Origin of the sequence: Mycoplasma sp. 480, assembly GCF_051353065.1 — a bacterium.
GTDB lineage: Bacteria > Bacillota_I > Bacilli_A > Mycoplasmatales > Metamycoplasmataceae > Mesomycoplasma_A.
In genome coordinates this window covers 749,728-865,070 of record NZ_CP195722.1, presented here as the reverse complement: position 1 = coordinate 865,070, position 115,343 = coordinate 749,728, and the positions used below count along the sequence as shown (strand labels likewise).

Here is a 115,343-nt window from a genome sequence, read left to right as displayed (position 1 = left end):
CAATGATAACTATGCTAAATTAGCTTTTGGTAGTTCTATTGAAGAATTAGCAAAAGGAAAAGCAGAGCTTGGAAAGACATTATTTACAGGAAAATCCTTTGCATTTAGAACAATTATCGATGCTTTATGAAATAGTTATACATACATAAAAGATAACTCTAAAACTGCAATTCCTTGACTTTCAATGATTGGTCCAGACAATCATTTAGGTGGAAGTGAGTTAGATGGAAAAACAGCAAGAGACTTTTATGACGATATCAACACAACTTTTTCTATAAATGAAAGTGGAGAAATATTTTATACAAAAACTATTGAAGAGCAAAGAAAACAATATTTAGATAATTTACAAGATAAAAACAAACAATATGAAGCACCAAGAATTGAAGTTTTAAAAGCTGAATTGAAAAAAATACTTGATGATTTCTATGCAGAAAATCATTTAGATGCAAGTAAAGATAAAATTGAGTTTTCAATTTCTAATAGATATAGAAATGAAAGTTCATCTAAAATCGCTTCACTTGATTCTGTAATTGATATGATGAATAAATTAGACAATAGATTAAAAATCAATTCACAAGCAGAATTTAAATCAGAAGATGTTTGAAATGTTTTAATCTTAGGTTTAGGAAATTCACAAATAGTAGGTTGAAGTGCTGACTATGATGGTTCCGGAACCTTTATTGATGGTTCCGGACAACTAAATGGAAGTCCACTTTATTTAGCAATCGCTCATTTTGCTGAATTACCAAGTGATAGTCCTTACGTTAAATCTTTCCCAGAATTCAAAAAATATGCAGATGCTTTTAAAACAGAATTTGAAAAAGAAAGATTAGCTTATCCAGATAAAAAACAAGCATGATTACCTTTTTCAGAATGAATAAAAGCAACAAATGCATATGATGCTAATTATGAAGATATTCAATACGAATATGAATATGAAAAAAATGCAGATGGAACTCCAAAAGAAGTTGATAAAGATGGAAATGCTGTTCCAAAATTAAATGATAAAAAAGAAAAAGTATATGTATTTACTGGTGAAGGATTAAATAAAAAACCAGTTTGATCACAAAAATACAAATGAGTATTAAATAAAACAACAAATAAATATGAGAAAAAATTTGAACCAAGAAAAGTTTCTGGAAAAAACTCAGTTATTAATTTCATTTCTAATGTTACTTTCTATGATCAAACAACTAAAAAATACTTTAAAGATCAAACATTAGAACAAGAATTTGAAGAAAATGGAAAAAAAGTTAAAAAAGTATTTAATCATAGTTTAAACAAATGAGTTGATGCAAGTGCAGAAAATGAATTTAATGAATTAACTGCTATTTTTAACTTAAATTATGAATCAAAAGCTACAAATAAAGAAATAGTAGAACTTGCTAAAGAAATTAGAGTTTTAACTGGTTATGTGCCAGAAATCGATTTAAGTACAAGTTCAAACGTTCCTTCAATATCAATTTGAAATAAACATATCGAAATTCCACTATCAGAATTTGAGTATATACCTTATGGAGATGTGGTTATAAGAAAAGGAGATAAATAGAATGTTTAAATACTTTTTTAAGAGGCTTGGTTTAGCTATTATCACCTTTTTTATAATTATTTTTATAGTATATTTATTACAAGCTTCATTTGGTAAAAGTCCTTTTACCGAACAAAGTTTACAAGATGCCGCAAAAAGATTAAATCCAACAGGTGATGAAAACTTAAAAATCGATCCTAAATCATTTTATGGTTTTGATAAAGATCCAGTAACAAGGTTTGTTTTATGATTTAAAGATTTCTTTACAGGAAATGCAGGAATAATTTATTCAGACACAAGTGATTATAGTCAAAATATTCCAAAATTATTTTTTGAACCTTTAAGATGAACAATTGCTGTATCATTACCAGCGTTTGTATTAAGTGTTATTATTGGTATATCTTTAGGAGTAATTGCTGCTTATAATAGAGGAAAATGAATAGATAGTGCAATAACAACTTTTGTTACACTATTTGTTGCTTTACCAGCTTTTGTTATAGCACCTATTATTGTTTTAATTACTTCAAAAGCAGGATTACCATTTGAATTTAAAGATCCAAGAGATGTTCCTGTTGATATTACAATTGCTTCTTTAATAACACCAATCATTGTATTTACTTTATCATCATTGGCTGGATATACAATTTTTGTTAGAAATCAAGTTGTAACAGTTTTAACTTCAAATCAAGTTTTAATTGCCAAATCAAAAGGATTATCTAAGTGAAATATCTTTAAAAAACACGTTTTAAGAAACGCATCTGTTATTTTAGTAGGATCTATTTTATTCTCATATATAGGTTTACTATCAGGAAGTATTATTTTAGAAAAATTCTTTAGAATTCCTGGATCATCATCAATTATTGTTAATTACACTGAACAAGGAGAAATTAACGTTATTATGTTCTCACTTGTGTTCTTTACATCATTATCGATGGTTACATTAATATTTGTGGATATGTCTTATGCATGAATGGATCCAAGAATTAAAATTGCTAATTCAAATAGTTCTAGAAACTATTGATTATTATTTAAAAATTATTTAGTTAGAAGAAAAAGTTATCAAGGAGGGAAAAAATAATGGAAAAACAAAATTCAAGTTTAGCTTTTGAGAAAAAATATAAATTTTCCAAAGCTGATAAAGAACTTTTAAAACTTTCTGCCGCTAATAAAGATATTATTTCTTCATCTTCTGTAACCGGAAAACCTTCTAAACTACTTTTAGATGTTATTAAGAGGTTTTTTGCAAATAAATATGCAGTTATTGCTTTAGTTATCTTTATTTTATTAATTATTACAGCATTTATTTCTTGGCTAACTTCACCATTTTCAACAACTAAACCTATTTCTGGTGCTTCTCTTTCTTTAATTAAAGAGTTAAAACCAAGTTTTGAAGGAGATGTTACTTTTACCTTATCTACTGAGTTATTAGATAAAATTCATAAGCTAAATCCTGAACTAATAAAAGGAGAAGCAACAAACATCGCTCCAGAAACTTGATTAGTAACTTTAAATCCTTATGAAGTTATTAACGCTTTAAATGGAGATGAACATTCAAAAATTTATGCCTTTATGGGAACTGACTCATACGGAAGAGATATTTGATTAAGAACTTGAGTTGGAACATTAAACGCAATAGGAATTGCTTTTGCAATTGCAATTATTGAAACAATTATCGGAGTATCTGTCGGTGCTTTTCTTGGATTTAACGTAGGAAAAAAAATAGATACATACGGACTAAGATTAATTGAAATTTTTAATGCAATCCCTTGAGTAGTATTATTTATAATCTTAATTGGAATTTTTGGAACTAACACACCGGCAATTATTTTAATTCTATCATTAACAGGTTGAACCGGTGCTGCTGACACCACTAGATCCTTTACTATTACAGTAAAAGACGAAGAATATATTTATGCTTCACAAGCGATAGGTGCTTCAAAAATGAGATTAATATTTGCTCATATTTTACCTGCAATTTCCGGAAAATTAGCAAATAGTTTTGTTTTAAGAATTACCGCTGGAATTCAAGCAATAGCAGGAATTGCATTCCTTGGATTTATTAAAGAAGGTACAGATTCAGTACCTAATTTAGGACTTTTAATTACAAGTTCAGCAAGTTTAATTAATCAAAACCCTTGAGCACTTGCTTTCCCTTCAATTATTTTATTAATTATTTCACTTTCACTAAGATTTGTGGCATTAGGATTCCACGATGCCCTTGATCCAAAAGTTGTTAAAAAAGGAGCTAAATAAATATGGAAAAAGACTTAAATAAAGAAGAAATCCTTTTAAAAGTTAAAAATTTAAGAGTTTCCTTTAAAGATAAAAAACAAAAATTTATTAACATAGTACGTGGAGTGGACTTAAAAATTAAAAGAGGAGAAATTGTAGGATTAGTAGGTGAATCAGGTTCAGGAAAAACAGTAACTTCTAAAGCTCTTTTAGGAATAAATGAATTAGCTTATACCAAAAGTGATCAAATGGAAGTTTCTGGAATTGATATTTCCAAATTTACAAAAGATAAAGAATGATTAAAAATAAGAGGTAAAAAAATAGGTTATATACCTCAAGATCCGTTAACAGCCCTAAATCCAACTAGAACAATTGGAAAACAATTACTAGATGTTTTAGAAAAAGATTCTAGATTTAAATCAAAAAGTGAAAAAATTGATTACTTAGTAAATTTACTTGAATCTTTTGGAATTACTGAAGCAAGAAGTAGATTTAATGTTTATCCACATACTTTAAGTGGTGGGCAAAAACAAAGAGTTGTGATAGCTATGGTTGTAGCAGCGCAACCAGATTTAATTATTGCTGATGAACCTACAACAGCTCTTGATCCAACAGTTCAAGCATCCGTTTTAGCTTTATTTAATGAAATAAGAACAAAATACAAAATTTCTTTAATTTTTATTTCACATAATATTTCAGTAATTGCTAAATTCTGTGATTACATTTATGTTTTATATGCAGGAAAAGTCGTGGAAAGAGGAACGAGAAAAGATATTTTCACTGACCCAAGACATCCATATACTTGAGCTTTAATTAGTGCAATTCCTGAAAACAAAAATCAAAAACTTTACAACATAAAAGGAACCCCACCAGATATGGCTAATTTACCAGCTGGAGATCCCTTTGCACCAAGAAATGATTATGCTTTAGAAATTGATTTTGAAAAAGAACCACCTTTAATTGAGATTTCTAAAACTCATGCTGCTGCTACCTGATTATTACACCCAGATGCACCAAAAGTAGAATTAACAGAACAACTAAAAAGTAGATTAAAATTATTTAGAGAGGTTTTTAATAAAAATGAATAAAAATACGGAAAAAACAATATTAGATGTTAAAAATCTTAAAAAGTATTTTTACAATAAAAACGGAATTGTAAAAGCTGTTGATAAAATTAATTTCAAACTTTTTGAAGGAGAAGTTTTAGGATTAATTGGTGAATCAGGTTCAGGTAAAACAACTGTAGGTAGATCTATCATTAGATTATATGATAGATATAATGGACAAGTAACATTAGAAAATAGAATTATTTCTGGTAAAAAAATCGGAAGATCAAAAGACAAATTTATGAGAAAAAATATGCAAATGATTTTCCAAGATCCACACGCTTCTTTAAATGGACAAAAAAATATTTATTCTATTTTAAAAGAACCTTTAAAAGTTAATGGAATCATTAAAGACAAAATGGTGGATATTTTTAAAGATTGACAACAAGTTACTTCAAACTTCCATTATACTTTTTTAAGAAGATTCAAAGAGCAAAGATTAGATAACTTAAATAGTACTATTTTTGAAGCTAATGAATATTTTAAAGAATGAGAATTTCACTTTGATGACTTTGCTTCATTTGATCAATTATTTGAATCTAACACATATGAAGATATTTTCAATGCTTACTTTTCATATTTAACAAAAAGACAATTTCACGAATCAAAAGCTATTAATTTTATGTATAAAGGAGTTACTAATTTAAGTAATTTCTATTTCGAAAAACAAAAAGAATATAGAAATGGTGAATTGAGCTATGATGAAAAAGCATTAAGAGAATCAAAAGCAGCATTAGTTAAAGCAGAAGAATTAATCAAAAATTCAAGAGAAAATGTAGCGATTTTGGAACAAATTGCCCAAAAAGAAAAAGAGTTAAATGATTTCCAAACTTCTTGAAAAGAAAAGTGTACTAATTCCAAAAACTACGTAAAAAGCTATATTTATGAATTTAAATCAGAATATTTAATCAATTTAGATAACGCTTTACTTTCAACAGATTACAAAAACTATTCTTTTTTCTACAAAAGAGCAGTTATCAATTTATTTACAAAGGAATTTTTAAAAAATAAATCCTGATCTGGTGATTTAAAAAGTAATTTATTTTATTGATTATCTATCGAAGAAATTGATAAAATGGTTGAATTATTTAATAATCACAATAAACTTTTAATAGAAAAATATGAAAATAAATTTTTAAAAATACCTAACGAAAATAATGAGTTTTGAACTTCTAAAAAAGAATTAAAATCAGAATTACTTGCAGAATTTGCTAATGTTGATTTAGAACACTTTTTAAAAACAGCAGCAGATAAAAAAGTATTATATAAAAACAAAATTAAAGGTATTAAAGCAGAAATTGAAAAACTTAAAAAATCACTTTCAAAAGAAAAACATATTTTAGAAGAAGATAAAGTTAAATTCAATCTTTTACAAGCTATTCATAAGAAAAATAAACATATTTTTAATCACGAATTAGAAGACTTCAAAAAAGATTTTAAAGTATGAGAAACTAACATTAATGCTGAAATTAGCAAACAAGAAAAAGTTATAAAAAGCATAAGTGAAAAACAAAAAGTATTAGATGCAAAATTTGCTGAAATTCACAAAAGATTTTTAGTTTGAATTCACCAAAAATTAATAGCTGATGGATTAAATGCTCACGAAGTAAAAATTCAACTAGAATCATATAAACAAAAAGTAAATGAAAAATATTCATCTCTTAATTCATTTAATTTAGAATTAAAAGTATTAAGAAAAATTTATAATAGAATTACTTATTTACTTGGATTACACAACAACAATCAAAATCTAACAATAACTAAAAAAGTTGTTAAGAAAACTTTATATGATGAATCAATTTATAATGCACTTGAAGAAGTTGGTTTATTAAGACAGTTTGCTTATCGTTACCCACATGAATTTTCTGGTGGTCAAAGACAAAGAATAGTTATTGCAAGAGCATTAATAAGTGAACCAAAAGTTATTATTGCTGATGAACCAATAGCTTCTCTGGATATTTCTATTCAAGCACAAATTGTTAACTTACTAAAAAGTTTAGTTGATAAAAAAGGAATTGGATTAATTTTTGTTGCTCACGACTTATCAATGGTTGAATATATTGCTGATAACATTATTATTATGCATCTTGGAAAAATAGTTGAAAGAGGAAAAACAGAAGAAATTTATTCCAATCCAAAACACCCTTACACAATCAACTTATTTAAATCTATTCCAAAAATGTCAAATGCTAACGAACCATTTGAAGCATCTAATTTTGAATTAGATTATTTAAAAGAACAAAATTTCCCTAATGTTATTGAAGAAGAATTAGTTGATAATTCTTCAACACACAAAGTTTATGGAACAAAAAATCAATTGAATAAATGACTAAATAAAAATGAATAAAATTAAATTTTTTTGAAAAAATAAAATAATTAGAAAACTGAGAAAAATAGATTATATTTACTTAGTTTTCTGAATTATTACTTTTAGTGTTTTATTTCTCTTAATGACTTTAACATTTAATAAACTGAATTGATATAAGTCTTTATTTACAATTTCTTTTTTAATATTAGGAGTTACAGTTTTAGCTCTTGTTATAAAATGAGGACTTTTTGATATTTATTCTAAAGGAATAAAAAATTGAAACATAAAAAGAGAAAATAAAATATTAAAAGAAAATCAAATGGAAGAAAAAGAATTAATTTCAATTGAAAAATTAAGACAAGACAATAAAGAAAAAAGTTACCTAAATATTTTTATTGGTCTTGTTTGCTTTCTTATTTTATTTATCATTTCTTTGCCTTTCATTTTAATGTAAAGCAGTTAATACTGCTTTTTTTATTTTTAACAATTGATATATTACATATTTAATTTTTTAAATAATAGGCCATTTATTATTATAATGTAAATAATATATATGGAAAAAACCTTTATTTTCTCTATTAAAGGGCTTTTTATGTAATTTTATATTATAATTTAAATAATAGAATAGCAAAGTAGGAAAAATGAAACCATTAATATCAGATATATTTAAAGATTTGTTCTTTTTGTCCAAAGACAACAAGAAAGACAATAAAATAAAAGAAATAATAATTCCAAGATTTCAAAGAAAATTTGTTTGAAACGAAAGAGAAGCAAGTAATTTTATTAAAAAATTTATTAATTTTTACAAAGAAGAAAATAATAACACAACTGAAAATAATGATTTATATTTTGGAACTTTTGTAGTTTTAAGGGAAAATCCACAAAAAGATAAAATAAATATCATTGATGGGCAACAAAGATTCTTGACTACTTTTATTTTTTTAAAATCTTTACATGATTTTTTCTTAGAAAAAGAAGATGAAATAAAAGTTAATTTATTAAAGGGAAAATGAGAAGAAAACAAAGTAGCCATTCAAAATAAAGTTTTAAAATTAGATATAAAATTTGAAAACAAAAATTCAAATTCCTTTTTTGATAAAATAAAAAAACCGGAAAATACATGAGATAGAATCACTACTTTAGCAAAAGAGTCACCAAGGGAATATGAACCATTTTACAGTATTTATAATTATTTTTTAAAACTTTTAAGAGAAGAATTTAAAGAAGAGAACAAACTTTATAATTTAATAGAAAAATTTCACAAAGCAAACCAAAATGACGAAAAAAATTTTAATATTGTTGTTTTAATAGTTGAAACCAAAGAAGAAGCAATTGAATGATATAGAGAACAAAATTATATTGGTATTAAGTTAAGGGATTATGAATTAATTAAAAATATTATTTACTCTAACCTTCCAGATAGTCAAATTTTTGAAGATATTTTTAATGATTCTAAAATAGATAATAATGTTTTAGATAGATTCTTTTATCTTTTTGTTAACCACTTAAATTTTGCAAATACAGAACATTATTCAGATTCAAAAGCAGATGAAAAATTCAATGTTTATGAAAAATTTGAAAGTTGATGAAGAGACAATAAACAAGATTACAAAACAAAAGAAAAAATGATCATTGATTATTATGAAAATTTCAAAACTTTAAGATTGATTTGAAATGATGAAAATATTGAAAGAAAATTAAGCACAGAAAAGACAAAAGATATAAAAATTGAATTATTTAAGTTAAAAACTCTTATAAATGAAAACAAAGGTTCTTTATTTTTTTGCTATCTAATTTTAATAGAAATTTGTGACAAAGATAAAGGTGATAAAGATAAATTACTAAACGCTATTAAATTTTTTAACAATTTAATTTCTAGAATTCAAATTTCTAATCTTTCAAGAAACATTAATTGAAAAACTTTATTTTTAAAATTTTATTGAGAAATTAAAAATAGTGGAGATTTTAATTCATTTAAATCAATTTTAAAAGATTATATAGAAGAAGCAAATAAAAAAGAAATTTTTAACATTGATGATGAAATTATAAAAAACTCCTTACTAAATCATTTTTTATACAATAAACAAAATAAAATTGCAGACTTTTTACTGTTTTATGATTTATCATTAGAAGACATTAATAAAAATTACCAAATTGAACACATTTTTGCACAAAATTTAAGTTCGGATAATGAAGGTTTGGAAAGTTCAGAAATCGAAAACATAAGAAGTAATTATTTACATACAATTGGTAATTTAACACTTCTTAATGATAAAACAAATGCTTCGTTAGGTAATTTAAATTTTAAAGAGAAAAAACAAAGTTATATTACTTCTGATTTTAAACTAAATAAATATTTTAAAGAAGTAGATATATGAAATCAAGAAGAAATAGAAAAAAGAACAATTTTTATTTTTGAAAAAAACTTTAAAAACAAATATAAATATTCTCAATTGATTGGTGGAGAAAAAGTTGAAGCAAGAAGTAAAAATATAGAAAATACGGAAAAAATACAGAAAAAAGTTATAGAGAATGATGATTTACCTTCAACTCATTCTTATACAAAATTAAAAAATAAAATTAGTTTAAATGACTTTTCAAAAACTAAATATATTGTTTTTGAAAATAAAACATATGACTTAACTAACAAAAAAGCGAAAGAAAATATTGAAAAAATTTATCAAGATATAGCAGATAATTATTTTGATTTAATTATCCAAAAACAAGAGTCGATTTTAAAATTAGGAAATTTTCTAAAAAACAAAGAACAAAAAACAAATTCCTACCAATATCATTTATTAAATAAAACCGGTTTATATTTCCATCTTCATGCTTCTAATGAAATTAAGATGATGTATCTTTTCAAATTTGCACAAATTTTAAATTTGGAAAACAAAATAAAATTTCTTGATGAGTTACCAAATAATGATTTAGAGATAAAAGAAAGCAAAGTGATATTAACTAATAAAATTAATAATAATTTTTCAATAATTAATAATTTAAATTTTAAAAGTGTTGAAAACAAAACGATAGAAAAAGACAAAATAAAATTTATTTACTTTAATAATGAATGTTTTGATATGCAAAAAAATAAATTTTATTTAGTGATTCACAAAATTTATAATTATTTATTTGAAAATTTTATTAATGAAATAAATAACAAACAAAAAGAGATTTCGCTTATTAAAAACTTTTCATTTGCAGAGAAAAAAGAAGGAAATAAATATAAATATTCTTCTGTTCCGGGAACAAATTTATTTATATCTTTAGAAGGCGATAAAGAAAGAAGAATGAAACAATTGTTTAAACTATTGCAAGTTCTAAATTTAGATAATTTACTAGAATTACAAATAGAAAAAGATGAAAAATTTGAAAAAATAGTATCTAAGCACATGTTTCATAATAAAAACAAACAAGAAAGTATTAATAAAGAATCTAAAGATGTCAAAACTTATGATAACTCTCATGAATTATTTATGATTAATGAAAACAATTTTAAAAAAATTAATAATGATCAAGTAAGAGATGATAAAGTAAAATACATTATTTTTAAAAATACAAAATTTATTTTTGAAAAGCATTTAAGCATTTTGCTTAATAAAATATATAAGAATATAACAGAAAACCACTTAGAATTAATAAACCAAAAACAAAATGAATGATTAAATTTAGCTAGTCTCTCTACAGATAAAGTTAAACACTCACAACCAAAACGACTCTATGCAAAATTAATTGACAATTTTTATATCTCTCATTCTTTTGATAATGTGACAAAAATTAAGTTATTATATAGATTTTGTAATATTTTAAATTTATCTAGTGAACTAAAAATATTTATAAAAAAATAAAATCAAAACAAAAAAGCAATAACATAAATTTAACATATTTCAATTATGTTAACGCTTACAGTTTTGATTTTTTATTTTCCTGAATTTGGGTTTATGGGTTGCAAAACTGAAGAAAAAAACAAGAATCAAAGTTCTTGTTTAATTATTCTTATAAATCGATATTTTTAACAAATTTAGCGTTTTCTTCAATAAATTCACGTCTTGGTCCAACTTCTTCTCCCATAAGTTGTTCAAATACTTGTGAAGCAATCATAGCATCTTTAATTTGCACTTGAAGCATTTTTCTTACAGCGGGATCCATGGTTGTTTCTCAAAGTTGTTGTGGATCCATTTCTCCAAGTCCTTTGTATCTTTGAATGGAGAATTTACTATCACCTATTCTTTGTAAAATTTCTTCTTTTTGAGCATCATTATAAGCGTATTCATCTTTTTTATTATAAGAAATTTTGTATAAAGGTGGCTGGGCTATGTAGATAAATCCATATTCAATTAATGGTCTAAAGTATCTATATAAGAAAGTTAAAAGAAGAGTTCTAATGTGAGCACCATCAACGTCGGCGTCGGTCATTATAACAATTTTGTGATATCTAAGTTTATTAATATTAAATTCTGGACCAATACCTGTTCCAAAAGCGGTAATTAAAGAAAGGATTTCTTCGTTTTTAAAGACTTTTTCATCACTTGTTTTTTGAGAGTTAATAACCTTTCCTCTTAAAGGTAAAATAGCTTGATAGTGACGATCTCTACCCATTTTAGCACTACCACCAGCAGAGTTTCCCTCCACGATGTAAAGTTCAGCAATTTCAGCATTTTTTGTTGAACAATCAGCTAATTTTCCAGGTAGCGATCCAACTTCAAAAGGATTTTTTCTCTTTGTTGCTTCTCTTGCAGAAGCAGCAGCTTTTCTAGCTTTTTGAGCAAGTAAATTTCTTTCAATGATTTTTCTTGCTTCTCCTGGATTTTCATTTAAGTATCTTTCAAAAACTTCAGAAAAGATTTTATTTACAGCGGGTCTTACGTCTTTATTAATCAATTTACCTTTAGTTTGTCCTTCAAACATAGGATCGCTATGTTTGATGGAAATTACAACAAACATACCTTCTCTTAAGTCTTCTCTTGAAAATTTATCTGCTTCAGATTTTAAAAATTTATTTTCAATTGCATAATTATTTAAAATTCTAGATAAAGAGTCAAATAAACCGGTTTCATGAGTTCCACCTTCTTTGTTATAGATGTTATTGGCATATGTTAAGATTTCTTCTCTATCTTCAGTTACATATTGTAGTGCTACTTCTACATTTATGTCTGTTGATTTTTCTTCGCCTAAATTAAAAATACCTTCAGCATAAATGGATTTTTCTGTAACTTTTTCATATCCTTTAGTTAATTCAGAAATGTAGTCAATAATTCCACCTTCAAAGTGAAATTCCTTTTTAATATTCACTCTTTCGTCTTGAACAATAAATTTTAAACCTTTTGTTAGGTAGGCAGTTTGTTTGATTCTATCAATAACTGTTTCTAGTTTGAATTCATGTTGTTCCATGATTTCAAAATCTGGTTTAAACATAATGGTGGTTCCTGTTTCATCACCACATTCACCAACCACTTTTAAGTCATCAACTTTTTTTCCACCATTTACAAATTCTTGGAAATAAACTTTATGGTCCCTTTTAATTCAAACTTTTAAATTAGAACTTAAAGCATTAACTACAGAAGCGCCAACACCGTGTAAACCACCAGAAACTTTATAAGCACTACTATCGAATTTACCACCAGCGTGAAGAACTGTTAAAACTACTTCTGCAGCAGAAACTCCGTGTTTTGGATGGATATCCACAGGGATTCCTCTACCATTATCACTAACTTTAACATATCCATCTTTAGTTAAAGTTACTTCGATTGTGTTGGCAAATCCAGCAAGTGATTCATCAACTGCATTATCTACTATTTCTCAAATTAAATGGTGTAAAGCAATTATTCCAGTTCCGCCAACATACATTCCAGGACGCTTTCTAACAGCTTCTAATCCTTCAAGAGATTGAATACTACTTGCTCCATACTCTTTACTCATAACTACCTCTTTCTTTTTGTCTTATAATTTATTATTAAATTATACTCTTTTTAATCGTTTTTAGAATAAAAAAATCAATGGAAAACCATTGATTAATTTGAATTAGTTTATTTTTTGTGGTTTTTTGCAAATGATGCCATTCTGTTGAATCTTTCAATTCTTCCTGTTGCTCTTGCAAGAGATTTATCTCCAGTAAAGAATGAGTGGCATCCAGAACATACATCAACAGAAATTTTATTTACTGTTGAACCAAAAGTAAATTCAGTTGAACAAGTTGAACATACTGCTTTTACAGTTTGATATGTAGGATGGATATCTTTTTTCATATTTCCTTTCACATAGGAACTTTGTTCCCATATTTTCGTATTCTAATTTTGTTTAAATATATTAAATTAGTATTATAATAATAACATAAATTTTATTAATTAAGGTAAAATTTTAAAAAAAACGAGGAAATATGCACGATTATAAGAGTAACTTTACCAATGCAATGGATTATGGTTATCAAAAGACTAAACTTGTGTGATGAAAAATCTTTTTAATGGGGATTTTAGCATCAGTTTATGTTGCAATAGCTTATGTAGCTTATGTTTATATTTTGTCATGATATGGTAATGATGAATTAAAACAAACAGGTGAATTTCACTTATCTGGCCCAGCTTTATTTGTTGCTTCATTAATTTTCCCAGTTGGTTTGATGATGATTACAATTCTTGGTGGTTCGCTTTTCACTTCAGATACATTAGCAATGCTTGCTGTATTTGATAAAAAAGCACGTTTATACAAGGTTTTTAGAAATTTAGGAATTGTTTTTCTTGGAAATTTAGTTGGAGCTTTAATTTCTGCAGCAATTTTAAGAGGTGCTGCAGCTTTCAAAGCAGAACAACTAAGAGTTATAGAATATTTAATAACTAAAAAAGTTTCAAGTTATTGATGAGAAATTCTGTTTTCTTCAATGTTTTCAAACTTAATTGTTGCTGGAACTGTTTGATCAACTTTAGCAACAAGAGGGGCAATTGGAAAAATTTTCATAATTTTCTTCTTTATTTGATTATTTACAATAACAGGATTTCACCATGTTATTGCTAACTTAATTATTTTTTCATTTGGGTGATTATTTAGCGATATTGAATATGTTCAATATTTTAAAAATGGAAATGAACAAGTTATTTTAGATTGAGCTCATAATGCTATAAATAACGGAGTTATTACAAAAGATTATGTCTTAGCCCACATTATAAATGTTAATGCAGATGGTGTAAAAGGATTTAAAGATACTTTATATAACATAATTAATATAAATTCAGCTCATAAATTATCAGCTTACAATATTGATTGAACACTAAAAGCTTTCTTTGTAAATGCATTACCTGCTTTAGTAGGTAACTGATTCTCTGGAGCAATTATTTTACCTGTATCTTATTGAGCTATTGTTAAATTTAAAGCAGGTAAATACGGAACAATTGATACAGAAATTATTATTGAAGATGAAATTAGAGAAGTTATTAAGAACACAGATGTTGATAATCTTCATGAAGCTGAAAAAATTGCTTATGTTAATCTAAAAAGAAAACAAAAAGAAGAAATTAAAGAAGAATTAAAAAGAGAAGTTTGATTCGATAAATGATTTAGAAAATTTAAAAACAAAAAAAATAACAAAGATAAAAAATAACGACTATAAAAATAAAGTAGGTAAAATTTACCTACTATTTTTTATAAATACACTGGTTTTTCCTTTATAAAAGTAAAATTATAGTTGTAAAGTTATTTTGCTTTCTTCAAGTTTTCTTGTTTTTACAAAAGAATCTTTAAATATTTTTCTTGCAATTCAAGCATCTTCAGTATCATGATATTTATCTTGAAAATAAACAACTTCTTTTATTCCTGATTGTACTATTGTTTTTGCACAATTAGAGCAAGGGAATAAGGAAGTATATAAAATAGAATTTTCTAAAGAAGTAATTGAATTTAAAATCGCATTAATTTCTGCATGTACTACATATGCATATTTAGTTTCTTTAGCGTTTTCACCTTCTCTTTGTCAAGGGAAGTCATCGTCATTTCCAGAAGGCATTCCATTATAACCTAATCCTATAACTCTTTTTCTTTGATTTATAATACAAGCTCCAACTTTAGTATTTGGATCTTTTGAACGTAAAGCACTCAATTTTGTTAATGCCATAAAATATTGATCTCAATTTATTATTTTTTCCATAGTTTATATTATATAGGAAAATAACAAAAAATTAAGAACGGCTCACCCTTCTTAACATATTAACCTATGAAATAATGCTTTCTGCATCGGAAATATTATCGTACTGAAACATTTAGTTTCGATAATCCTTCATATCAATGAAGAATTATTAACATTATAGCATATTTTTGTTATAAGTCAATAATTTTATAAATAAGTATTTTATTGATTATTATTTGGAATTTGAGTTTTAATGAATTCTAAATGTTTTTTAACTGCTAATAAAAAATCATTTGTTTCTTCTTGTTGTTCTGGTCCTTTAACTGTGTTTTTTAAGTGTTCAAATGTATATTGTAATCTATTAAAATTTTCTTTACTTGGATTATTAAAGAAAGTTTCGGTTCGATCTGTATATTCTTCATAAAAATTGTTGGAATATCTAATTTGATTTGTATTATCAGGTTGGAAAAAACTTAAATTAGAAAAAATATTTGAAAATGTTCAGATAGATAATAAAGAAATAAAAAGTGAGAAAAATATTTTTTTATTAGGTAAAAAAGGTATTAAAGTAGAAACAACAAAAATCTGAAATATAACTATATGAAAAATTAAATTTTTAATATTATTATTCTTTTTAGATTCATGATTTAAACTATCAATTAATTTATTAAAAGTTTCAGTAACTTCTTTCAAAGAACTTTTTGCTTTATTACTAGTATCTTGATCAGAAGAAAATTCTGATAAATTGAAATAATTTTTAAAATTTTTATATAAATCATTTTTTCTATATTTTTCCTTTGTATTTGAAAAAATATCTTCATATTTTAAACTCAGAATATCTTCTTTTAATTTTAGTAACTCATTTTTTCCTTCATTTGTTAAATTATTAATAAATTTTTTTATATTTTTTTCATTTTTTAATTCTGGAATAATATTTAATTTGTATTCTATTTTAGGTGTTGATTTTGAATTAATAGTAAAATTTCAAATCATTGTATTTTATTAATTTTCCTTGGTAAATACATAAAATAGAAAATCTGTTTTTCTTTTTTCTCTATCCATTCCTACGTGAATTTGAAGATGTTTTTTAAATAAATTATCTAAATATACAAGCAACAGAAGAATAACGGCTAAAGAAAATAAAATAATTGCTACATTAGAACTTTTTAAATAAATATTTGCAAAGTTAAGAGCACTTGCACTTAAAAATAAAAGAATAATACATAAAAAATTTACTATCATTATTTTTTTAAAATTTCTAATTTGTTTTTCAGTCATTATTTTAGAATTTTCCATTCTTTCTTTATTAGTAAAGCAAATATAAAGTTCTCAAAGTTTTGCTTCTTTTGGAGGATTATTTTTACTAAAATAATTTTTTGAAATAAGTAACAAACTTCCTATAATAAAACCCCCAATCACTAATGATATTGTTAAGTAAAAATTAAATCTTTGTAAATCAAAAAATAAATTATAAACCGAAAATCCAATTATTAATACTATAATAAAACTAAAAAATAAAACATTCAAAAAAAGAAAGAAAATCTTTATAAATTTTAAATTTTTGTTAGTAGTTTCCATAATGTGAACCGTGACCATAAAATTTTCTTTCTATTTTATTTAAATTTTTGTTAATAGCATTAATAAAGTCATTTAATTCTTCATTATCTGCACCACTTTTTTGTATAAATTCTTGATTCCATAGTCTTTGAAAAATTTTTCTAAGTTCTATTAAATTTTCTTTTGAAGGATCAGCAAAGTACACCAATCTTTGTTGTGTATAATTTTCTAAAAATTCTTTAATATATGAAGACATATAAGTATAATCTTTCTCTGTTAAAGTAGATCCAGCTATAGAAGTTCCTACTGAAGCAGCGAGAAGAGTTCTTGAAACAACACCGGAAACAGCAGCACTTGCACCAAAAGTAAAAGGTATTGCAGTTATACCAAGAAGACCTATAAATACTTGAGAACCAATTATTCAACCTTTTTTTGTTACATAGTCATTTCTATCATTAGAAATTCTATTTTTATAAGATTCATATGTTTTTTTTAGTTCCTCAAATGTGGTTTCTTCATAAGTTAAGGAACTTCTGTCAGAAATAAAATATTCTTTTGTTTTTAAAGAAGATTTTATTTCATTGTAAAAAATGCTTTTTTTATATTCTTCTTTAATTCTTTCAAAACTTCTTTTAGGAAATTTTAAGCCTGAAAGTTTGTAAAAATCCTCATAATTTAAATTTAACACTTTTTCTGCTAATTTTAAAAGTCTTATTTTATGTTTTTCTGATAAAGAATTTATCATTTCTTTATAGACGAATTTATTTTTACTTTCATTTTTATAATTTAAATTTTGTATATGTTGAACATTGATTTCCATGTTTTCTCCTTTTAATTTTTTAATTTTGTTTTTAATAGATCTAAAACTAATGTATAAAAATTAAATACTATATATAAAGATAAAACCTCATTTTTATAATATTTTTCTATTTTTACTTTGTGAAAAGAATCAGAAATAAAATTTTGAAATAACTCCAATTTATTTTTAATATTTTTATCTTGTTTATTTAAGAAGAAATTTAATCCATAATTTTGCTCTATGTTTTCTAATTTATTTTTAGTTAAGAAAACAGAAAAGAAAGAATCTCTTAATTCAAAAATAACTTCAATTTTTTCAAAAAACTTTCTTTTTCTTTTAATTAAATATATTAAAAATTTTTTTAAATTTGGAAAATTATTAATTTCTATTTTAAACTTTTCAAAATTCTTAAGTATTTTTTCATAATTTTTATAAAAATTCATTTTAGAACCAAGTAATTGAAAATATAAATCACTTATTATATTATCTTTAAAATATTTTCACAATTCTAAATTGCAAGTTTTTTTCATAAAATTAAAGTTTTGTTCTATTAATTTTAGTGATAATAACAATTTTTTTCTAAAATATATATTTTTTTCATATAAATAAGTTAATTTAAAGATTTGTGAAAGTTTTGAAGCAAATCTATATTTTTCATTTGTGTAATAAAAATTTAATATTGGATGTTTTTTATAATAAATTGGTTTTATTTCTTTAGACAAAATTATTTCCAATTTTATTTTGCTAAATTTTTTTTAATTAAGTAAGATTTATAAACTTCGTTATTTATATATGATTTTTCTATGTTAAGTGTCTCTTCTATTTTTTCTCAATCTGTATTTTTTTCTTTAAGATTTTGATTATTTTTAGGAAATAAAATATCTAAATCATTAGGTTTAACATCTATAAAACCATCTAAGTAAAAGCTGAAACTCCCTTGGATTATAAAAGGGATATCGACTTTTAAAATAGATTTTAATAGTAAATTAATTATTTTTAAATTATCTTTTATAAGAAAATTATTTTTTATAAACATAAAATAAAATATCACTTCACTTTATTTTTCTCCCCATTCCTACATGGATTTGTAAATATCTATTTAAAAAAAATATAATATATAAAATTAACATAAAAGAAATGAAAGTTAATACTTGAGTTAGACTAAGAAAAATAAAATTTTCAAAATTTCAAATATTTACTTTGAAACAAATATTGAAAATAATTAATAGAGTAAAAGAAATGTATAAAAATGTTATGATAAATTTAATTATTTTTAGTTTTTCTTGACTGATTTTCTTCGTAGATTTAACTCTATCATAATTAGGAATACAAAAATAAAATTCTCAAATTTTTACGTCTGTTTCATAATTAAATTTTTTATTTTTTTTAGTTATAATATTTAAAATTACTATTGGAATGGGTATTAATTTAGATAAAATTTTATAGTACCATAAATCATTTTTTACAAAAATTAAATTTTGTATAATAAATCATAAAAATAAAATTAACAAACTTAATATAAAAGTAATATGAAAAAAAATAAAAACATTTTTTAAAATAACATATTCTTTTTTTGTTATTTTAATAATTTCCATAATAATTAGAATAACCAACTAAAATATCTTTTAATCTCATTAAATCTTTGTGCAAAAATTCTAGAAAATTATTTAATTCTGTGTTTGAATCGTTTCTATATTTTACAAAATCTTTTTCTAAAAATTGATTATAATAACGGAATAATCTATCTCAGTTTGCTTGAGTTTGATGGTTTAAAAATACAAGTCTTCCATCTGTATGCTCTTCAATTAAATTATTTAAATATTTTAAATTTCTTCCGTTTTCATTTTCACCTTGTGCTAAATTAGCAATTAAAGTTCCTAAAGAAACAAAAGATAAAACTCCACTAATTACTGGAGACAAAAATGAAACAGCTCCAATTCAAGTAGCCTTATCACTAATATTTTCTAATGTTTTTTTTCTATTTTCTAAACTATTAGAGTCTTGTTTAAGTTTTTTGCTATAAATATTGTACATATTTTGTAATTCTTCAAATGTTGTAGCTTCATCTGAAATTCTACTTCTTGTAGAAATAAAATATTCTCTTGTTTTTAAGGAAGATTTAATTTCATTATAAAAAATATTTTTTTTATATTCTTCTTTAACTCTTTCAAAACTTCTTTTTGGAAATTTTATAAAAGACAATTTATAAAAATCTTCATATTTTAAGTTAAGTACTTTGTCAGCAAGTTTTAAAATCCTAACTTTAGTTTTTTCTGGCAAGTTTAGTAATATATTTTTATAATCAATACTTTTAATTTTATGTGTATTTTCAAAATTATTTTTATTAATTTCTGATATATTTTTATTAATTTCAATGTTAAAATTCATAATTCTCCTTATTAATATTTTCCAAAATTTCTTTGGAATACAATTATATTACTAAAAATAAAAATATTCATAAAAATCCAAATTTTTTTTGAAAACTTGAATTTTTTTATTATTTTTTAATAAATTTATCAATTTCTATATTAATTTAGAAAAAATAAATGATTATTTTTGCTTGTTAATCTTATTATTTATTAAGTTTATATTTTCTATTTTTATTTTCTCCAATAGATATTAACTTATTATTTTTAACCATATTTAAAAGTATTTTTCTAACTCTTGAAGATTTAATATTTAAAAGTTTTTCTATATCTTTAGATTTAAATTCTTCTTGTTGTTTTGCAAAATTTAAAACAATAAGTTCCTGATCTAAATTTTTATTTTCTTTATTAGCATCATTTTTAACATTCTTAAGATCTTTATTATGCTTTTTATTTTTTAGTTTATATTTCCTGTTTTTATTTTCTCCAACAGATTCTAATTTATGACTGTTAATCATATTTAAAAGTATTTTTCTAACTCTTGAAGATTTAATATTTAAAAGTTTTTCTATATCTTTAGATTTAAATTCTTCTTGTTGTTTTGCAAAATTTAAAACAATAAGTTCCTGAATTTTATCGCCACTCTGACCATTTATCGCCACTTTATCATTATTTTTATCGCCACTCTGACCATTTATCGCCACTTTATCATTACTTTTATCGCCACTATACCCGTTTATCGCCACTTTATCATCATTTTTATCGCCACTTTGCTCATTTATCGCCACTTTATCATCATTTTTATCGCCACTTTGCTCATTTATCGCCACTTTATTTTGTGTATTATAGTTTAAATTTTTTAACACAATAAAGAAAGAACTAGTATTAGAAATAAATTGTGGAATTAATTTTTCGTTGTAATTTTCTTGCTTTTTGTAACTTTCTATAATTTTCTTTAGTCCGCTTCCGCGTCTTTCCATTAAATTAAGTCTGCTGAAGACATCAGCAATAATAGGGTTTCTTCTTTTTGAAGCAATTTGATAAATATTTTGTTCTTGAATTAAAGAACCATCGGACATCCCACCAGGAGAATAAATTTCTAATCTATCATCATAGATATCAATGTGAATTTCTGAACCTTTTTCTGTATAATCCCTGTGAATTAAGGCATTTACAATACTTTCTCTTATAGCGATTTCTGGATAATCTGGATATTCAATTCTACTTACATCAGTTTTCTTTCACATTTTTTTATAATTAGAATTAATGAATTCTTCAGCACTTTGCAGTAAATACAAGATTGAACCTTGAAATTCTTTATCATCTAAGGCTTCAAGGCGACTATTTGCTTTATCTAAACCATTTCATCTAGTTGCAAAAACTCTTGATTGATAGACAAAATAATCATCTGCAAGCAAGGCACCAGCAAATGTTAAATTGCCCTTTTCGTTTATTAATGAAAAAGATAATAAATCACTATCATTTAAATTTTGTCCTGTTTTTTGAAAATAAACAGCTTTTAGTTTGCTAAAAGAAGCATTTTCGCTTTTTATATTACTATCAATACTATCAAAAGTTTTATTGCTTCCTTTTAAAACAAGATTTTTCATTTGTGAATAATTTGCAGAAACACTTTGATTTCCAATTCTTACAAATATTTTTCTATTTCCATTATCTATTATGTAGTAAGGTGTTTCGTTTCCTGGAGAAACTGTCAATATTATAAAATCTTTATTTTCATATTTTTGTATAGTTAGTTCTATATCAGGAATTGGATCTAATTTGGTTTTAATTATTTCACTAATTTTTTCAGAATCTTTTTTAGCATTAACTAAACCCACAAATTGATCATTATCATCAATACCAAAAATGATTTTTCCGCCTTTTGTGTTGGCAAAAGCAACAACAGTTTTTAATCAATTAGTAACTTTTTTTTCTTCTAACATTACTTTTTTTTCACAAAAACTTGTTTCACCAATATATTTTTTCAAATCCATTTCATTTCCTTTTTATTAAATATGTATATTAAAATTATACAATTTTTGTTTTAATAAAGTGGAAGAATTTAAGATTTTATAATAGAACTATTTTGTGTTTATATTTATTTAATTTTATATTGTTTTTCTTGAATAATTAAATAAAAAAGCATATTTTAAATAATTAAAATTACTTAAATTTTTAGCTTCTTTTTTCTTATTTATAGGACCAAGATCTCCATTAATTTCTTTATATCTTTTTGCTATTTCGATTAATTCTTCTCTTGTAAAATCATCTCAGGTAATTTGTCTAGGTTTCTTAATTTTTTTGGTACCTTGTTTTCTCTTGGAAGTTCTTTTTGTTGACAATTCTAATCTCATATTTAAATTATATAATACTTAATTATTATCTTTTTCAATATAAAATATTAATCAAAATGTCCCTAGGATTTTACTAATCAAAATGTCCCTCTTAGTAATATATAATAATAATTAAAATATTTACTTGAGGAGATAGAAATGAAACACACAAAAATCAGAACAACCAAATGACAAAAAAAGAGACTAAAAGAACTAACTTTTATTAGAAATAACATAGAAAAAACAAATAAAGAATTAGCTAATTTATTAAATATTTCAGTTAAAACCGTCATAAGACTTAAAAAATTAATTAAGGAAAATGTCGGAAAATCCATTTATGTAGAACATAAAAATACCGGAAATGATTATTCTAAAAAATATAAAGATGCTTTTTTTGATCAATTTATTACTAATTATAATGATGAATTTAAAAACACAATAAATGAAAGTGCAGTCACTCTTGGAATACCAATTAAATACTTTTATGAAGAAGAAATAGAAAATATGAAAGAAAAACCTTCTTATTCTACAGTAATAAGAAGAACAAACCAACAATGTTTAATAACTCCTTACACAAAAAAGAAAACTAAGGCGGAAATTAAAAAAAGAATTAGTGGAATTGAAAGTGGCAAAATAAAAGTAAAAATTTCTGATAATATCTTTGCAATTGCTAAAGAAAATCAATTAAGAGATGAAAATAATAACAGAAAAATTGTAAGTAAAAATGCTTTAGAATTTGGCGAAATTGTCGAAATTGATGCTTGTTATGAATATTTTATTAAATCAATTAATAAAAAGATTTTTATTTATCATGCAATCGATGCAAGTTCAGGAAAACTCCTTGCTTTTTATGCTGATACACAAGAAACAAATAAAGGTTATATGAAATTACTTGAAATGCTTTTTGAAAAATATGGTTTTCCAAAACAAATTATTAGCGATAGAAGAACAACCTTTTTTAACTATGTAAATCCTGAAACTAATATGGTTCAAGAATTGAAAAATAGAGGTATACAGGTGTTTTCGAGCAGTATTGCTACTCATAAACCTAATGTAGAAAGATCTTTTAAAAGTTCACAACAATTTTATCCTTTATATTTTTTTAAAAAAAAATTTAAATCTATAGAAGATTTAAATCAAAATCACAATGATATTATAAACTCTTATAATGATAAATTCAAGAAAAAAGAAACAAAAAATAATGTTTTTACAAAAGCAGAGTCAGATCAAATAAAAATTTATCTTCCGATAAAAAGAAAATTCACAGCAAATTGTTTTAGAATTGATAATAAATATTACAAATTAGATAGAAATACTTTTGAAAAAACATTTGGAGTTCCTAATACTGAATTTATTGCTGTTTTAGATAGTGATTTAAATATAAAAATTAAAATTGGAAATGAAATTTGAACTACAAGAGAGATAGACGAAGAATTTAGTAGAGAGAACAAAAAAGAATATAATTTTGAACTTTTAGAAAAGAAAGAAATAGAAAAAATATTAAAAGAAACAAAAACTCGCGGACAAAGTTTTTATAAAATGATCGATAAAAAAATTTCAACAAATAAAGATAAATTTGATTATGAAGAATTTGAATTAATAAAAAATTTTATAGTTTTAAACCAAAAAATTTTAAACAAAATGGAAGAGTTGTATGAGAACAATTCTAAAGACACAAGATAAGACGACAAAGTCGGCTTAATCTTGTTAGTGTGCCTTTGGGCTCTTTTTGGCGAAAAAGAGCGCCCCCCTTAATTGCAATTAAGGGGCGGGGGGATTAAAAAATCAGCCCTTTGGGGGCTGTAATTAACAAAAAATTAATGTGAAATTTAATTTTTTGATATCATTATTTTAATTAAAATAATTATTATTTTTTATATCACTAAAAAAGGGACATTTTGATTAATAATTTACATTATCTTTTTCAATTTTATATTTAATAAAAATAAAACTTTTGTTTTTTTTTATAAGACGAACAAAAAACTTAACACAAAGTTAAGTTTCTGTCTAATTTTACTTTAAGGCAGTATTAGTGAAATGACTATTTTGCTAATTCTTGTTTTAATTTTGCAATTTCACCGTCTAATAATTTTTCTCATTCACTAGACTTATCATTTGGTAAAAATAAGTTTAGTGTTAATCTTGCCCCTTCTCTTTGTTGTTTTTCATATTCTTTTTTTTCTGCTTCTGATTTTTTATCATATTCTGATTGATTTTGTTTAATTTTTACTTTTACAGTTAAATCAATGTATTCTTCTTTCTTTTTATCTAGTGAAGATTGACATGAAACTGCTAATGCAGCAGTTGTTAAAACAGAAATAGGGGTAGTTAGTAATAAAAGTTTCTTTTTCATATTTTTTTCCTTTCTAAACAAGGATATAAATTGTCCCACTTTATATTATTAAGAAACTGAAGGGCCGAAAACTATTAATTTTAATGCATTAATTTCTCTATCAAGATATTCTTCATTCGGAATTTTAGCATTAGGAAAGTCCTTAACTCTATCTAATTTTTCTTTTATTTCTTCAGCATACTTGTTTCTTATATTTTCCAGTTGTGAAGGATTTGCGTATTTTCCAGCAAATGTTTTATACAAATCAAATTCACTTTGAATTAATGATTCATAATATCTTTTTACTAAATCTTTATATTCTTCTATTTTTTCTGGAATAGATTTTTTCTTTTGTTGTTCAACTGCTTTTTGTGTTGTTTCGCTGCAAGAAATGGTAGTCATTAAAGCAATTGGACTTAATAAACAAAAAACAAAATAAAATTTTACTTTTTTTATATCTCACCTCCTTTCCATTAAAAAGTATTGAAAAATTTCATTAAATTTTATTTTTTTAGTTTTTTTATAAATTAATTTGTCTACATATTTTTTAATTACATAATGAATTTTCGAATCTTTACTTTCAACAGAACAAGATAAAACTGTAAAGAAAGGAACGCTTAATGTAGAAGAAAATTGTTATATTTTTTATCTTTTTCATTTGAATTTATCCAACTTTCTTTTTATTTTTTAATATTTTTAAACGATCTTTTCAATCGTCACTAGCATATTTTTTAAAATCATAAATTGATAATAAATATTTAAAATTAGTTACACTAAATTCTAAATTTTTAATCATAATTTTTTCATTTTTTATTTTTTGTTCAACAAAATTTTTTAGACCTTTTTTCAATCATTTATTTACTTTTTGTAGTTCTAGTTTATCATTAAAGATAGAAACAAAAATAATGAAAAACATTTTACTTTTGTTTCATAATTTATGATTTTTATTCACAAAAGAAATAGAAAACTCTGAATTTTTCTTTATTATTTCTTCAATTGTTTTTTCTGCTTTTTCTATGCTTTTTCTGTTATTTTCCTTATTTATGTAATTATTTAATTTATCATATTGTCTTTTTAAAAAAGGTTCTATTTTTTTTCTATTAATATTAAGATAATAAAAACCAAATGAAGAAATAATTTCATTTTTACTTTTTCATATTTGATCTATGTGCTTTAAGTAATCAATTTTTTGTTTTTGTTCAATTATTTCAAAGTAATTTTTAATAAGATCTAATGATGTTCCATATATAACTTTTATGAATCCTTCGTTATTGCTATTTGAATTTGTAATTGAATCATATACACGAGAAATTTCCGCTGTTTTTCTAGAAAAACCAGCTTGTATAATTGAATCAAATATTTTTTTATATTTGTCTGTTTTAATTTTGGATATTGTTATTTCTTCGTTATTTTCAAATTTTATATTATATTTTTCTATAGTTTCAAATTCACTGGTTTTTCTTTTTTCTTTAGAGTATTCAACAAATAAAAAATTATTTTCTATATTTTTTAATATTTTTTCTTTATCTTTTATATTATTTTTTGCATATTCATAAATAATTTTTAACATATTTTTTATATTAGAATCATTTATGGCATATCCTAAAAAAATAACTGGTTGCTTTATAAACAAAGAAAGTATCCTAGATTTTATTAATTTATATTCATTTTCAAATCTCATATAGTCGCTTTTTGTTATTATAATATCTTCCGGTGAAGTAACGCAACCATGAATTTTATAAATACTTCCTACATCTTTTTCAAAAACAATTTTATCCCCTATAAGTGGTTTGAATTTTATATTATCTTCTGTATTTATTTTTTTATCATTCAATATAGTTTCTAATAATTTATCATAATTGGTTGTTATAATGCAATAAAAATATTGTGAAGCTTTTTGAAACAAGTTTATTTCTTCTTTATAAGAATCTTCGTTTATTTCAAATTTTTCTAATTTATTTTTAATAAATAGTTTAAACCTGCTAATTCACTTTTCTTCTTTTAGATAGTTTTTATAAAAATCTTCATTTATTTCTTTTCATTTACCGATCTGATCTATTTTAACTAAAGAATTAAATTCTTTTTCCATTTCTTCAGCAATTAAACTATAATCATTTTTATATTTATAAACTAATTCGAGAAAAAGATTTTCTTTTTCTTCTTGGGATAATTTGGAAGTAGATTCTAATAATTCTTTATAAATAGTTTCTAATAATTCTCTCCATGTGTAAGATTTAACTAAATATCTTTTACTAAAACCAGAACCAATAAATAAAACAGGAAGATTATCATTAAAATTTTTCTTATTGATAAAGTCTTTTAGATTTTTCTTATCCATTTTCTCCTTTCTTAAAGTTAATTTTACAAAAAAAAAAAAAAGCAAGGATTTGGCAAAAAGTAGTTAAATTCAAAGAATTTTACATATATAATCTTATTTTATTACATATAAAAACTTAATTTTTTATTTTACTTTTAATTTAAAGTTAAGTATCGATTTTTATTATAATTAAAAGTTTTATGAATAAAAAAACACTGCATTTCTGCAGTGTTGATGAAATAATTATTTTGCTAATTCTTGTTTTAATCTTGCAATTTCACTGTCTAATAATTTTTCTCATTCACTAGACTTATCATTTGGTAAAAATAAGTTTAGTGCTAATCTTGCCCCATCTCTTTGTTGTTTTTCATATTCTTTTTTTTCTGCTTCTGATTTTTTATCATATTCTGATTTATTTTGCTTAATTGTTAGTTTTACAGTTAAATCAATGTATTCTTCTTTCTTTTTATCTAGTGAAGATTGACATGAAACTGCCAATGCAGCAGTTGTTAAAACAGAAATAGGGGTAGCTAGTAATAAAAGTTTCTTTTTCATATTTTTTTCCTTTCTTTGTATGTTATTTTTAGTTTAATGCTTTTGCATCTTTGTTAGTTCATACGATTGTTAAGATATAAGCCACTATTGGTCAAATAGAGAAAATCATTCCTAAAATTGAACCAACAAATGGAATAAACGAGAATATTGAATTTATTATAATTATTATCATTACTGATAATCAAACAGCGAAGTATTTTTTGTTAGAACCATTTGTTGCATCTTTAATTTTTAATGCAGCAACAAATCCAACAATTGATAATACTAATATTACAATGTTTGAAAAGAAATTCAATATTCCAATAATTAGTATAGAACCAACAAGACCCACACCAGCAGCAAGTGCTCCTTCTGCACTTTGGGTTGCTGCAGCTCCTGCTGCAAAAGTTAAAGTTATTATAAAAAGAATTAAACCTGAAAAGGTTAATATTAGATTGGTAATTGAAAAGTTTTTTAAACTTCTTAGTTTTTCTTTAATATTTATTTGCATATTTTTTCCTTATTTTTATTTTTGATTAATTGAAATTTTAAAAAATGAATTATTGAAAAATTATTGAAAATATATTATAAGAATTTCTTATTTTATAATTTCAAATTTCAATTTGTATCATTTCTTAAAATTAAATTTTACAAAAAAAAAAAAAACAAGGATTTGCTAAAAATTCATAAAATTTGAATAGTTTTGCATATATAATCTTATTTTTTCTATGAATAAATTCATATATAAACTTTTGTAAAGTTTTAAAATAAATTACAAAGAAAATAGGGTTATTTTCAACTTAATTATTAATGTTTTTTTATTATTTTGCTAAAATTTAAATAATTATGATAAAGAAGAAATTTAATTTTTTTGTTTTTTTAAAAGAACACTTTCCAGCTAGTTGAAGTAAATGAAAATTATACTTAAAATTTTCTTTACCAATTATTCTTTCAGGAATACTTTTTTCGCTAAACGGTTTTATTGATAATTTTATGGTAACAAAAATACCTCATGGTGTTGATTCTTTATCTTATGCCAACTCTTGAACAGGAATTATAGGTGGTGTTATTGGTGGAATTTCTATAATTTGTTCTGTACTTGTTGGACAGTATTGAGGAAGCAAAAATTATAAAAAAATAAAAGAAGTAATGAGAGTAAGAGTCTTATTGACTTTTAGTTGTATGACTATATTTGCAATTTTTGCTCTCACTTTATCTGAAAAAATGATTTCTGTTTTTTATCAAAGTAATCAAGATCCAGCAACATTGCAGCAGTCAGTAGATTATTTAAGATTAATAGTAATAACATGAGTTATTTTTGGTTGAACTTCTCCAATGAGTTCTCTTCTTGCAGAAACAGGTCATGGAAAAGAAGCTTTGATTTCTTCTGTTGGTTCTCTATTAATTAACATTTTTTTAAATATTCTTTTAATATATGTTTTTAAATTAGGAGTTAAAGGGGCAGCATACGCTTCCATAGCTGCAAGAATTTTTGGAATATTTGGTGATACTTTTTTTGTATTTTTAAAAATAAGAAAAACACTAATTAATCCTTTATCACTTTTTAAAGTGTCAAGAGATACATGAAAAAAAGTTGTTTTTAGATTACATAGTGCCTTTTTAATTACAGGAAATTCTGTATTAATAATATTAAGAAGTGCCCTTTTTAATAGAATTTTTCCTCAAGGAACAATTGGAAAAGAAGAATGAGCAATTGGAGCTGCTGCTATTCTTGGATTAACAGGAGCGATAAGTGAAATATTTTTAGCTGTTTTCGGAGCTCTTAGTTCTAACATTTCTGTTTTTGTTGGAAAACATCTAGGAAATAAGGAATTTGAAATTGCTAAGAAAAACGCAAATGAACTTAAAGGTTTTCATTCAACAATTGCACTTGCATTATCATTATTGCTTTTACTTTTTACTGTATTTATCCCGTATATTGATTATTTTGCTGCTGAAATAGGAAAAAATTCAGATACAATTTTAGAAGCTAAAAAATTATATTTATCACAATTACAAGCAACACTTTTTGTAGTAGTGGTATTCAATCCAATTTGAATTTGATTTTCTACTTCAAGTAGATTAATAGCTTCTGGAGGAAGAACAAACTTAGCATCATTACTTGAATTTAGTTTAGAAATTGTTGCTTTATTATGACTAGTAATTATAACTTTTGCAATTAAACCACAATCTCTTGGTTTAAGTTTGAGTCAAACTTATTGAATTTTCTTTTTAGTTGATTTAATTAAATTCCTTATATTTGAAATAGTTTATTTAAAAGTAGATTGAGCAAGACACATAGATGATCCGTTAATAAAAAGAAAAGTGTGAGAAAAAAATGTCTTCAACAATGACTAAAGGAATTGTTATTAGTTATCAAGAATACGATGATTATGATGCAATTGTTAAAATTATTACCAACAAGAGAATTATATCTTTTCTTGCTCGTGGGGTAAGAAAAGTACACAGTAAAAACAGAAGTTCTTTATTACTTTTAAATGAAGCAGAATTTGAAATCTTTTTAGCCAGACTCAATAATAGAATGTCTAAACTTAAAAAAGCAACACTTATTAGTTTTTTTGATTTACAAAATAATTCTTTTTCATATACAGAATTACAAGAAATCCTTTTTTATTTAGATAAATTAGAATATTCTAACTCTTATTTATATGAACTTATAAAACAGAGTATAAAAATAGCAAATAAAGAAAATGTTTTCTTTATTAAAACATATCTTCTTTGTCATTTATTAGAATACTTTGGTTATAAACAATCTTTTGATAAATGTGTTACTTGTAAAAGTAATAAAGAATTAAGAGATTTTCAATTTTTTGAAGGTGGTTTTAGTTGTAAATACCACTTCAAAACAAGTTTTCAAAGAACAATTGAAGAATTAAAGACATTTTATTATTTATCTCATTCATTAGAAGTTTATATAAAATTTGCTAATTATAAAGCAAATTTCTCTATATATAAAGAGATTAAGCAATTTATTAAGGAAAATATTATATAATTAATAAATATATGTTAAGAATAATAGCAGGAAATTTACGTGGCAGAAAAATAGAACAACCAGACTTAGAAATAGTAAGACCAACAACGGATAAAACAAGAGAAGCCATTTTTTCTTCTATTCAATTTGAAATAGAAGAATCATTAGTTTTAGATTTATTTGGTGGTTCGGGAGCGGTTTCTTTTGAATTTATTTCACGTGGTGCAAAAGAAGTTTTTTTATCTGAAAAAAATAGAAAAATTTTTAATCATATTGTTAATGAACAAAAGAAACTAAAAATTCAAAATATGCATTGTTATAATCTTTCTGCTCTTCAATTGATAAATATGAAAAAGGATAATAAATTTAATTTTATTTTTTTAGATCCACCTTATGAAGAAAAAACATTATTAAATGAAACTTTAAAAGAAATAGCAAACAATGATATTCTTTTAGATAATGGTCAGGTCATTGTTGAAACAAATAGTGATAATATAGAAATTAGTGAATATTTTGAAATTTTAAAAGAAAAAAAATACGGTAAAACTTATATTTATTTTTTAGGTAAGAAATAATAAAGGAAATATATGAAAAAAAATAAGTTAGTAATTTTAGCTGGTCCTTCTGGGGTTGGAAAAGGTACCATTGAAAAAATTTTATTTGAGAATAATGAATTAAAATTAAAGTTATCTTGTTCAGCTACAACAAGAAAACCAAGAGAAGGGGAAATAAATGGGGTACATTACCACTTTATTTCTAATGAAGAATTCGAAGATAAAATAAAGAAAAATGAATTTATTGAATGAAATAAACATTTTGATAATTATTATGGAACTCTTTACTCAGAAATTGAAAAAATTAATCAAGAAGGTTTTTTACCTTTACTTGAAATAGAAACAATCGGTGCATTAAATATTAAAAAATATTACAAAGAAAGAAACGAAGAAGATTCTGTTATTTCAATTTTCTTGTTACCACCTTCTATGGATGATTTGTATACAAGAATAAAAAATAGGGGAACAGAAAGTGAAGAGCAAATTCAAATAAGAATTGATAAAGCAGTTTTAGAATTAGAAGAAAAAGATAAATTTTTACACAAAGTAGTAAATGATATTCCTTTAAATGCTGCTTCTAAAATTAAAGAAATTATTATTTCTGAATTAAACAAATAAAACTTTTATAAAGGAAATTAATGGATAATTATATTTTTAAAACAAATAAAGGCAAAAGGGTTCAAAATGAAGACTCTGTTTTAATATTAGAAAATGAAAAAGTAATTTTTTCAATTGTTTGTGATGGAATGGGTGGACATAATGCAGGAGAAATTGCTTCACAAATAACAGTTGACACATTTAAAACATTATTTTCTACTTTAGAAATAAAAGAAGATAAAAAATCAATTACTAACTGATTTTCTAAAGGGATTAATGATAGTATAATCAACATGAACAAAGCAGCAGAAGAAAACGAACAACTTTTAGACATGGGTACAACAATGGTTGCAACCATATTTGTTAAAAAAAATAAATTACTTTCCTTTGTAAATATAGGTGATTCTAGAATTTATCTATATAGCGATATTTTACAACAACTTTCAAGTGATCAAAATTTAATGAACTATTATATAGAAAAAGAAAAGGTTTCTTTCGAAGTTGCTTCACAATTACCTGGAGCATCTTTTCTTACTTCTTCGCTTGGGCCTAAAAAACGCTATACACCTGAAATCGGTTTTCTTTCTTTAAGTAAAAGAAAAGAAAAAAGTTATTTAATTCAAACTACAGATGGAGTGCATGACTTTATTGATAAACCAACATTAGAAAACATTATGTTTTTGAAAGAAAAAGATCTTGAATACAAAGCAAATAAAATTATAGAAACAGCATTAGCTAATGATTCTAATGATAATTTAACAGTAGCAATAGTGGAAATTAAATAATGAATATACCAACATATAACAAAAAACTACTTCAAAACTATTATATTAGTAACACCTTAGGAAAAGGTGGAATGTCTGTTATTTATTTAGCTGTTAGAAAAAAAGATAATTTTAAGTGTGCAATCAAACTTATGAATTATGAATCAATGAGTGATTTAAGTATTGAACGTTTTAAAGAAGAAATAAGAATAACTAAAAAAGTTGATTCACCTTATGTAGCAAGATTAATTGATTCTTGTTTTGATTTAGAAAATAAGGAATTTTGAATTGCAATGGAACTTGTTGATGGAACCATTTTAAAAAACGTTATTGAAAGATCTGGAACGCTTTCTAAAGAAGATGTTGTTAATTACGCAAAACAAATAACTTTAGGAATTAAAGCAATTCACAAAGCCGGTATTTTCCATAGAGATATTAAAGACACTAATATTATGGTAACAAACCTAAATCAAATTAAAATAATTGATTTAGGTATTGCAATAGATAATGAATCACAAAGGTTGACACAAGAAAATAAAGTCATAGGTTCTGTTCATTATATGCCAGGAGAAATAGCTGATTATAAAGAAAAAGGTTCTGTAAAAATTGATATTTACTCTATTGGTATAGTCATTTATCAAATGTTAATAGGTTGTGTTCCTTTTTCAGGAGATTCACATCTTAAAATTCTTGCTAAACACAAAGAACAATCTTTGCCAAAGATTCAGAATTTAAAACCAACTACAAGTCACGGATTAATAAACATTATTCATCGATGTTTAGCTAAAAATCCATATGATCGCTATAACAATATGAACGAATTATATAATGATTTATCTACTTGTTTAAAACCTGAAAGACTAAGTGAAAATATAATAAATTTTGACCAAAAACAAAGGAAAAACCTTTTTGAATGGCTTGCAACCAGAACCGGAACAATTGTCATAATAAGTGTAATTGTAATTATTTTAATTTTGTTAATAATTACTTTAATTCTTTTATTTAGTTTTTAATATTAAGTCAACTAAATAAAAGAATAAATTAGAAAGGAATTTTGTATTGAATAAAAAAATTGGAAGAGTAATAAAGGTAATTGCTGGTTTTTATGATGTGGAAACTGAAAATAAAGAAATTATAAGATTAAGAGGAAGTGGTAAATTAAGAAACGACAATTTATCACCTGTTGTTGGTGATTTTGTTGAATATGACGAATTAGGTTTTGTGATAAAAGTTAAAGAAAGAAACAATGTTTTTGTAAGACCTAAAATAGCGAACATCGATCAAGTGATTATTGTAATGTCTGTAAAAGAACCTGATTTTAGCTCACTGCTTTTAGATAAGTTTTTAATGATTGTTGAAAGCAAAAACATTCAACCAGTTTTAGCCATTACTAAAATTGATTTAAATTCTAACTATAAAGAAGTTTTAAAAGATTATATTAATTTAAATTATGAAATTCATTTTATTGATAATCATAATAAGAAGGAAGTAAATACAGAATTTTTTGGACTTTTTAAGGACAAAGTTTCTGTATTTATGGGGCAAACTGGTGTAGGAAAAACAAGTTTAATAAATTTATTATCTGAAAATCAATTTGAAACACAATCCATTTCTAAATCCTTAAATAGAGGTAAACACACCACTAGAGTTGTACAAATGATAGATTGAAATCAAGGGAAGTTAATAGATACTCCTGGTTTTTCTTCGTTTGAAATAAAATTAAATAAAGATCAAATAGCAACTGCCTTTAAAATATTTAAGTTAAATGCAAATTTATGTAAATTTCGCTCTTGTTTTCACTATAAGGAAGAAGAAAAATATTGTAAAATTAAATTAATGGTAAAAAACGGAGAAATACCATTAACTAGATATGAAAACTATCTTTACTTTTTAAAAGATTTTTTAGGAGAAAAAAATGAAATTAATTAGTCCTTCACTTTTAAGTATTACAAAAGAAAAGAGATTAGAAGTAGCTAAGATTCTATTTAATATGGGAATTAGTTGAATCCATTATGACTATATGGATGCTAAATTTGTTGAAAACAGAGCAATTGAAATTGAAGAAATAAAAAATATAAAAAATAATTCTAAACATCATACAATGGATATTCATATAATGGCTTATGAACCAGAAAAAATAATTGATAAGGTTATTGGTGTTGTTGATTATGCAACAGTTCATTATGAAGTTTTTGACAATCAAGAAGAGATTCTAAAATTGGTTAAAAAATATAAAAATAAAATCAAGTTAGGTATTTCAATTAAACCTAATACAGATTTTAGTGAAATTAAAGATTTACTTAAATATTTTGATTTATTATTAATTATGTCTGTAGAACCAGGTAAAGGTGGACAATCATTTATTGAAAATTCTTTAAACAAAATAGAAGAAGCAAGAAAATTTATTGATAATAATAATTTAAATGTAATTATTCAGGTTGATGGTGGTATTAATGATAAAACTGCTTTTGGTGCTTTCAAAAGCGGAGCAGATGTTTTGGTTTCAGGTTCATATTTAACAATTGAACCTTCAATAGAAAAATTAGAAAAATTATTAAAATAAGGAAATTATGTTAGAGTTTGGAACAGCAGGTATACGTGGTAAATTAGGAAATAAAGAAAGTGAACTAAACACTAAACACGTTTATAGAATCATTGATGGATATGCAAGATATTTACTAAAAAATTTTGCTAATGTAAAACAACAAGGAGTTGTTATCGGAAGAGATAATAGAAATAAATCATTTATCTTTCTAAAATTAGCAACACAAATTTTAAGTAAAAATTATGGTATAAAAGTTTATACTTCTAAACAACCAATTGCAACTCCGGTTGTTAGTTTTTTAATAAAACAAAAACAAGCAATAGGCGGTATTAACATCACAGCTTCTCATAATCCTAAAGAATATAATGGTATTAAAATTTATAATAAATTTGGAGCTCAAATCCTTCCAGATGAAGTTAAAAAATTGATTCCATTTTTTAAAAAATATAATAAAATCAACAATAATTTAAATACAAAAAAAATAAATTTTAATAAAAAAGTTATTTGTATAGATAAATATTTACCTGTTTATGTTCAAGAGATATCAAGAATTTTTTCTAATAATTTGTTTGATAATAACCTTAAAATAGCTTATTCACCACTTCATGGAACTGGTTCTCAAGTTATTAAATTAATTGAAAAGCAAACTTCAGTTAAATTTTTAAAAGTAGAATCTGAAATGAAAAACAGCAAACACTTTAATTTTGTTTCATATCCAAATCCAGAAGAAAAAAGTGCTTATATTAATTTAATTGATTTAATGAAAAGAAATAAAATTAAATATGGAATTTTAACTGATCCTGATGCTGATAGAATTGGTTTTGTAGAACAATTATCAAATAATGAATTTTATTATTTTACTGGTAACGAACTAGCAACCATAATTTTCAATTTTTTAGTAGAAGAAAATTACTATAAAGAAAACGATCTTTTAATTTATTCATTTGTGTCAAGCAACCTTCCTTCTATTATTGCTAATAAGCACAATATTAAAAGTCAAATAATTCCTACAGGTTTTAAATGAGTAGGTCCTGAAATAAACAAATATAAAGAAAAATCGCATATTTTTGCATTTGAAGAAAGTTATGGATCTTTAATAAATAGTGATATTTCTTTTGATAAAGATGCATTTCAATCATTAATTTTAATATTAAATATTTTATCTAAAAAAAGAAATATTTCCTTTTTAGAAGAATTAAATAATATTTATAAAAAGTATGGATTTATTTTTAGCAAGGTAGTTTCAATAGAATTGAATTCAATGGAACCATCGAAAATAAACTCTTATTTAGAATCATTTTTAAAAATAAATTTTAGTTTGAAAATTTCAAAAATTATTGATTATCGAAAAGGTTATAATAATATTGTAGAAAATATGGTTCAAATATTTTTTGAAAATAATTCTTGAGCTGCGTTGCGCCCTTCAGGAACAGAACCTAAAATAAAACTTTATATTTTTTCATTAGAAAAAAATAAAACTGAAGCTCAAAATAATTTAGATAAAATACTAAAACAAGCAAAAGAAATATTTATTAAATAAGACACTCGTTGTCTTATTTTTTTAATATAACAACAGCACTATAAAAAAAATAATTTTTTTTCGATACACTCGGCTAAGTTGTTATATAATTTATACACTTAATTATTATTAATAATAATGTTTATGAATAATTAAGTTTGTGAATATATAAATTAAAATTTAAAAATCGAAAGGAAAGACAATGCCAACAATAGCACAATTAGTTAGTCAAGGACGTGTTAATAAAGTAAGAAAAACAAAAGCTCCTGCACTAATAGTTGGTTACAACTCTTTACATAAAAAAGAAACAAAATTACCTTCACCTTTTAAACGTGGAGTTTGTACAAGGGTTGCAACAATGACACCTAAAAAACCTAACTCAGCATTAAGAAAATATGCGAGGGTTAAATTATCAAACGGAATGGAAGTTACAGCTTATATACCAGGAGAAGGACACAACTTACAAGAACACTCTGTAGTTTTAATTCGTGGTGGAAAAGTTAAAGATTTACCAGGGGTTAGATACCATATCGTTAGAGGAACACAAGATACAGCTGGTGTTAATAAAAGAAATCAAGCTAGATCTAAATATGGTGCAAAAAAACCTAAAAAATAATAATTTTATAATATAAAAAAATATAGGAGAAAAAATGTCAAGAAGAAAACAAGCGCCTATTCGTGATGTATTAGCTGATCCAATTTTTAACTCTAAATTAGTTACAAAATTAGTAAATGCAATTATGTTAGACGGAAAAAAATCAACAGCGCAAACTATTTTATATTCAGCTTTTGATATTGTTAAGGAAAAAACAGGAAAAGATCCTTTAGAAGTTTTCCAACAAGCTATCAATAACATAACACCTCAATTAGAAATTAGATCAAGAAGAGTTGGGGGAACAAACTACCAAGTTCCAATGGAAGTTTCTGCAAGAAGAAAACAAACTTTATCATTAAGATGATTAATTAATTATTCAAGATTAAGAGCAGAAAAAACAATGGACTTAAGACTTGCAAACGAAATCATTGATGCATCAAATAACACTGGTGGAGCTATTAAGAAAAAAGAGGATACACATAAAATGGCAGAAGCAAATAAAGCATTTGCACATTTTAGATGATAATTATGGCAAGAAAATTTGACCTTAAAGATTATCGTAATATTGGTATAATGGCTCACATTGATGCAGGTAAAACTACAACAACAGAAAGAATTTTATTCCATACAGGAAAAATCCACAAAATCGGAGAAACACATGATGGTGGATCACAAATGGACTGAATGGAACAAGAAAAAGAAAGAGGTATTACAATTACTTCTGCTGCTACAACAGCTTTTTGAAAAGATAAAAGAATTAATATTATTGATACTCCAGGACACGTTGACTTTACTGTTGAAGTTGAACGTTCACTTAGAGTATTAGATGGTGCTGTTGCGGTTTTAGATGCTCAATCAGGAGTTGAACCACAAACAGAAACAGTTTGAAGACAAGCAACAAATTATAAAGTTCCAAGAATTGTTTATGTTAATAAAATGGATAAGGCAGGAGCAGATTTTGAAGCTTCTATTCGTTCAGTTAAAGAAAGACTTGGTGGAAATGCTGTTGCTATCCAACTAAACATAGGTGCTGAAAATGATTACAAAGGTTTAATTGACCTTGTAGAAATGAAAGCATTTGAATACGATGGTGAAAAAGAAGAAAATGCTAAAGAAATAGAAGTGCCTTCAGATTTATTAGAAAAAGCTAAAAAAATGAGAGCACAATTAGTCGAAGCAGTTGCTGACTATGATGAAGAAGTAATGATGCTTGCTTTAGAAGGTGAAGAAATTTCAGCAGATAGATTAAAACAAGCAATTAGAAAAGCAACATTAACTTCAGAATTTTTCCCTGTAGTTTGTGGAACATCATTTAAAAATAAAGGTGTTAAAAAAATGATTGATGCAGTTGTTGATTATTTACCTTCTCCTTTAGATGTTCCTGCTATTAAAGGATATATAGGAGATGAAGTTGTTGAAGTTCCAGCATCAGATGATTATGATTTTTCAGCATTAGCATTCAAAATTATGAACGACCCATTTGTTGGAACTTTAACATTCTTTAGAGTTTATTCAGGAGTTTTACAAAAAGGTTCATACGTATATAATTCAACAAAAGATAAAAAAGAAAGAGTTGGACGTATTTTAGAAATGCATGCTAACTCTAGAGAAGAAATCGATGAAGTAAGAGCAGGAGATATTGGTGCTGCAGTAGGATTAAAAGATACTGTTACAGGTGATACTTTAATTTCTGAAAAGGCAAAACACTTTGTTTTAGAAAAAATGGTATTCCCAGAACCAGTTATTTCACAAGCATTAGAACCAGCTTCTAAAGCTGCAACAGAAAAATTATCAATTGGATTACAAAAACTTGCAAACGAAGATCCAACCTTTAGAACATGAACTGATGATGAAACAGGACAAACTATTATTGCCGGAATGGGTGAATTACATCTAGATATTATTGTTGATCGTCTAAAAAGAGAATTTGGTGTTGAAGCAACAGTTGGAGCACCTCAAGTTTCTTACCGTGAAACAATCACTAAGTCATCAGAAGTTGAAGGAAAGCACATCAAGCAATCTGGTGGAAAAGGGCAATATGGACATGTTTGAATTAAATTTGAACCAAATCCAGATGGTGGTTTTGAATTTATAGATAAAATTGTTGGTGGAAAAATTCCTAAAGAATACATTAAATCAATTCAAAAAGGACTTGAAGATAAAATGGCTGCTGGTATTTTAGCTGGTTATCCAATGATAGATATTAAAGCTACTTTATTTGATGGTTCATACCACGATGTCGATTCATCAGAAATGGCATATAAAATAGCAGCTTCTAAAGCTTTAACAAAAGCAAAAGATGCTATTGGTACTGTTTTATTAGAACCAATTATGGATGTTTCTGTTGTTGTTCCTGCTGATTATTCAGGGGATGTTATGGGTGATTTATCCCGTAGAAGAGGACAAGTTAAAGAACAAGAAACAAGAAGTGATGGAGCAAATATCATTAGAGCAGATGTTCCATTATCAGAAATGTTTGGATATTCTACACAATTGAGATCTATGACTTCAGGTCGTGGAACATATCAAATGCAATTTGATCACTATGAAGTGACACCAAAACAAATTGCAGATGTAATTATTAAAAAACGTGCTATTAAAGCAGATGAAGAATAATCTTCTTTAAAACATAGAATTTTAAAATAACAAAAATTCTATGTTTTTTTACCCCAAAAAAACAAAAATACAGAAAAATAAAAGAAAGAGGAAAATTATGAAAAAGAATTTATTTAAAAAATTATTACCATTAGGATTAACAATCTTAAGTTCAATAACTTTTGTTTCTTGTAATGTACAAAAAACTGAAAGCAAAGAAACAGATAAGAAGACAGAACCTAATCCAACTACATCACAACCACAACCAACTGTAGTTGCAGAACCTAAAAAGGAAAATATAGATTATAGCAATGCATTAGTGTTTAAAAATGAGAATTCTCAAGCAAACTGATTTAAAAATTTAAAAAATTTAAAGAAAAAAGGTTTTCAAGGAATAAAAGGTTTTCAAGGAATTCAATATTATGCAACAAATAAATTCTTTGGATTAATTGGTCCTGGTTGAACTGATAATGAGATTTTTGTTACAAGAGAAGGATTGGATATAGAAAAAATTAGACAAGTAATAATTCCAAGCGATCCAAAAGAAGTTAAAAGATACCGTGATTCTTCTTGAGATGAATCGACTTCTACTTTGATTTTTAAATATAAAGTAAAAGATGATGAAAGTGATAAAGAATATTCCCAAACTATTAAATTTAATAAACCTGTTGATGAAAACGAAAAACAAGACGATAAATTACAAAAAAATGATAATACAAATGATGAAACTAAAACTTCAAAAAAAGAAGATCCAAATATAAAAAGTGGCGATCCAGAAGAAAAATCAACAACAAAAACTTCAGAAGTTCCTATTAATCCTAGTGAGAATCAAAATTCACAAACACAAGGAGAACCACAAGCACCTAAACAAAAAGAAAATCCACAAGATTCAACAGGCAGTAATGAAAGACCATCTCAACCCGAACCAAAAGCAACTGAACCGGAAAATATTAAAAATCCAACTTCAGAAGAACCTTCTGTAAATAATCAAAATGTTGAAAATATGTATGAAAATGCTTTAGTTCCAGCTTTTGACGATTGAAAATCAAGATTTTTAAATAAATTATCAAATTTAACAAAACATTCTTTCAAAGGTCTTCAATATTATTCTAGTAGCAATTTTATAGGACTCCTTGGTGGAAACAGAAGAGAAGATAACAAAATTTTTGTTGCAAAAGAAGGATTAGAATTATCTAAAATTAAAAGAGTTTCAGAAGTAAGTTCTGATCCAAAAATACATGACGATGTTAAAAAATTCCCTTCAAGTTCAAATGATGCTGTATATGATGCAACTACTAAAATATTAACTTTTAAATATAAAATAGAAGGTGATTCAACTGACAGAATATATACACAAACCTTTGATTTAAACGAATCTTCTAATTAAAAAATAAATGAAAATACAGGAAATTTCTGTATTTTTGATTTTTGATTTTATTGAATTAATATAATTATTTATCTTTATATTCATCCTTTAATAATGATTCAGGGATTGAATATAAATTAATATGACAATAACCCAAAGGATTTTTTTCAAGATATTTTTGATGATATTCTTCAGCTTTTGTTTTATCATAAACTTTATCAAATTCAATGTAATTTTCTTTATTTTCTTTATTAATAAATTCTTTATTTAAATCTTCGAATATTTGTAAAACAATTGGATCATTTGAATAAATTCCAACTCTATATTGTGTTCCTTTGTCATTTCCTTGTTTATTTAGAGAGTAAGGATCAATAATATTTAAATATAATTCTCATATAGTTTTTTCATCTATTTGTTCATCATCATAAATAACTCTAACAGCTTCAGCATGCTTTGAACCAGAACAAACTTCTTTATAAGTTACTCCTTCAAAGTCTCCATTTATATAATAAGATTCAGATTGAATAACACCTTTAATTCTTGAAAAATAAGCTTCTACTCCTCAAAAACATCCACCTGCTATAAAAACTTCTTTTTTCATATTTTCTCCTTATTTTTTATTGATAAATTAATGATACTAAAATATAAAAATTAGTATAGAAAAAAGAGCAATAAAATGAAAAAAATGCATTTTTTTGCTATAATTTAAATAAAATTTATTTAAAAAGATTATTAAAGTAAGTGAGGTAATATGTTTTTTGATGATAAAGATGAAAAAGAAAAATATATTCTAGATGATGAAGAAATGGAAACTGTTTTTAAAGAAAAAACAGTAGAAGAAAGTGATGAAGAGGAGGTAGCACCTCAAGATAAAGAAGAATATGTTGTTTCTTCTCAAATTATAGAAAATGAAGCAGGTGGAATAATTCCTAAACCTATTTCAGATGAAATGAGAAATTCGTTTCTTGAATATGCAATGTCTGTTATTGTTTCTCGTGCTTTACCAGATGCTCGTGATGGATTAAAACCAGTTCATAGAAGAATTCTTTATGGTATGAGTGAATTAGGAATAACACACAGTGTTGCACACAAAAAATCTGCTAGAATTGTTGGAGATGTTTTAGGTAAATATCACCCACACGGTGATTCTTCTGTGTATGATTCAATGGTTCGTATGGCTCAAGATTTCTCATTAAGATATCCGTTGATTGATGGTCATGGAAACTTTGGTTCTATTGATGGAGATGCAGCAGCGGCGATGCGTTATACAGAAGCTAGAATGTCTAAAATTGCTTCTTTAATGGTAGAAAGCATTAAAAAAGATACAGTAGATTTTATGCCTAACTATGACGGTTCTGAAAGTGAACCAACAATACTACCTTCTAAAATTCCAAACCTATTAGTTTCAGGAGTTACTGGTATTGCAGTAGGAATGGCAACAACTATACCACCACACAATTTAGGAGAGGTTATTGATGCCACTATTGCTTTAGCTAAAAATCCAGAAATTTCAATTGATGAACTAATGCAACATATAAAAGGACCAGATTTTCCAACAGGAGCAATGATTTTAGGACAAAGTGGTATTGCTAAAGCTTATGAAACTGGTAGAGGTTCCTTTATTTTAAGATCAAAAGCAAAAATTGAAGAATTAAAAAACGGAAAAAGTAAAATAATAGTTTATGAAATTCCTTATGAAATCAAAAAACCTGTATTAATTGAAAAAATTGTTCAATTAATTAAAGAAAAAAAACTTGATGGAATTTCTGATATAAGAGATGAAACTTCAAGAGAAGGAATTAGAGTTGTTTTTGACATAAAAAAAGGATTTATCCCTGAAGTAGTGCTTAATAATCTTTTTAAATATACATCTTTACAAGTTAGTTATTCTATTAATATGATTGCTCTAGTAAAGGGAGAACCAAAACTTTTAAACCTTAAAGAATCATTAGAAGTTTATTTAGAACATCAAATTGATGTATTCACTAGAAGATTACAATTTGACCTTAAAAAAGCAGAAGAAAGAGTTCATGTTTTAGAAGGTTTAAAAATAGCTATTGAAAATATTGATGAAGTAATTAAAATTATTAAATCATCTAAATCTGATGCAGAAGCACAAGAAAAATTGGGTACAAGATTTAATTTAACTCCAATTCAAACAAAAGCTATTATTGAAATGAGATTAAGTAGATTAACTGGTTTAGCTGTTGAAAAACTAGTTAATGAAATGGAAGAGTTATATCAAAAAATTAAAGAACTCAAAGAAATATTAGCTTCAAAAGAAAAATTAATCAACTTAATTGTTTCAGAATTACAGGAAGTAAAAGAAAATTTTGCTGATGAAAGAAGAACTGAAATTACTGCAACTGAAGTAGGAACTATTCAAGATGAAGATTTAATTCCATCTCAAGATGTTGCTATAACATTAACTAATAATGGTTATGTAAAAAGAATAAATATTGATGAATACAAAACACAAAATAGAGGTGGAGTTGGTTCAAATACAGCTACTACATACGAAGATGATAATTTAAGTTCAATTTTAATAACAAATACACATACTGATTTATTAATTTTTACAAGTTTAGCAAAAGTTTATAGATTAAGATCATATCAAATACCTGAGCAAAGCAAACAAGGTAAAGGAATTCCTTTTATTAATTTAATAGGAATACAAAAAGATGAAAAAGTCATTTCAATGTTATCTATTAATGAATATAATTTAGGTACTTATTTAGTAACAGTTTCTAAAAAAGGAATTATTAAAAAAACAGAAATTAGTAACTATGAAAGAATTAATGCAAATGGAAAAATTGCACTTGGTCTAAAAGAAGGAGATGAACTAAAAAGAGCATTTGTTGTTAAAGATGGTGAAGAAATCATTATTGGAGCATCAAACGGAAATGTTGTTCGTTTCTTAAGTGATGAATTAAGAAGTACAGGAAGACAATCTGAAGGAGTTAGAGCAATAAAACTTGACCAAGATGATGAAGTTGTAGGTGCTTCAACAACTGCTGAAGGACAATATATTTTAGCTCTTGGTGAATTAGGTTTTGGTAAAAAAACTTTAATTGATGAATATAGAATTACTGCTCGTGGTGCTAAAGGTGTTAGAACTATTAATAGCGAAAAAGCTGGAAAATTAACATATATTGGAAATGTTAAAGGAAATGAAGAAATTTTAATTTTAACAAAACAAGGTATAGCAATAAGAACACCACTTTCTCAAATAGCAGAAACTTCAAGAAACACCAAAGGAGTAAAAATCATTTCTTTAAAAGAAAAAGATTACATTAAAGCAATTGCTAAAATTGATGGATTATCAGAAAACTAATATCAATTCCCTTTTAAATAAGGGAATTTTTATTTCAAATTTGTGCATAAAGATATTAAAAAAGTTAATATTTTCATATTAACTTTTAGTTTTTAGATTACTTCTTTTTCATCTCTTTTTGATCAAATAATTGTTAAAATATAAACAATTATTGGTCAGAATGAGAAAATAATACCTAATATTTGTCCCACAACAGGGATAAATGAAATAAATCCGTTTGTAATAATTAATATCATTGCAGATAATCAAATAATAAAGTATTTTTTGTTAAGTCCGTTAGTTGCATTTCCCGTCTTTCCCAGTTGACGGGATTTTTTTCTTTTTTTTCATATATTTAATACTATGTATTAAAAAAAATATTTTTTTCTTTGAAAATCTTTCTATTATGGTATAATTACAATATGAAAAATCATTTTATACTTGAATGTAGTAATGGGAATGCTAAATATGCAACCGTTGTAAAATATTGAGAAAATAAAAAAGGTTATAAAAAAATTGCAAGTTTAGGAAATATTGAAAAATTAGAAAAAATAAATCCAAAATATTTAGAGATAATGAGAAAGAAATTGAGAGAAATTGATCCTAAAAACTCAGCAGAAGAAATAAAAAATATTTTATTAAGTGAAATTAAAAAAGATAATATTGAAAAATTTCTTAAAATGACTGAGATAAATCTAATTTATAATGTTGTCAAAAAATTAAATATTTTTGGTTCATTAAAAGAAAGTAAACATAAAGATTTAGAAGGAATTTTAGAATATCAAATAGCTTCAAAAATTCTTTATGAACAAAGCATTTTCCAAAGATTCAAAAACAAAGAAAAATTCGATAATAAAATAACAACTTCTAAAAATTCTTTTTATAGATTTCTTGATGTTTTAGTTGATAATGAAAAAGAAATTTTTTCCAATTTAAACAACATTATCACAAATGAAACAGGAAGAGATATCGAATTAGTTTTTTATGATTCTTCAACTGTTTATTTTGAATCTTTTCAAAGAAATGGACTAAGAATTCCGGGTTATTCTAAAGATGGAAAATTCAAAGAAGATCAAGTCGTTATAGGAATGGCAACAGATAGTAATGGTATTCCGATTTTTATAAAAGTTTTTAAAGGAAACACAGCAGATTCAAGCACAATGATTCCTTTTATTGAAGAAATGAAGAAAAATTACAATCTCAAAAAAGTCACTATTATTGCAGATAAAGGAATGTCAATAAATAAAAATCTCCGTTATTTAGAGCAAAAAAACATTGATTTTATAATTTCTTATAGGTTAAAATCATCAAGCAAAGAATTTAAAGAATTTGCACTTGAACAAGAAGGTTATATTGATATAAACAAAAGCTTGAAATACAAAGAATATCACTATAATTCCCATTGAAACGGAAAAAGAGTAAATGAGACAATTAGAAGAAGAATTGTTGCTTTTAGTAAATCAAAAGCAAAAAAAGATTATGAAGATAGACAAATATTAATTAAAAATTTTCAAAAAAGACAAAACAAAATTGGAAGAGTTAGTGCAGAAGAAATTATAGGAATTAAAAAATATAAATTTTTTAAAAGAGTAGGGAAAATGGAATTCGAACTCGATTATGAAAAAATCATAGAAGATGAAAAATTCGATGGACTCTATGTTTATGAAACTTCTAGACTAGATTTAAGTCCAGAAGCAAATTATTGAAATATATCACAAACAATGACAAAAATTGAAGAGAATTTTAGAACACTAAAAAACACACTAAAAGTTAGACCAATTTATGTATGAAAAGATTCTCATATTTTAGGACATTTTATACTTAATTTTTTAGCATTAGTTGTATTGAAATATTCCATTTTCTTAATAAATAAATTTTATAAAGAAAATGGACTTGTAGATAAAATAACAAATGATAAATTCATTGAAGCATTCAACTCTCAAACAAGTGTTGTAACTGAATTTAAAGGTGAAATAATTAAAGTAGAAACTTTAAATTATAAAACCGATGAAAACAACGATAATATCAAGTATTGATACGATATAAAAAGAGTTTTATCAAAAATGGTATAAAGAAAAAACAAAAACAATAAAATCAACCAAAAAAATGGTTGATTTTGTCTTTTTGCTATTAACTGGGAAACTCGGGAAAATTTAGATCAAGTAGCTAAAATTAACTTCAAAATTACAGAAGAAATTAAAGAAAATTTATAAGCTTTATAATGAAAAGGGCAAAAAAACACAATTTTTTCATTTGAAAGCTCATTTTTTATAAAATTTTTGTTTTTTTTCTATAATTATGTAGTTGTTTATTTTAATAACAACGAAAGGGGAATAAATATTGAAGAATAAATTTTCAGAAAGGCAGTTTTTACTATTTGGACTAAACTATATAGTTGGTTTTGGTTTTATAGTAACAATTGCTGGTGTTATTAGTAAAGGACTTTGAGGAATGCTTATTTTTGTATTAACAGCCTTCATTTGTGGTGCTGTTATGCTTGCTTTTGCCAGAGGTGGAGAAAATTTTGGTTCTGAAGTTGGTGGAAGTTATGTATATGGAAAAAAAGCTTTTCCAAAACAAAGGTGATTTATCTTTTTTCAAGGATGGAATCAATTTGCTCAAGTTCCTTTATTTTCTGCTACGACTCCATTGTTCTTTTCTGGTTTATTAAGCGAACTCGATAAAGAACATCAAGAAATTTATCTTGCAGTTTCTATTGTGTTTTTCTTATTAACTACAATAGTAAGTGCTTTGGGTTTAAAAATATCAAAATGATTTATTTTTATATCAGCGATTATAAAATGAATAACAATAATAACAGGTTTATTTATAGTAATTTACCTTTCAGCAACACAGTTAGATTTTGCATCTAAATTATTAAGCAAAGATGAAATAACTATAGGGGTAATAGTTGGTTCGGTTTTAAGTTTTATTTATGCTTTTGGTGGTTTAGAAGGTTTAGCAGGTTTATCTGCTGATGTTGAAACAAAAAGATTTAAGAAAATTTTAGTTTTAATTTTTATAATAATTTTAAGTTTTTATTTAATCTTTTATTTAATTTTTTTAGGAGTTTCTTTTAACGATACTACAAATTCCTTTTCAAATTTATTCAAACTAGTTTTTGGAATTACAGGAGTTATATTATTTGCAATAGGGTTATTTTTTAACAGAACAACTTCTTCAATTAGTTCATTAGTTTATTATGCAAGAACAGTTGTACCTTTAGCAGAAGATGGATTTTTACCAAGTTCATTAGCAATAAAAGGAAAAAATAATAATTATAAAAATGCCATTATTTTTTGTACTATTTTTGCATCTATATCTATGATTATTTTTACTCTAATTCCTTATTTTTTAGGAATAGAAGACAAATTCCATGCAATTCTAAATGCTGGTAATATTGTGTTCTTAATGCAATATTTACTCACTATATTTAGTATTCTTGTAATTGGTTATAAGTATAAAGAATTTAAAATCCCAATTTGAGAACAAATATTATTATATTTTGGAATGTTAGTTATAATTTTCGTAATTTTAATTTCTTTTATACCACCAATGGTAGGTGAAGAATATACATTAAGTACAGCAATTTTATTACCAAGTTATGCAGGAACAATGTTAATTGGTTATGCAATTTGAGGTCTTTGACACTGAATTTCAAAGAGAAAACAAAATAAGAGTAAGTTGTAAAAAACTTACTCTTTTCATTTGAATTTTTAGCAAAAAAGATAGTATAATTATTTTTTATAATAAGCATAAATAAAAGGAGTTATATGAACGAAACATTTAAAAAATTTTGTCAAGAAATTGAATTTGAACCAACTGAAGAATTTTATGGTGTCGAAATTGAACAAGTTAGCAGAGAAGGTAATTATTATTTAGTCTATTTTAATTTTAGAGACATTGTTAAAATTTCATTATTTAGACAATTTTATTCTAAAGTTAGAAAAGCAAAACTTAATTTTGAAATTAAAATTAAATATTTTGATGATTCCAAAAAAGAATTTTTAGTGAAAGATTATTTTGAATATGCTTTTCTTTTAGTTAATAATTTATTTGATTTTTTTGAAAACAAAAATTATGAGTTTTCAAAAAGCAATATTTTAACAATTTTTGTTAGAAATGAATTAGACGCAAAAATTGAAAAATTAAATCAAATAGAAACATATATGCAAAACTGAGGTTTTGAAAACTTTAAAGTAGAATTTAAAATTGATGAAGAAAAAGAAAAAGAAGCACAAAAATTAAGAATTGAAGAAATGTTCAAAGAAGAAAAAATGAAACAAGATTTTCTCAAAAGTGTTAAACAAACTGAAAATAGCAATAATATAGGTTTCAAAAAGGATTTTACTTCTTTTATGAAAAATAAAAGTTATACTCCTTTATCTATAAAAGAAGCATTAGAAAGTGAAGAATTTAATGTTATAGTTACTGGTGAAATTTTTAAAAGAGATGTTCAAAAAACTAAAACCGGTTTATGAATAACAATTTTAACAATAACAGATTATGAAGAAGCTATTAAAGTTAAAATATTTTCAAAAACTGATCAAGAAAAAGAAGAACAGGAAAAATATGTAGTAGGTAAAACAATAACTGCATATGGTTCTAATACAAAAGATGAGTATTTAAAAACTAAAGTAATTAGTGCTAAAAAAATAGAATTTATAGAACTCAAAAAAGATGAAAGAATCGATAAAGAGAAAGAAACAAGAGTTGAATTTTATGCAAGAAGCAATATGAATGCTATGGACGGAATATCAACAGCAGAAGAATATGTGCTTGCAGCAAAAAAATTTAATCACAGTGCAATTGGTATTGCTGATGTTGATTCTGTTCAGTCTTTTCCTGAATTTTATCATTCAGCAAAAAAACACAAGATAAAAGCAATTTATGGTTCTACTTTTAACACTATCGAATATAAAAATAATGCTGTTATAAATGCAAAAAAAGATTCTTTATTAAAGAATGCTAAATACGTGGTTTTTGACTTAGAAACAACAGGTTTATCTCCTAGATATGACGAAATCATTGAATTTGGTGCAGTTGTCATAGAACACGGAAAAATAAAGGAAAATATTCAATTTTTTATAAAACCTAATAAACCTTTACCAAAGTATATTACAGAAATTACAAACATTACAGAAGCAGATTTAATTAATGCAATTTCACAAGAAGAAGGAATAAAAAAAATTAGAGAAATTTTAGATAATTCCATTGCAGTAGCTCATAATGCTAATTTTGATATAAATTTTGTTAATGAAAAAATAAGAGTTTTTAATTTACCAAAATTAGATATTGAAGCTATTGATACACTTATAGTGGCAAGAATTATCAATCCAGATGCTAAAAAATTTAGATTGGAAAATTTGGCAACAAGATTAAATATAAATTATGACTCAACTGTAGCCCATAGAGCTGATTATGATGCTAATGTTTTAGCTCAAGTTTGACTTTCTTTTTTAAGAGAACTAGAACAAAAAAACATTAATTCTAGCTATGATTTAGAATTTTTTGAACTAGAATCACTTCATGAAAAAAAATTCAGTTATGAAGTAGTTATTTATGCAAAAAATCAAAAAGGTTTAAAAGAATTATTTAAATTAATATCAGACGCATCAGTTAAAACCTTTTACAATGGACCAAAACTTTTTATAGATAAATATCAAAAAAGTGAGAATTTATTATTAGCAAGCGGGACTTTAAACTCAAGATTAATTGATAAACTTTTCTTTTCTACAACAGAAATTTTTGAACAAGAATTACAAAGATATGATGTTGTTTTTGTACCACCACTAAGAGATTTTGTTCATTGAAATAATAGAAATATTTTAGCAACTAAAGATATAAAAGAAGGTTTAAGAGATTTAGTTTATACAGCTAAAAAATTTAATAAAAAGATTATAGCAGTTTCTGATTGTCGTTATATTGAAGAAAACCAAAAGATACTTCATAATATTTATATAAATGCTAAAGGACTTGGCGGAGCAAGACATTATTTATATAAATATAAAGAAGAAAACCCAATTTATCCTTTACAAAACTTTTTAACAACAGATGAAATGTTTAAAGAATTTGACTTTTTAGAAGATTTTAACATCATAAAGGAAATTGTGGTTTCCAACTCAAGAAATTTAGCAGAAGAATTCGAAGAAATTCAGGTTATTAAAGACAAATTATATGCACCTATTTTCGATAATTCAAAAGAAAATTTAGAAAAACTTGTTTGAAAAACAGCAAAAGAAAAATATGGTGAAAATTTACCCGCTATAGTAAAAAATAGGTTAGAAAAAGAACTAAATCCTATTTTAAATTATGGTTTTGATGCAATTTATTGAATTAGTCATAAACTAGTAAGAAAATCACTTGATGATGGATATTTAGTAGGATCTCGTGGTTCGGTTGGTTCTTCTCTTGTTGCAACAATGGCAGGAATTACTGAAGTTAATCCACTTGTTCCACATTACATTTGTTCTAAATGTAAAACATCTGAATTTTTTGAAGATGGTAAATATCTTTCAGGTTTTGACTTACCAGATAAAAATTGTTCTAAGTGTAATATTCCTTTTGAAAAAGAAGGACAAACAATTCCTTTTGAAACTTTTTTAGGATTTAAAGCTGATAAAGTTCCTGACATAGATTTAAATTTTTCAGGTGAATATCAAATTAATATTCATAATGAAGTAAGAAGATTATTTGGAGAAAACCACACTTTTAGAGCGGGAACTATTTCTACAAATGCTGAAAAAACTGTTTATGGTTATATTAAAAGTCAAATAGAAGAAAATTTAGCTAATTATTCATCCGCTTTTATGGAATTTTTATCATTAAAAGCTAAAGGAGTAAAAAGAACTACAGGACAACATCCAGGGGGGATAATTGTAATACCAAAAGAATTTGATGTAGAAGATTTTACTCCAATTAATTATCCAGCTAATAATGATTCATCAACTTGAAAAACAACTCACTTTGATTTTAGTTCCATTCATGATAATGTATTAAAATTAGATTTACTTGGTCATGATGATCCTACAGCAATTAGAATGCTAGAAAATTTAACTAAAGTAAAAGCAACAAGTATTCCAAAATCAGATCCTAAAATAATTTCTCTTTTTTCTTCTACAGAGGCTTTAGGTATCTTACCAGAAGATATTTCTGGAGAAACTACAGGTGCAATGGGGATTCCGGAGTTTGGAACTAACTTCGTAAGAGGAATGTTAAAAGTAGCAAAAGCAGAAACTTTTGCGGACTTAGTTGCTATTTCTGGTTTATCTCATGGAACAGATGTTTGAAAAGGAAATGCTGAAGAGTTAATAGTAGAAAAAAAACTTACTTTTAAAGATATAGTATCTTGTCGTGATGATATAATGAGTTTTTTAATTTTAAAAGGAGTTGAACCATCAGCATCTTTTAAAATTATGGAAAATGTTAGAAAAGGAAAATCTTTAACTAAAGATGAAGAAGAGTTATTAAATAAACATAACATTCCAGATTGATATATAGAATCACTTAAAAAGATTAAGTATCTTTTCCCAAAAGCACATGCTACAGCTTATGTTTTAATGGCTTGAAGAATTGCTTATTATAAATTATATTATCCACTTGCTTATTATGCAACTTACTTTACAACAAGAGCTGATGTTAGTGATATCAAAACACTAACATCAGGAAAAACAGGGATAAAAGAAAAAATAAGAGAATTAAAAAGAAGAGAATTTTCAAAGAAAAAAGAAGAACAATTATCTGTAAAAGAAAAAGATTTAATTCCAATTTTATGTATTGCTGAAGAAATGCATGCAAGAGGATTTACTATTTCTAATGTAAATCTAGAAAAATCCAGTTCAACTGATTGAATTCTTGATTATGAAAACAACGCTTTAATTCCGCCATTTATTACAATTGATGGACTTGGTGAAGCAGTAGCTAAATCGATTGAAAAAGCAAGAGAAGAATCAGAATTTTCTTCTATTGAAGACTTAAAAAACAGAACACTTTTAAATAAAACCCTTCTTGAAAAAATCAAAGAAATGGGAATAGTAAAACACCTTAATGATACAGATCAAAATTCATTATTTTAACTAAAATAGAAAAAATATTAAATTATCAATAAAAAGAACAAAAATTCAACTTTTTTGTTTTTTTATTTCTTTTTTGTTCAAATATTTTCACAAAGTGAAATAATTATATTGTATATACATTATGGTTGTATATAAATTAAATAAACAAACAGGAGAATTATGTACCAAGATAAAAAGAAAATTTTAGCATTAGGTTTTCTTTCAAATTTAATGTTAACAATATTTATATTTTTTCTAATTTTATTTATAACATTTAGTGAAAAGCAATTGCATTATTTAGATGGAGGATGACAATTTGTATTAACTCTTTGTATAATTTACTATTCTTTATTCAATTATCTAATTTTCATTATCTATAAGTTTTTGCTTATTAAAAATGCAAAATTAGGTTTTAGCAAAAAAATTATTTTTATATTTTTCACTATGTTATTTTATTTTTTAATTTACAAAAAAGAAAATTTGAACCTAAGTTTAAATGTAAAAAACAAAAAAATAATATTAATTGCTTATGCAGCAATAGTTTTTATTGTTTTTGGTATATTAATGGGCGTTTTATTTATAGGTATACTTAAAATTGGTTTATTTGTTTTACAAATCCCATTTCATTTCACTATTTTTCCTGCCGCTATCAGTGTTTTAATTATTTCAATATTGGAATATTCTAGTTCATCAAAAGAAAAAAGTAAAATAAAAAAGGTTGTTGATAACAAAATTTAAAAAAGTTTATATCCGCTATTTAGTTTTTTAAAATAGCGGATTTTTTATTCAAAAGAATTTTAAATAAAAATTTAAGTAAAAATAATCCCTAATTTATTCAAAATTTTTTATTCTTTTTATAAAAAAAGTGAATTTTTTTAAATAAAATGATATAATTAGAATATATGAGTAAAGTAGTTATCAAAAATGTGAGTAAAATTTATAAGGACAAGAAAATATTAAACAATATTTCACTTAACATCGAATTTAAAAGTTTTTATTTAATAGCAGGAAATAATGGTTCTGGTAAAAGTACACTTTTAAAAATAATTGCTGGAAATGATTCAGATTATGATGGTGAAATTTTTATAGACAATGAGTTTTTAGAAAAAATCAAAGGTAAAAAAGATGTTTTATATTTCAACACTGATTTGAAATTTCCAAGCAACATGAGTGCATTGAAATTTATTGAACATTTTTATTATTATTTTCATCAAAAGAAAATTTCAAAACAAGCAATAAAAGATAAAATGCAAGAATATAAAATATCCTTTAATAAAAACCCAAATAAATTTTCTTCAGGAGAAAAACAAAAATTAATTTTGATATTAGTGGAATTTATTAAGCCAAAATTACTACTAATTGATGAATTAGAAAGTAATTTAGATATTTATTGAAAAGAAAAGTTTTACAAAACTATAGATAATTTAAGAGTTGAAAACGATATGACTATTGTAATCGTTTCCCATGAGATAAATAATATCTTGCCTTATGTTACAGATTTTGTATTGCTTGATTCAGGTGAAATTAAAGAAATCAATTTAAAAGAAAATAAAAACAAAAAAGAAAATTTTACAAAAGTAATTATAGAAACACTCAAAGGAGAATATGAAAACAATTTTAAAAAATAATTTTAAGTATTTATTTAAAACACATACAATTTGAATATTGTTGGTATTTTGTTTTTTATCTTCGTTTTCAGTAATTCCTGTAATTTTAAGTAAGAATAATTTAATAAACTATAATTGATTTATCTTTTATATTAATTTTGTCATTTGTGCAATTATTTCTTTTACTTTGATTTATTTACTTTTTATAGGAACTAAAAGAAATTTCTACGATGGTTTTCAAAACACTTTATTTTCTAGTAAAAGAGTAATTTTATTTTCTAAAATAATAACTATTTATATATTATTTAGTGTTACAAATTTCCTTGTAATATTAAATCAAATAATAATTTCTCTCGCCACCTCTAGTGAGTTAGTTGTAATTTATATTACTTTATTAAATTGACTAGTTAATAACTTTGTTTTTATATTATTTTCCTTTATTTTTCTTTTAATCATCAAAATTTTTAAATCATCTATGAAAAATATTTTGATCAATTCAATGATAACTAGTACTTTTATTTTAATTCCTGTTATAACAAGAAGTACTATTAACTATTCAGAAAATTATAAAAATCCAAATATTTTTCAAGCTATAGAGTTATCAAAAGAAAATAAAATGAATTATTATAATGTTTCTGAAAAGTTTTTAAACTATAAAAATAAAGAATATTTTGATTTTATTGAATCGCTATATTTACTTTCAATTTTAGTATTTAAAGAAAATATGCACAACAATATAAAACATATAGAAAATAAAGGAAATTATAATACTTTATATCAAATAAATCAATTTGACAAGCATGATTGAGATACTACTAACAATGAATATTTTTTATATAAAGAAAATCAAGAAGCACTTTTAATCTTAGATAGAAATTCATTATTGTCTACACTAAATTTTTCTAACATAAATAAGAATATAAATTATGAAAATCTAAAAGTAAAAATAAATAAAGATTTATGAGATGAAAAAGATTTTAGTGATGATGAAATTTTGTTTATAAGACAACTAAATGGTTTAGATAATATAAATATTCAAACTTTTAAAAGAGATTTTATCTATTTTCTAAAAGACCAATTTTTTATAAAACAATTTATTGAACAAAATTCACAAGAATTATTTGATTTTCTGAATTTATTGTTTATAAAAAGAAGATTTATAAATGATAAATTTGTAAATAATAAACTGAGCAAATTTTATGTAGAATCTTTGATTTTAAATAATAAAGAAATAGATTTAAATTCAAAAATAGATAATCAAGATTTTGAATTTATATCTCAAAAATATTTAATATTCAAGGATAATAAAGTTTGAATATTAAATAGTGCATTTAAATATTTTGAAGTAGATTTATCACAATTTCATATTTATTATTCAAATATTAACACAATCGATGATTGAAAAAATTATTTGATTTCTGAGTCATTTTCAATTCAAAATTTATCTGATAAATTGAAAAACTTTAAATATCTATCAAACAATGAAAATAAAAATTATGAATTTGAATTTTTAGCAAATAAACCAAAAATTACTGATTTTCAATATGTTGTAACTAATAAAATATCAGTAAAAAATAAGTTTAATTATTTAGGTTTAACTTTAATAATATTAGTTACATTACTAAATGGTTCATTTCTAATATTTTATTGGGTAAAAAGGAGTAAATAATGAAAAAATATATTAAAAATTTAGGTTTTGGTGCAATAGCAACAGTTTTAGTAGGTTCAGGAGTTGCTGCTGCCATTTTAATGCCTATAAATAAAGAAAATAAGAAAACAATTAATGAAGAAGAACAAATCAAAAGTAGTATTTTAGAACAATTAAAACAAGAAACACAATATCAAAGCAAAGATGTTTTTGTTTCAAAAACATTAGATAAACTAATCGATAATTTTAGTGATTTAAATGTAATGTTAGATCAAAAAATAGAAGCAGTTGAATTCTTTTCTAATAAAGATATTCAAGAACTTGAAAAACAGATTTTACCAAGTAATGAGTTAAATTCTAATTTATTTGGACCAACTCTTGTAAGAAAAGATGAATTAGAAAATAAAGAAGTTTTTCTTGGAAAAGATAATCAAGTTTTTACTGATGAATTAGAAGCAAAACTTTCATATTTTAATGTAAATTCCTTTTATAAATATGAAACAACTTTAGATAAAAATAGCGGCAATGCTAAAATTTTTCAAACTAAAGCCGAATTAATTAATTATTTTGAAAATCTTTATCAAGAGATTGCTACTAAAAATATATCAGATAAGCAAAAATTAAGTGAATTAAAATCAAAAATTAAGTTTGCTAAAACTAATAAACATATTAAAGCACCAAATGATTTAATTTCTTTTTCTGATATTTCAATTAAATCTAATTTAGATAATTTTGTAAAAAATAATTACAAAAAATACATTTATTTTAAAAACAAAATTTATGAATATGATAACTTTATCAAAAATCAAGTATTTGATTCATATTTAAGTGAATTACCGATTTTAAAATTAAATTCAACTAACGGACAAAATAAATTTATTGTTGATTTAGATAAATCAGTAAAAGAAAATTTCTATGGGAAATTATTTTTAGATAGTCCATCAGGTTCTATAAATGACATTGTTGATGTAAATAATTGAAATAAAAAAGAGAGAGAAGAAAAATTATTTACAAACCCAATGGAAGAAACTAAAAAAAGTCTTGTAAATAATTTTGTCTCTCAAATTATTAAACAAAAAAGTGATGCTAATTTTGACAAATTCCTTTTAAATTCCCATTTAAACGAAAATGATAAAGAAAAATTACAAAAAGATTATAATCAAAATTTCTCAATTTTAAATAATTATTTATTAAGAGAAGATCTAGAGAATTTGAAAGAAGAATTTTCTAAAATTAAATATGCTAATTTAAAAGACGTTACTCTTTGAGACAAAATTCAAGATGCAAATAAGATCCTTTTAAAAGGAAAACACGGAACTATATTTAATCAAATTTATTCCTTTTATATTTCTTCTATTTCAGCAATGTTTGAAAGTAAAATTAACTTTAAAACAGTTTATGTATTTAAGAAATATATAAAATCATTTTTAAATACTATTAATACAACTTTAAAAGAAATATTCACAGATGAATTTTATGTTACAGAAAACAACGAACACATTGATTTATTAAAATTGTATGGTTTAAAAGATGATTTAAATATTTCGGTATCAACAAGTCCTGACTACTTTTTAGGTTCGCTTACACAAAGTACTAAATTTATGAATGCAATTAATTTAATAAATTTTGCAACCGCTTCTTTAACTAACACAAATTCAAGTGAAGAATTTGATAGAATCCTTTTATTAAAAGACACTAATAGCGAAGAAGAATTAAGAAAATACAAAGAATTTTTTGAATTGTATTCTTTAACTTCAAAAACCAAAAATGCCTATAATTACAACGAAAACACTTTAGAATATGTTAAAAATGTTCCTGTTTTTAACTCTTTAAACAAAAGCCAACAAGAATTTATTGATGCTACTATTGCAGTTTCAAAAAGCATTAAATTTGTTTTAAAATCTTCAATAGAACAATTATTAACACTACCTGATGTTGATATATTTAACATTGAATATGAAGAAAGTAGTAGTGCTTATATTCCATCCAAAGAAATTAAAACATTAAAAGATCAATATAAAGATTATTTTGAACTAATTAGTTTTGTTAAATTTGCTTCAAATGATTTTGCAAATCACACTTCTTTAATTGATTCTCCAAAGTTTTATGACACTGTTCTAACTTTAAGACAAGAAAAAGATAAAATACTAAAAAAAGTGGATCAAAAAACTCATTGAAAATGAACAAAAAAATTCAAAAGTACGGGAAAATACACAAAACCAACTAAAAAACATATTAGTGAACAAAATCAAAAATTTTTAAATAAAAGTGCAGCACTTTTAGGTCTTGCAACAGATTTCATCTTCTTTGCAAGTACAGAAAAAACACTAGAATCCACCTTATATTTTATTAAAAATGCAGCAGGAGCAATTAAAAACTTAAGTCAAGTTTTAGGACCTTGAGTTTTTGGTGTTGAAATCCTTTTTGACTTTATTATTCAAGCAATAGGAACAGAAGAATTTCATGAATATGTTTTTAAACCAAATTCAGAAGAAGATTATATTTGACAAGGCGGAAGTTCCACAAAACGTTTTTGAGGATTATGAAATAAAGTAAATTCTGACATTAGCAAGATCAAAGATAAAATCTTAACACCAGTAAAAATTTTAAATGCAACAGTAAAAGATGAATTTTATTTTAATAATAAAAAATATGATCAGTATATGTTTGAATACCTTAAAAAAGAAGTAATTCAAGAAATTGAAAAAGGAAATTTACAATTAGAATATATCGATGATTTAAAAATATTATATTCCTTTGAAAAAGAAATTCCTACATCAAATTTTGATAAAAACACTATGCCTTTCTTTGAGAGTGTTGAAGAATTGCAAAATTATTTAGCAAACGAAAATAATCGCGCTAGATACTTAACAGATATTACTTATTTAAAATTTGACTCTGATAATTTTCAATATAAAGTAGATAACTATAAAGAATTAATGAAAAAATTCATTAACTATTTAAATATTAATTTAAAACCAATTTATTTATTACAGGTTCCTGAACTAAAAGATTCTTATCCATTAGAACAAGAAAAATTTTTAGAAAATCTTTCACTAGAAAAATATGATAATTCTTATTTAAGTAGAGAAGAAATTGAAAAATTATTATTAAATAATGATTTAAGCAACAGTGAAAGGTTTGTTGTACTAGATACAAATATTCGTTTTAATTCTAAATATGTCTATTTAGATGTTAAAAAAGAAATAGAGCAACTGCTTGCTAAATATGCAAACAAATTTAAAGTTAGATCAAAATTTGCATTAAGAAGAGATATTGACGGTCAATATAAATATAGTGAACTCAAAAGTTATCAAAAAATAATTCTTTATAAAACTTTTGATAAAGAAAATAATGTTAAATATTTTTTAAATTATGATCAGGCAAAAGAGTTTTTAAAAACAGATAAAAGTTTAGATATCAGAAAAGAAGTTTATCGCTACAATCCAAGAACTGTATATTCTTATTTAGGAAAAGAATTTGACTCCAAAGAAGAATTAATAAATTACTTCATAGAAGAATATAGAAAAAACAAAATAAAAGGTGAAAACAATGAAAAAAATAATATTTAGTTTAACAGCAGCAACTTATGTTGCTTTACCAGTAATTTCTGTTTCTGCTTATGGCGAATCAGAAACAGGATATTTATATGTAATGGAAATAAATGGTGTACCTAAATCATTTAGAAATCATCAAGAAATTCTAAATGAATTATTAAAAATAGGAAACAGAAGATTTACAAGTGCAATTGGTTTAAAAGACACAAATAATCAATATGGTCAAGTTTTTCTCGAAACAGAAAAACTTTATAAATACGATCGAGAAAAAATAAAACCTGCATACAGAGATATTTTTGGAAATTATGTTGATAATCAAAGACTTGCAATTGATTCATACATTTCTGAAAACAGAATAGTTAAAAAATACTTTGATAGTTTCAACAATCCTTTTGATACGCAAGAAGAAGCGCAGTTAAGTATAGTCGAAGGAATTAAAGAAAATTTAACTTATAATCCGTTTTATGAATTTAAAGTTAAAGAAGTAAACCAACCAGAATACGATTTAAAAATCAATCCATTTATACAGGATGATATAGATAAATTGAGAGATATTTTAGCTAAAGAAAATGTAATTATACGTCATAAAGATGATTTAGAAAATGTAAAAATTAATCAGGAAAAACAAGGAATTACACTCAATGGAAATGATTATATTTATCATAGAGATAATACTGATTTAGAAAATTATTTAAAAAATATTATGAATAATTTTATTGATGATTTATTTGATATGAAAAACGAAAACGTTTTTAAATTGCAATTTAAATTAGTTGAAACAAAAGGAGATAAAAACAAATCAAACAATGGTTTCGAAGTTTCTATTAATGATGATGAAAGTAATTGATCTATTATGCAAAATGATGAAAATGGTCTTACTTTAGAAAAAAATGTTAGTCAAAATTATATAGATAAATATAATGTAGAAAATGTTTTAGAAACAATGAAAAATTCTGATGATTACTTCACAACAGATTTAGAACAGAAATATAATTTTTTTGTAAATAAAGTTGGAGATGTTACTCTTAGATTAAAAGAAAAAAACTTTTTATCAATAAATAATATGTATATAAAAACAAAGACTAAATGAAAACTTAATGAACAAGCAATTGTAAGATTTTTTGGTACTTCAATAGCACCAGTAAGTATTTTGGATTCTTATGATAGAGCACAAGCGTGAAATAATTTTAATATAGAAGTTAACTTAAAATTAGATACAAATAAATTAAAAAGAATTTTTGAAAATAGAGTTAAAAACTTAACCATACAAACTCTAAATAATCAAATAACTTTAACACTCAATAAAATTTTGAAAAACAATCCTGAATTAAAAGAAAAATATAGAGAATTAAATAATGATTTAATGTTAGATGTGGAAAGTAAGAAAAAGTTTATATCTGAATCAAATAATCAATTTATTTCTTGACTCCCTGAATATATTTATAGTTATGAAAATTCTATTTCTAAACAAAATAATAAAAAAACACTGAATAAAAATTTTAATTTTAATTCACTATCAGTTTTGATTAAATATAGATTATTGGGAATAAATTTAGATATTTATAACATTTTTATGAAAAATAAATTCTTTTCTTTAAATGATAAATTTGTTTATAAAAATCAAAATAATATATCATTATTTGAAAATATAGAAAAAGATGATTATACAATTATTAATCACAAAAAATTAATAAAAAGCCCATTTAATAATCAAAAAATAAAATATATAAACAAAACTGATTCTACTATAAATGGATTAAATCAATTAAGAAGTATTTGATTAGATTATTATGAAAATAATAAAACTAAAAAAGATGAAAAATTGCTTAAGATTTTAGAAAATTTTAATGAATATTTTTGAAAAAATAAAGAATTTTTATTTTTAGAAAACACCAAAATAGGAATTTTAAAAAACTTTATTTCTGTAGATAACGCAGAGAAAAAAATCTACAACTATAATTCAAGATATACCAATATTACAAAATTAGCTAACCAAACAGAAGAGTCTAATTTAGAAGAATATCTTTTAAAAAGGATGAAACCTAAAGAAAGATATTATATCCCAGGATTAAAAAGCACATTAATTTCTCGTGGACAACCTTTTAGAGAAGAATTATTTGAGTTTAATGATCCTAAAATTTTCCAATTGAACTACAGATTAATTCTTGGAAAATTAATTCTTCCTGTAGCAGAAAGAAGATTTTATGTAGAAGATAACAAATCTATTGAAATAAAATCTAACTATTATAATTTGTGAACCATAGATTTAAATAATCAAGAATTATTCTTTGATTCTCAAGAAGGAATGATGTCATATCTAAAAGATTATATAAAATATAGAACTAAAAAAATAGAAGGAACTAAATAATGAAAAAGAAAATATTATTAACTAGTGCAGCAATCCTAGCTTTTGCTTCTGTAAATTTGGTAGTAAGTTGTAATCATGAAGAAAAATCAAAAGAACCAAATTTTCCAAAAACGCCTGAAGAACAAAAATATGAAGAACTTTTTAACAAATATAAAGAAAAATATGTAGGAACTGACAATTATGTATTTGATGATTTTGAAGAATTTGATTTCAATAATCATGAACATTATGAAATTGTAAATATGAAAAAATTAATTGAAATAGATGAGTATTTTCAAGATACTTACCCTTCTGAAGAAAATAAAAATATCAACAACAATAATAATATTTTTTGATATTTTAAAAAAGAAGAATTTCAGAAACTTTATGATTGAATAAAAGATTACAATTTTAAATTTAAAGTATACAAGGATGTAATTGATCAATTTGCTCCCAGTAAAAAAATTAAACAAAATAATAAAGAGGATATATATTTAGTTAAAGAAAGTAATTTTGATTTCACTTTTTCTAAAAAACAAGATGATTATTTAATTGTTGTGGCAATGTATCCATTTATTATGGAAAGACTTTTATTAATACCAAATGTTAAAATAAAAGGTTATTTTTATTTTAATTCTAATTTAGTATTTCAAGAAGAATTTAAAAATAATTATTTTTCTGAATTGTCTATATTTTCTAATATAAATTTTAGAAATTTAATTAATTCAAAATACAAACTATTTTCAACTCCAAAACCAAAATTAAACAAATTTTTAGAAGATATATCTAAAGAAGATATTTCTAAATTCAATTCAAATATTCCTAAAATAAATTTCTCTTCTATTTTAGATATTAGCAATAAATCAGAAAATTATTTTAATGATTGATATAATATTGAAAATGATTTAAACTCAAGGGAAAATGCTCAAATAATTGCAAATAAAGATTTAAATAATTTTTACGATTATGATTTAACTTTTTCTAGAGAAAGAAAAGTACGAGATTATGATGTAAAAACAGATGAAAGAAGAGAATACATTGAAAAGGATTCTATTCACTTTATACTTTCTAGACCGCTTAAAATTATATCTACTGAAGGAAAAAATCAAAAACAAAATTAAAATTCTAAATGAATTATTAAAAATAGGTAACAGAAGATTCACAAGTGCAATTGGTTTAAAAGACACAAATAATCAATATGGTCAAGTTTTTCTTGAACCAGAAAAACTTTATAAATATGATCGAGAAAAAATAAAACCTGCATACAGAGATATTTTTGGAAATTATGTTGATAATCAAAGACTTGCAATTGATTCATACATTTCTGAAAACAGAATAGTTAAAAAATACTTTGATAGTTTCAACAATCCTTTTGATACTCAAGAAGAAGCGCAGTTAAGCATAGTTGAAGCAATTAAAGAAAATTTAACTTATAATCCGTTTTATGAATTTAAAGTTAAAGAAGTAAATCAACCAGAATATGATCTAAAAATCAATCCATTTATACAGGATGATATAGATAAATTGTATGAAAAATTATCAAAAAAAGATGTAATTATACGTCATAAAGATGATTTAGAAAATGTGAAAATTAATCAGGAAAAACAAGGAATTACACTTAATGGAAACGACTATATTTATCATAGAGATAATACTGATTTAGAAAATTATTTAGAAAATGTTATGAATCATTTTATTGATGATTTATTTGATATGAAAAATGAAAACGTTTTTAAATTACAATTTAAATTAGTTGAAACAAAAGGAGATAAAAACAAATCAAACAATGGTTTTGAAGTTTCTGTTAATGATAATGAAAGTAATTGATACATTATGCAAAATGACGAAAATGGTCTTACTTTAGAAAAAAATGTTAGTCAAAATTATATTGATAAATATAATGTGGAAAACGTTTTAGAAACAATGAAAAATTCTAATGATTATTTCACAACAGATTTAGAACAGAAATATAATTTTACAGTAAATAAAGTTGGAGATGTTACACTCAGACTCAAAGATAAAAACTTTTTATCAATAAATCATATGCATATAAAAACAAAGACTAAATGAAAACTAGATGAGTATGCTTTTCTAAGACTTTTGGGTTTTTCCAAAGCACCAGTAAGCATTTTGGATTCTTATGATTCAGCAAGAGCATGAAATAATTTCAATATAGAAGTCAACTTAAAATTAGATACAAATAAATTAAAAAGAGTTTTTGAAAATAGAATTAAAAATTTAAACATACAAACCCTAAATAATCAAATAGTCTTAACTCTCAATAAAATGTTTAAAAATAATTCTCAATTAAAAGAAAGATATAAAGAATTTAATAATGATTTAATGTTGGATGTAGAAAGTAAGAAAAAGTTTATATCTGAATCAAATAAACAATTGATTTCTTGACTTCCAGAATATATTTATAGTTATGAAAATTCTATTTCTAAACAAAGTAATAAAAAAACAGTAAATAAAAATTTAAATTTTAGCTCTTTACCTTTTTTAATTAAAGATAGACTTGCAGATAATAAATTACTTATATATCGAATTTTTACTAAAAATAAATTCTTTTCTTTAAATGATAAATTTGTTTATAAAAATCAAAATAATATATCATTATTTGAAAATATCGAAAAAAATGATTATACAATTATTAATCATCAAAAATTAATAAAAAATCCATTTAATAATCAAAAAATAAAATACATAAATAAAACAGATTCAACTATAAATGGACTAAATCAACTAAGAAGCATTTGATTAGATTATTATGAAAATAATAAAACTAAAAAAGATGAAAAATTGCTTAAGATTTTAGGAAATTTTAATCAATACTTTTTAAAAAACAAAGAATTTTTATTCTTAGAAAATACCAAAATAGGAATTTTAAAAAACTTTATTTCAGTGGATGATGAAGAGAAAAAAATCTACAACTACAATTCAAGATATACCAACATTACAGAATTAGCCAACAAAACTGAAGAATCTAATTTAGAAGAATATCTTTTAAAAAGAATGAAACCTAAAGAAAGATATTACATACCAGGATTAAAAAGTACATTAATTTCTCGTGGACAACCTTTTAGAGAAGAATTATTCGAATTTAATGATCCTAAAATTTTCCAATTAAACTATAGATTAATTCTAGGAAAATTAATTCTGCCTGTAGCAGAAAGAAGATTTTACGTAGAAAATAACAAATCGATTGAAATAAAATCTAACTATTACAATTTGTGAACAATAGACTTAAATAATCAAGAGTTATTCTTTGATTCTCAAGAAGGAATGATGTCATATCTAAAAGATTACATAAAATATAGAACTAAAAAAATAGAAGGAACAAAATAATGAAAAAGAAAATATTATTAACCAGTGCAACAGTTTTGACCCTTGCTTCTGTAAATTTGGTAGCAAGTTGTAATGAAGAGAAAACTAAAGAACCAGATATTCCAAAAACACCTGAAGAGCAAAAATATGAAGAACTTTTTAACAAATATAAAGAAAAATACGTAGGAACTGATAATTATGTGTTTGATGATTTTGAGGAATTTGATTTTAATAATCATGAACACTATGAAATTGTAAATATGAAAAAATTAATTGAAATAGATGAGTATTTTCAAGATACTTACCCTTCTGAAGAAAATAAAAATATCAACAATAACAATAATAATATTTTTTGATATTTTAAGAAAGAAGAATTTCAGAAACTTTACGATTGAATAAAAGATTACAATTTTAAATTTAAAGTATACAAGGATGTAATTGATAAATTTGCTCCAAATAAAAAAATTAAACAAAATAATAATAAAGAAGATATATATTTAGTAAAAGAAAGTAATTTTGATTTCACTTTTTCTAAAAAACAAGATGATTATTTAATTGTAGTTGCAATGTATCCATTCATTATGGAAAAACTTTTATTAATACCAAATGTCAAGATAAAGGGTTATTTTTATTTTAATTCAAATTTAATATTTCAAGAAGAAATGAAAAATAATTACTTTTCTGAATTGTCTATATTTTCTAATATAAATTTTCCAAATTTAATTAATTCAAAATACAAATTATTTTCAACTCAAAAACCTAAATTAAACAAATTTTCAGAAGATATATCTAAAGAAGATATGGTTAAATTCAATACAAGTAATCCTAAAATAAATTTCTCTTCTATTTTAGATATTAGTAATACATCAGAAAGTTATTTTAATGATTGATATAATATTGAAAATGATTGAAACGCAAGGGAAAATGCTCAAATAATTGCAAATCAAGATTCAGAAAATTTTTATGATTATGATTTAACTTTTTCTAGAGAAAGATTGGAAAAAGAATATGATAGTGAAATAAAAGATTATAGAAAACACATAGAAAAAGATTCTATTCATTTTATATTGTCAAGACCTTTAAGAATTATATCAACTGAAGGGGAAAACGAAAAAAGAAGACGTTAATTCTTTTTTTGAAAAAACAAAGAATTTTTATTCTTAGAAAATACCAAAATAGGAATTTTAAAAAACTTTATTTCTGTAGATGATGCAGAGAAAAAATCTATAATTACAATTCAAGATATACAAATATTACAGAATTAGCAAACCAAACTGAAGAATCTAATTTAGAAGAATATCTTTTAAAAAGAATGAAACCTAAAGAAAGATATTACATCCCAGGACTAAAAAGTACCCTTATCTCTAGAGGACAACCTTTTAGAGAAGAATTGTTTGAATTTAATGATCCAAAAATTTTCCAATTAAACTATAGATTAATTCTTGGAAAACTAATTCTGCCTGTAGCAGAAAGAAGATTTTATGTCGAAAATAACAAATCAATAGAAATAAAATCTAATTACTACAACTTGTGAACAATAGATTTAAATAATCAAGAACTTTTCTTCGATTCACAAGAAGGAATGATGACATATCTAAAAGATTACATAAAATATAGAGCTAAAAAAATAGAAGGAACATAATAATGAAAAAGAAAATATTATTAACTAGTGCAGCAATCTTAACTTTTGCTTCTGTAAATTTGGTAGCAAGTTGTAATGAAGAGAAATCTAAAGAGCAAGATTTTCCTAAAAGTCCTATTAGACAAAAACACGATGAGCTTTTTGACAAATATAAAGAAAAATACGTAGGAACTGACAATTATGTGTTTGATGACTTTAAAGAATTTGATTTTAATAATATAAATTATTATCAAATTGTTAATGCTAAAAAATTAGTAAAATTAAATCCTGTGTATGAATTAACTCACCTTGAAACAGAAAATAATCAAAATATTTATCTTTATTTCACTGAAGAAAGTCAAGAAAAATTTGCTCAATGAATGATAGATTTTAATTTTAAATACAGCGTATATAAAGAAGTAATAGATAAATTTGAACCAAAGAAAAAAATTAAACAAAAAAATAATAAAGAAGATATATATTTAGTTAAAGAAAGTATTTTTGATTTTTCTATTTCTAAAAAACATGAAGAATATAGTGAAATAATTGCTATGCATTATTATGTTATGGATAAAATTATACAAATACCAAATGTAAAAATAAAAGGATTATTTGCTTTAACAACATCGTTTGCTTTTGGACCAAGCGAAGAACATAGTTATTTTTCTAATTTAGATATAGAATCTAATTATTCATTTGATGAAAGGGAAAAAGGAGATCATTCCAAAATATTTTCAATACCAAAACCTAAAATAGAAAAATTAATACCAAACATTCCTAAAAAAGAAATTGATAAATTCAATTCCTCTAAACCTATAATAAACTTAAAAACAACACTTGATTTTGGTTTGAAATCAGAAAACGATTTAAATGATTGATATAACATTGAAAACGATTGAAGAGCAAGAGAAGATGCTCAAATAATTGCAAATCAAGACTCAGAAAACTTCTATGATTATGATTTAACTTTTTCTCGAGAAAGAAAAGTACGAGATTATGATGTAAAAACAGATGAAAGAAGAGAATATGTAGAAAAAGATTCTATTCATTTTATACTTTCAAGACCTCTTCAAATTATATCTACTGAAGGGAAAAACAAAAAAAGAGAATATTAAAACAATTATAAAAAAGAAGCCACAAAATTAAAATATACATTTTAAAAAACTTTATTTCAATAGATGATTCTGAGAAAAAAATCTATAATTACAACTCAAGATATACAAACATTACAGAATTAGCAAACCAAACTGAAGAATCAAATTTAGAAGAATACCTTTTAAAAAGAATGAAACCAAAAAAAAGATATTACATCCCAGGACTAAAAAGCACCCTTATCTCTAGAGGACAACCTTTTAGAGAAGAATTATTTGAATTTAATGATCCTAAAATTTTCCAATTAAATTATAGATTAATTCTCGGTAAATTAATTCTGCCTGTTGCAGAAAGAAGATTTTATGTAGAAAATAACAAATCTATCGAAATAAAATCTAATTACTACAACTTGTGAACAATAGATTTAAATAATCAAGAACTTTTCTTCGATTCACAAGAAGGGATGATGTCATATTTAAAAGATTACATAAAATATAGAGCTAAAAAAATAGAAGGAACAAAATAATGAAAAAGAAAATATTATTAAATAGTGCAGCAACCTTAACTTTTGCTTCTGTAAATTTGGTAGCAAGTTGTAATTATGAAGAAAAGTCTAAAGAACCGGATTTTCCAAAAACACCTGAAGAACAAAAATATGATGAACTTTTTAACAAATATAAAGAAAAATACGTAGGAACTGACAATTATGTGTTTGATGACTTTGAAGAATTTGATTTTAATAACAGAGATTATTACGAAATAATAAATGTTAATAAATTAATAGAATTAAGACCTACTTATGAAAGCATAAAATTAGAAAATTTTAATAATGAAAACATTTTTATATATTTTAAGCAAGAAAAAACAGAAATTTTCTTTAAGTGATTATTAGACTTTCAATTTAAATTCAAGGTTTATAAAGATGTTATTGATAAATTAGCTCCAAATAAAAAAATAAAATACAAAAACGGAAATGAAATTTATTTAGTAAAAGAGAGTAATTATAAATTTAAATTTAATTTTTCTCAAAGTGATAAAGATTATAATGAAATTTTTTCCATTAATACAACAATAATGGAATACTTATTATCAATTCCAAATTTACATTTAGAAGGACGCTTTGCTTTTAATAAAGCTTTATATTTCCCTGAAGATTATAATAATAACTATTTTTCTAAAATAAATTTATTGTCTAATTTTGGTATTTTTCAGTATAAAGCAAATGAAAATTATAAATGATTTTCTACTCCAAAACCTAAAATAGAAAAAATATTTCCAGGTATTTTGCAAAAAGAAATTGATAAGTTTCACTCATCTTCGCCTATAATAAATGTATTTACAACAGAAAATTTAGGTTTCACATCTCGAAATTATTTAAACGACTGATATAACATTGAAAATGATTTAAGTGCAAGGGAAAATGCTCAAATAATTGCAAATCAAGACTCAGAAAACTTCTATGATTATGATTTAACTTTTTCTAGAGAAAGAAAAGTACAAGATTATGATGTAAAAGCAGATGAAAAAAAAGAATATATTAAAAAAGATTCTATTCATTTTATACTTTCTAGACCACTTAAAATCATATCTACTGAAGGGAAAAACGAAAAAAGAAGAAATTAATAATTTGCATAATTTATTTATAAAAAAATATTATTGGTTTATAATTATATTAATAGTAATAAAAAAATGGTTGCTGTTAGCAACCTTTTCATATATTTTTAAGGAGAAAAATGGATATTTTAGAAAAATTAAAAGAGAATTTTAGTTCAATTTTAGAAGCTTATTTTGAAAAAGAAGGAAGTCTTAATTTTTTAAGAATAAAAACAAATTTTACTGATTTGAATGATATTGAAAAAATTTCAAGAAAAATATCTGACTTTTTAGATAAAGAAGATTCTATAAAAGAAGAATATTATTTAGATGTATTTTCTAAAGGGTCTGATATTGATATAAATATAGAAAATATAGAAGAATTTATCAACAAAAAAATTCAAATTTGATTTAATGAAAAAGATTTTATTATAGGAAAATTAATCCAAAACAATGAAAATACTTTATTACTAGAAATTAATTTAAAAGGCAGAATGAAAAAAGAAGAAATAAACAAAGAAAAAATAGAAAAAATTAATTTATATATAAATATTTAGGAGAAAAATGGCAAGAAAATCTGTAAATTCTAAAAATATTTCAAAGAACAAAATATTTTTTAATCAATTAAAAGAAATTTCAGAATTTAGAAAAATAGATATACAAACAATTATGAAAATTCTTGAAGATTCTTTTATAAAAACAATTACTAAAAACTTAGATCCTGACGCTGAAATAGAACTAATTGTTGATTATGAAAATGAAAATATTAGATTAGTAAACAAAACAGCTTTAGTAGTTTCTGACGAAACTTATAATGAAGATATTGCAGCAGATGAAGGTTTAAAAACTTGTGAAATTTCCATTTCACAAGCAAAACAATTATTTGCACACAAAGTTCAAGAAGATGAAAAAGTTTCTATTGATATTGATTTTGAAACTTTGCCAAAAAATATATTTTCACCAGTTCAGCAACAATTTAAACAAAAAATTGCCGAACTTGTAAGAGAAGCTGTTTATCAAAAATATTCAACTTTAAAAGGAAAAGTAGTAAAAGCAAAATTAATTTCTAAATTAAGAGCAGGATACTTATATGAAATTGAAGACGATCAAGTTCATGCATTTATGCCTAAACACTTAGCTACAAATTCTAAAAAGAAGAATGAGCTTGGTTTAAGCGAAGATGTTTATATTGAAGATGTGCTTGAAGAAGTAAAAGATACACAAATAATTATTTCTAACTCATCAAATAACATCTTAAAAGACTTAATTGAAAAAGAAATTCCTGAAATTGCAGCAGGAGAAATAGAAATCTTTAGAATCGCAAGACACGCAGGTGAAAGATCAAAAGTTGCTATTAAATCTACATCTGGAACAGTGATTAATAATGTTGGAGCATTAGTTGGAAAATCCGGAAGCAGAATTGAATTAATAGTAAATGAACTCGGAGAAGAAAAAGTGGATATTATTGAATATTCAGAAGATTTAAACCAATTTATAGTAAATGCTTTAGCACCAACAAGAATAGTTTCTGTTTTACCATTTAAATCTAAAAAACTTAATAAAATTGTTGTTGTTGTTCCTGATTCACAACATTCGCTTGCTATTGGTAAAAAAGGAATTAATGTTACTTTAGCTTCTGAATTAACAAGATCAAGAATTGATATTTATTCTTATTCAAAAGCTTTAAATGATGGTTTTAAATTAAACTGAAATGGAAATATTAGTTCTGAAAGTGAATTAGAAACAATCGAAAACGAATTTAAAAATAGAACTTCAGCAAATGCTAAAATCAAAAAAGCACCTTATACTACTAATAAAACAAGAAATAGTAAATCTAAAATTAATCCTAATTATTTACTTGATGAATTTGATAAAGATATTCAAAAATATAACGAAGATTTTGGTTTAAATATTTCTGAAGAAACAGCAAATAGCGAACAAAAAGTAGAAAAAAATGATTCAACTTCAAAATCATCAACTAAAGTTGAAAAAGATTCTGTAGTTAAAAATAATAGAAAAGCAAATGTAAATAAATTTGATGGTGATAGCATTTTTGACAATGCATTTTCTGATTTTCAAGATAATATTGATAACAACAAACCAAAAACAGAAGAACTTTATACAAAAGAAGATTTAAAACAAATTAGTGAAGAAATTAAGAATTACAAAATGGATAATGATTTAGCTGAATTTGCTGGTTTAAATGATTTTGATTTTGATATAAATGATGCTGATTGAGATGATGAAGAAAATGAATAATGACTATTCAAGAAAATGCATTTTTTCAAACAATATCATCCCTATAACAAAATTAATGCGTTTTACTAAAACAAAGGAAAATACAGTAATTATAGACAAAAATAAAAATCTACAAGGGCGTGGAGCTTATATAGAAAATGTCAAAGAGAGCATTTTAAAAGCTTTTGAGAAAAAACTTCTTAATAAGTCTTTTAAAATGAATATAACAAAAGAAAATTACGATCAATTAAGAAAGGAAATAGAACTAATTTATGGCAAAGAAACACATTAGAAAATCTAATACAGAAGAAATTAAATCCCAGTTAGTTAGTGTAAAAACTGAATTAAAAGATGGTATTTTTATTTTTACAGGAGCAATGACAATTGCAGAATTTACAAAAAAAATTAATAAACCTGCTAATGAAATCATTACAAACCTTTTTAAAAAAGGAAAAATGTATACTTTAAATCATACACTTTCTGAAGATGAAATAGCTGAATTGTGTATTGAATATGGTTTTGATTTTCAAAAAGAAGTAGAAATAAATGCTTCCAACTTTATGGATGAAGTTGAAATAAGTGATCATGAAAGTGAACTTGAAAATAGAGTACCAATAATTACTATAATGGGACATGTTGATCATGGTAAAACAACATTATTAGATACTATAAGAAAAAGTAATGTTGCAAGTGGTGAAGCTGGTGGTATTACTCAACACACTGGTGCTTATCAAGTTGAATACCAAAACAAAAAAATAACCTTTTTAGACACTCCAGGTCACGAAGCATTTACAGAAATGCGTGCAAGAGGTGCAAAAATAACAGATATTGTTATTTTAGTAGTTGCTGCTGATGATGGAGTTATGCCTCAAACCATTGAGGCAATTGATCATGCAAGAAATGCAAAAGTTCCTATAATAGTTTTTGTTAACAAAATTGACAAACCTTCAATTGATATTGAAAGAGTAAAATCAGAACTTTCTACCCACAATATTCTTCCTGAAGAATGAGGAGGAGACAATATGTTTGTTTATGGTTCTGGTAAAACCGGTCAAGGACTAAACGACTTATTTGAAGCAATTAATTTACAAGCGGAAGTTCTTAATTTAAAAGCAAATAGAAATAGATATCCTATCGGTACAGTAGTTGAATCAAAATTAGATAAAGGTAAAGGAGTTACTGCAACATTAATTGTTCAAAATGGAACTCTTTATCCAAGAGATTTTATTGTTGCAGGTTCTAAATACGGAAAAATTAGAACAATGCATGATTCCCATGGACAAATTCTTGAAAAAGCAACTCCAGGTACTCCTGTAGTTGTTACTGGTTTAAATTATGTGCCTTTAGCAGGAGATAAATTCTTTGGTTTTCCAGAAGAAAAATTTGCTAAAAATTTAGCTGAAGAAAAAGCTTTTGTAGATAAACAAACACAACTAAAAGAAAGAAATTCCGTAATTTTTGAAGAAGGTAAAAAAGTTATTAATTTAATTATCAAAAGCGATGTGCACGGAACTTCAGAAGCTATAAAATCATCTTTAGAGAGATTAAAAAACGATGAAGCTTTTGTTAATGTAGTACATGCTTCTGTTGGAGATGTTACAAAAGCAGATATTTTACTTGCAGAAGCATCAAATGCAATTATTTATGTATTTAATACAAATGTCCCAAGCTCTATAAAACAGTTTGCAACTCAGCAAAAAATAGAGATAAAAGAATATTCTGTAATTTATAAAATCACCGAAGAAGTAGAGACTTTATTAAAAGGTTATAAAGAACCAAAATATGAAGAAGTTAATATAGGTGAAGCATTAGTTCTTAAACTTTTTAGTTATTCAAAAGTTGGGATTATTGCTGGATGTACTATGATTAGTGGTAAATTTAAAAATAACTGTAAAGTTAAAGTTATTAGAAAAAATAAAGTTATTTATACAGGAAAATTGGACTCTTTAAGAAAAGGTCCAAATGATGCTAAAGAAGTAGCAATGGGTATGGAATTTGGTTGTCATATTTATAAATATAACGAAATTCAAGTTGATGATACTATTCAAGCATTTGAAGATGTTTTAATTGAAGAATAATATGAACTCAATTACATTAAGAAAAAAAGAATCCCACTATTTTTTACTAGTTTCTAAAATTATAAGTGAAGAAATAACAAATGCTAATATAATTGGAGCAACTGTAAATGATGTAAAACTTTCTAACGATGGTTCACATTTAAAAATTTATTTAAGTTTTATAAAATCACCTCAAAAAGGTTTAGAAGCAATAAATAATGCAAAAGGATTTATTAGAACTCAATTATCCAAAATAGTAAATTCTAGAACAGTGCCACAATTACATTTCTTTTTAGATGAAGTATTAGACAATGCACAAAGAATAGAAGAAATACTTGCTAAAATCAAAGAAAAAGATAACTCTAAGTAAGTTATCTTTTTTTATTTAGGATTATTAATATAAAGTCATAAATTGAAAAAACATTTGGTTAAGCTTTCGGAAGTGTAATAAATTTTGTGTAAAAATTTCTCAATAGCAAATATTTAAATTAAAATATTTATAAGGAGAAATTTTTTTATGAATAAAAAATTAGAAACTGCAAAAGAGCTTTACGAAAAATATAAACCAAAAACAATCGAAGATGTTTATGAAATTGTAAAAAATAATACAAAAGATCTTCTTGAATCAATTCTTCAAGAAGAAATGAAAAAACATTTAGGTTATGATAAATATGAACATGAAAAAATTATTAAAGATAATTATAGAAATGGTTCGTATACTAAAAATGTTAGATCACAATTTGGAGATATGGAAATAGAAATTCCAAGAGATAGAAAATCTAATTTTGAACCGCAAATTGTTCCTAAATTTCAATATGATATTTCTCATATCGAAGGACAAATAATTAATTTATATGCAAAAGGAATTTCCACTAGAGATATCTCAAAAACATTAAATGAGTTATATGGAATTGAAGTGGAACCAAGTTTTATTAGTAGAGTAACTGATAAAATAATGCCACAAATTATAGAGTGACAAAATAGACCATTAGATAAAACTTATGGTATGGTTTTTATTGATGGAATACGTTTTAAAGTTAAAGAAGATAACAGATTAGTTGAAAAATCTGTGTATATTGTTATGGGTTATTCCTTGGATGGATATAAAGATGTTTTAGGTTTCTGAATAGGAGAATCAGAAAGCGCAAAATACTGAATGCAAGTCTTAAATGACATAAAATTACGGGGAGTTGAAGAAATTTATTTAATTTCCAGTGATAATTTAACAGGGATTTCAAATGCTATAAAAGCAGTTTTTCCTAAAACTCAAATTCAAAAATGCATAGTTCATCAAATTAGAAATTCTGTTAAAATTTGTCGAACTATAAAGACATTAAAGAATTTACTTCAGATATGAAAAATATTTATCAATCTAATAATATTGATGAAGCTTCTCGATTTCTTCAAATATTTGAAGACAAATGAGATAGTAAAATATCATTATGCAATAAAAAGTTGGAGAAATAATTTCGATGAACTTTCTACTTTTTTCAATTTTCCAAAAGAAATTAGAAAACTAATTTATACAACAAATGTAATTGAAAATCTTAATAGAAATATTAGAAAAATTTCTAAAAATAAAACTTCCTTCCCTACCGAAGATTTGCTTATGAAAATAGTTTATTTTGCAATTCAGAATCAACTTGAAAAGTGAAAAACAATTACCTCAAATTGAGGGCAAATTTTAAATCAATTAAAAATAGTATTTGATAATGAGTAATTAAAAAATCATAAATGACTTACAAAAACAGGATTAAATTCCTGGTTTTTGTTTTGTCTATTTATGATTTTTTGTATAATTTTAATAGATTTGTGTTTTGCTATTCTCAAATCTCTTACTAAAAAGTAAGCAAGAGAAATTTACACAAAATATCTTACACTACCAAGCTTTCTCAGTTTAATGTATTAAAAAACTGTTTATGCCTGTTTTATGGGGCAAAACGGTTTTTATTTATCTGATTTAATTACATTTTATTGTGTTTTGATTTTTATTAATTCTCATTTAATTATTTTTTATTTTTCAATAACCCTTTTTTGAACTTCCTATATATTCTATTTTATTTTCTTCTTTTAATTTAGCAATATCACGTTCAATTGTTGTTTTAGACACTCCTAATATATTTTTAAGATTACTTCTTGTTATATTATTATTTACTTTCATTAACTCTAAAATTTTCTCTATTCGTTTTTTAGTATTTTGTTTTAAATTTTGGGCTTCATTTTGGGCTTCATTTTGGGCTTCATTTTGGGCTTCATTTTGGGCTTCATCTTCTATTTTATAATTTCTATTGAATAATGTAACAATCACGCCGTTATCAGAAATATAGTATTTAGGTTGTTTTTTAAAATCAGAATAATCTTCAAATATTCTTCTTACTCCTGTTGCATAGTTTTCTATCATATCAATTTTATCTAATGCATTTACAATGATTTTATTTCTTTTTGCAGCCATTCCCATTTTTATATTTTCAAGAGTTAAACCATCAGGTAAACTACCTGGTGAAAAAATTTGAACTCTATCTATATAAAATTCAATTTTTACATCACCGCTTAGTGTATAGTCTCTATGGCAATAACAATTTACAATAGCTTCTCTCAATGCTCTCTTAGGAATGTCTAAATACTCTTCTCTATCTGGTTTACCTGAAATGGTAACTCTTTTTCTATTGGATAAACTAGAAAAATACAATATCTCATCTAGCTGTTTTAAAATTGACCCAGTAAATTCTTTTTTATCTAAAAATTCAATAACTCCCTTATCTTGAAACACTGCGAATTTACTTATTGTTGGATTTTGATCACTTAACAACAAAGCAGCATTATTATATTTATCATTTTTGCCTTTTAACGATAAAGCATATATATCAAATTTTATATTTTTTTCTTTAAATCTATTTTCAATATATGTAAAAGTCAAATCATTTCTATCAATACTATTTGATTCAAAATCATTTGATGGATGATTTCTAATCATTCTTTCAATTTCATTAAAACTTGCAACTCTTTTTGTACTACCAACTCGAATAAAAATCCCTTTAGAATTAAATCCTTCTCCTTCTTTATAAAAATAAGGTTTCTCCTTACCTTCAGTTATTTTAATTTTAAAAGGTATTTCATTAGGAAGAATATCAATTAAGTTTATAACATTTGGACTAAAAGCATTTGACACTCAATTAGATAGCAATTGTTCTCATTCTTGTTTTTTATTTTCTATCAATTCTTTATCAATACTACCATCATCTCTAACTCCTAGATGTATTTCTCCACCCTTGCTGTTTAAAAAAGAAACTATTTCTGCTTTTAGTTTATTTGCTTTATCTGGAATATCAATTTTATATTCAATTTTACTATTTTCCATATATCTCCCTATTTATGCGTTTGTTGTTTTCAAATATCATTCAATGAATTTATTATATCCAACACTTTATTTATTATATTTAAATTTTAATATTGTTTTAAAATTCAGAAATAGTTGATTTATTATACTTTTTCTTTTAATTAAATTATACATAACATAACTTATTTTAGTTTAAATCAATTGAAAATTTAATTAATTTTCTAAATCTATGTTTTTAAATTAATTTTTATTTATTTTTTTATATTAATTTATAAATAGGGGCTTTAATAATACTTCAATATTTAAAATTTTAGGAAAAACGAGCTTATTTTCCTAATTTTTTTCTTTTTTATTTGTTTTTTATAAAAAAAAGAAACTTTTAGATGGAGGAAAAAAATGGAAATTTATAAAATAGGAAAAATAGTTTCAAAAAACAAAAATTACATTATATTAGAAAGTTCATCAACAGGACATCTTATATATGTTGTCAATAGCGATAAATTTGAAAAAGGAGAAAATAGAAAAGTTTATATTTACAATTGAGAAAATGATTATCAAAAAACAACATATGGATTTGAAAATTTTAGAGAAAGAATTTTATTTGAAGATTTATTAACAATATCAGGTGTTGGTCCTAAAACAGCATTATCCTTTATTTCTGAAGGATGAGAAAAAGGAATTAATTTAATTGCAGAAGGTGATTGAGAAAGACTTTCAAAATATACTTATATATCACAAAAAATAGCAAGACAAATTGTTTTTGATTTTCAAAATAAATATAGAAAAATATTAAGTAATTTAAAATCCAAAGAAGAAAAAGTAGATGAAAACAGCACAGAAAATGAATCTCATGAATTTGAAAATGAGTCTAATTCAAAACTTGATTTTAAGGTAATGAGTGAATTAGAAGATACACTTAAAGTCCTTGGTTTCCAAAAAAGACAAATTGATTATGCGATTTCATCTTTAGAACCAAGTGAAAATTTTGAATTCTTAGTTGAAGAAGCTATTAAATTAATTTCTAATGCAAGAGAATTTAGAAATTAGACCAAAAAATTTCGATGAATTTATTGGTCAAACAGAGCTAGTTAATATAATTAAAGTTTTAATAGGTTCATCAAAAAAGCGTAAAAAAACTCTTGATCATTTATTGTTTTTTGGACCACCAGGTCTTGGAAAAACAACTTTAGCAAAAATTATTTCAACGGAATTAGATGGTCAAATTAAGTTTATACAAGGTTCTTTAATAGAGAAAAAATCAGATATTCTTTCAATTTTTGGTTCTGTTAAAAAAGGGGATTTAATTTTTATTGATGAAATTCATTCTATGAATAAAAATATGGAAGAATTACTTTATACAGCAATGGAAGAATATGTAATTGATATTCAAATTGGAGTAGATGGAGAAAATAAAATAATGAGAATGAAATTACCTGAGTTTACTTTAATAGGTGCTACAACTAAATTTGAAAGATTAAGTCAACCATTAAAAGATCGTTTTGGTTTCATTGCAAAATTACAAAAATATTCTCCAGAAGAAATGAAAATCATTGCAAAAAATTCTTCATCAAAATTAAATATAGAAATTTCAGATAATGATATAAGATATATCACTAAATTTGCTAATAGTACACCAAGAATTTTAAACAATATTTTAAAAAGAATCAGAGATTTTTATATTTTTTCTCAAAAATCTAAAATTGATAAAAATTTAATTGATGAAACTCTTAAAAATATTGGAATTCATCATAATGGTTTAACTCATTTACATGTTGATTATTTAAAACTTTTAGGTAATATTTTCAAAAGAAAAAGTGTATCTTTGGATGTAATTTCAGGAATTTTAAAAGATAATAAAGATAACATATTGTTAAATATAGAACCCAATTTATTAGAATTAAATTTAATTGAAAAAACTAGTAGAGGGAGAAGAATTACGATTGAAGGAGAAGAATATTTAAAAAAATATAACTATATTAGTTAAAAATAACTAAAAATACCTTATAATATAAAATATTATTATGAAAAAGTTTTTTAGAAATATATTTAGTGCTAAAAATTGAAAAAGGTGATTTATTGCTTTTTTCACTTTTTCAACAGTCATAGTTTCAATTACATTAGGAAGCAAATATTATATTTCAAAAAATATTAATAAATCTATTGAATACGGTGGTGGTGCTGAAGTTCTTGTTCAAGTTACTTCAGAAGATAAAAATAAACCAATCGATAATGAAACAATAAAAAGGGCAGACCAAGCAATATTTAATCGTTTAACCGGTGGAGTCGGTTTAAATGGTACACAAGTTGCAATTGAGGGCGAAGGTAGAATAAGAATTTCTCGAAGTGGAATAACCACTAATGAAGAAATTGTTGATTTTACAAATGAAGTTATTGCAAAACAACAAATTATAATCACAGACATAAATAATAAACCTTTATTTTATAATGGAAAATTTACTACAGGACAAACTTTAGATTTTGAAAACGTAGATAAATGAAACGAAAGAGATTATGTTGCACCATTTAAATCAGGTGGAGCAAAAGAACAAATTGATAGCAATAATAGAAATCAAGTATTAATTAATTTAGCTGATAAATCTGGTGAGTTAGAATGAACAAAAGCTACTGACTATATTTCTAAAAGACCAGCAGGACAAAATTTAATTTTAGTTTGATTAAACTTAAAAGATTTAATTCATCTTGCTAATACTAACTTTAGAGATGAATGAGTTCATTCTGGATTTAATCCATATAAATTTGTTCATGTTAATGAAGAAACACAACCAAAAACTGTAACAAATCCTGAAACACATCAACCAACTGTATTTCAACCAATTTTAAAAGAAGCACAATTTGATGCTAAAAAATATTTAATTTCATCTGCTCAAGTCAATAGTGCTTTATCTGGTGAATCTTTTGTTATTCAAGGAAATTTCACATCAAGTGAAGCAAAACAGTTAGCTTTAAATATAAATTATGGAACCGATAATTATTCATTAAAACTTTTATCTTCATCATTTGTACCTAGAGATTTAGGAGAGAATGCATTTAATGGAGCTTTAATTGCAGGAATAATTTCAATTTCTATAATTGCTTTATTTATGATAGTTAATTATGGACTTCTTGGTTTCTTATCTACAATTTCTTTAAGTTTATATATATTTCTAACTTTATTATTATTCACAACAGTAAGAGGGGAATATTCACCTTCTACTATTGCTGCTTTAATAATAGGAATTGGTATGTCTGTCGATGCGAATATAATATCGTTTGAATCGATTAAAAAAGAAATTTATATGGGTTCTAGCAGCATTAAAGCAAATAGTAAAGCAAATAAATTTTCTTTTTCTACAATTCTGGATTCGAATATAACGACATTAATTGTTGCTGTAATTCTCTTCTTTTTTGGGACCAAAGATATTAAAGGTTTTGCAGTAACTTTACTATTTTCTGTGTTATTTACATTGTTAATTATGCTGTTCTTTACAAAATGAATTACAACAATGCTTGTAAAAACGGGTGTATTTGATAAAAATAAATTTTTATTAGGGGTTAGAAAAAAATACATTCCTTTATATGCAAGAGGTTATGTTGCAAAAATAGAAAGACCAGAATACCTAAATTATGTTAAATTTACTCACTACATTCCAGTTATTATTTTTATAGCTGCTTTTATTGTATTTACCACATTTGCAGTAATAAATAAGGATTTTATAAAAGGATTTAACCTTTCTTTAGAGTTTAGTGGTGGAACAAATATTTTAGTTGAAACTAAAGATAAAGATTTTGATTTTCTAACTTTAAATAAAGCAAATGAAATCAAAGACTTTCTTGAAAATAAAGGAATAATAAACGATAATCATCAAATTATTATTCAAAAAGTAGATCAACAAGCAGATATTTATAATGTTATAGTTAGAACTAATCAAAATATAACTAATATTCTTAATGAAATTAGTTCAGAATTAAATACTAAGTTTCAAAATATAAATATTATTACATATAGTATTTCTTCAGAAGAAGCAAGAAGTTTAGTAAATAATGCTATTATTTCTGTATTAGTTGCACTATTTGCTGTTATCTTCTATATAATTTTAAGATTAAGATGAACATTTGCAATAGCTGCAATTATTTCGCTAATTCATAATGTTATAATAGTTTTCTTAATCTTTATTATTTTCAGATTACAAATCTCACCAATTTTTATAGCCGCTATACTTTCAATAATTGGTTACTCTATTAACGATACTATAGTTGTTTTTGATAGAATTAAAGAAATCTTTAAAGAATTACCATATAAAGAAGTTAACGACTATAATAGATTAAGATTTATAGTTAATAAAACTATTAAAGAAACTATAAAACGTTCAATCTTTACTTCTTTAACAACAATTTTAACTGTATTAATTTTAATTATTTTTAAAGATTCAACTGATTTATACTTTAACATTGCATTGGTAACTGGTGTTGTGTTTGGAACATATTCATCATTATTTATCGCAAGTCATATTTGATTATTAGTTGAGACTTGAAGAAACAAAAGAAAAGCAAAAAGAATTGCAAATAAATACTGAAATACTCAAAAAATAAAAGAACAAACTTTTGTTGGTATTAATGATTTTGAAGCATAAAAAAGGAAAAAAATGTATATAAAACCAAAAGGCACAAAAGATATATACGATAAAGAAGTGTTCTTGTTACAAAAAATACAAGAAACTTTTTTTAATATTATAAAAAATTGAAATTTTAAATATATAGAAACTCCAATTTTTGAATATTCAAATTTATTTATTAGAACATCTGGAGAAACATCGGATATAGTAAATAAAGAAATGTATTTATTTAAAGATAAATCCGATAGAGAGTTAGCTCTTAGACCGGAAGGAACCGCTTCAACAGTAAGGGCTATTTTGGAAAATAAGTTATATATAAATAATAATAAGTTTGCTTATTTTGGACCTATGTTTCGTTATGAACGCCCACAAAAAGGACGTTTTAGACAATTTTATCAAGCTGGAATTGAATATATTAGCCAAAGCAATTATCTATATGATTTTGAAATTATAAGTTTTGCTACAAGATTTTTAGAACTTTTAAAAATTAAAGAAGTAAAGTTAAAAATTAACTGTTTAGGTTCAAGAGAAGACAGGAAAAAATATTTAGTTGAATTAAAAAAATATTTGATTACTCATCAAGATGAATTAGAAAAAGAATCAATTATTAGATTAGAAAAAAATCCTTTAAGAATTTTAGATGATAAAATAGAACAGACTAAAACATTTATCAAACAAGCACCAAAAATTTTAGACTTTATTAATGAAAAATCAAAAAATGAATTTAATAAATTGCAGGAGTTGATGCAAAAACAAAATATTGATTTTGAAGTAGATGAATTTTTAGTTCGTGGACTTGATTATTATGATGATTTTGTTTTTGAGTTTGAGTCAAGTTCAAAAGCTCTTGGTTCTAAAAGTACATTAATTGGTGGTGGAAGATATAATAATCTTTTTTGAGAACTAAATGGTCCACAAATGTCTGCAATTGGACTTGGAATTGGAGTTGAAAGAATTATTGAAATTTTAGACTTTAATAATGATTTTAATTATAATTCTGGAATTGATATTTATGTAGCAAGTTTTAATGAAGATGAATTTAATATAAATAATAAACTAATTCTAGAATTAAGAAAACACAACTTTAAGGTAGAATCCAATAAAGAAATTCAAAAAATAGCTAAAATTTTTGCAAAAGCAGAAAACATTAAAGCAAAATATATTTTATTTAAAGAAAAGAATCAAAAAAATACAGAACTAACATTAAAAAACCTTAGTACAAATGAAAAAAAGATTTTGCAAATAGTTGATATAAAAGCTTTTATAAAGGAAATACACAATGAAATTAATTAATAATAACGAATTAAATATAAAAAATGTAGGACAAACAGTTACTTTATATGGTTGAGTTCATAACATAAGAAAATTTAAAAATTTCACTTTTATTGATTTAAGAGATCGTTGAGGAATTACACAAATTATCTTTAATAATGAAGAAAAAAACTTGTTTATTGCTAAAGAGTATGTAATCCAAGTTACAGGAAAAGTTTTTGAAAGAAAAGAATATAATGATAATTTAGCTACCGGACAAATTGAAGTTATTGCTGATGAATTAATTATTCTTTCTAAATCAAAAGAATTGCCTTTTGAAATTAATGATAAAATTAATGTATCTGAAGAACTAAGATTAAAATATAGATTTTTAGACTTAAGAAGAAATATTTTAAAAGACACCATTATTTTTAAAAATAAAGTTTTTAAATATTTAAGAGATTTCTTAGATGAAAATGATTTTATCGATATCGAAACCCCAATTTTATCTAAATCAACACCAGAAGGAGCAAGAGATTTTTTAGTACCAACAAGAACTAAAGGAAAATTCTTTGCTTTACCACAATCACCACAATTATTTAAACAAATTTTAATGGTTTCTGGATTTGAAAGATACTTCCAATTTGCAAAAGTTTTTAGAGATGAAGATTTAAGAAAAGATAGACAATTTGAATTCTTTCAACTTGATCTTGAAATGTCTTTTATAGATGAAAAAGATATTCAAAATCTTGTAGAAAAAATGATGAAATACCTGTTTTCAAAATTAAATATTCCTTTAGAAATTCCTTTCCAAAGAATTGATTATGATTATGCAATCGATAATTATGGTAGCGATAAACCTGATTTAAGATACCAAAATAAATTAATTAATGCAAACATTTTAAATAACGAAAATGAATTTTTATTTAGTAACTCTACAACAAAAACTCTTTTTTTAGAAAAAGAAACAATTTCAAAAAAAGATTTCAAACATTTAGATGAAATAGTTCGTAAAAATAAAGGAAATAGATTACTTTATTTAATTTTAGAAAAAGGTCAAATAACATCTACTTCTTTTAAAATTGCTGATTTTTCAAAAATAAACAATTTTATACAAGAGCAAAAATTTAGTGATGGAACATTATTTATAGTTAATGATGAATATGAAAAAGTTTGTCAATCACTTGGAGCTTTAAGAGTAGAATTAAATAATTTATTTAAACTTGCTGATGAAAGTCTTTATAAATTTGCTTGAATAGTAAATTGACCAATGTTTGAATACGATGAAGAAAACAAAAGATATGCAGCTGCTCACCATCCTTTTACAATGTTTCAAGAACAATCAATTGACACTTTCCAAAGTGATCCAAAATCAGCAAAAGCTAAAGCATATGATTTAGTCTTAAATGGTTTTGAAGTTGCAGGAGGTTCTATTAGAATTCACGATAGTGAAATTCAAAGAAAAATGTTTGAAACCATTTCAATGTCTAAGGAACAAGCAGAAAGTCAATTTGGATTCTTTTTAAATGCTTTAGAATACGGTGTTCCACCTCATGGAGGAATTGCTTTTGGTTTAGACAGACTAATTATGATTTTAACAAAATCAGAATCCATTAGAGACGTTATTCCTTTCCCTGTAAATTCAAAAGGTATAAACTTAATGATTGATTCACCTTCAGAAGTTACACAAGAACAATTAGATGAATACTTTTTAGAACCAAAGCAAAAATAACGAAAATAAAGAAAAATCACAAAAATTCATCTGTGATTTTATTTTTTAAACTCCTTCAGGGAATAAAGCAGTATGAGTAAATCCTTCATAATCTGCTTTCATTTTGGTAAGATTTTCTTTATAAGATTTTGTTTGTTTTGGATATTTTTGTTTATTTGATCCATCGATTAAATTATGAGCTGGTCCGTAGAAAGCATCGTCTGCATATTGCGTTAGAAAGACAACGCCACCTTTACCAGAAATATCTTTTCAATCTCCTTTATTGGCTGTTGTTGCAAAAATTCCTACTGCAATACCATATTCATTAAGAGCTAATGAGCCAGAAGAACCTCAAAAGAGACCGGAATTACTTATAAGACCTTGATAACCAATCCCTTTCATTGTTCTATTATTATCAAGTTCAGATTTAACATCTTGGCCATTAGTAAAGTTTGCTCTTTGTGCAAATGCTGCACTGTCTCTTTCTATATTTTTGGAGTAATTACGCATTCAAAATTGTTGATTGTCTGTTGATGGATAACCAGCAATGTATATTGATTTAAGATTTGCGTGAGAACGATTTTTAGAATTATATTGATTAATTTTAGCATCTTCTTTATTTAATCATTGACTTGCATAATCAATATCAAGATAAGGAATAGAATTATTTTCAACATTAGGTATATTATTTTTACCTTTTGATCTTGTGATACTATTTTTTAATGCAGCAATTGCATTATCTATTTTAGTTTTAAATTGAGTTAAATTAGCATCTGTTGCATTTTTCAAATTATTATAGTGAATTTTTAATGAAAAGACTGCAAAATCTTTTCCTACAACTAAATCTTTATTTTTGTCTTCTTCTTGTTTTTGAGCACTTTCTACTAATTTTTTATTCGTTTGATCATCAAAGAAATTTGTAGCAACAAAGACTGTTTTTGGATTATCAAAAACATTTGTAGTTTTAATAAAACTATTTAATGTTGTGTCATCATACTTTGTAGTTTGTGCTGATGTTGCATTAGTATAATAGATTGCTTTATTACCTTGTCCAGGGTGTTCCAAATTATTTATTGAAGCATTATTTGCTATGTTTTTAGGAGCAAAACCGATGTTAAAACTTTCAATTGAATCTGTAGAATTTTTAGAGAAATAATCAGGAAAATCAGTTTTTCATTTTTGATCTAAAGCATTATATGCACGTTGATACACGTGAGCATTAGTAGCAAGGAAAAGAACTAATTCATCAGAATTTTCTTGATTATTTTTTCAAGCATAATCCAATAATCAAGCAGTACCATTTGGATTATTTGCTATTACACCAGATTGATTGTCTTCAGGATCAACTCCGTTAGAATTAAAGGAAATTGCAAAACTTCTATCTAAAATTTCATTATAAGCTTCACTTTCAGAAATAATTAAATCAGAATCTTGTGGACCTAAATCATCCCTTTTTATTTGATCTTCTCTTTCTCGTTTTTCTCTAGCTTCTCTTAATTGTTTTTCAACATTGGAAGGATCAAAATAAGGTGGCATTCCGTTGTTTGGGTTTTCTTTTGGTGTTTCGGTTTCTGGGAGATTATCTTTAGGATTTGTAACTGGCTGTGTTGGTTTGGGTTCTTTTGAAGGAGGATTTTGAGGGTTTTCTGGTTTGTTTTCTTTACTTTTTTGTTTGTAAAAGAAACCAAAACCAAAGGATTCTTCTATATTTTTGATTTTAAAAGCTCAATACATTCTTGTTGGTTGGAGAGTTACAGAACTAACAGAAATATCACTAGAAAGTGTTAAATTTTGTTCTTGTAAAAATTCTTTTAATATTTCTAATTGTTTTGCATGAGAGATTTTATCAATCTTTTTTTCAAAAAATTTAGAAATATTTTTTTCTTCATCAGAGAATGTTTTCTTAGCATTCTTTAGAGTTTTATAGTCATTGGATTTTTCATATTGATGTTCATTGGTTGGTTTCACAGAAATTTCATTTTTAGTGTTTGAGCAAGAAAAAAGCATTAATGGAGTAAAAGAAGCAAGTGGAATAAATAACTTTTTAATAAATTTTTGTTTTTTCATTTTTGTAAAATATAAAAATAAAATCTAAAAAAATAGATTTTATTTAGTTAATTATTTATTTTGAATTGCTTTAATTCCAGGCAATTCTTTCCCCTCTAAGAATTCAATAGAAGCTCCACCACCTGTTGAAATATGACTAAATGCTTGTTCAAAACCAAGTTTTTCAACTGCTGCTACAGAGTCTCCCCCACCTATTACAGAGTAAGCATCATTTAGTTTAGAAATTGCTTTTGCAACTTCTTCTGTTCCATATTTAAAGTTGGAAAATTCTGTTACTCCCATTGGTCCATTTCAAAGAACTGTTTTAGCACCTTCAAGTTCTTTTTTAAATAATTCTATTGAATATTTGTCAATATCTAGTCCCATTGTGTTATCAAGAATTTGTAAAGGATTTGAGTCATTTAAAATTCTTGGTTGATCTTCAAAAGATTTACCCATAGCGTGATCAACTGGTAAAATAATTTTGTTTTTGTATTTATTTAAATATTCTTTTGCTAACTCAATCTTATCTTCTTCAACAAGAGAAGTTCCAATATTAAAACCTAAAGCTTTATTGAATGTATAAGCCATACCACCACCAATAATAACTTTATCAGCTTTTTCTAAAAGTGATGATACAACACCGATTTTGTCTGAAATTTTAGCCCCACCTATAATTGCAACAAAAGGTTTTTCTGGATTTGTAACAATTTTGGAAAGTGCTTTCACTTCTTTTTCTAATAAGTAACCCATTGCAGATTCTTTGATGTTAGAAGCAATACCCACATTTGAAGCGTGTGCTCTATGAGCGGTTCCAAAAGCATCATTAATAAATACATCACCTAAAGAAGCTCAGTATTTTCCTAATTCTGGATTATTTTTTGATTCAGCTTTATCATTTAAATCTTCAAATCTTGTATTTTCAAATAATAAAATTTGCCCATCTTTTAATTTTTTAATTGCATCTTCAAGTTTTTTTCCTTTAGTTTCGCTAATAAAAAGAACTTCTTGATTTAATTGTTTAGAAAGTTCAATAGCAACTGGTTGAAGAGATTTTTTTGCTTTATCTGCTTCTTCTTTAATTCTTCCAAGGTGAGAAAAGACAATTGCTTTTCCCCCTTCACTAATAACTTTTTTAATTGTTGGAAGAGAAGCTACAATTCTTTTTGTAGAAGTAATTTTACCATCTTTAATTGGAACGTTAAAATCTACTCTTATTAAAACTTTTTTACCTTTTAATTGTAGATCATCAATTGTTTTTTTAACTGTTGATTTCATTTATTCTCCTATTTTTTATTTTTATTAATAATATTATAAAACTTTTTTATTATTATAGTTATTTTTTATCTTTAATATTTAAATTATTTCACTGGTCAATGTTGTTTTCAATTTTGGCAAAAATAGTTTGTTTATGATCTATTTTGGAACTTAAATAAGTAAAAATTATGTCTGCAATGATAAAGGCAGAAATTTTTGAACCAATTGAACCAATTCTGTAATTTTGTTCAATACTATCTAAAAATATTACGTTTTGCACATTTTTAGTAACAGTTATTTTGCTATTTTTAGTCCATATGCTTGTAGCAATGGAAAATTTGTCTAAATACTCCTTTATTTGTTTAATTTCTAATGTTTTGCAACTTTTAGAAATTAAAGTAATATGCATATGGTCTTTTAATAAGTTACTAAAAGAAAAAAATTCGTGGATATCATTGATAAAAATAGTGTTAAAACCTATTTTTCTTAAATTGGTTGCAAGGTATTTTGCTACAAGAGCAGATTCTCCAACACCAAAGAAAATTGTCATTTTCCTGTATTTTAAAAGGGTATTAATATAATCTGTAATGTTTTTTTCTAGATTTAAATTAGTTAAAGTGCTTTCTAAAGAAAAAAGATAATGTGATTTTATATTATTCATTACTTGAGTTAAAGTTAAATTATTTTCATCTTTAATATCTATTTCTAAATCTTTTTTATATTGAATTCTTTGAGATACATAAATTTGTAAATCTTTAAAACTAGCAAACCCTATTTTTGTTGCAAAACGCGAAACAGTAGATTGAGAAATATCTAATTTTTTAGATAAATCCGTTGAATTTGTTTTAATAAAGTTAAAAGGTTCTTTCTCGATAAAATTTCAAATTTTTTTAAAAGAAGAAATAGAAAAGTTCTTTTTATCAATTTCTTCAATTAAATCCTTGTCAAAAATTAAAATGTTTTTATTCATATTGCTTTAATTATATTCATAACTTAAGAATTTGATTAAAAAATTCAAGTCTTTTTATAACTTGAACTTTTTAATTATTCTAAAGGAGCACCGATGTTTGCGGTTATTTGGTTATTTAAAAGTTCTGCTTCAACACCAATAATTACTTGGAATGAATTTTCAGAAATTTTAATTAATCCAAAAGTTCCAGCACTTTTCATCAGTTTTTCATCGATTTTAGAACCATCTTTAACAATATATCTTAATCTTGTTGAACAGTTATTGTATTCTACAATATTTTCTCAACCACCAAATGCTTTTATGATGGTTACTGCTTTTTTAGATAAAGTACTTTTAGATTTAGAATCTGTTTGTTCTATTTTGCTTGATTTTTGGTTTTCTATTTCTTCATCAGCAATTTTTCCTGTACCTCTACCTGGGGTATTTAGATTTAATTTTTTAATTAATAGTGTTCCAACAAAGAAATATGTAGTTGCTGTTAAAGCACCGATAGGAATTATTCAACCTGGGTTTGCAAATACTTTATTTGCACCAGTAAATCCTGATTCTTTAATTATAGCAAGTGATTTAGGAATACTTAAAATGTAATCCATTAATCCAGCTGAAAAACCAAATCCTAATTGAATTCCAAATGCACCTGTTATAAAAGCAAAAATACCAGTTAAAACAGCATGTACAACAAATAATAATGGTGATGCATAAAGGAATGCAAATTCAAGTGGTTCTGTTATTCCTGAAAGGAAACTTACAAGTGCAGCAGAACCAAGAAGAGCTATAACTCTGATTTTTTGTTCTTTATTTTCTGCTGTATATACAAAAGCTCCAACTAATGCAGGTAATCCAAACATCATCATTGGGAAGAAACCTGATTGGAATAATCCACCTGGGTTGTTTTTAGCAACTCCTTGTAAGAAAATAAAGATATCTCCGTTTACAACTTCATCTGCTTTTCCACCTTCTTTAGCAAAACTTCCTAATTGGAATCAGAATAAATTATTTGGGATATGATGTAATCCAAAAGGGATTAATAGTCTATTTAAGAAACCATAAACCCCTTCAATAGAAGCTCTTGTGAATCTGACTGAAAGTGTATTTGCTTCTCCTGGACTTGTTGCATCAGAAAGCAATTTAGATAGTTTGAATATTACAAATGCTACTCAAGGGAAAATTAGTGAATAAACAACTGAGAAAATTACTGCAAAAACAACAGCTAATGAAGGTATTAGTCTTTTTCCTGAGAAAAATCCAAGCACTTTTGGTAATTCAACCATATTAGTTTTATTATAAATTCAAGCAACAAAAGAACCAACTATAATTCCACTTAAAACATTGTTTCCAAGAATTGCTTCGTATTTACCTCTAAATAACGCTTCAAATCCAAGCACTATAGTTTTTGAATCTTTTGCTCAAGATTCTCCTAAATTAATTTGAGAATATAAAGCTGTAGTTAAAATAGGAACGAGTTTTGCAACTATAAACATTGCAACAGCTCCTGAAAAAGCAGCTTCTCCCCTTCTTGATTTAGTAAATCCAAATGCTAAGCCAATAGCAAAAAGCAAGTAAAGATTTGAAAAAACAAGATCTCCAGACTGAGTTACAATATTTTGAATAAGTTTAGAAAATGTAGTATCTTGCGGAACATCAGCTCCGATTCTTAATAAAATAGCAGCTATTGGTAAAATAGCTATAGGGAATAATAAAGCAGTACCAATTTTTCCAAGTCTTTCTAACATTTTTTTGAAAAAACCTGAACCAGCTTTTCCAGCATTCATTGTTTTTAAACTACTCATTTTTTTGTTTTACTCCTTTCACTTTTTTAATAAAGAATCCATGTATAATAACAGTTGAAAGAATTGCTCCAAAGAAAACAATTACAAAAACCAAAACAAAAGAAGCAATTACATCTGCTCTAACTTTTAATGCTGCTGCTTGAAGTTCAGCATTGCTTAAATTTGGTTTTGTGTAAAGAGTTAGCAATAAAACAACAGTTATTAGTAAAATTGAAAATAAAATTCATAGTGAAATGTATATTCATTGAATTTTTTCAATCTTTTTAAAGTCAATTTTTTTGAAAAGTGACATTTACTTTTCCTCCTTAGTGTTAAATAAGTCTTTAACAATTAAATTATTATACATTTTGAACTTTAATGAAATAAAATAAATATTTTATGCATTTTTTTTGAAATTTAATGAATATTTATAAATTCTTATGCATAATTTATGCAACTTTTTTTTATTTTGTTGATAAATTGTAAAATAAAATAAGGTGAAATATGACAATAATAAAAAACTGTAAAATAATTAATCCAGAATATACTATTGACAATGCAAATATTTATTTAGAAAAAAATAAAATATTAAAAATAGAGCGAATAGAAGGACAAGGAAGTAATTTAATAGTTCCAGGTTTTGTTGATTTACATATTCATGGAATTGCAAATTATGATGTTATGGATAATAAAGAATCTTTATATAAAGTTTCTAAAAAATTAGCTAAACTAGGAACAACTTCATTTATGCCTACTGCAATGTCTAAACAATGAACTAAAATTTTGGACTCTTTAAATTTAATGTCTCTTGTAGAAAAAACAGTTTCTAGAAATTTAGGAATTCATTTAGAAGGTCCTTTTATTAATTTTGATAAAAAAGGAGCTCATAGTGCTGAATTTTTAAAAAAAGCAACTAAATTTAAAATTCAAAAACTATTATTTGCTTCCAATAATAAATTGAAAAGAATTTCCTTTGATCCTACAATGGCAAATTTAGATATTTTAAAATTTATGAAAAAGAAAGAAATTTTTCCTTCTATAGGTCATTCATCTGCATCATTTACTTTAGCTTCTAAATATTTTGAAAATGGGTGTGATTCAGTTTGTCATTTGTGAAATGCAATGTCTGGAGTGGATTCAAGAAATCCCGGAATAGCACAAGCAACCTTATCAAATAAAAATGTTTATAGTGAAATGATTATTGATTTTATTCATATTAAAAAAGAAACTGTAAAATTCACAATTGATATAAAAGGAGTGGATAAAATTATTGCAATTTCTGATGCTATTAAACCTGCTTATTATAAAGATGGAGAGAGTGTTTCTGGTGATCTTGTTGTTTATAAAAAGGCAAAAGTTATCAAATTACTTGCAACAAATACAATAGCAGGTTCAGGAATAGTAATACATGATGCATTTAAAAATATTTTAAAATTAGGTTATTCTTTAAATGAAGCTGTAAAAATGACTTCATATAATGCTTTTAGATATCTTGGAATTCAAAATTTAGGTAAAATTGAAGAAAATTATTTAGCAGATTTTTTAATTTTAGATTCAAAAAATTATTCAATAAAAAAAGTTTATATAAATGGAGAAGTGGTGAAATAATGAAAATATTTATTAAAAATAATGAAGAAAAAGTAGCAGAATTTACTGCTAATTTAATAAAAGAACAAATTTTTAAAAAAGAGGATTTAAAAATTTGTTTTGCTACAGGAAATTCACCTATTTTAACATACAAAAATCTTATTAAAATGTATAAAAATAAAGAAATTTCCTTTGCAAAAGTCACATCTTTTAATTTAGATGAATATGTTGGAGTTTCTAATGAAAATCCTTGTTCTTATCATTATTTTATGTATCAAAATTTATTTAATCATATTGATATTGTTAAAAAAAATATTAATTTACCTAATGGAATTGGTGATATTAAAAAAAATTCACTTATCTATGAAGAAAAAATAAAAAATAGTGGTGGAATTGATTTAATGATTTTAGGAATTGGAACAAATGGACATATTGCATTCAATGAACCGGGTTCTCAAATTTATGATAGGACAAGAGAAGTAACATTAACAGAAAGCACAATTCAATCTAATAAAATATATTTCAATAATGAAAATGAAGTTCCTAAAACAGCTATTTCCATGGGGATTGGAACTATATTAGAAGCAAAAAAAATTCTTTTAATTGCGACTGGAAATTCCAAAGCAGAAGCAATTAAAAGAATGATAACAGAAGAAATTTCTGGTAATTTACCTGCAAGTTTTTTAAGATTACATAAAGATGTAACTATTATTTTAGATGAACAAGCAGCTAAATTATTGGACTTTCAAAATAAAGAAAAATAAAAATTTTAAATTATACTATTTTCTTTCCCAGTTGAAAGTTTATATTATCGATTTTACTTTATTTTAAGGCATTTTAGTCTTTTTCTCTTTATACTTTACTTGTTAAATTAGTAAATATTAAAATAATAAAAAAGATATAAATTTGTAAAATTTAACCTATTAATAAAGATGATATTAAACAACTTTGCAAACCTTGAATTTAAAAACACCACATACTTTTGTGGTGTTTTTGAAATTATAATAAATCTGCAGGTTTTTCAGAAAAATGTTTTGCTCCATATTGTTCTGGGAATAAGTATGAAAGTAAACGAATTTTTTCATAAAATGAATAAGGATTTTGAGGATTGTGTCCGTTACCAATGTAACCAATTCTTTGTCCATCCAGTAACATAATTGAAGCAGTTCCTTGTTCTGCAGTTTGTCCATCTTGATCTTGTGTTACAAGTCCAGCTAAATTACCTTGACTATCAAAAACATTAGAACCTGATGAACCAGCTGCAAAATCAACACTATTTCAACCATATACAATGGTTTCATTTTTATGACCCGAGTTTCCCAGTTAATAGCAAAAAGACAAAATCAACCATTTTTTTGGTTGATTTTATTGTTTTTGTTTTTTCTTTATACCATTTTTGATAAAACTCTTTTTATATCGTATCAATACTTGATATTATCGTTGTTTTCATCGGTTTTATAATTTAAAGTTTCTACTTTAATTATTTCACCTTTAAATTCAGTTACAACACTTGTTTGAGAGTTGAATGCTTCAATGAATTTATCATTTGTTATTTTATCTACAACACCATTATCTTTATAAAATTTATTTATTAAGAAAATGGAATATTTCAATACAACTAACGCTAAAAAATTAAGTATAAAATGTCCTAAAATATGAGAATCTTTTCATACATAAATTGGTCTAACTTTTAGTGTGTTTTTTAGAGTTCTAAAGTTCTCTTCAATTTGTCATTGTTTGTGATATATTTCAATAATTTGTTCTGGACTTAAGTCAAGTCTAGAAGTTTCATAAACATAGAGTCCATCGAATTTTTCATCTTCTATGATTTTTTCATAATCGAGTTCGAATTCCATTTTCCCTACTCTTTTAAAGAATTTATACTTTTTAATTCCTATAATTTCTTCTGCACTAACTCTTCCAATTTTGTTTTGTCTTTTTTGGAAATTTTTAATTAATATTTGTCTATCTTCATAATCTTTTTTTGCTTTCGATTTACTAAAAGCAACGATTCTTCTTCTTATTGTATCATTAACTCTTTTTCCGTTTCAATGGGAATTATAGTGATATTCTTTGTATTTCAAGCTTTGGTTTATATCAATATAACCTTCTTGTGCAAGTGCAAATTCTTTAAATTCTTTGCTTGATGATTTTAACCTATAAGAAATTATAAAATCAATGTTTTTTTGCTCTAAATAACGGAGATTTTTGTTTATTGACATTCCTTTATCTGCGATAATAGTAACTTTTTTGAGATTGTAATTTTTCTTCATTTCTTCAATAAAAGGAATCATTGTGCTTGAATCTGCTGTGTTTCCTTTAAAAACTTTTATAAAAATCGGAATACCATTACTATCTGTTGCCATTCCTATAACTACTTAATCTCTTTGAATTTTCCATCTTTAGAATAACCCGGAATTCTTAGTCCATTTCTTTGAAAAGATTCAAAATAAACAGTTGAAGAATCATAAAAAACTAATTCGATATCTCTTCCTGTTTCATTTGTGATAATGTTGTTTAAATTGGAAAAAATTTCTTTTTCATTATCAACTAAAACATCAAGAAATCTATAAAAAGAATTTTTAGAAGTTGTTATTTTATTATCGAATTTTTCTTTGTTTTTGAATCTTTGGAAAATGCTTTGTTCATAAAGAATTTTTGAAGCTATTTGATATTCTAAAATTCCTTCTAAATCTTTATGTTTACTTTCTTTTAATGAACCAAAAATATTTAATTTTTTGACAACATTATAAATTAGATTTATCTCAGTCATTTTAAGAAATTTTTCAATATTATCTTTTTTAATTTCACTTAATAAAATATTTTTTATTTCTTCTGCTGAGTTTTTAGGATCAATTTCTCTCAATTTCTTTCTCATTATCTCTAAATATTTTGGATTTATTTTTTCTAATTTTTCAATATTTCCTAAACTTGCAATTTTTTTATAACCTTTTTTATTTTCTCAATATTTTACAACGGTTGCATATTTAGCATTCCCATTACTACATTCAAGTATAAAATGATTTTTCATATTGTAATTATACCATAATAGAAAGATTTTCAAAGAAAAAATATATTTTTTTAATACATAGTATTAAATATATGAAAAAAAAGAAAAAATCCCGTCAACTGGGAAAGACGGGTTAAACAACTTTGCAAACCTTGAATTTAAAAACACCACATACTTTTGTGGTGTTTTTGAAATTATAATAAATCTGCAGGTTTTTCAGAAAATGTTTTGCTCCATATTGTTCTGGGAATAAGTATGAAAGTAAACGAATTTTTTCATAAAATGAATAAGGATTTTGAGGATTGTGTCCGTTACCAATGTAACCAATTCTTTGTCCATCCAGTAACATAATTGAAGCAGTTCCTTGTTCTGCAGTTTGTCCATCTTGATCTTGTGTTACAAGTCCAGCTAAATTACCTTGACTATCAAAAACATTAGAACCTGATGAACCAGCTGCAAAATCAACACTATTTCAACCATATACAATGGTTTCATTTTTATGATTTAAAGAACCAAGACTATTAATATTTCCTTGGAATCTGAAGTTTCCTAATAAATATTCACGGAAACGAGTTTGTCCGTTTTTGCCTACTGGAGAATCAGGGTTTTTAGAATTTTGTCCTGGCATAGAACCAACAAGTCAATTTAAATTGTTGTAAGCATTTTGATGTAATAATTCATTAGAAATTTTAATTTCTTTAGCAGTTTTTCAGTTTAAAAAGAATTTAATAATTCGTTTTTGATCATCACTGAGTTTTTTACCTTCAAAGGTAAAATCAGTGCTATCTATATTTTTGTTTGCAAAATTATTTTCAAATCAAGAGATGTCTATAATTGCAACAGTGATATCTGAATATTTTTCACCTCTGCTAAGTGGATTTCCATAGTTATCGCGAAAATCTTGAAAGTAAGGATCTTTATAGGAATCTTCATCAGATTTACCATTTGCAAAAAAGTGTGAAACCATTTCAATACTTAAATTATTAATCATATTGTGCCCTAAACCATGATTTTCTAAAATGGGTTCTTTATTAGGTGTATTAGCAGTAGGTCTATTTAAGAAAATAGGAGATAGGATATTACTTCTTGTTCTTTTTTCAATGTTTAATCCATCTAGTGATTGACCTGCTCTTACTCATGAAGGACTAGAACCATCATCTAGCAAATCGATATTATGGGAGTTAGAGACAATGTAGTAACGATGATCGTTTGGATCATCTGGTTTTACTTTGTTGAATAAACCTCATGTTCCTCTTCCATGGTAATCAAAAGCGAAAGTTCTTTTTCTTACATCGTTTAATACATCAAATTTATCTTCTAAATAAAGGCGTTTAACAATTCCTTCTTCAGTTTTTAATTTTGATATTTGTTGAAATTTATCATAGGAAGAATTGTTTCTTTTTCCTTCTTCAGCTTGCTGACGTGATTGGATAGTTTCAGTGAGTGAAATTGACATCGAATCTTTTAGTGCTTTTGCTAGATATGAAGGATTTTTAGTTGGATTAACTTTATTATCAACATAGTTCATAGTTAGAAAGACATTTCCAACAAAAGCTGTTGATTTATTTGCTAAAATATGCTCAGATAAAATATCTGTGAAATAAATATCAGAATTTTTTGGAATTACTTCTAATTTTAACTTTTTATTATTTTGATCATAAGTAATTTTAAAGGAATATCTATCTTTCATTATTGCAACTAAAGTTTGATTAAATAAAGCATCTTCATTTCTTGCGGTAATTGTAAAACTTGCATCTTCAATTGTGTGTCTTTCTAAAAGTTCTTTAAAAGAAACTGAAACATTTACAAATGATAACAATCCACGGGGAACTGGAACTGAAGAATTTCGATTAGTTTTAGTTGTAATAATTTTAGTATTTTCTAATTCAAATCTAAAAGTAAAATATGTTTCATTTTTAAAATCTTCTCAGTTTTTATATTCATCTAAATCTTTTTCAATTCAAATTGAATGGTGTTTTTCACCAAATTTGAAAATAGTATTAGCAAGAATTTCACGTGGTGTAAAAAAGTAATAATCAAGTTGATTACCTGAGTCATCAACTAAAATAAAGTTCTTTTTAGCTAAAGTACTATCATCTTCAAGTGTACGATATTTTCACATTCTTTCGTATTCAACTAAAGCAAAATGGTTTTGTAATGAATAAGGAATTTTGCTTTTTGTTTCTTTATTTAATCAATATCCAATTAAATCATCAACAGTTAAGTTTTTATTTTGAGTTATTAAATCATTGTCATTATAAGAAGTAGTGGTGTTAACTTCGAAATTATTAGTTAATAAATATGGACTGCTTCCTTTTGATGAATAATTAAAATGATATCTAAAGGATTTTTCCGTATTATTGGAAATTTCAAATTTATCATAATACATATCCATTCTTTGTTTTTCGGTTGCATAGATTTTAGAAATGGTGTATTTTGTATTTTCAAAATATCCAGAAATTTGGAATTTTCATAGTTTTTCAAAAGGAACAATTAATTTTAAAGTTGTAGGTAAAACAAATTGATATGCATCGGCATTGCCTTCTTTTATTTCAGGTTTTAGTTCAAAAACTATTCATTTATTTTTGAACAGTTTTAAGTCTTGTGCATCAAAATTAAATTTCACTGATCCATATAATTTCTTATTATTTTGATCAATATAAGTTGTAAAACTAGATAAATTAAAGGTTTTAGTTGATATCGGTGTACTAAATTTATATTTATCTAAAAATGAAAATCCTGTTTGTTGTTCACCTAATTGTGCTGCTGTAATAATGTAATTAGAGATATTTTTAGGTAGAACTGATACATCAAACGAAGCACTGTTATTGGTTTTATCAACTGTTGCATTAATAAGCTTAGAATAAGGATCAAATGGATTTAAATTTTTAACTAAAAACTTAATTGAACTTATGCTATCTTGGATAGACTCAGAATATCTAACAACAACTTTGTTGTTTTCTACCTTTGATGATAAAACATTTAAAATAGGGTTTTGGTAATTATTAGTAAGTTGACCAGAAGAACTGTTAAATCCAGGAAAGTATTTTACATCATAATATTTAGAATCACTTCCAGAGTTTTTTTGTAAGGATAATCCTACATAATTATCAAAAATGAATGCTTCATTTGGTGCTAAATATGTGTTGTATTTACGAACATTGCTTGAACCATCTATTGCTGAACGATTTAATTCTTTATAACCAAATGTATTATTTTGTTTATATTTAATAAAGTACTTTGGAAAGTCTACACTGGAATCTGCATCTGATTTTTTAGTAGCAAAAAATTCAAGAGAAACACCATTATTTGATCATCTTTTAGCCTCAAAATTAGTTTCACTGCTAAACTCAAAAGCACTTGATTCGGTTGTATAGTTTTTATTTTCATAAACAATATTTAATCCACTAAAATGTTCTATTGGATTAGAGTCGTTGCTTAATCCTGTTATTTTTACAAAATCATTTGTAGATAAACCACTAATTGAAAAAGTTACTAAATTATTATTTACAGCGCCACTTATACTTGATTCAGTTGCTGTATCAAGTTGTTCTTTAGATGCTTTTTTATATTTTAAAGTAAGTTGTGTATTGTTAACTAAATTAACAGTTTTAATTTCTAACTTAATGCCGTTATTAGCGATTGTAGATTTAACAATATCAGTTGTTTTTTGTGGAATTAAAACATCATTTGAAACTTGATTATAGTCGCTGCTATCAATAAAGGAAAAATAGTCACTTAGTGAACTATCTGCTTTAATTGTAGCATCAGTTGTATCTGTATATGTATTTGCATTTAATAATTCTTTGCTATATGAACCAAAAACATGTGATTCATTAAAAACTCTTTTAAAGTTTTCACTAACAAATGTTTCATCACTAACATTTGTTGTTGTAAAATTTGGATTAGTGTCTGGTAAGTTCAAAGCAACATTATTTAATTTTAATGATGAAAGTTTATAAGTAGTATTAGAAGTTAAGTTGCTAAAATTTAAATATAAATTATTTCCTTCACTATAGTTTGTAACTTGTAAACTAGCAGAATCAGATAACATTGCATCAAAAGTGTGTATATTTGGATTATGTAATTTACTATCGGATGTAAATGAAATTCTTAGTGATGCTGATGTAGTTGCAACATTTGTTACGTCGATAGAATTTATGGTAAATTGGTCTGTTTCTGGTCTTGGTTTTTCTGTATTTGGTTTGCTTGGTTCAGGATTATTATTTGTTGGTGGATTTTGATCAATTGGTTTAGTATCTTCTGGTGGTGTTTCTGGTTTTGGTTCAGGTTGAGGTTGATTAGTAGGGGTATTAAAATTAATTGATAAATTACTATGATATTGATTTTTAGCAATTTCTAAATATGAAATTACCAATTTATTATCTTCTGGTTTTGTAATACTTGAAATGTCAAAAGTCAATAGATTTGTGCTTTCATCGTATGATTTTGAGGTAATAAGTGTATCAATATTTTTTAATTTTATTTTTGCTTCGTTTTTAAACATTGATGAATTTGCGTTTGCTAGTTTTACATATAATTTGCTATTATCTTCAGAAAGTGATAGTTGAGCAATTTGTAGTTCTTGCTTAATGGATTCTGTATGAAAAAATAATTTATTTTGATCGCTGTTAGATAATTTTAAAATAGTATTACCTATTTTTAGTTGTGATAAATTATAATCAGTATTAGGGGTGAGGTTGTTATAACTAATAGTAATTACATCGTTTTTTCTTGTAATTACAGCATTTGCAGCAGGATTTAGAGTTGCAGATAACTTAGTTATATCTAAATTTTTATTAGTTAATTTTAAATTAATTTGAGCAGTAGTGGAATCTGAATAAACAGACAAGATGCTTGCATCAGTTTTAGGATTTTGTTCGTTTTTTGGTGTTTTAAATTTTAATTTTAATTTATCAGATTGTGAGAATCTTAATTCACTGTTTTTAGCAAAAATTTTGTCAATTTGATATTCAGTATTAGCTTTTAGATTATGAAAACTAATTGTTAATATATCAGAAGAAATACTAATTTTAGGTATATCGTATTGTGATGGTTTGCTTAAATATACGGAAATATCTGTATTTTTGTAAGTTTTAAGCAGTTGTATTTTAACAAATGCAGAGTTATTGTATATATTAACTGATTTCACTTTTGCATCAAAGTTTTCTTCCTTTTTTACTTCTGTATTTCCACATGAAATTGTTATTGCAGACAAAGTTGTAGTAACAAGAGCACTGGAAATAAGTAATTTTTTCATTTTTTTCATCATTACCCCTTATTTTTTAATTGGATTTTCAAATTGATTGAAAATATCAATCATTTTATATTTTTTAGGATACAAACGATTTAGTCGTTGTATCTTGTAAGCAAATGAACTATTATTATAATCATTTAATTCACCAAAGAAATTAATTCTTTGTGAAGATAGTAAATATGAAGATGCCTCTCCGTTTTCTTCATTAGCATGAATTCCTAAGAAATTTCCTTCATGATCGTATAAACCTGTTCCAGAAGAACCGCCTGCTAATTGAAATCTTGAATTAGGCATAATAGTTTCACCATTTGAATAGATAAATTTTTTCATAAAACCGAGTTTTTCTGTTTTTGCTTCAGGAACTAAGTTTCCTGGATAAAATAATATGTCACTAATAAAGTTTTGACGAACTTGAATATTCTTTTTAGTGTGTTCTCTAGTAGAACCAGGGAAAGAAGACATATACATTGTGTAATACATGTTTGGATGTAAGTAACGACCCATTTTAGATACTTTATTATGTCTTAGATTTTTTCATTTTGCCGCGTGTTCAGCAACTTTAAATCTTGGATCAGTTTCTTTATTTGGATCATTTTTATGAGCGTTGTAATATGTAAGAAGTTCACTTATATCAATTATATGAATTTTAAAGTCTGTTCTGTTTTTTGCACTAATATTTGATAAACTTCCATCTACACTTTTATTATCATTGTTTTCTGATGTTCAAAAAACAGAATTATTTGTATTTCAGTAGTCTCCTAAAAATAAACCTACATCTTCCTTAGAAGTGTGTGGTTTTGGTGCTGAGATAAATCCAGTTGATTTTACAGGAACGTGAATATTTGTTCCAAAATAGTATCTATTATCATTTTCATTATCAGGATCAACTTTTGCTATTATTCAAGCAGTTCCATAAAAAGTTCCAAATGATCTAGCGATAATATCATCTTGAATTTCATTTCTTGGGGAAGAATTTGTATATCAGGTTGTAACTTCAACATTTACAGGATTATCAGCATCATTGTATCCAACACTTTTAAACTTAGTGTCTTTATCAAACTCAAATCCATCTATTTTTAATTGATTTTTTGCTTTAGTGTGCTCATTTTTATATGAAAAAGCTTCACCATTTTTTAAATACATAATAGATAGATAATTTCAAGTTTTATCAACAAAAGTCGAATAACTTGAAGAAAGATTGTGAATATACATATCTTTATTAATGTGCCCTTCTCGAGCAATTAATGAGATTTTCAATTTATCTCCATTTATTGAAACTTGGGCTTTAAGATGTTTATTCATTAAATCTTCAAGTTGTTGGTCATTTAATGTTAAATGATAGTTACTATTTGAATCGATTTTTCTTCCTATTTCTTTTAATAAATCTTCAGTTTTACCTATAAGTTTGATTTTTATGTCTGAAAGAGTTTTGTTGTTGGTTGAATTAAGTTTGTTTCAACTAAAAGAAACTGCTCAATCAAAACTACCAAAAGAAAATTGTCTAAAGTTAACTTGTTTTGGACTTGCTACAAAGCTAAAGTTAAGAATTGCTTCTTTGCTAGTGTCTAAATTTTTAAAGTTTCTAAGATCTTTTTCTACATAAAATTGAGTTCTATCGGAGTTTTCGTGCATTTCTTTATCAAGAGCATGTTCTTTGATTGCTCCATAGTTATATTCTTGATTATTATCAAATAATACAACAGGTAAAGGATTGTTATATTGTGAATATGAACCAGCTAGATATGAATTAACATCTCCACTATAATGTGTTAAAAATAAGGTATTTTTTAAATAAGCATTGTTTAAAGTTGTATAGTTATGTCAATTAAATGGTATTGATTCTGGAACATCTCCATTAATGTTGTTAGTTAACTGTGATTCTTGGTATTGATAACTATTGATTGTATTTAAATTATTTGCTATAAAATTAACTCCAAGTGCATCATTGTATGTATTTTGTGAAACATCTAAAGTTGGTTTTAATTCAGTTATTCCACTTTGTTGAATTAGACTTAATTTGCGATGTTTTAGGTTTCCTTCTTGTCCTTTGTCATCATAGTCTATAACTGATGATAAGTCATATTTATTAACAATTTGTACTTGATTTAGTTTTCAAGTAATTCCTTCAGTTAAACCAGTAAAAGAGAATTTTTTAAGTTCATCAAAATTTAAAAATATTGATTTGGTATTTTCTTGACGAAATTGTCTTTCAAATCAATCACCACCATCACCTGTATATCCATAACTTCTTTTGTCACTTTCACTATCGGTTGGAATATTTTTTTGCACTAAATCTACAAAAGTGAGTTTTAAATATTTAGTTCTAAATTGTTCCATTTCTGAATCAGTTGCATTGATGTTAATTGCTCCTACAAAGGTATTGCTTGTAGTATTTGCAACAGCAAACTGTATTTTGGAAATGGTTGGATTAAATGTTTGATTAGATTGTCATGAAAGTTCTTCAGGAACATTAAATGAATAATTATTATTTAGAGATACCACATCACTTAGAATATATTTATTGTATCCTTGATTAAATTTAATAATATTTTCAGATTCGATATGTCCATTTTTATAAGTTCCTACAACTGTTATGTCTCCATCATAGGCATTTACATCAGGTTTTATTGTAATGAGATATTTATTATTTGTAACATTAGGTAAATAATTTAAATTGATATTAACTTTATTATTGCTGATGTTAAAAGAATCAACAGAGTATGTAGCACTTGTTCCGGTTTTGCTTATATTTACGATATTTTTACTAAATTCTATGGAATTTCCGCCATAAGTTATATTAGAAATGCTATTATTTGAATTAGCATTATTTACATTAACTAAAATATTTTGGGAAGTCCCATTATATTTGGTTGTATAAGTGTGTCCGTTAAATGTAAAGGTAAAATCGTTATTTTTTAAAGTAGGTAAATGATCAAAAGCAAATCATAAAGTTTTATTATCAATTAAAGAAATATCTTTAATGTGTAAATTATCTTTTTCATTAAATTTACTTACTTGTTCATCATATTTTATAAATGAATCTAAAAGAGAATAGTCTATTTCATTAAATTCTACATTGTTATTAGTTGTTGTAAAAGACTTATTATTTAAAGAAATATTTTGAGTTCCTATTTCTAGATTAGTAAGATAATAAGTTGTATTAGCTTTAAGATTATATAAATCAAAAGTTAAATTTGTATTGTTTGATTTTGGACTACTAAAATCAAAAGTTTGTCCACTTGTGTCTTGAAGAGATAAAGTAGCAGCATCAGATGAATCTAATGGTGTATCTAAAGAAATAGTAAGTTGTGCTTTATTAGTTTGAATATTAGAAATAGTGGTATTTTGTAAATTATAAGTTTTTTTCTCTTTTTTTGGTGGTGTTTCAGGTTCTATTTCTTTTTGTTTCATTGCTGTTGTAATGCTTAAATTATCATTTGGTAAAGATAAAGAATTTCCATTTAACAACACAGAAGTTAAAGTATAAGTTGTATTTGCTTGAAGAGAATTAAAAGTTATAGAAAATGTAGGTGATTCAGTTATTGAAAGATTTTGATTATGATTTTGTCCATCTGAAATAGTTACTAAAAGATTATTTTTGTTTGCAACAGAAAGTGTGTAGTTAGAAAAGTTTAAAGTTAAAGTAACGTTGTTTGTATTGATATCTTTTCAAAAAACGCTTGATATTGTAAAATTATCTTTTTTCTCTTGACTCGGTTCATTATCTTTATTTTTTGGATTTGTTGGCGTAATTGGGGTTTCTGGAAGTTTTGGTTTTTCTACTGGCTTAGGTTTTGTAGGTGGTTTATTTATACCGGAGTTAGGATTTTCTTGTTTTTCTTGTTGTTTAGTTTTAAAGAAGAATTGTTTTTCTTGTTGTTTAGTTTTTAGTGATTTTCCATTATATTTAATGTCAAAAGTATATATTTTATTTGATGATAAATTATTTATGAAAAATGTTATAGTTTTTTTATCGCTTGATAAGTATCCATTAATATTTTGATTATCATAGGTTAAAGAAAAACTACCATTTTGAGAAATGGGTTTTTCTAAAAAAACTTTAATAGTAGCTGAATTTTCTGTAGTTTTATTTTCTATTTTTTTAATTTCTATTTCTTTATCATTATTATCGAATTTTTCTACTTCTACTTTTTCATTACAAGCAACTGCTAAAACAGGTGCAATACCTAAAAAAGCAGGAATTACATATTTTTTAAATTTCTTTTTTTGCATAATTAATCCTTATATTTTAATTATATAAAAATACTTATAAATTGTCTTACAAATAGGGACTTCAAAAGCAATTATGCGTAAATTTTGATTAAAATACCTTTTTTTAATATTTTTTTAAAATATATAATTTTCATAAAAGAAATAATAATTTTTAAAATTTGTAATTGTTTTAGAATAACAAAGAGTATATATATATATATATATATATCATAATTAAAATAAATCTTCTTTTTTAATAATTTTATATTGTCCTAACTCCAAATCATCAGGGAGATTTAAGTTGTTGAATTTAACTCTTTTTAAATATGTAACTTTATAATCAAAAGAAAGAAACATCCTTTTTACTTGATGAAATTTTCCTTCACTAATACTTAAAAAACATTTATTTTTTTCTATTAATTCCAAAAAGGAAGGTTTAACTTTTTCGGTTTGGGAAATATAAAAACCTTGTGCAAATTTTTCTTTTAACAAATCAAAATTGATTTCTTTATCTAACTCTACATAATATTTTTTAATTATGTGTTTTTTAGGTGATAAAAGATTATGAGTGCTTTCACCATCATTTGTAATTATTAGCAGTCCTTCTGTATCTAAATCCAATCTTCCTATTGTATGTAAATTTTTTATATTAGTAATAGATTCAGGAAGTAAATCAAAAACTGTTTTATATAAATTATCTTTATTTGCACAAACATATCCTGCGGGTTTATTTAGTAAAATATAAATAAATTTTTCTCTTAAATAAAGAGAATTCCCGTTAATTGTAATTTGTAAATAGCTTTCTTGAAATAATTGACCTACTTTAATTTTTGAATTATTTACAAGAATTTGTTCTTTTAAAATTAACTTTTTAATTTCTGTTCTAGAGAGATTGCAATTATCTGAAATTATTTTTTCTATTCTTTTCATTGTAACCTTATAAATTGTTTAAATCTATTATTTTGTCAAATTTTTCATAATGTTTAAGATCTAAATTATGATTAACTAAAATAAGGGTTATTTCTTTATCTTCGATCAGTCTATCTAAAATGATTTCTATATTTTTTTTATCTAAATTTGAAAAAACCTCATCAAAAACTAGGAATTTTCTATTTAAATAAAAAACTCTAGCAAGTGATAATCTTTGTTTTTGTCCTTCAGATAAAGCAATTGCTGACTCTTTGTGTTCAATTTTTTGTTGAACTTCATTTCATAAATTAGCTTTTTTAAGTGCTTCTATTACTTTTTCATCATTATTTTGTTCTCATAAAGAAACATTTTTGTAAATTTCTTCATCAAAAATGATATTGTCACTATTTAAATAGGTTATTTTATTTTTATAGGAACTATCTGAAATAGTTTTTAAATCCGCTTGATTAACTAATATTTGCCCTTCATAATCTTGCTCAATACCAAGAATTAGTTTTAATAATGTTGATTTTCCTGTTCCAGAAGCACCTTTAATAAAGTATTTTTTTCCTTTTTCAAAAGTAAAACCGAAGTTATTAAAAATTAAATTTTTTCCATTTTTGTAACTAAAATTAATATTTTTTAGTTCAATTTTCTCTATTTCTTTTTCTAAAGAATTTCCTAAATCTTTTTCAATATTAAATTCAATTTTTTCTATTATTTTTTTAGATGTTTTTATTTTTTTAATTCCTGAAATATATGAAGGAACTGTGGTGATTAGTTTAGGAAATAGAAAATTAATAAAAGTAAGAGTAAAAATAGTAATATGTGGAACTTTTAAAAACAATAAAATAGCCATAGTGATTATTGAAACAAATTGTAGTATTCTTAAAATTCTTTCAGGAATTATTTCGTTTAAAGCTTGAGCATTATTAACTTTTAAGGATGCTTTATAAAGTTGTCAATTTTTATCTCTTGAGTTTTGATAAATTAAATGAGTTTTGTTGTTATAAAATAGAATTTTAAATCCATTTAAATAATTATCAATAACTTGTAAAAATTCAGTTCTTGCATTGGAATAATCTTTTTGTTTTTTTGTTTGTTTTTTATTGAAAAATAAAGAAAGCAGAACTGAAAAAAATACAATAATTAAAATAATGGGAATTAAATAAAAACTAATCAATCCAGCTGAAATTAGACTAGCTATTAGTCCAATTGTTGAACCAATTGTTCTAACCATTGTTAAAATAACTTGATCAAAAACAAGATTACTATCATTGAAAATAATACTAAAAATTTTAGCACTATCAAATTCATAACTGTTTTTAGCAGTTGAATTTATAAATTTATTAAATACGTTTTCTATTAATTTATTAATTAATTTCATTCTGAAATAAATTTCAAGTCTAACTCTTCATCAAATGGAAAATTTAGTAAAAAAATCAGTCGCTAAAATAAATATAATAACAATTAAAAAACTTTTAAAAAAAGCATACTTATCATTTGTAGGAACAATTGCATCATAAATTAAAGAAGAAGCATAAGACATTAAAATTCCAAAAAGAAGTGTTGAAATAACATTAATAATTTCAGCAATAATATACAAAATTGTATATTTTTTAGATGCTCTTAGCGATCATTTCATCTTTAATTTTCTCCATATCTATAATATAATCATACATTTCATAATTTTCAGCATGGTGACTGATATTTAAAATTGTTAATTCTTTATTTTGAAATAAGAAATTTTCAATTAATTCAATATTTTCTTTATCTATATTAGCAAGTGCTTCATCTAAAATTAGAAGATTTTTGTTTCTTAAAAAAGTTCTTGCAAAATTAATCCTTTGCTTTTGTCCTGTTGATAAACTATTATTTAAATTGATTTCATAATCTAAAGAAACTTCTGTTAAGTTAACTTTTTCTAGTGCTTCTTGTGCTTCAATATTCATTTCTTTTTCTCAAAGTGTTAAATTATTATAAACAGTATCAAAGAAAACAAATTCTTTTGAGTCTAAATAAGTAAAGAAGTTATTAACTTCAGATTGAGAAATTTCTTTTAAATCATAACCATTTAAAAGGATTTTTCCTTTATATTCGTTAATTTGTTTAGTAATTATATTTAAAAAAGTAGATTTCCCTGAACCAGAAGGTCCTTTGATTAAATACTTTTTCCCTTTTTCGATTTTTAAGTTAAAATTTTTAAAAATTACATTTTTTTCATTATAAGAATAGCTTAAATTTTCTATTACTAATTCTTCAAATTTAGGATTTTCTCCTTTGAAAAATAACTTTTCATTTTTTGGTGTACTTTTGAATTCTTCTAATTTTTCTTTTAAACTTTTATAATGTACAAAGAATCAAGAAGAAATTCTAAAGGATAAACTAATTTTAAAACTAAGTGCAGGAATTATTATAATGTTTGCAACCATTTCGTTTTCAAAAAGAATAAAATAAGCAGTTACTATTAATAGAGCAATATCGGTTATTGTTATTACATATCAAGTTACAACATCAACTAAAAATAATATAGAAAATATTTTCAATAATTTCATTCTAAATTTTGTGTTTAAATTATTTAATTGTTCTTGAAAAATATGTCTAACATCTAGAAAATAAAACATTTTATATGTAGATAAAAAAGCGGATAATTTTACATTTCCTTCTTCAAAAGTTTTCATTAATAATTTTCATTTTTTTGAATTAAACGAAGAAATAATTAAAGGAATAACTGTTGTAATAAAAGAAAAAAGAAGAATAAATATACTTAGTTTTCAACTTGAAATTAATGCTAAAATAATGGCACAAATAATACTTCCGATATTGAAAAATAAGTTAAAAAAAGCAGAATATAACCTTTCAATAATTATTGGAATTTGATCTTGAATTTGTGAAATAAATTTACCTTTAGTTTTTATTTCAAAATTCATTGGATTTTCATTAACAGTTGATCTTAAAATATCTTCCCTAAGATGAAACTGAATTTTATTAAAAATTTTATTTTTTAAAAATAATCGTATAAATGCTAGAATTGTTGCAAAAAACAATAAACACCCTTCTATTGTAATTCAAAAATAAAATTCTTTACTGTTGTTTTCTTGAATGTATTGATTAATCAATCCAGGAATGTATAAAGAAAAAGTTATTTTTGTAGCTATGAGCATTTCAATAATTGCAATAAAAAAAGTAAGCATTTTTTCTTTATTCAAATATTTAAACATTATTCAATTATACAACTTTCTGCTAGTAGTTTTAAGGATTTAATAACCATTTCTTCAATTATATTTTGTTTTTCTTTTATTTTATTTTTTAGATATTTTATATTTCCTCCTGTAAAAAATACTGGAAGATTTTCTTTATTCATTTGTTCAATCAATCCTTTTATTGCAAAATAATTTCCGTTTATTATACCTATCGATAAAGCATCAACTGTGTTGGTTCCAATCGCTTTATCAATTTTATTATTTAAATTGATTTTATTTATTTGTGAAGTTGAATTAAAAAGAGAATTTAGTCCCTTTTCTATTCCTGGAAAAATTACAACCCCTTCGATTTCTTTTTTATATATTTTTGAAATAACAGTTGCTGTCCCAAGAGACACAATTATTGCTGATTTAAATTGTTTTGCAGCATAAAAAGCATTTAATAAAATATCTGTTCCAATTTCAGAAAGATTAATTTGATTACTAATAATTAAATCAGTTAACTTAAAGACTTCGTTTTTTATTTGGTGAATTTTAATATTATTTTCTTTTAAAACATTTTCTATTATTATATTTTTTTCAGGTTTAACTGAAGAAAAATAAGCATTTATAAAGAAAAAACCTTTATTTTTTATTTCTTTCAATTTGGAATTTAAAATATTTTCATCTATTTTATCAACTGGAATTTTTTCTATTTCTAACTCTTTGTTTGTGTTTAAAAATCCAATTTTTAAAAGCGAATTTCCTAAATCTAAATAAAGCATTTATTCCTTTCTGTAAAAACTTTTGAAAAGGTTTTCAAAAGTTTGTCAATTTAATTCTTGTGGTCTTGTGTTTTCAATAATATTATTTTCTTTAAAAATATTTAAAATGTCTTGACTTGGGAATTTATTTTTTAAATTATTGTAAAGAGTTTTTCTTTTCATAGAAAAACAAAGTTTTACAAATTCTAAAAATTCATTAACATAATTTTGATCTAAATTTTCTTTAATTTTTAATGTTATAATAGCGGAATTTACTTTTGGTTTTGGAAAAAAACAAGTAGGAGGCACAATAAATTCTTTTGTAACATCTGCTATAAACTGACAACTAACTGACAATTTTCCATATTCACTTTTATTATTTATTGAAACAATTCTTTGTGCAACTTCATCTTGAACCATTATTGTTAATTTTGAAAAACTATTTATATTTTCAAATATTTTAAACAAAATTTTACTTGTAATATAGTAAGGTAAATTTGCAACAACTTCTTTTTTTGAATCAAAAGAAATTTCTTCTTTTAAAAAATCATTATGAATTAAATTAAAATTTTTGCTTGTTATCTTGTTTTTTAAAATTTCTATCATATCATTATCAATTTCAAAAGCAGTTAAATGTTTTGCTTTTGAAACAAGGATTTCAGTTAAAGCACCTTGTCCTGGTCCTATTTCTATGATTTCTTTATTTTCTACATTTGCTATTTCTATAATTTTATTGATAATATTTTTGTCAATTAAAAAATTTTGTCCCAATTGTTTTTTAGCTCTAATTTCTTTATTCATTATTTTATACCCCAAAGACTCTTTTAACATTATTTAAAATAATTTGTTTCATTTTTTCTTTTGAAATTCCTTTTATTAAACTTATTGTTTCGAGTGTATATTTTACATAGTGAGAATGATTAGTTTCAGAACGAAAAGGTTCTGGAGTTAAATAAGGAGCATCTGTTTCTGTAAAAATTCTTTCTAAAGGAATCATTTCTATCACTTTTCTTGACTCAACATTTTTTTTAAAAGTTATAACACCTGAAAAAGAAAAGTAAACATTTTTAAATTCAAGAAATTTTTCAGTTCATAATCTGTTGCCTGAATAAGTGTGAAAAACGAAGGGAACATTTTTATATTTTTTAATAATTTCATATATATCTTCAAAAGCATCCCTAATATGTAAAATTACAGGTAAATCATGTTTTTTTGCAATCTCAATTTGTTTAATTAAAGAATTAATTTGAATATCTTTAGATGGATTATCTTCATAATAAAAATCCAAACCAACTTCACCTATTGCTACAATGTCTTTTGTTATTAATTTATCTAAATTTTCATAATCATCATTAATAGAAACAGTATTAGGATGTATCCCAAGAACTGGAAAAACATTTTTATGTTTTCCAAATTCCTGCATAATTTCTGTATTTTCGTTTCAATTAGTTGAAACGAAAAACATTTTATAAATGCCATTTTTAAAATTTTCTTGAATTTCTTGTGAAGGATTTTGATAATATTCTTTAAATGGATGAGCATGTAAGTCAATTAGATTATTTTCCATAATATTGGTACTTAATTTATAAAAGAAAGTAGATTCTTTTTCTCTTTTAATTTCTTTTTTAAAAAAAGGATTAAATTTTTCAATTATTTTTTGTGAAAATAAGTTAGTTTTATCTGCTGTTATAAAACAAGTATCTAGATTATATTCATTTTTTATCAATTCAAGTGCTTTTTCTAAACATAAGGTTCCAATTCCTCTTTGTCTTAATTTTGGATTAACTCAATAACCAATGTTACCAAAATTATTAATAATTTCATTATTTGAATCGTTACTTTTTCTTATATTAAATCAAGCTGCTATTTCATCAAATTCACCATCTTCATCTATTAAAAATAAAATTTTACCTTTTAAAAACTCATCATCTGCTTCTTTTTTAGTTAGTTCTTTTAAGAAGTTTATAATTTTAGGAAAATTTTCTTCAGAAATTTCAATTTTTGAAAAACTTATTGGATTATTTTCAAAATTTGTATTTAAAAAAACGTCTTTATGCTTGGTTTTTAATTCACTAAATCTAAAATTAGCCATTTTTATTCCTTAATTCTTTTTTTTCTTTCTTTTAAGTTTATAATTTAAATAATAATTCAATTTTACAACAAAGGAGAAAAAATGCTAATAAACGAACGAAATGTTCTATTTGGAATGGAAAATTCCTTAAATCTAGCTAAAAAAATTTCACAAAAGGTAAATTTACCATTAACACCAATTAAAAAAGAGGTTTTTGCTGATGGAGAAGTTATGCTTAATTCAGCTGAAACTGTAAGAAATTCAAATGTTTTCATAGTTGCAAGTACCCATACACCAGTAAATGACAATATTATGGAACTTTTAATTTTTATTGATTCATTAAAAAGAGCAAGTGCAAAAGAAATAACTGTAATTTTATCATATTATGGTTATGCAAGACAAGATAGAAAAGCAAAAGGAAGACAACCAATTGCTGCAAAATTAGTTGCAAATTTATTAGAAACTGCTGGTGCTACAAAAATAATCACTGTCGACTTACATAATCCATCAATTCAAGGTTTTTTCAATATACCTTTAGATGATTTAAGAGGGCAATATGTTCTTGCAAAAAGAATTAAACAGAAAAAACACTCTTTTACAGTTGTTTCACCAGATCATGGTGGAGCTGTTAGAGCAAGAATTTTATCTGAATTGCTATCAAATTCAGTTAAAATCGCTATTATCGATAAAAGAAGAGTAGGAACAAATCAAACAGAAGTTCTTGGTATAATTGGAACTGTCGATGAAGAGCATGCAATTATAGTTGATGATATTATTGATACAGGTGGAACCATTTTAAAAGCAGCTCAAACAGTAAAAGAACACGGAGCAAAAAGTGTTACAATAGTAGCTACTCATGGAATTTTTTCCCGTGGATTTGAAATGTTTGAAGAAAGTCCGTTTGTAGATAAAGTTATAATAACTGATTCTATTGAAAAACCAAAATTAAGTAAATTTTCAAAAATAGAAATAGTTTCACTTTGTGATTTTATATCAGAAGTTATTATAGCAACAATTAATAAATCATCTGTTTCAGATATTTATAAAGGTTTCAAAAATGAACTTCTATAAAGAAAAAACCCGTATTTTTGTAAATAATGAAGACAATTTTAAAACACTAGAAAAATATGTAAATTTAATAGAAGAAAAAAATAAGGTTATGAATTTAACAGGATTTAGCGGAGACGTTCTTTGAAAAGAAGGGATTTATGAATCGCTCCTTTTCATGGAAGAAAGTTTTGCTAATAAAATAACTACAGAAAAAAATCATTTTCTGGATGTTGGTGCAGGTGCAGGATTTCCTTCAGTTCCCTTTTTAATAACTAAACCTAATATTAAATTAACTATTTATGAACCTTTAAAAAAGAGAGTAAATTTTTTAAATATAGTAAAAGAAGAATTAGATTTAAATATGGAAATTTTTCCATTAAGAGCAGAAGAATCTAAAGAAAAAGAAGTTTTTGATTTTGTTTGTGCAAGAGCAGTTATGGACTTTAAAAGATTATTTGAAATAACTCATCATTTAGGTAAAAAAGGTGCATTTTTTAGTTTTTTAAAAGGCCCTAAAGCACAAGAAGAAGTTCAAAGTTCTGTGAATTTAACTCAAAAATTCAATGAAGAAATTAATGTAAATGAATTAAAAATTTTTGAAGAAAAACAAAATTTTATTATTAATTTTTACAAATTACACTCTACTCCAATTGGTTTTCCAAGAAAGTGAGATAAAATTTTAAAAGAAAAATAAAAAGAACAAGTTGTTATTTTGTTCTTTTTCATTCTCTTTGTCTTTCTTCTAAAGTTTTGGATACAACTTTAATTTTGTCTATAAATTCTTTGTCATCAAAAGGTTTTGTTTCTTGAGCATTTACTCATAAAATGATTAAATAAAGAACCAAAATTCTGTGTTGTAAAACAAATTCGTAGTCATAAGAATCATAAGCGTTTAAAAAAATAGTTTCCTGTTCATCGCTTAATCTTGATGATTCAATGAAATAAGCTAAATCAAAATGTTTATCACCTTTTGAAGCATATTCTCAATCTATGATTCAAATTTTATTATTTTGATCAATAATAATATTATTTGCTCATAAATCATTATGAAGAGGTGTATCTTTTTTCATATTTCTCAAAATTAAATTGATTTTTTTATAATATTCATTAATTATTGGAATATTAATGTTTTTATTTTTCAATATTTCTCTATATTTTTTAATTCTTGCTGCATGATTTGAATTAGGCATTTCTACTTTGGAAGTATGTATTTTTTTCATTAAATTAGCAATGTTTATTAAATTTTCATTTGTAATTTCTATATTTTTTCCATCAATTCACTCATATTTTAATAAAGAATCTGAATTTTCTAAAAGTTTAGGAACAAAATCAAAAACACTTAAGTTTTCATAATTTATTTTGTGATTAAATTCGTTATATTTTTTTTCTTGAAGAAAAGTGTCATTTTCTTTATATGAAATATTTGTATACCCATTATTTATCTTTATTTTCATTTTTTAATTATATAATTTTTATATGAAATTAAAAGAGTTTCCATTAGAAATTAATAAAAAATTAAAAAAAATTTCTTTTTTTTATGAAGGAAATCATAATAAAACTTATATTGGATATTTTGAAAATAAAAAAGTACAAATAAGAGTTAAAAAAAACAATATTGTTAATTCAAAAAATGAAGAAAATTTCTTTTTACAAACACAAAAAAATAATTTTGTTTATTACAAAGAAGGTAACTATATAAAATTTTGAATTTCAGGAGAAAATTTAGAAAAAATTTTTTTAACAAAGAAAAAACAAAGAAAAATTCTAGAACATTTGTATTATTTTTCGTCTTTAAAAGCAAAAGATATAGAAGTTTTTAATTGGGAAACTTGAAATCATAATGATAAGAAAATTACTAAATTATTAAATGGATACAAAAATGAAAAAATGACACTTTCTCACGGAGATTTAAGGAAGAAAAATATTATAATAGACAAAAAAAACGATATTTATTTTATTGATTTTGAATGAACTAGACTAAATTATTTAATGTTTGATTTAGCTTCTTTATATTTATACGTTAATATAAGTAAAAAATTAATTATTAAATATTTTAAAATCAAAAAAAATAATTTAGACAAATGAATATATTTGGTTAAAAAGTTTAATAATGAGTGAAACGAAAAAATGTATTAAATTTTAAACTCAAATTACTCTTGCAAACAGTGGTAAAATAAAATAAAACTTAAAAGAATTTAAAAAAATATAAAAATGGTAAAATTTAATTAAAAAATAAGGAGAAAAAATGAAAAAACCAGTTATTTTAACAGTTATTGATGGATTAGGTTTAAGAGAAGAAAAACAAGGAAATGCGTTTGCATTAGCAAAAACACCTACATTTGATGAATATTTTAAAAATTATCCTCATTCTATAATTCAAGCATCTGAAGATTTTGTAGGATTGCCAAAAGGACAAATGGGTAATAGTGAAGTAGGACATTTAAATATAGGGGCTGGTTTTGTTGTTTATACAGGATTATCCCTTATAAATAAAGCTTTAGAAGATGGAGAATTTAAGAAAAATCCAAAATTTTTAAGTGCTTTTGAAAATTCAAAAAAAACAAATACAGCCTTACAAATTATGGGTCTTTTATCTCCAGGGGGAGTGCATTCATTAGAAAATCATTTATTTGAATTAGTGGAAGCAGCTCATGAAAATGGAGTTAAAAAAGTTTCTATTCACTTATTTGGAGATGGAAGAGACGTTGCTCCACAATCCATATTAACATCACTTGAAAAATTAAATGCAATACTTTCTAAATATCCAGATTATAAAATAGCTTCTATTTCCGGAAGATTTTATGCAATGGATAGAGATAAAGTTTTTGAAAGAGTTGA

91 protein-coding genes (2 of these 91 only partly in view) are annotated in these 115,343 nt (G+C 24.3%); 55 read left to right on the top strand and 36 right to left on the bottom strand.

The genetic code is table 4. The features are described from left to right. The 7 genes from ACR34G_RS03635 to ACR34G_RS03605 all read left to right on the top strand — a co-directional run. A protein-coding gene (locus ACR34G_RS03635; protein ID WP_436358615.1) for an OppA family ABC transporter substrate-binding lipoprotein crosses the window boundary here: on the top strand, positions 1 to 1,549 show its 3' portion. 1,475 nt of this gene lie to the left of the window's left edge; only the last 1,549 of its 3,024 coding nucleotides appear in the window; its start codon lies beyond the left edge, outside the window; its stop codon occupies positions 1,547 to 1,549. 1 nt (position 1,550) lies between these two features. Further along, positions 1,551 to 2,606, top strand: coding sequence for an ABC transporter permease (locus tag ACR34G_RS03630; RefSeq protein ID WP_436358614.1), 1,056 nt, complete (start codon positions 1,551 to 1,553; stop codon positions 2,604 to 2,606). Beyond that, positions 2,606 to 3,781 carry an ABC transporter permease gene (locus tag ACR34G_RS03625; protein WP_436358613.1) on the top strand — a complete coding sequence of 392 codons (1,176 nt, stop codon included), beginning with the start codon at positions 2,606 to 2,608 and terminating at the stop codon, positions 3,779 to 3,781. The genes ACR34G_RS03630 and ACR34G_RS03625 overlap by 1 nt, the downstream gene beginning before the upstream one ends. 2 nt (positions 3,782 to 3,783) lie before the next feature. Continuing rightward, positions 3,784 to 4,848, top strand: a complete 1,065-nt coding sequence (locus tag ACR34G_RS03620) for an ABC transporter ATP-binding protein (protein WP_436358612.1) — start codon at positions 3,784 to 3,786, stop codon at positions 4,846 to 4,848. After that, positions 4,841 to 7,213, top strand: coding sequence for an ATP-binding cassette domain-containing protein (locus ACR34G_RS03615; RefSeq protein ID WP_436358611.1), 2,373 nt, complete (start codon positions 4,841 to 4,843; stop codon positions 7,211 to 7,213). Before ACR34G_RS03620 ends, ACR34G_RS03615 begins: the two co-directional genes overlap by 8 nt. After that, positions 7,206 to 7,628 carry a DUF3899 domain-containing protein gene (locus ACR34G_RS03610; RefSeq protein WP_436358610.1) on the top strand — a complete coding sequence of 141 codons (423 nt, stop codon included), beginning with the start codon at positions 7,206 to 7,208 and terminating at the stop codon, positions 7,626 to 7,628. Before ACR34G_RS03615 ends, ACR34G_RS03610 begins: the two co-directional genes overlap by 8 nt. Positions 7,629 to 7,815: 187 nt before the next feature. Further along, positions 7,816 to 11,022 (top strand): DUF262 domain-containing HNH endonuclease family protein, encoded by a 3,207-nt coding sequence (locus tag ACR34G_RS03605; RefSeq protein ID WP_436358609.1) that lies wholly within the window; start codon positions 7,816 to 7,818, stop codon positions 11,020 to 11,022. 148 nt (positions 11,023 to 11,170) lie between these two features. Here the strand turns inward: ACR34G_RS03605 and gyrB are convergent, their stop codons facing one another. Both gyrB and rpmE read right to left on the bottom strand, forming a co-directional pair. Further along, on the bottom strand, positions 11,171 to 13,093 hold the full coding sequence (gene gyrB / locus ACR34G_RS03600; RefSeq protein ID WP_436358608.1) for a DNA topoisomerase (ATP-hydrolyzing) subunit B: 1,923 nt from the start codon (positions 13,091 to 13,093) through the stop codon (positions 11,171 to 11,173). A gap of 107 nt (positions 13,094 to 13,200) precedes the next feature. Next, positions 13,201 to 13,419 carry a 50S ribosomal protein L31 gene (rpmE, locus tag ACR34G_RS03595; protein ID WP_436358606.1) on the bottom strand — a complete coding sequence of 73 codons (219 nt, stop codon included), beginning with the start codon at positions 13,417 to 13,419 and terminating at the stop codon, positions 13,201 to 13,203. Positions 13,420 to 13,550: 131 nt separating this feature from the next. Here rpmE and ACR34G_RS03590 point away from each other — a divergent pair, with 131 nt between their 5' ends. Beyond that, positions 13,551 to 14,765: a formate/nitrite transporter family protein gene (locus ACR34G_RS03590; RefSeq protein WP_436358605.1), complete on the top strand. Its 1,215-nt coding sequence runs from the start codon at positions 13,551 to 13,553 to the stop codon at positions 14,763 to 14,765. A 78-nt stretch (positions 14,766 to 14,843) separates the two neighbouring features. Here ACR34G_RS03590 and ACR34G_RS03585 read toward each other — a convergent pair whose 3' ends face one another. The 9 genes from ACR34G_RS03585 to ACR34G_RS03545 form a co-directional block, all read right to left on the bottom strand. Next, positions 14,844 to 15,275 (bottom strand): deoxycytidylate deaminase, encoded by a 432-nt coding sequence (locus ACR34G_RS03585; RefSeq protein WP_436358604.1) that lies wholly within the window; start codon positions 15,273 to 15,275, stop codon positions 14,844 to 14,846. Between the two features lie 234 nt (positions 15,276 to 15,509). After that, the gene (locus ACR34G_RS03580) at positions 15,510 to 16,280 is read right to left on the bottom strand and encodes a hypothetical protein (RefSeq protein ID WP_436358603.1); all 771 of its coding nucleotides are present in this window, start codon (positions 16,278 to 16,280) and stop codon (positions 15,510 to 15,512) included. Positions 16,281 to 16,289: 9 nt separating this feature from the next. Then, positions 16,290 to 16,679, bottom strand: a complete 390-nt coding sequence (locus ACR34G_RS03575; protein ID WP_436358602.1) for a hypothetical protein — start codon at positions 16,677 to 16,679, stop codon at positions 16,290 to 16,292. Positions 16,680 to 16,851: 172 nt separating this feature from the next. Beyond that, positions 16,852 to 17,664: a hypothetical protein gene (locus ACR34G_RS03570; protein WP_436358600.1), complete on the bottom strand. Its 813-nt coding sequence runs from the start codon at positions 17,662 to 17,664 to the stop codon at positions 16,852 to 16,854. 11 nt (positions 17,665 to 17,675) lie between these two features. Further along, positions 17,676 to 18,365, bottom strand: a complete 690-nt coding sequence (locus tag ACR34G_RS03565; protein ID WP_436358598.1) for a hypothetical protein — start codon at positions 18,363 to 18,365, stop codon at positions 17,676 to 17,678. 14 nt (positions 18,366 to 18,379) lie between these two features. After that, the gene (locus tag ACR34G_RS03560; protein WP_436358597.1) at positions 18,380 to 18,679 is read right to left on the bottom strand and encodes a hypothetical protein; all 300 of its coding nucleotides are present in this window, start codon (positions 18,677 to 18,679) and stop codon (positions 18,380 to 18,382) included. A gap of 545 nt (positions 18,680 to 19,224) precedes the next feature. Continuing rightward, a complete protein-coding gene (locus tag ACR34G_RS03555; protein WP_436358596.1) occupies positions 19,225 to 20,031 on the bottom strand; it encodes a hypothetical protein in 807 nt (268 codons plus the stop codon). A 184-nt stretch (positions 20,032 to 20,215) separates the two neighbouring features. Next, positions 20,216 to 22,006, bottom strand: a complete 1,791-nt coding sequence (locus tag ACR34G_RS03550) for an ATP-binding protein (RefSeq protein ID WP_436358595.1) — start codon at positions 22,004 to 22,006, stop codon at positions 20,216 to 20,218. Between the two features lie 114 nt (positions 22,007 to 22,120). Then, positions 22,121 to 22,366 carry a hypothetical protein gene (locus ACR34G_RS03545; protein ID WP_436358594.1) on the bottom strand — a complete coding sequence of 82 codons (246 nt, stop codon included), beginning with the start codon at positions 22,364 to 22,366 and terminating at the stop codon, positions 22,121 to 22,123. Positions 22,367 to 22,504: 138 nt separating this feature from the next. Between ACR34G_RS03545 and ACR34G_RS03540 the strand changes: the two genes are divergently transcribed. After that, complete coding sequence (locus tag ACR34G_RS03540; RefSeq protein ID WP_436358593.1) at positions 22,505 to 24,028, top strand: hypothetical protein; 1,524 nt, start codon at positions 22,505 to 22,507, stop codon at positions 24,026 to 24,028. Between the two features lie 358 nt (positions 24,029 to 24,386). Here the strand turns inward: ACR34G_RS03540 and ACR34G_RS03535 are convergent, their stop codons facing one another. The 5 genes from ACR34G_RS03535 to ACR34G_RS03515 all read right to left on the bottom strand — a co-directional run bounded on the left by ACR34G_RS03535 (position 24,387) and on the right by ACR34G_RS03515 (position 28,039). Then, positions 24,387 to 24,698, bottom strand: coding sequence for a hypothetical protein (locus ACR34G_RS03535; protein ID WP_436358591.1), 312 nt, complete (start codon positions 24,696 to 24,698; stop codon positions 24,387 to 24,389). Positions 24,699 to 24,746: 48 nt separating this feature from the next. Beyond that, positions 24,747 to 25,151, bottom strand: a complete 405-nt coding sequence (locus ACR34G_RS03530; protein WP_436358589.1) for a hypothetical protein — start codon at positions 25,149 to 25,151, stop codon at positions 24,747 to 24,749. A 190-nt stretch (positions 25,152 to 25,341) separates the two neighbouring features. Next, entirely contained in the window at positions 25,342 to 27,015 is a 1,674-nt protein-coding gene (locus tag ACR34G_RS03525; protein ID WP_436358588.1) for an SIR2 family protein, read from the bottom strand. A 222-nt stretch (positions 27,016 to 27,237) separates the two neighbouring features. Further along, positions 27,238 to 27,549, bottom strand: a complete 312-nt coding sequence (locus tag ACR34G_RS03520) for a hypothetical protein (RefSeq protein WP_436358587.1) — start codon at positions 27,547 to 27,549, stop codon at positions 27,238 to 27,240. Positions 27,550 to 27,577: 28 nt separating this feature from the next. Next, positions 27,578 to 28,039: a hypothetical protein gene (locus tag ACR34G_RS03515; protein WP_436358586.1), complete on the bottom strand. Its 462-nt coding sequence runs from the start codon at positions 28,037 to 28,039 to the stop codon at positions 27,578 to 27,580. A 335-nt stretch (positions 28,040 to 28,374) separates the two neighbouring features. Here ACR34G_RS03515 and ACR34G_RS03510 point away from each other — a divergent pair, with 335 nt between their 5' ends. From ACR34G_RS03510 to ACR34G_RS03450, 13 genes are all read left to right on the top strand, one after another. Next, positions 28,375 to 29,886, top strand: coding sequence for an MATE family efflux transporter (locus ACR34G_RS03510; RefSeq protein WP_436358585.1), 1,512 nt, complete (start codon positions 28,375 to 28,377; stop codon positions 29,884 to 29,886). Beyond that, on the top strand, positions 29,867 to 30,541 hold the full coding sequence (recO, locus tag ACR34G_RS03505; RefSeq protein WP_436358584.1) for a DNA repair protein RecO: 675 nt from the start codon (positions 29,867 to 29,869) through the stop codon (positions 30,539 to 30,541). Before ACR34G_RS03510 ends, recO begins: the two co-directional genes overlap by 20 nt. An 11-nt stretch (positions 30,542 to 30,552) precedes the next feature. After that, a complete protein-coding gene (gene rsmD, locus ACR34G_RS03500; protein ID WP_436358583.1) occupies positions 30,553 to 31,095 on the top strand; it encodes a 16S rRNA (guanine(966)-N(2))-methyltransferase RsmD in 543 nt (180 codons plus the stop codon). A gap of 12 nt (positions 31,096 to 31,107) precedes the next feature. Then, positions 31,108 to 31,692: a guanylate kinase gene (gene gmk / locus ACR34G_RS03495; RefSeq protein ID WP_436358582.1), complete on the top strand. Its 585-nt coding sequence runs from the start codon at positions 31,108 to 31,110 to the stop codon at positions 31,690 to 31,692. 20 nt (positions 31,693 to 31,712) lie between these two features. Beyond that, positions 31,713 to 32,456 carry a PP2C family protein-serine/threonine phosphatase gene (locus tag ACR34G_RS03490; RefSeq protein WP_436358581.1) on the top strand — a complete coding sequence of 248 codons (744 nt, stop codon included), beginning with the start codon at positions 31,713 to 31,715 and terminating at the stop codon, positions 32,454 to 32,456. Further along, positions 32,456 to 33,448, top strand: a complete 993-nt coding sequence (locus tag ACR34G_RS03485) for a serine/threonine-protein kinase (protein WP_436358580.1) — start codon at positions 32,456 to 32,458, stop codon at positions 33,446 to 33,448. Before ACR34G_RS03490 ends, ACR34G_RS03485 begins: the two co-directional genes overlap by 1 nt. A 46-nt stretch (positions 33,449 to 33,494) precedes the next feature. Next, the gene (gene rsgA, locus ACR34G_RS03480; protein WP_436358579.1) at positions 33,495 to 34,364 is read left to right on the top strand and encodes a ribosome small subunit-dependent GTPase A; all 870 of its coding nucleotides are present in this window, start codon (positions 33,495 to 33,497) and stop codon (positions 34,362 to 34,364) included. Further along, a complete protein-coding gene (locus ACR34G_RS03475; RefSeq protein WP_436358578.1) occupies positions 34,351 to 34,998 on the top strand; it encodes a ribulose-phosphate 3-epimerase in 648 nt (215 codons plus the stop codon). The genes rsgA and ACR34G_RS03475 overlap by 14 nt, the downstream gene beginning before the upstream one ends. 7 nt (positions 34,999 to 35,005) lie before the next feature. Then, complete coding sequence (locus ACR34G_RS03470; RefSeq protein WP_436358577.1) at positions 35,006 to 36,520, top strand: phospho-sugar mutase; 1,515 nt, start codon at positions 35,006 to 35,008, stop codon at positions 36,518 to 36,520. A 181-nt stretch (positions 36,521 to 36,701) separates the two neighbouring features. Next, positions 36,702 to 37,115 carry a 30S ribosomal protein S12 gene (gene rpsL, locus ACR34G_RS03465; protein ID WP_436358576.1) on the top strand — a complete coding sequence of 138 codons (414 nt, stop codon included), beginning with the start codon at positions 36,702 to 36,704 and terminating at the stop codon, positions 37,113 to 37,115. A 34-nt stretch (positions 37,116 to 37,149) separates the two neighbouring features. Beyond that, positions 37,150 to 37,620 carry a 30S ribosomal protein S7 gene (gene rpsG, locus ACR34G_RS03460; RefSeq protein ID WP_027123189.1) on the top strand — a complete coding sequence of 157 codons (471 nt, stop codon included), beginning with the start codon at positions 37,150 to 37,152 and terminating at the stop codon, positions 37,618 to 37,620. Positions 37,621 to 37,622: 2 nt separating this feature from the next. Further along, the gene (gene fusA, locus ACR34G_RS03455; RefSeq protein ID WP_436358575.1) at positions 37,623 to 39,710 is read left to right on the top strand and encodes an elongation factor G; all 2,088 of its coding nucleotides are present in this window, start codon (positions 37,623 to 37,625) and stop codon (positions 39,708 to 39,710) included. A gap of 97 nt (positions 39,711 to 39,807) precedes the next feature. Continuing rightward, on the top strand, positions 39,808 to 41,076 hold the full coding sequence (locus ACR34G_RS03450) for a hypothetical protein (RefSeq protein ID WP_436358574.1): 1,269 nt from the start codon (positions 39,808 to 39,810) through the stop codon (positions 41,074 to 41,076). Positions 41,077 to 41,140: 64 nt separating this feature from the next. Here the strand turns inward: ACR34G_RS03450 and msrA are convergent, their stop codons facing one another. Further along, the gene (gene msrA, locus ACR34G_RS03445; RefSeq protein ID WP_436358573.1) at positions 41,141 to 41,656 is read right to left on the bottom strand and encodes a peptide-methionine (S)-S-oxide reductase MsrA; all 516 of its coding nucleotides are present in this window, start codon (positions 41,654 to 41,656) and stop codon (positions 41,141 to 41,143) included. Positions 41,657 to 41,806: 150 nt separating this feature from the next. Between msrA and gyrA the strand changes: the two genes are divergently transcribed. Next, the gene (gyrA, locus tag ACR34G_RS03440; protein WP_436358572.1) at positions 41,807 to 44,389 is read left to right on the top strand and encodes a DNA gyrase subunit A; all 2,583 of its coding nucleotides are present in this window, start codon (positions 41,807 to 41,809) and stop codon (positions 44,387 to 44,389) included. 92 nt (positions 44,390 to 44,481) lie between these two features. Here gyrA and ACR34G_RS03435 read toward each other — a convergent pair whose 3' ends face one another. After that, positions 44,482 to 44,625, bottom strand: coding sequence for a hypothetical protein (locus ACR34G_RS03435; RefSeq protein ID WP_436358571.1), 144 nt, complete (start codon positions 44,623 to 44,625; stop codon positions 44,482 to 44,484). A gap of 165 nt (positions 44,626 to 44,790) precedes the next feature. Here ACR34G_RS03435 and ACR34G_RS03430 point away from each other — a divergent pair, with 165 nt between their 5' ends. From ACR34G_RS03430 to ACR34G_RS03330, 21 genes are all read left to right on the top strand, one after another. Further along, positions 44,791 to 46,440, top strand: a complete 1,650-nt coding sequence (locus tag ACR34G_RS03430) for an IS1634 family transposase (protein ID WP_436358570.1) — start codon at positions 44,791 to 44,793, stop codon at positions 46,438 to 46,440. 268 nt (positions 46,441 to 46,708) lie between these two features. Continuing rightward, positions 46,709 to 48,058 carry an APC family permease gene (locus tag ACR34G_RS03425; RefSeq protein WP_436358569.1) on the top strand — a complete coding sequence of 450 codons (1,350 nt, stop codon included), beginning with the start codon at positions 46,709 to 46,711 and terminating at the stop codon, positions 48,056 to 48,058. 83 nt (positions 48,059 to 48,141) lie between these two features. Beyond that, complete coding sequence (locus tag ACR34G_RS03420; RefSeq protein WP_436358568.1) at positions 48,142 to 52,443, top strand: PolC-type DNA polymerase III; 4,302 nt, start codon at positions 48,142 to 48,144, stop codon at positions 52,441 to 52,443. A 159-nt stretch (positions 52,444 to 52,602) separates the two neighbouring features. Next, a complete protein-coding gene (locus ACR34G_RS03415) occupies positions 52,603 to 53,160 on the top strand; it encodes a hypothetical protein (RefSeq protein ID WP_436358567.1) in 558 nt (185 codons plus the stop codon). A gap of 164 nt (positions 53,161 to 53,324) precedes the next feature. Further along, on the top strand, positions 53,325 to 54,050 hold the full coding sequence (locus ACR34G_RS03410) for an ATP-binding cassette domain-containing protein (protein WP_436358566.1): 726 nt from the start codon (positions 53,325 to 53,327) through the stop codon (positions 54,048 to 54,050). Continuing rightward, the gene (locus tag ACR34G_RS03405; RefSeq protein ID WP_436358564.1) at positions 54,028 to 55,698 is read left to right on the top strand and encodes a hypothetical protein; all 1,671 of its coding nucleotides are present in this window, start codon (positions 54,028 to 54,030) and stop codon (positions 55,696 to 55,698) included. The genes ACR34G_RS03410 and ACR34G_RS03405 overlap by 23 nt, the downstream gene beginning before the upstream one ends. Then, positions 55,698 to 59,249 carry a hypothetical protein gene (locus tag ACR34G_RS03400; RefSeq protein WP_436358563.1) on the top strand — a complete coding sequence of 1,184 codons (3,552 nt, stop codon included), beginning with the start codon at positions 55,698 to 55,700 and terminating at the stop codon, positions 59,247 to 59,249. The genes ACR34G_RS03405 and ACR34G_RS03400 overlap by 1 nt, the downstream gene beginning before the upstream one ends. Beyond that, complete coding sequence (locus ACR34G_RS03395) at positions 59,230 to 61,602, top strand: hypothetical protein (RefSeq protein ID WP_436358562.1); 2,373 nt, start codon at positions 59,230 to 59,232, stop codon at positions 61,600 to 61,602. Before ACR34G_RS03400 ends, ACR34G_RS03395 begins: the two co-directional genes overlap by 20 nt. Further along, a complete protein-coding gene (locus ACR34G_RS03390; RefSeq protein ID WP_436358560.1) occupies positions 61,602 to 62,702 on the top strand; it encodes a hypothetical protein in 1,101 nt (366 codons plus the stop codon). The genes ACR34G_RS03395 and ACR34G_RS03390 overlap by 1 nt, the downstream gene beginning before the upstream one ends. After that, positions 62,620 to 64,929, top strand: a complete 2,310-nt coding sequence (locus ACR34G_RS03385) for a hypothetical protein (protein ID WP_436358559.1) — start codon at positions 62,620 to 62,622, stop codon at positions 64,927 to 64,929. The genes ACR34G_RS03390 and ACR34G_RS03385 overlap by 83 nt, the downstream gene beginning before the upstream one ends. Continuing rightward, a complete protein-coding gene (locus ACR34G_RS03380; protein WP_436358557.1) occupies positions 64,929 to 66,035 on the top strand; it encodes a hypothetical protein in 1,107 nt (368 codons plus the stop codon). The genes ACR34G_RS03385 and ACR34G_RS03380 overlap by 1 nt, the downstream gene beginning before the upstream one ends. Positions 66,036 to 66,043: 8 nt before the next feature. Further along, positions 66,044 to 66,550 (top strand): hypothetical protein, encoded by a 507-nt coding sequence (locus ACR34G_RS03375; RefSeq protein WP_436358556.1) that lies wholly within the window; start codon positions 66,044 to 66,046, stop codon positions 66,548 to 66,550. Between the two features lie 2 nt (positions 66,551 to 66,552). Continuing rightward, positions 66,553 to 67,644: a hypothetical protein gene (locus tag ACR34G_RS03370; RefSeq protein ID WP_436358554.1), complete on the top strand. Its 1,092-nt coding sequence runs from the start codon at positions 66,553 to 66,555 to the stop codon at positions 67,642 to 67,644. A gap of 170 nt (positions 67,645 to 67,814) precedes the next feature. After that, positions 67,815 to 68,147 carry a hypothetical protein gene (locus ACR34G_RS03365; RefSeq protein WP_436358553.1) on the top strand — a complete coding sequence of 111 codons (333 nt, stop codon included), beginning with the start codon at positions 67,815 to 67,817 and terminating at the stop codon, positions 68,145 to 68,147. Further along, a complete protein-coding gene (locus ACR34G_RS03360) occupies positions 68,147 to 69,244 on the top strand; it encodes a hypothetical protein (protein ID WP_436358552.1) in 1,098 nt (365 codons plus the stop codon). The genes ACR34G_RS03365 and ACR34G_RS03360 overlap by 1 nt, the downstream gene beginning before the upstream one ends. Positions 69,245 to 69,354: 110 nt before the next feature. Further along, positions 69,355 to 69,771 carry a hypothetical protein gene (locus tag ACR34G_RS03355; protein ID WP_436358550.1) on the top strand — a complete coding sequence of 139 codons (417 nt, stop codon included), beginning with the start codon at positions 69,355 to 69,357 and terminating at the stop codon, positions 69,769 to 69,771. A gap of 7 nt (positions 69,772 to 69,778) precedes the next feature. Beyond that, positions 69,779 to 71,473 (top strand): transcription termination factor NusA, encoded by a 1,695-nt coding sequence (gene nusA, locus ACR34G_RS03350; RefSeq protein ID WP_436358549.1) that lies wholly within the window; start codon positions 69,779 to 69,781, stop codon positions 71,471 to 71,473. Next, on the top strand, positions 71,466 to 71,744 hold the full coding sequence (locus ACR34G_RS03345) for a YlxR family protein (protein ID WP_436358547.1): 279 nt from the start codon (positions 71,466 to 71,468) through the stop codon (positions 71,742 to 71,744). Before nusA ends, ACR34G_RS03345 begins: the two co-directional genes overlap by 8 nt. Beyond that, positions 71,725 to 73,530, top strand: a complete 1,806-nt coding sequence (gene infB, locus ACR34G_RS03340) for a translation initiation factor IF-2 (RefSeq protein WP_436358546.1) — start codon at positions 71,725 to 71,727, stop codon at positions 73,528 to 73,530. The genes ACR34G_RS03345 and infB overlap by 20 nt, the downstream gene beginning before the upstream one ends. A gap of 1 nt (position 73,531) precedes the next feature. After that, positions 73,532 to 73,879, top strand: a complete 348-nt coding sequence (gene rbfA / locus ACR34G_RS03335) for a 30S ribosome-binding factor RbfA (protein ID WP_436358544.1) — start codon at positions 73,532 to 73,534, stop codon at positions 73,877 to 73,879. Positions 73,880 to 74,026: 147 nt separating this feature from the next. After that, positions 74,027 to 75,229 (top strand): IS256 family transposase, encoded by a 1,203-nt coding sequence (locus tag ACR34G_RS03330; RefSeq protein ID WP_436358543.1) that lies wholly within the window; start codon positions 74,027 to 74,029, stop codon positions 75,227 to 75,229. A gap of 282 nt (positions 75,230 to 75,511) precedes the next feature. Here ACR34G_RS03330 and ACR34G_RS03325 read toward each other — a convergent pair whose 3' ends face one another. Continuing rightward, a complete protein-coding gene (locus tag ACR34G_RS03325) occupies positions 75,512 to 76,867 on the bottom strand; it encodes an ATP-binding protein (protein ID WP_436358542.1) in 1,356 nt (451 codons plus the stop codon). A gap of 375 nt (positions 76,868 to 77,242) precedes the next feature. On the opposite strand from ACR34G_RS03325, the gene ruvA reads away from it, so the two are divergent. Genes ruvA through aspS form a run of 5 tightly spaced genes read left to right on the top strand, consistent with a single transcriptional unit; the run spans position 77,243 to position 84,442 of the window. Next, the gene (gene ruvA / locus ACR34G_RS03320; protein WP_436358541.1) at positions 77,243 to 77,893 is read left to right on the top strand and encodes a Holliday junction branch migration protein RuvA; all 651 of its coding nucleotides are present in this window, start codon (positions 77,243 to 77,245) and stop codon (positions 77,891 to 77,893) included. Further along, positions 77,871 to 78,830 (top strand): Holliday junction branch migration DNA helicase RuvB, encoded by a 960-nt coding sequence (ruvB, locus tag ACR34G_RS03315; RefSeq protein ID WP_436358540.1) that lies wholly within the window; start codon positions 77,871 to 77,873, stop codon positions 78,828 to 78,830. Before ruvA ends, ruvB begins: the two co-directional genes overlap by 23 nt. Before the next feature lie 37 nt (positions 78,831 to 78,867). Next, on the top strand, positions 78,868 to 81,477 hold the full coding sequence (gene secDF / locus ACR34G_RS03310; protein ID WP_436358539.1) for a protein translocase subunit SecDF: 2,610 nt from the start codon (positions 78,868 to 78,870) through the stop codon (positions 81,475 to 81,477). A 12-nt stretch (positions 81,478 to 81,489) separates the two neighbouring features. Then, positions 81,490 to 82,752, top strand: a complete 1,263-nt coding sequence (gene hisS / locus ACR34G_RS03305) for a histidine--tRNA ligase (RefSeq protein ID WP_436358538.1) — start codon at positions 81,490 to 81,492, stop codon at positions 82,750 to 82,752. Beyond that, complete coding sequence (gene aspS / locus ACR34G_RS03300; RefSeq protein WP_436358537.1) at positions 82,739 to 84,442, top strand: aspartate--tRNA ligase; 1,704 nt, start codon at positions 82,739 to 82,741, stop codon at positions 84,440 to 84,442. Before hisS ends, aspS begins: the two co-directional genes overlap by 14 nt. A gap of 45 nt (positions 84,443 to 84,487) precedes the next feature. Here aspS and ACR34G_RS03295 read toward each other — a convergent pair whose 3' ends face one another. The 5 genes from ACR34G_RS03295 to ACR34G_RS03275 form a co-directional block, all read right to left on the bottom strand. Next, a complete protein-coding gene (locus tag ACR34G_RS03295) occupies positions 84,488 to 86,488 on the bottom strand; it encodes an MIP family Ig-specific serine endopeptidase (protein ID WP_436358536.1) in 2,001 nt (666 codons plus the stop codon). 51 nt (positions 86,489 to 86,539) lie between these two features. Next, positions 86,540 to 87,745: a phosphoglycerate kinase gene (locus tag ACR34G_RS03290; protein WP_436358535.1), complete on the bottom strand. Its 1,206-nt coding sequence runs from the start codon at positions 87,743 to 87,745 to the stop codon at positions 86,540 to 86,542. 58 nt (positions 87,746 to 87,803) lie between these two features. Continuing rightward, on the bottom strand, positions 87,804 to 88,694 hold the full coding sequence (locus ACR34G_RS03285) for a MurR/RpiR family transcriptional regulator (RefSeq protein WP_436358534.1): 891 nt from the start codon (positions 88,692 to 88,694) through the stop codon (positions 87,804 to 87,806). Between the two features lie 74 nt (positions 88,695 to 88,768). Further along, positions 88,769 to 90,484, bottom strand: coding sequence for a PTS transporter subunit EIIC (locus ACR34G_RS03280; protein WP_436358533.1), 1,716 nt, complete (start codon positions 90,482 to 90,484; stop codon positions 88,769 to 88,771). Further along, positions 90,477 to 90,776, bottom strand: a complete 300-nt coding sequence (locus ACR34G_RS03275) for a hypothetical protein (protein ID WP_436358532.1) — start codon at positions 90,774 to 90,776, stop codon at positions 90,477 to 90,479. Before ACR34G_RS03275 ends, ACR34G_RS03280 begins: the two co-directional genes overlap by 8 nt. A gap of 191 nt (positions 90,777 to 90,967) precedes the next feature. Between ACR34G_RS03275 and nagA the strand changes: the two genes are divergently transcribed. Continuing rightward, a complete protein-coding gene (gene nagA, locus ACR34G_RS03270; protein ID WP_436358531.1) occupies positions 90,968 to 92,071 on the top strand; it encodes an N-acetylglucosamine-6-phosphate deacetylase in 1,104 nt (367 codons plus the stop codon). Beyond that, on the top strand, positions 92,071 to 92,814 hold the full coding sequence (gene nagB, locus ACR34G_RS03265) for a glucosamine-6-phosphate deaminase (protein WP_436358530.1): 744 nt from the start codon (positions 92,071 to 92,073) through the stop codon (positions 92,812 to 92,814). The genes nagA and nagB overlap by 1 nt, the downstream gene beginning before the upstream one ends. A 235-nt stretch (positions 92,815 to 93,049) precedes the next feature. Here nagB and ACR34G_RS03260 read toward each other — a convergent pair whose 3' ends face one another. The 11 genes from ACR34G_RS03260 to ACR34G_RS03210 form a co-directional block, all read right to left on the bottom strand. Further along, positions 93,050 to 93,205 carry a hypothetical protein gene (locus tag ACR34G_RS03260; RefSeq protein ID WP_436358529.1) on the bottom strand — a complete coding sequence of 52 codons (156 nt, stop codon included), beginning with the start codon at positions 93,203 to 93,205 and terminating at the stop codon, positions 93,050 to 93,052. A 230-nt stretch (positions 93,206 to 93,435) separates the two neighbouring features. Continuing rightward, positions 93,436 to 94,416: an IS1634 family transposase gene (locus ACR34G_RS03255; RefSeq protein WP_436358528.1), complete on the bottom strand. Its 981-nt coding sequence runs from the start codon at positions 94,414 to 94,416 to the stop codon at positions 93,436 to 93,438. 8 nt (positions 94,417 to 94,424) lie between these two features. Beyond that, positions 94,425 to 95,081 (bottom strand): hypothetical protein, encoded by a 657-nt coding sequence (locus tag ACR34G_RS03250; protein WP_436358527.1) that lies wholly within the window; start codon positions 95,079 to 95,081, stop codon positions 94,425 to 94,427. A gap of 112 nt (positions 95,082 to 95,193) precedes the next feature. Then, the gene (locus ACR34G_RS03245) at positions 95,194 to 100,329 is read right to left on the bottom strand and encodes a hypothetical protein (RefSeq protein WP_436358526.1); all 5,136 of its coding nucleotides are present in this window, start codon (positions 100,327 to 100,329) and stop codon (positions 95,194 to 95,196) included. A 9-nt stretch (positions 100,330 to 100,338) separates the two neighbouring features. Next, a complete protein-coding gene (locus ACR34G_RS03240; protein ID WP_436358525.1) occupies positions 100,339 to 104,550 on the bottom strand; it encodes a hypothetical protein in 4,212 nt (1,403 codons plus the stop codon). Positions 104,551 to 104,763: 213 nt separating this feature from the next. After that, positions 104,764 to 105,459, bottom strand: a complete 696-nt coding sequence (locus ACR34G_RS03235) for a 16S rRNA pseudouridine(516) synthase (RefSeq protein ID WP_436358524.1) — start codon at positions 105,457 to 105,459, stop codon at positions 104,764 to 104,766. Between the two features lie 7 nt (positions 105,460 to 105,466). Beyond that, entirely contained in the window at positions 105,467 to 107,083 is a 1,617-nt protein-coding gene (locus ACR34G_RS03230; RefSeq protein ID WP_436358523.1) for an ATP-binding cassette domain-containing protein, read from the bottom strand. Then, positions 107,058 to 108,659, bottom strand: a complete 1,602-nt coding sequence (locus ACR34G_RS03225) for an ATP-binding cassette domain-containing protein (RefSeq protein ID WP_436358522.1) — start codon at positions 108,657 to 108,659, stop codon at positions 107,058 to 107,060. Before ACR34G_RS03225 ends, ACR34G_RS03230 begins: the two co-directional genes overlap by 26 nt. Continuing rightward, the gene (locus ACR34G_RS03220) at positions 108,659 to 109,405 is read right to left on the bottom strand and encodes a type III pantothenate kinase (protein ID WP_436358521.1); all 747 of its coding nucleotides are present in this window, start codon (positions 109,403 to 109,405) and stop codon (positions 108,659 to 108,661) included. Before ACR34G_RS03220 ends, ACR34G_RS03225 begins: the two co-directional genes overlap by 1 nt. Continuing rightward, positions 109,406 to 110,185 carry a 16S rRNA (adenine(1518)-N(6)/adenine(1519)-N(6))-dimethyltransferase RsmA gene (rsmA, locus tag ACR34G_RS03215; RefSeq protein ID WP_436358520.1) on the bottom strand — a complete coding sequence of 260 codons (780 nt, stop codon included), beginning with the start codon at positions 110,183 to 110,185 and terminating at the stop codon, positions 109,406 to 109,408. 4 nt (positions 110,186 to 110,189) lie between these two features. Beyond that, positions 110,190 to 111,476 (bottom strand): TatD family hydrolase, encoded by a 1,287-nt coding sequence (locus tag ACR34G_RS03210; RefSeq protein ID WP_436358518.1) that lies wholly within the window; start codon positions 111,474 to 111,476, stop codon positions 110,190 to 110,192. Positions 111,477 to 111,557: 81 nt separating this feature from the next. Here ACR34G_RS03210 and ACR34G_RS03205 point away from each other — a divergent pair, with 81 nt between their 5' ends. Together ACR34G_RS03205 and rsmG are read left to right on the top strand one after the other, a co-directional pair. Beyond that, the gene (locus ACR34G_RS03205; RefSeq protein ID WP_436358517.1) at positions 111,558 to 112,526 is read left to right on the top strand and encodes a ribose-phosphate pyrophosphokinase; all 969 of its coding nucleotides are present in this window, start codon (positions 111,558 to 111,560) and stop codon (positions 112,524 to 112,526) included. Further along, positions 112,513 to 113,199 carry a 16S rRNA (guanine(527)-N(7))-methyltransferase RsmG gene (gene rsmG, locus ACR34G_RS03200; protein WP_436358516.1) on the top strand — a complete coding sequence of 229 codons (687 nt, stop codon included), beginning with the start codon at positions 112,513 to 112,515 and terminating at the stop codon, positions 113,197 to 113,199. Before ACR34G_RS03205 ends, rsmG begins: the two co-directional genes overlap by 14 nt. Before the next feature lie 13 nt (positions 113,200 to 113,212). On the opposite strand, the gene ACR34G_RS03195 is transcribed toward rsmG, so the two are convergent. Continuing rightward, positions 113,213 to 113,959 (bottom strand): phosphotransferase, encoded by a 747-nt coding sequence (locus ACR34G_RS03195; protein ID WP_436358515.1) that lies wholly within the window; start codon positions 113,957 to 113,959, stop codon positions 113,213 to 113,215. A 22-nt stretch (positions 113,960 to 113,981) separates the two neighbouring features. Between ACR34G_RS03195 and ACR34G_RS03190 the strand changes: the two genes are divergently transcribed. Together ACR34G_RS03190 and gpmI are read left to right on the top strand one after the other, a co-directional pair. After that, positions 113,982 to 114,641: a phosphotransferase gene (locus ACR34G_RS03190; protein WP_436358513.1), complete on the top strand. Its 660-nt coding sequence runs from the start codon at positions 113,982 to 113,984 to the stop codon at positions 114,639 to 114,641. A 109-nt stretch (positions 114,642 to 114,750) separates the two neighbouring features. Beyond that, on the top strand, positions 114,751 to 115,343 hold the beginning of the coding sequence (gpmI, locus tag ACR34G_RS03185; RefSeq protein ID WP_436358512.1) for a 2,3-bisphosphoglycerate-independent phosphoglycerate mutase. The gene runs 922 nt beyond the window's last position; 593 of the gene's 1,515 nt are visible here — the first part of the coding sequence; the start codon lies at positions 114,751 to 114,753; its stop codon lies off the right edge, out of view.